We start from the raw sequence: 112,576 nt of genomic DNA on the forward strand, positions 1-112,576 counted from the left end.
AAGCGCATGACGCCAGACCTCGGCGTCGCTCACCAGTTCGATAAAGGCGACGACGATCTGATACGGCGTCGGCAGGATGAAGGCAGAGACATCGGCAGTGTGCACATACACTGTCCACGCGATCAGGAAGGCTGCAACGGTTGCTGTCGGAAGCGCTATGCGGATGAAACGATCTGTGCCCATCAGTGGCCTCCTGTCAGGCTGGCGCGAAGATGCACGAGCATGTCCTGGAATTCGGGTTTGCGTTGCAGATCAAGCGTGCGGGGGCGCTCGAAAGGCATCTCGATGACCTCGGTAATGCGGGCCGGTCGGGCGGCGAGCACCACAACGCGGTCCGACAGGAAGGCGGCCTCGGTGATCGAGTGCGTAACGAGGATGGTCGTGACATGCGCCTTCGCGCAGACCGACATCAGCTCCATGTTCAGCGTGTCACGTGTCATCGCGTCGAGTGCGCCGAAGGGCTCGTCGAGCAGCAGAACCTGAGGTTCGGTGATCAGGGCGCGCGCCAGCGAGGCGCGCTGGCGCATGCCGCCGGAAAGTGCAGAAGGCCGCGCTTTCTCGAAACCCTTGAGGCCCACGGTCTCGCAGAGCGCATGGGCCCGCTCCTCCCGTTCCGCCTTCCTTACCCCGCGAAGGCGCAGGGGCAGGGCGACATTTTCTGCAACGGTGAACCAGGGGAACAGACGCGCCTCCTGGAACATCATGGAGACGGGGCGCGTGGCTTCAACGGATCGTTTGCCGCCTTCCCAGACGGAGCGATCCCGCACGATGATCTCACCCTCGCTCGGCTTTTCAAGACCGGCGATGATGCGCAAAAGGGTGGTCTTGCCGCAGCCTGACGGTCCGAGCAGCGAAATGAAGTCGCCGCGCTGCATGTCGAGCGTTGCATCGCCAATGGCGCGGACGGCGTTCTCGCCCTGACCAAAGGTCTTGCCGACACCCACAATGCGGATGTCGGCCGGGTTGTCCATTTTCATGCTTTCAGGGCCTGATCGAGTAGGTCGTTCGTGTAGAGTTCGGTCGCGGGAACAGCTTTGTCGATGAGCTTGGCGCCAGCAAGCAGATCAACGGCGCTCTCCCAGAGCTCGGGGATGTTGCGGAGGATATTGTCTTCGCCCTTTGAAGCCCAGTTTTCCGCGTTGGTGCGGAGGTCTTTCTGCGCCGTTTCCAGATTTTTGAGGCCAGAGACGTCGTGTTTCTCGCCAATGATCTTGAGAATTGGCAGAAGGTCTTCCGTGGTGACGATTTCCTTGGCCGCGCGGTGCGTAGCGCGCAGGAAGGAGACGAACTTTTCAGGGTTTGCGGCAATCATGTCAGGGCGGGCGACATAGACCTGACCCGGCATACCGTCATCGATCGGCATGACCGAGACATCGTCGCGCGCTGCGCTGGCAATGATCATGGAAGAGGTGTTGCCGATGAAAGCGCCGGCGCGGCCGGCCTCGATCAGCGCGAAGGATGCAGCGGAATCGGCGACCTTGACCTTGTCGACCTTGTCCGGCGAAGCACCGGCCCTGGACATCATCAGGTCGAGCGTGCCCTCCATGGAGCCTCCCAGCGTCGCCATGCCCACCGTGCGACCTTCCAGGTCGGCCATGGTCTTCACTGGATTTTCCTTCGAGGAAAGCAGGAAGAACGGGGAGCGCTGGGCGATGGTGGCGATCGAGATCAGCGGCGCGTCGTTGTTGATGCGTGAGACGATGTAGTTGGTGCCGCCGGTGCGGCCGGAATCCATTTGCTTGGCAATGGTCATCTGCGCCGCAAGGGCCGCGCCCTTGCCAGCCTGCAGGTTCATCGCCAGCCCTTCGTCGGCGTAATAGCCGGCGGCATCCGCATAGATGACCGGCGCGAAGGCCAGTGACAGCGTGAAGGGTGTGATGAAACTAAACGTTTCTTCTGCCTGCCCCTTGATCGGGAATGATAGCATGGCTGCGCTGCTCATCGCTCCCAGCATCAGGTTTCGTCTCGTCAGTTTCACGCGGCTTACCTCCCTGTTCAAATATGAACTCAGTGTTCAATCAAATCTAAGCGCAAATTGCCGGCTATGGCAAGAGCGGTTTGTCTAGCCGGATAATCAGATCCCTCCTGTCTTCAGACGTCAGTGAGTTCGGCAGTCGGAGTTTTCGGAAGACCGCCTAAAAGGCGGGTGATGGCGTCGGCCGTGCGCACCACTTCGCGCCGAACACTGGCGTCGATGCTGTCAATGCGGTCGGCGGAGGCCGCCTGGGTGGCGTTGATGGCGGCAACGACATTGCCTTCGATGTCGCGCACCGGCGCTGCGATGCTTGCGATCCCGGTTTCGAAATTGCCGATCTGAACAATGGAGCGCGCATTCCGGTCGCGTTTCCATTGTGCGCTCACCTCGCCCAGGCTGCGCGGTGTTTGCCCTGGCGCGTTCTGATAGGTCTCGTCACGGAAGAGGCGGAACAATTCATCCTCGCTGAGATCGGCCAGCAGGACGCGGCCCATTGTGGTGCCGGCGGCAGGCAGGCGGCTGCCGACGTGAACGATACTGGCAAGGCCCATATGGCTCGGAACGCGCAGCATGTAGAGCACGAAGCGACCATCGCGCACACCCAGATGAGCCGACCAGTCGGTCTCATCTCGAAGTTTTTCGAGTTCGGGCAGTGCGACTTCCACCAGTTCGCGCGTCGCCAGGTAACCATAGCCGAGCCGCAGAACGGCAGGTCCCAGCGCGTATCGCGAGGTTTGCTGGTTGTGCAGAAGATATCCCTGTTGTGCCAGCGTGTAGACCGTCCGGAAGGCTGCCGAGCGGGTCGTCCCCAATCTGCGCGCGATGTCCGAAAGCGTCATCTCCCGGTTGTCCGGTGTGAAGGACTGCAGCACCTGCAGGCCGCGGATCAGCCCGGGGACGATGTATTTGTCATCGGAGGGTGGAGCGGGAGAGGAAGGCGAAGATGTTTTGTCCATAAAACACTGTCTAGCAGGTAAAACGCCCTTGATCTAGCGTCCGGCCAACTCAGGAGAGAGGAATAACGATGACGATACATACGACCGCCGCTTCAGCTCTTGCCCAGGACCTTGCCGCGCATACGGGCCGTTTCACCGACAAGACCTTTGACTGGAACGCTTTTCCGTCGAATGCCGGGTTCGACGATCTGGCCCGTGCGCAGATGCGCTATATCGGCGCTGGCGGATCGCCGAAGGTTGGCGACACGTCCACCCTGAAGCCCGATCACTTCACGCTGAGCCTGATCCACAAGGAGCCTGGCAAATACGCCGCCTGCCATAGCCATGAGATCGAAGAGAGCTTCCTCATCATCGATGGCGTTCTGGTCGTTGGCTGGGAGCGTGACGGTGAAGTGGTCGAGGTCAAGCTTGGCGCGAAGGACATGATCCTCAATGCCCGCGAGATCGGTCATGGTTTCCGCAACGATGGCGTGACGCCGGTGCTGATGTCGATCTCTGTCGATGTGGGCAAGCCGCTGCCGCCTGTCTATCACTACCACCCGAAGGAGCATCCGGCGGAACTGGCGCGCAGCTTTGGCGCAGAGCCGGGCAAGACGCTGCCTTTCGACCGTAATGGCAGCCACCCGTTGCAGCAGCTGATGGCGCAGTATGTTGTGCGTCACAACGAACTGCCGACGATCTGGGAAGAGGCTGGTTTCACCCGCAAGGTCTATGTGGGTGAGGGTGGCATTGCTCACGACACCTGCCGCAAGGAGATGCTGGGCATTCCTTCACAGGTCGGCATCAAGCCGATCGTCCGTGACGTCGAAGACGCCTATCTCGTTCTCGAGGGATCGCTCATCGTCGGCTGGGAAGAGAATGGCGAGACCGTCGAGGTGGAGCTCGGACTGCGCGATCTGGTCAAGACGCCGGCCGGTCGCAAGCACTGGTTCCGCAACAATTCCGCAGCGCCAGCAACGGTCTGGTCGGTCATCGGCTCGTCCGAGCCCGACGGGATTGTCTACGAAGCGGCATAGTCTGGTTCGTATCCATGAAAATGCGCCCCTGGCTTTGGTAAGTCAGGGGCGCAGTCATTTCTGCTTCGCTTAAGCTACCTGCATTGGTTGACCGCCCTCAAGCTGCTTCGGCAAGCTCCGTCGCCCAGGCATTGTAGCCATAAACCCAGTCGGCATTGGTGCCCTGTTTCAGCCAGTCATTGGCGAGAGATCCCCGCTGGACTTCGGCGGTGCGCGGGATGCGGGCGGTTTCATAGCGCTTCAGCGCCTCCGGTACGGAAGCCGGCGTGACGCCATCGAGTGCACGAGCCAGAACGACAGCGTCTTCAATGGCCATGCATGCGCCCTGCGCCATGAACGGCACCATGGGGTGCGCCGCATCGCCCAGAAGCGTGATTGCTCCACTGGACCAGCGCTCCATCGGTTCGCGCACATGCAGCGCGGAGCGGGTGACCGTTTCGCAGGCATCTAGCAGGGCGCGGGCTTCGGGGTGGAAATCGGCGTAGGCCGCCCGCAACGCGTCGATGTCGCCCGGCAGGGTCCAGCCTTCCTCGGTCCAGTCTTCCTGCGGCGTCGTGGCAAAGACGAATATCTCGGTGCCAAGATTGAGCGGGAAGGTGACGATCTGGTGTGCAGGCGTCGGGCCCCACCATTTGGTGAATGAATCGAGATTGGGAATGCCGTCACCGCGCTCGCGCGGGAAAACGGCGCGGTAGGACACCAGGCCGGTGAAGCGCGGGTGATCCTCGCCGAAGAGGGAATGGCGCACAGCCGAGTGGATGCCGTCCGCGCCGATCAAAACGTCAGCTTCAAATCGTGTTCCATCGGAGAGAATGGCGACTGCTCCGCTGTCCGTCTGCTCGGCTGCGGTGACCTCGGTGGCGAAGCGGATCGTTTTTTCCGCCAGTGCGTTTTCGAGTGCGGTCAGCAGGTCAGCGCGGTGAATGGTCAATTGCGGCGCGCCGTAACGTTCCTCCGCTGCCGTGCTCATGGGCAGGCGCGAAGTCTCTTCGCCAGTATCCCAGGTTCTGCTGATGCGGTATTCAGGGCGTGCTGCGGTTCTGCGCAGCAGGTCGCCGATCCCCAGCCCGTCCAGTGCGTGCACCGCATTGGGGGTGAGATTGACGTCGGCGCCGATGCGACCGAAGGCGCGGGCGCGCTCGAAAATCGTGACGTCGTGCCCCTGTTTCTGCAGCGCGATCGCCGTTGCCATTCCGCCGACGCCACCGCCGGCTATGCCGATCTTCATTCAACTCACTCCCGATTTGTTCAAATAAGAACGTATAGTTCAAAAAATAACGATATTGTGTGCAGTGGACACTGTCAACGCGCTCCTGTCGGCCGATGGGGTGATCCTTTCGTGCCTGCTCCCACACATGATCCGGCGTCTGCTGATGTCCACAGGAGGCCCCGGAAAGGGGCGGTTGACAAGCCGGCCGGGATTCGACATTCTAAATTTGAACAATATGTTCTTATTTGAACATCGGTTGGGAGGAACAGATGGACGCCTTTAAAGACCGCCTGTCGCAGCGCGCCTTCGACACTGGGCGTCCCGGGCTGGAGCATCAGTGCCGCGGGCGTGAACTGGATGAGCGCGAAGTCGCATTCGCCGACGCCCTGATGACGATTTACGCCACGGGTGAGCACGATTTTTCAGCCGTTGCGCGGCAACTGACCGAAAAGGGTGTCGTTGCGCCGCGCTCTGGCCGGTCCGACTGGACTGAGGCGCTGCTTTCAGAAGAGCTGGTGGCGACGAACAAAGAACTCGACGCTGCATACGAGGCGCATGGCTATGGCGCTTGAGTTTCGCTCGGTCACAAAAGAGTTCACCACTGGAACCGGGCAGAACCTCGTCGCCGTCAACGACATCAACTTCCGGGTCGATGAAGGCGAGTTCGTCTCTGTGGTCGGCCCGTCAGGTTGCGGCAAGAGCACAATCCTGAGCATGACGGCCGGCCTTTACCAGCCAACGCGCGGTGAAGTTCTGGTCAGCGACGAGCTCGTCGGCGGTCCCAATGCACATGTTGGTTTCATGTTGCAGAAGGATCTGCTTCTGCCCTGGCGCGATATCGTTTCGAATGTCGAGTTTGGGCTGGAAGCGCGCGGTGTCGCCAGATCGGAACGCCGGGACCGGGCGATGGCGGAGCTGAAACGCTGTCATCTGGCAGGGTTCGAGAAGCACTATCCCTATCAGCTCTCCGGCGGCATGCGCCAGCGTGCGGCGCTCGCGCGGACACTGGCGATCAAGCCGGAAATTGTCCTGCTCGACGAACCATTCTCCGCGCTTGATGCGCAGACAAAGCTGCTGCTGCAAAACAGCTTTGCCGGAACGATTTCTGAAACTGGCAAGACAACGCTGCTGATTACCCATGATCTGGCTGAGGCGGTTCTTATGTCAGACCGCATTCTGGTTCTTTCCGAAAGACCGGGCAGCGTGGTGGCCGAGATCAAGGTTGATTTGCCGTATCGCGAGGAGCCGCTGCGACGCCGGGTGATGCCGGAAGTCAGCGAGTATGCGGCGCAGATATTCAAACATCTGAAGCTGGAAGAAAAAGCCATCTGACTGGCCGGAAACAAAGGGGAATTCTGATGAGACGCATGCTTAAATCGGCTCTCGCCGCTGTTATTCTGACGGCCACTGCCAGCACCGCAATCGCCGCCGAAAAGGTGACATATCTGTTCCCGGCGCCTGATTTTCTGCCCGCGTTTGCGCCATTCCAGCTTGCCAAGAGCAAGGGGTATTTCGGTGACGCCGGCCTCGACGTTACGTTCCAGGTGGGCAAGGGCGGCGCCGATGTGGCGACGCAGGTGGCTGTCGGTAACGCCGATCTCGGCGGCGGCATCGGCGATACGCCGATTATCGTTCGCGCCAACGGTCTCGACATTCGTGGTGTGGCTCTGCTCGGCGGACGCGGCCTGACGCAGCTTGCTTGGCGCAAGGACAGCGGCATCACCGGCCCTGCCGACCTCAAGGGCAAGTCGATCGGTGTTCTCGCCTTCCAGGACACGACTTACTACAATCTTCTGGGCGTTCTGGCTTCTGCTGAACTGAGCAAGGCCGATGCCGACATTCAGGCGGTCGGCCCCGGCGGCATCATTCAGTTGACCATTGCCGGAAATCTGCAGGCCATGTCGGGTGTGCCGGAATGGATTGCCGCCATCGAGGCTGCCGGCGTCGAGATGGAACAGATGCCGGTCGATGAGGTCTTCCCCGCCATGGCGCAGGCCATCATCGCTTCCGACAAGACCATCGAAGAGCGTCCCGAGGTTGTGCGCGGTTTCGTCGGCGCGGTGCTCAAGGCGGTTGCCGATATCTCTGCCGATCCGGCGCAGTCCGCCAAGGACTATGTCGCCGCCGTTCCGCAGCATGCAGGCAAGGAAGCCGAGATCGAGGGCATCCTGCGCTCCTACGCGACACTGGTTTATCCTGAAGGTGAAAATCAGCCTCTCGGCGCATTCGATCCGGAACGTATCGGTAAAGTGCAGGCGTTCTATGTCGACAGCGGCATTGTCCAGACCGCCGTCCCGATTGAAGACCTCTACACGAATGATTTCGTCCAATGACAGAGGTCAGTTCGATGGAGACCGGGGCGAAAGCCCCGGCCAAGGTGGCAAAGCCCCTCATGAAGACGCAGAGCAGCACATTTCTTGCCAGCATGGCGCTTCTCGTTCTCGTGCTGTTGGCGTGGCAGTTCCTGCCGCCGGCGCTCGGGGTGCCGAAGTTCATCATTCCGACGGTGACAGACTGCCTGAGCGAGATGAAGCGCATGCTGCTTCAGGAAGGGCTGGTGGGGCACACGCTCTCAACGGCGCTCTACACGGTGCTCGGCTTTGTCATCGGGAGTCTGCTTGGCGCGGTGATCGGCTATCTGCTCGGAATGTCCGAGTTCTGGGAGAAGGTGCTTTCGCCCTACATCCTCGCGCTGCAGATCGCTCCGAAAGTGGCGTTCGCTCCGCTCTTCATCATGTGGTTCGGCTACAACGCCATGCCGAAACTGCTGGTGACGGTTCTGATCGTATTCTTCCCGGTGCTGGTCAACGTGTTGCAGGCAATGCGCACGGTCGACCGTGATCTGGTCAATCTGGCGCGCGCCTACAATCTTTCCCGCTGGGGAATTTTCATGAAGGTCGAGATGCCGTCCACCCTGCCGAACCTGATGGCCGGGCTTAGGATTGCGTCCACCCTCGCGGTGATCGGCGTGACGGTCGGCGAACTGGTCGGTGGAAACACGGGCCTTGGCTTTCTGATTTCCTACGGTGGCGGACAGGCGAATGCGGCGATGGTTTTCAATTCCATCGTGCTGCTCACCGTGATCGGTTTCCTGCTCTACGCGGTGCTCGTGCGGATCGAGGATCGGGTGCTGCACTATTTGCCGAGAGCCCAGCACTAGGCGCTTCCAACAATCATCACCGCCGGAAGCGGGAGGCTTTCGGAAATCCATGACGGAGACGGACATGACAGGCATCGACAAGAAATCGCTGATCGAGGAGCGCGTGAACTCCGGTCTGCGTGGCCAGTGGTATCCGGTGGCCAAATCGGTTGAGATCAAGGCGAGCAGGCCTTACGGCACGCGCTTGCTTGGTGACAAGATCGTTCTGTGGCGCGATGCCGAGAACCGGCTGCGCTGCGTCGAGGACTTCTGCCCGCATCGGGGCGCGCCGCTGTCCTATGGCGAGATCCATGAGGGGAACGTCAGTTGCCGCTATCACGGCGTCGTCGTCAATGGCGACGGTGTGGTGGTGCGGGTGCCGGCGATGCCGGAATGCGCACTGGAGGGGCGCAAGGCGCTGAAGTCTTTCGAGGTCGCGGAAGCCGGCAATGCAGTGTTTGTCTACGTGCCGTCGATCGAGGAGCCGGAAGCGCCGCCGCTGGCGCTGCCGAAAGAGCTGACGAGTGACGACTGGACGGGTTTTCTGTGCACCGGCGAGTGGCAGGCCAATTATCGCTATGCGCTCGATAATCTCGCCGACCCGATGCATGGCTGCTACCTGCATGCGGAGAGCTTCACCCTGGCCTTCGGTTCCAAGCAGGACCTGATGAAGCTCGACAAGACCGATGCCGGTTTCCGGGTCAGCCGGGTGGGACAGGTGGGGGAGAACTTCGACTGGACCGAATTCGAGGTGCATCCCGGTTCGATGTTCTGCTTCCTGGAGATTCCGTATCCGCCGGCCGCAGGGCCGGGTGGCGTCTTCCGCATCATCGGTTTTGTGACCCCGCTCGACGCCAACAGCTGCAAGGTCTTCTTCTGGCGCATGCGGCAGGTCTCGGGTCTGGCGCGTGAGAGCTGGCGCTTTCTCTATCGGGCCCGGCTGGAAAAGACCCACTGGGATGTGCTCGAGCAGGACCGGGTCATGCTGGAGGGCATGCCCGATGACGCGCGCAAGCGCGAAATGCTCTACCAGCACGATCTCGGTGTTTCCCGCGTCAGGCAGATCCTGACGCGCGCCGCCAAGAGCCAGGTCGAGGCCGAGATGGCGGCCGAATGATGCTTGAGGGACGCACAATACTCGTCACCGGGGCCGCGCGCGGCCTTGGTGCGGAGATTGCCAGATGCCTGGCGCGAAAGGGTGCAAACCTCGTGCTCGCGGATATCGCTGAGGAAGAGGGGCGGGGAATCGCGGAAGAAACAGGCGCGCGCTTCATCGCGCTTGATCTCGGCGAACCAGCCTCGGTCGAGGCCGCAGCCAAGGTGTTGGAGGAGGTGTGCGCGGGCACTTTGCATGGCCTCGTCAACAACGGCGCGATAGCGACGGGCATTGGCGGGATACCGTTCGACGAGATCGACATCGACAGCTGGGACCGGGTGATGCGGGTCAATGTGCGCGGCACGTGGCTGATGACACGTGCGGTGACGCCGCTTCTGAAAGCGTCGGGATCCGGGCGTATCGTGAATGTGGCGTCGGATACGGCTTTGTGGGGCGCGCCGCGCCTGATGTCCTATGTGGCGAGCAAGGGAGCGCTGATGTCGATGACACGCTCGCTGGCGCGCGAACTGGGGCCCGACCGTATCGGTGTGACAGCCGTCGCTCCAGGTATTCTGACAACGGAATCGACCGACTATGTGCCGGAGGCTCGTCACAGGCTCTACGCCGAAGGGCGGGCAGTGCCCGGAGAACAGGCCCCGGACGAGATCACCGACGCCATCGCCTTTCTGCTGAGCGAGGGAGCACTCGCGCTGACCGGGCAGGTTCTGCCGGTCAACAATGGTTTTGTCTTCAATTGAGGCGGTCATGAATTTCAAAGAGCACACATCCGGCACAATCGACTATCTGGAGCGCCCCGGTTCGGGTGGCCCGACGCTGGTGATGCTGCATGGGGTCGGTTCAAACGCGGCCTCTTTTGTTCCGCTTCTTCCACATTTGCCACGCGACTGGCGCGTCGTCGCCTGGAACGCGCCGGGCTATTGCGGATCGGACCCGCTCGACGCGGAATGGCCTTTGGCGAGCGACTATGCAGGTGCATTGAAGGCGTTTCTTGATCGGCTTGAGCTGGACCGTGTTCTTCTTGCCGGTCACTCGCTCGGCTGCCTGATGGCGGCTTCATTCGCCAGTGGGCATCGTGATCGCGTCGCCCATCTCCTGTTGAGTTCGCCGGCACTTGGTCATGGTGTCCCGCGCGGCGCAGCGCTGAGCGCGGCTGCTCAGGCGCGTATCGATGATCTGGAGATGTTGGGCGCTGAGGAATTCGCCGATCTGCGCGCGCCACGGCTGGTCTACCAGCCGGAGGCCAATGCGGACATCGTGCGCCGTGTGCGCGACGGCATGGCGCTGGTCAGCGCCCCGGGTTACCCGCAGGCCGCACGCATGCTGGCGTCGGGTCGTCTGCTTGACGATGCGGAGCGACTGCAGGTGCCAACCGACGTCATCGTCGGGGCTGAGGATGTCGTGACGCCACCCGACTCCGCGCGTCGCGCCCATGCGGCTCTGCGTCAGCCATGGTGCGGCGCGCTCACGCTCGTGCCTGACGCCGGACACGCCCTTTATCAGCAGGCTCCCGCCGCTTTTGCAGCGGCTCTGGAAGCGCTTGCGGAAACAGCCGGTTGAGGCCGGAAGGAGGAATGAACATGGCAGAAACAGTTCGTGTCGGCAGCCTTCGCGGCATCATGATGCGTGGGCCGGGCATCACCGCCACGCTGCCGTTCTATGAGGATATGTGGGGCCTGAGCCTTGCCCACAAAGAGGACGGCATAGCGCTTCTCCGGGGCACGGGGGACGAACCCTTTCTCTATGGTTTGAAGGACGGACCTGTCTACGGCATTGAATATGTGCATTTCGCCATGCCGGACCGGGCTTCGATGGATGCGCTCCATAGCCAGGTGGTTGCGCGCGGCGGCATCGCGCTTGGCAAGCCGGGGCCGTTCGATGACCATGCCGGCGGCTATGGCTTCGAGATGCTGGACCCGGACAACCGGCGACTGCGTTTCCGCACCGAGGCGCTGAGCCTTGACGAAGAGCCCGAATGGGCCAAGCCGCGCAAGGTGAGCCATGTGGTGCTGAACACGCCGGACATGGAAGGCGTGCAGGAATTCTACACCCATGTTCTGGGCTTTCGCGTTTCCGATTACTCGGCCGACCAGATGGTTTTCCTGCGCTGCAATTCGGATCATCACTCCATCGCACTGGTGCGCGGCAACTATGCCAGCGTCAACCACGTTGCGTTTGAGATGCCGTCCATCGACGAGTTCATGCGGGGTATCGGCCGCATGAAACAGAAAGGGCATGTGCCCACCTGGGGGCCTGGCCGGCATGGGCCGGGCAACAATCCGTTCGCTTACTTCGTCTCGCCGTCGGGCTTCGTCATCGAGTTCACCTCCGAGCTGCAGCAGATCGATGAGGCAACACACGAGGCGCAGGTCTGGCCGCGCGACAAGCCCGAGGCGATGGACCGCTGGATGACGGCTGGTCCGCCGACGCCGGCTCAGCGCGCCGTGATGCAGGGGCGTCCCGATCCCGGTTTTCCTGAACTCGCACCCGCCAGGAGCAACATCTGATGCATTACGGATATGACGGCAAAGTCGCGGTGGTCACCGGCGGTTCTTCGGGAATAGGCCTGGCCACGGTTGAGACGCTGCTCCAGTCGGGAGCGAGCGTGGCCTTCTGCGCCCGCACGGAAAGCAGACTCAACGATGTAGCGGCCGTAATGGTTCGCGACCATGGCGAAGAGCGTGTCATGGCGCGTGCCTTCTCGGTTCTCGAACCGGATGCGGTGAAGAATTTCGCCAGCGCCGTGGAAGACCGCTTCGGGCGTTGCGACCTCCTGGTCAACAATGCCGGGCAGGGGCGCATCTCCACCTTTGCCGAAACGACAGATGATGACTGGCGCGCTGAATACGAACTGAAGCTGTTCAGCCAGATCCACCCGACACGCGCTTTCCTGCCGATGCTGCGCAGGGCGAAGGGAGCCATCGTCGCGGTCAACTCGCTTCTTGCCTACCAGCCCGAGCCGCACATGGTCTGCACCTCTTCGGCGCGCGCCGGTGTGCAGAACCTCATCAAATCGCTGAGCGTCGAACTCGCGCCTGATGTGAGGGTCAACTCGATCCTGCTCGGTCTTGTCGGTTCCGGTCAGTGGTCGCGCCGCTTTGCAGAGCGCGAAGACCAGACCCAGAGCCGCGCCGACTGGTACGGCGCGCTGGCGGCAAAGAAGGGCATACCACTCGGCCGTCTTGGCAATCCTGCGGAAGCCGCTGCGGCAATCGCTTTTCTTGGCTCGCCGGCGGCGAGTTACATCACAGGCGCACAGCTCGAGGTTTCGGGCGGCCTGTCTCGTTACATTTGAAGGACACGGGATGAAACTCGAAACAATCACAGCCTCCGAGACGGTTGGGGATCTTATCGCCCGCTATCTCGCAGAGATCGGCGTTACCACCGTGTTCGGGGTCATCTCCATTCACAACATGCCGATCCTCGACGCCATCGCGCGGCAGGAGCGTATCCGGTTCGTGCCGGCGCGCGGCGAAGCGGGCGCCATGAACATGGCCGATGCCTTTGCCCGTGTATCCGGTGAGCTGGGTGTCTGCCTGACCTCCACGGGAACGGCTGCCGGCAATGCGGCGGGAGCGCAGGCCGAGGCGCTGACCGCCGGCTCGCGGGTTCTGCACATTACCACGCAGGTCGATCTGGAGTTTGCCGACCGCGACCGCGCTGCGATCCATGATGTGCCGCGCCAGCCGGAGATGTTGCGCGGCGTCTCAAAGGCAGTGTTCCGCATGTGGGACGCAAACGGAGCGGTTGGCGCGCTCACCGCAGCGGTGTCGGCTGCGCTTTCCGCGCCGACCGGACCGGTCAGTCTGGAAATTCCCGTCGATGTTCAGAGAACGCCGGCGTGTCCGGCCACGCGCATCCATAAACCGCAGCCGATCCGCCCAATTGCGCCGGAGAGTGTGATCGACGAAATCGCCGAACTGGTGAAGAAGGCGAAACGCCCGCTACTGTGGCTTGGTGGTGGCGCAAGCGACGCCGGCAAGGAAGCCACTGAGTTGATGCGGCGTGGTTTTGGCGTCGTCACATCAACCAATGGCCGCGCCATTGTGTCGGAAGCAGAGCCGGCAAGCCTGGGCGCGTTCAATATGACTCCGGAAGCCGTCGAGCTCTACAAGAGCTGCGATCTGATGATCGTTGTCGGTTCGCGTCTGCGCGGCAATGAAACCCGCAACAACAAGATGCCGCTGCCCCGGCCTCTGGTGCAGATCGACGCCGATGCGGCGCAGGGCGGTCGGAACTATCCGGTTGAGGTCTTCGCTCACGGTGATGCCGCAGACACGCTGGCCCGCCTGCTCGAGCGCTTGCCGGACACGCTCGACACTGACACCAACCTGTCCTTCGACATCGCCCGCACGCGGGCTGAAGCGGAAGGCCGGATGCGTGACGTTCTCGGCCCCTACCGGGTTGTTGCCGACACGCTTGCGGATCGTATCTTCTCCAACGGACATCCCTGGGTTCGCGACGTCACCATCTCGAACTCAACGTTCGGCAATCGCTATGTGCGGATTGCGGATCCCAAACTCGGCGTTCACGCGCTGGGTGGAGGCATAGGTCAGGGTGTGGCCATGGGTGTCGGGGCGGCGGTCGCCACCAGGGGAGCCAAGGCGATCACGCTTCTGGGCGATGGCGGGACGATGCTCGGTCTTGCCGAGATGATTACCGCCGTTGAGGAGAATGCGCCGCTCGTCTACCTGTTGATGAACGACAAGGCCTACGGCGTGATCCAGAACATTCAGGATGCGCAATATGACAGCCGCCGACACTATTCGGCATTGGCGACGCCTGACTTTGCCGGGTTCTGCAAAGCAATCGGCATGCCGCATCGGGTGATCAGCGATGTTGCTGAATTCCCCGCTGCCTTCGATGAGGCTGTGGCCGCTGACGGACCGCAGCTGATCGAGATCGATATGTGCGCGATTGGCCCGTTCAACGAGGCGTTTGCCGGCCCGCCGGCAGGTGCTGCGGGCAAGGGAGAATAGAGCGATGCGGCTTGGAATGATCGGCTTTGGCAACATCGCGCAAACCCTGCTCACCCAGCTGAAGCAAACGCTCGATGCGCCGCTTGAGCATCTGGCTGTGCTGGTTTTGCCGGAAATGGTGGACGAGACGGAAGCGCGTCTGACGAGTGAATTCGCGAGTGTGGCCGGAGAGTTCGCCGTGGTCACGGATGCGCAGGCGCTTTTGTCTCATCGGCCCGAATTGGTGGTCGAGTGCGCCGGACACGCTGCGGTTCTCGCGCATGCTCCTTCGGTTTTGCACGCCGGCATCGATGTGGTGATCGTCTCGATTGGCGCGCTCTCTGATGAAGCGCTGGAGAAGGAATTGCGGGCGGCCGCCAGCGCCGGTGGGGCGCGGCTTATCCTGCCTGCTGGCGCAGTGGGAGGCGTGGATCTTCTGGCCGCGCTTGGAGCCGCCGGTGGACTGGAGGTGCGCTACCGTGGCTCCAAGCCACCGCTAGCCTGGAGTGGAACGCCGGCCGAGCAGGCGCTTGATCTTGGCGCACTGGACGATGCCGCGATCTTTTTCCGTGGCACGGCGCGTGAAGCCGCACGGGAATTCCCCAAGAACGCCAATGTCGCGGCGACGCTGGCGCTGGCCGGAGCCGGATTTGAGGCGACCCAGGTCGAGCTGGTTGCCGATCCTGCGGCGCCCGGCAATGTCCATGAATACTCGGTTGTCTCGCCGCTGGCGAAATACACGATGCGCATCGAGAACCTGCCGTCGGCAGGGAACGCCAAGACATCCGTTTCAACGGTTTACAGCGTGCTGCGGGAGATCCGGAACCGGATCGGCCCGGTGGCGATTTGAGATGGAGGCGAAGATGATCGAACTGCCGCAGAACAAGCTCTTCGTCGCTGGAGAATGGGAAGAGGGGAGCGGGGCTGAAATCACCTCGATCTTCCCCGCCGATGGCAGCGTCAACCGCGTGCTTCGTGGCGCGAGCGTCGTCGATGGGGAGCGCGCCATCGAACGGGCAAAACAGGCGCAGGCAGACCCGGCGTGGCGCAATCTGAAGCCGCACGAGCGCGCACGCTTCCTCTACGCCATTGCGGACGGCATCGAGGCGAATGCCGAGCGCATCTCCCATATCCAGAGCCGTGACACGGGCAAGACCCTGCGGGAAACGGGGGCGCTGGCTGCTTCCGCCGCCGGCACATTCCGCTATTTCGGTGCGGTGCTTGAGAGCGCGGACGAGGCGCTCACGGTGCAGCGCGGCGACGCGCTGACCATGTCGGTTCATGAGCCGTTGGGCCTGGTCGGTGCGATCACGCCCTGGAACTCGCCGATTGCCTCGGACGCGCAGAAGGTTGCTCCGGCGCTGGCGGCAGGCAATGCGGTTCTGTTGAAGCCCGCTTCCTGGTCGCCGCTCGTCTCTCTGGAGCTGGCGCGGATCATTGAGGCTTCAGGCCTGCCCAAGGGGCTGTTTTCGGTGCTTCCCGGCGCAGGGCGCGAGATCGGAAACCTTCTGGTCGAGCACCCCGATATCGCCAAGATCAGCTTTACCGGCGGCACGGCGACGGGCCGCGCCCTTGCCGTGAAAGCGGCGCAGAAACTGATGCCGGTTTCTCTGGAGCTTGGCGGCAAGTCTCCGACGATTGTCTTTGCCGATGCCGACATCGAGCAGGCACTGGCCGGTGTGCTGTTCGGTATCTTCTCTTCCACCGGGCAGAGCTGCATTGCCGGTGCGCGCCTGTTTGTCGAGCGGCCGATCTACGACCAGTTCGTTGAACGCCTCGTGGCTGCGACCCAGAGGCTGAGGGTGGGGCATCCATTCGAGGCCGACACGCAGGTTGCGCCGATGGTTCACATCGATCATCGCGACAGCGTTGCAGAACATGTTCGCCGGGCGCGCGAAGAGGGCGCTGAAGTGCTCATTGGCGGCGGCGCTCCCGAGGGGGCGGCCTTTGACAAGGGGGCTTACTATTTGCCGACCATTCTGGCCGGCGTCGACAACAAGGCGCGCATCTGCCGCGAGGAAGTGTTCGGCCCTGTTCTGGTGGTTCTGCCGTTTGACAGTGAGGAAGATGTCATCGCGCAGGCCAACGACAATGAGTATGGCCTGGCCTGTGGTCTCTGGACCCGCGATTTCCCCAAGAGCTGGCGGGTCGGCAACGCCATCGGCGCGGGCACCGTCTGGATCAACACCTACAAGCAGTTTTCGATCTCCACGCCCTTCGGTGGCGAGAAGGAAAGCGGCATGGGACGCGAAAAGGGACGCGAGGGCCTGCGTGCCTACATGGCGCAGAAGTCGTTTTACACCGACCTGTCGGGCGCACCGCACCCTTGGGCGGCAGCCACGGTGCAGGCAAAATGAGCCGCGCGGTCGCCATCGTCGGTTCGGGCCCGTCCGGTTGTTATCTGGCGCAGGCGCTGCTGAAGGCCGAGCCGGATCTCAGGCTCGACCTGATCGATCGCCTTCCCGTTCCCTATGGCCTCGTGCGTTATGGCGTGGCGGCTGATCATCAGGGAACAAAGGGCGTTATCCGCCAGTTCGAACGCCTGTTCGAACGTCAGGGCGCTGGCTTCATCGGCAATGTCTCAATCGGCGATGATGTGAGCCTCGATGATCTGCGTGCGGCTTATGACGCGGTGGTGCTCGCCGCCGGATTGTCTGCGGATCGCGCGCTTGATATTCCGGGCGAGGCATTGTCGGGCGTCCACCGCGCGGGTCGCCTTACGCGGGCGCTCTACGAACACCCCGACGCCGAGCCGTTGCCTGAACTGGGCAGCCGGGTGGTGATCATGGGCAATGGCAATGTCGCCATCGACATTCTGCGCCTGCTTGCAAAGACGCCGGAGGAACTTGCCGGTTCCGATCTGGGCGCAGGGCCGACCGCGTGGCTGGCCGCTTCCGGTATTGAGGAAATAGAGATTGTCGGCCGTTCGCCGGCAGCCGCCGCGAAGTTCGATCCCGTAATGATCAAGGAACTGGCGAAGCTTGAAGGTGTGAGCATCCGCGTTGTTGATGCGGGTGTCGGCGACGACCCGGCTGCGGCGAAGAAGATCGCAGCGCTCGAAGCGATTGACGGTCATGGTTCCGGCGAGCGTCGCATCACTTTTCGTTTTGGCCTTACCCCGGTCGAGCTTTCCGGTGTCGACGGTCGTCTTCAGGAGGCCCGTTTCGAAGACAGGCGGGGCGAGCCCCTTGTCCTGCCATGCAGCGCCTTCATCACCGCGATTGGGTTCGCGGCGCAGGAAGGGCTGCCCCGCGATGCGATGATCGGCGGGGCTGTGGACCCGGAAGCCGGTGTCATCGATGCTGGCCTTTATGCGACGGGCTGGTTTCGCCGTGGCCCGCAGGGAACCATCCCTGACAACCGCGCCGATGCGCAGCGTCTTGCAGAGCGCATTCTAACTGATCTGCAGACAAATGGCGGATCGGCGGTGAAGCCAGGCCGCAACGCTTTTCCAGCATGGGCCGATGCGGTCGATTATCAGGGCTGGAAACGCATCGACGCAGCCGAAATCGCCGCCGCCCCGCAGAACCGCTGCCGCGCCAAGATCGCTTCGCGGGACGCCATGCTGGCGCTCGCTTTTCAGAAAAAGGAGCCTCAACAATGAACATTATGCTTCTTTACGGCACCGAGACCGGCAATGCCGAAATGCTGGCCGAGGACATTGTGGGCGAGCTTTCGGGCGAGCACGATGTCGGTTGCTGCAATCTGTCGGATTTTTCGCCCGACTCATTCGAGACCGGCCGGCTTTATCTGATTGTCTGTTCATCATATGGCGATGGCGAATTGCCGGCTTCGGCGCAGCCCTTTGCCGCCGCTTTGCAGGCATCCACACCGGATCTGGCAGGCGTCCATTTCGGCATTTTCGGTCTGGGGGACAGCGAATACGAAGAGACTTTCGGCTTCGGCAGCAAGGGGCTTGCGGAACTGTTGGCCTCACAGGGCGCGGTGCAGATCGGCGAGCGCATAACGCATGATGCGTCAGGCGGCGATATGGCTGAAGATCTGGCTTTCCCCTGGGCCGCGCAGATCGTGGCGCTGGCCGAGGAAAAAGTCAGCGAGACCGCGTGATGAAGGCGGCCGAGATACGGGCGCTGGTCTGCGCACCCTGGAGGCACGGAGATTGCGTAGACCTTTCCGGTATCGTCTGCGAGGGCACACTGGATCTAGCCGGGCTCGACCTTACGGGTGTGGACTTCACGGGCGCATCTTTTCCTGACGGTATCGATGCGACGGGCACCCGCTTTCTCGGCGTAAGCTGGTTCAGCAATGCGCGTTTTGGCGGAAAGACCCTTTTTGCGCGTGCGGTGTTCACCAATGATGCCCGTTTCGATCAGGCGATTTTTGCTGCTGAAGCATGTTTCGAAGGAGCGGAGTTCCGCGGCATCGCACGGTTTGACAGGGCGGACTTTGCAATGGGAGCGAATTTTCAGCGTGTCGCGTGCTACGGGAATTTTTCGCTGCACGGCGTGTGGGTGCGGGGAAAGGCGTCTTTCCAAAAGGCCGAATGGCTGGGCGGATTGTGGTGCGAGGCCGCGCAATTGCCGGAAAACGCAGACTTCGCTGACACGCAGGTGCATGGTCGCCTTTGGTTGCGCAATGCGCTTGTGGGAAACAGGCGATTGCGGAGCGGCACCTTCCCGCTTTCCTACGGCTACACCTACAATTGATCGGCTGACCAGCCGCGATAACCCAGCGCTTCGGACATGGCGCGTGCGACGGCCTTGAGCTCCTGCTCGATTTTCCCGGCGTGGGGCCCGTCCTCGGCGAAGACGCTGGCGTGGCCGGTTACATTGATGGCGCCGACGGCGCGCGCTTGGTGGTCGTGGATGGCAACCGCAGCGGATCCGATCTCAGGTTCGAAATTCGCGACGCTCCAGGCGATCCCGCGCGCGCGATCCGCCAGTAGCTGTTTTTCAAGCTCGGCAAGCGTCGTGCGCGTTTTGGTCGTGAAGGATTCCATTGCCTGACCGGCATAGAGCGAACGAAGCGATGCGATCGGCAGTTCCGCCAGAAGAATGCGGCCTATCGTTGTCGCATGGGCCTGCAATCTTGTGCCTTCGCGCACCGTGCTGGCGAGGTGGGAATTCGGCGTTTCGCGCGCCAGATACACGATCTCACGCCCCTCCAGAACGCCAAGATGCGCTGACAGGTTAAGCGAATCGACAAGCTGCTTGAGGAACGGTCGCGCCACCTGAAGAATGCTGCGTTCGTTCAGCGCTTCCGACGCCAGCGCGATCAGTCCGGTACCGAGGCGATAACCACCATCGTCGGCAATCGGTTCGATGATGCTTTCAGTCTCGAGCGTTGCAAGAAGGCGGATGAGCGTGGTGCGATTGATGTCGAGCGCTTTTGCGGCATTGCTGATGTTGCGGCACCGATTGCCCGCCGCGATATAACGAAGCAGTGCAATCGCCCTTGTGACGGGAGGAACGACGTAAAGTGGTTCTTTCGTTTCTGTTTTTTGCTCTTCCGCCACGAACGGCCCCGCTGAATTGCTCCTATTTGGCCGCGTCTATCATATTTGAACAGCATGCAGTAGATGGCTATCTGGGAATGGACCCAGAATATGACGGCAGCGACGACTTGGATTGCCTGAAAGAATCCGCGCGCGCATCGGCCGCGGCGGGGCGTTATACATTGCCAGTCCTCAAATTTCGCCTATGCCGGCCGGTCCCCACGACGTGCGCTTGAAGACACCCAACCTATTCGGCGTCCGTCATCACGTTGAACAGGCAATCGCCTCGCTGCGTCAATGTGGGGAAGCGGCGGCAGCTGATCATGCCGGAGGTTGAAAAATGGAGTTCAACCGGGTCTCTCATTGGACTATCGGGAAAGTGGATGCGCCCGGCCAAATCGCCGGCTGTAACCATTTCGCCGAGATCGGCATTCGGTTCGAACAGCCCGCCTTCGGGAGTGTAAATCGCTGCTTCCCGTCCCAGTGAGCGCATGAGGCGCGTCGAGGACGTGTCGTCGACATCCAGGCCCGGTGCAATTCCGAAGTGCTTCAGGACGCGACGGACACCGGTTTCGGCTATCGCCAAACCGCGAGGCGACAGGGTTGCGCCGCCTCCGAGTTCTGTCGTCAGCGCCGGAATACCGCGTTTGGCGGCTGCGGCATACAATGTGGTGTGCCCACCACCGCCGCTTCCATCGGTCAACACGCTGAATGGCGCACCGAAGGCATCGAGGAGCGCCATCACTTTTTCTCTGTGATCGTCACTCGAGCCGGGATGCGCCAGCGCCAGCGGCAGATAGTCGAGTGAGCGTCCGCCCGAATGCAGGTCGATCACCAGATCGCATTTCGGGAACAGAACCCTGTCGACATAGTGCGCGATCGCAGCCGTCGGTCCCATCTTCGGGTCACCCGGAAAGAGGCGGTTGAGATTGCCCTCGTCCAGCGGGGAGACGCGTCGCCCCGCCATGACGGCAGGAAAGTTCAGAGCGGGCATTATAATGACGCGGCCATTCACTTCCTCTGGCTGAAGTTCGCGCGCCAGGCGGTTGAGGGCGATCTGCCCTTCATACTCATCTCCGTGCGTGCCTGCCGTCAGCAGAAGCGTAGGGCCTGTCCCGTTGGCGATGACCACCAGAGGGATGGGGATCCACCCATAGGCGGACAGGTCCGATGAATGCGGCAGGCGGAGATAATCGGATTGCTTGCCAGATCGCTCGTAATCAAGCCCGGTCCAAAGCATGCTGACGTCAGACATTCTGATCAATACTCTCTGATAGTTTTAAAGGATCTGGCTGAGGAAGCGCTGTGTCCGCTCGTTCTCGGGATGAGCGAAGAACGTTTCGGGTGGTGCTTCCTCCACCACTGATCCGCCATCCATGAACACGACACGGTCTGCAACTTTTCTGGCAAACCCCATCTCATGCGTGACGCAGAGCATCGTCATGCCGTCGCGGGCCAGTTCCGTCATGACGTCCAGAACTTCCTTGATCATCTCGGGGTCTAGAGCGGATGTGGGTTCATCGAACAACATGACGCGCGGATGCATGCACAGAGCACGTGCAATGGCGACGCGCTGGCGTTGCCCGCCTGAGAGTTGGCTTGGATAGGCGTCCGCCTTTTCCGGGATTTTGACCCGTGCGAGGTAGTGCCGCGCGATATCCTCTGCCTCGCGGCGCGGCAGGCGTTTTGCGCGCGTCAGGGCCAGGGTGCAATTTCTGAGCACAGTGAGGTGCGGGAACAGATTGAAGTGCTGGAAAACCATGCCGACATTCCGGCGGATTTCATGCATGGCGCGCACGCTGGTTCCGACTTCGCGGCCATTCACGCGGATCTCGCCCTGCTGATGCTCTTCCAGCTGGTTGACGCAGCGGATGAGCGTCGATTTGCCGGAACCGGACGGCCCGCAGATGACGATCTGTTCACCGGTTCCGACTGTGAGATCGACATCCTTCAGGACATGCAGCTTGCCGTACCATTTGTTGAGTTTCTTGATTTCAACGGCTGGCTTCATTTCCAGCGCGCTTCCCACAACTCCCGTGGACATTGCTTCTACGGCAGTCATGTTATCGTTTCTCCGATGCCAAGAGCTTGTTCTCCAATACACGCACGAGCTGTGCGATCGATACGGCGAGGATCAGGAAGACCACTCCGACGATCAGCATCGGTTCTGCGTAGCGAAAAGTGTCGCTTGAGACTTCCATCGCAGCGCCGAGCATTTCCGGGACAGCAATCACGGCCAGATAGGGCGTCGCCTTCAGGATCGATACGAAGTAGTTGCCCATCGGGGCCGCGATGTTGCGCAACATCTGGGGTGCGATGACGAATATGATGGTGTCGAAGTGCTTGAGGCCCAGTGCCGTTGCTGCTTCGAACTGCCCGGCCGAGATGGTGTCGATACCCGCCTTGAAGACTTCGGCCAGATAACCGCTGTAGTAGACGCTTAACGCCAGAACGCCGACGGCGTATGCGGGTAGCGTCACGCCGTAGAACGGCAGCACAAAGTACAGAAAGTAGATCTGCACCAGAACCGGGGTGGACCTGATGAAGTCAATGACAAACCGCATCGTGTAGCCGAACAGACGGCCGCTGCGGCGAAGGATCTCCAGAAGAAAGCCGAGCAGGGCAGCACCCAGACAGCTCGCAATGGCGACCCAGATCGTCGTGCCCACGGCGGCGAGTATCGTGGGCAGAACGGAGAGGGCGAAGGCGAAATCAAACGTCACGCTGTCCCCTCCCTTCAATGCTCACGCGCCGCTCCGTCCAGCGTCCAAGAATGGTCGCGGGGTAACAGACGATGAAATATGCAAGCAGCAGGGCCGTGTAAGTGCCGACCGGATCGTATTGCAGTTGCGAGATTTCCTTTGCACGGAAAGTCATGTCCGTGAGGGTGATCAGCGAAACGAGCGCCGTTCCCTTGATCAGCTGTATGAACTGATTGATGAAAGTCGGCATCATGGCTGCAAAGGCCTGCGGCAGCTCGATCAGGCCCAGGATCTCGATCCGCCGCAAACCCAATGCCTTGCCTGCCTCCACCTGGCCGACATCCAGCGCCTGCAATGCGGCCCGGACCGACTGGCTGCCATAGCCGCCAATGTTCAGTCCGAGCGCCATCGCGCCCACGGTGATGCCGGAGAGTGTTATGCCGAAGCTTGGCAGTGAGTAGTAGAAAACGAAGAGCAGGATAATCACCGGCGAACTGCGCCAGAACTCGATGATCGAGGTCACGAGCAGATGCGCAAATCCCTTGGTGAAATGCTGTAAAACGCCAAAGACAAGAGCGAAGGGCACGGCGAACATCATCCCGTAGAAGGTAATGGTGGCTGTTACGCCGAGCCCCTCGAAAATGCCGGCAAGCGTGGCTGTAAAACTCACTGCACACCCTCCGGATCAGTCGCGGTCAACTGATGCATTATTCGCTACAGATCGCCTGCGTCTGCAGGTTCGGCGCTTTCTCGGCATCGGTGAAGCCGTAGCGCTTCATGATCTCGTCGACGGTACCGTCGTTCATGAGCTTTTTCAGTTCCGCATTGTAGGCATCGCGCAGCGTTGTATCAGCCTTGCGGAAAGCGATGGCCGTATAGAGAGCTGCGGGCCGTCCATCGACAACCTTGCCAGTGAAAGGGACTGCGCGTTCCAGCCCCTTCACGTTCGGGTCCTGTAGGAACGAAACCACGCTCGGTGCGGAAAGGGTAGCAGCGTCCGCACGTCCTGCCAGAAGGGCAGAGACGAGGGCGTTGGTGTCCTGCAGCAGCAGCATCTGATCCTTGGGAACGCCCGCATCCATGGCGTTCTTCGAGTTCAGCGTCCCCCGGCCGCCGGCGAGACGGAGATCGGGATTTGATGCAAAATCCGCGTAGCTGTGGATGTTCTTGGGGTTCCCTTCCTTGACGAGCAGCCCGTCGCCGACCGACAGATCAGGTTCGCTGAAGATCACTTCCTTGCATCGTGCAGGCGTGATCGCGATTCCTGATGCGATCATGTCGAACCGGTTTGCGTTCAATCCGGGAATGAGCGCGCCAAACTCCGAGATCACAAACTCGATATTGCTGACGCCCAGCTTCTCGAAAGCCGTGCGCACCAGATCCGGATGATATCCGACGGCTTCGCCATCGGCATTCCGGAAACCCCAGGGAGCCCGATTGTGAATGCCGATTGTCACCGTCCCGGAAGACAGGCGCTCGGAGATCGCCTCATCTGCCATGGTTGACGAGGGAGCAGCCAGTCCCGTGAGCGCAATCATGGCTGCGAGCCCGGCGCGCAAGACTGACCTGCGGAGTAAGGTGTTCATCTTCATTCCCCTTCTTGTTTGTTGGTAGAGTTTCACGACGCGATTGCGTCTTCCGTCGCATGGGTTGCGAGCACGTTCAAAAGCCGCTGAACATCAGCTTCGAGATCGGCGGCATCTTCCAGCCCCACGCTGATGCGCAGAACGAGATCGTCTCCGGTCCATGGCCGTGCGGTTCTGTGCTGTTTGACCGGCATGGGCGCGACCAGACTTCTGGTGCCGCCCCAGGATGCGCCGATCGAAATGGTTTTCAGGGCGTCCAGCGCAGCTGACACATGCGCGATTGCGGGCGTTTTGAACACGACACTGAACACCGCACTGGCACCGGAGAAATCACGCTGCCAGATCTCGTGTCCCGGTGAATTCTTCAGCGGCGGATAAAGAACGTTGTCCACCAGCGGATGCGCGCTAAACAGCTCCGCAAGCTTCGCGGCGGTTCGGCTGGCATAGTCCAGGCGCACCGCCATCGTTTCGATGCCGCGCAAAACCAGAGAGCATTCATCCGGAGAGACGCCGATGCCAAACCGGTTCAGGGTTGCCCTGACGGTTTTTGCGTTTTCGGGATCCGCCAGTGTTATGGAGCCCATCAATGCATCTGAGTGACCGGCGAAATACTTGGTGAGCGCTTCCACGACAATGTCGGCGCCATGGGCCAGCGGCTTGAAATGGAGAGGCGTTGCCCACGTGTTGTCACAGCCTACGAGAACGCCGGCCTTGTGCGCTATTGCGCAGATGCGCGGCACGTCCTGAACTTCCATGGTGGTTGAACCGGGCGACTCGACCCAGATCATTCGGGTCCGTTCGTCGATCAGGTTCTCAAGCTTTTCCGGTGCAGTCGGATCGTAGAATGCAACCTCCACGCCCATTCTCTGCAGGTCATGCTGCGCGAAATCCCTGATGGGCGGATAGGCGCTGTCCGCTATCAGAAGGCGATCACCTCCCTTGATGAAGGAGAGTATGGCCAGCGCGGATGCAGCCTGTCCGGAAGGGACGAGCAGTGTTTTGCCGCCGCCCTCCAGTGCGCTTATTTTTTGCTCAAGAGCGCGGACAGTGGGAGTGCCGGAAAGCCCGTAAGTATAGCCATCCAGGCCGCGTTCGTGACGCCCCGCATAAGCTTGCGCGTCGGGAAAAACGATCGTGGAGGCGCGGTGAACCGGATAGGCAAGGCTTCTGAAGCCTTCCGTATCAACGTCCGGTGATGTGACACAGTTTGTCCAATCGCTCATTGGGGGCCTTTCATTTGCTGTGGCGCACTTACATCACAGCGATATCTATTCCGTCTAATATGAAGATTGATAAACTCTATTCTCAAAGGTTATAGGTGGAGGGAGGAGGGTGGCCATGAATCAGCGACAGATCGAGGTTTTTCATGCCGTCATGACCAATGGCACGGCGTCTCGTGCAGCCGAGGTCTTAAGAATTTCGCAACCGGCGGTCAGCAAGGCGGTACAGGAGCTGGAGAGATCAATTGGCTTTCCGCTCTTTGATCGGGTGAAGAGCAGAATGCTGCCGACGGCCGAGGCACAGCTGCTTCACCGGGAGGTTGAGGCATCGTTCATTTCGATGGGGCATTTGCGGAGTGCGGCTGCGCGGATACGGGATTTCGGCTCCGGCGAAATCAGGATTGCGTGTCTCTCGGCGCTGAGCACGAACATCGTTCCACGCGCACTGCGCGCATTTCAGGAAGCGCACCCCAATGTGGCGATCACATTGCAGGCGCGCATGTCGTCCGTTGTTCGCGATCTTGTCGCCGAAGGGCAGTTCGACGTCGGGCTGGCGGCGGATGAGATCGATCTGACGGGCGTCGACGCATCGCCCTTTGCCACTCACAAGGCGTGCATCGCGCTCTATGAAGGGCATCCTCTGGAGCATCTTGATGTCATCCGGCCCGAGGACCTTCATGACCGCCCATTCATCGCTCTTGCGCCTGAGGACACGACCCGACGTGAAGCGGATATTATCTTTGAAAAAAGCGGTGGAACGCCGCGCACGGTGATCGAAACACCTTACTCCACAACGATTTGCGCCATGGTCAGCGCGAGGTTGGGCTGTGGTCTGGTGAACCCGTTGACGGCAGAGCCCTATTTGAATGCCGGGCTCATTTTGAAACCCTTTGAACCGAGTATTTACTTCCGAACGCTCCTGCTCCTGCCTCCCAACCGTCGCCCATCGAGACTGCTGAAAGAGCTTGTGGACGCGTTGCGCAAACACAGCAGTGCGAAGCCCTCGATTCTGTAACCACCGGTGTGGTCACAGGCAGATCAAGAACTGTAAGTTTTTTCGAATTGGGTGGGTTCGAGTGGCCTTCGCTTCGACGGGTTAGAGGTGAATTTCAATGTCAGCCATGAGGTCTGAGTTGTGCAAATTTTGCACAATATCTGCCTATGATTCCAAAAATCGGAGAATATGGTCGCCCCATGCACATTTTGCACTGGAGGAGCAATCATGAAACGTATCGCCACCCTTGCAGCGGTCATTGGTCTGGCAGTGACGCCCGCCCTGGCGCAGGAAACGCTTAAGTTCGCCCACGTCTACGAAGCCAACACCCTTTACAACGATGCGGCCGAATGGATCGCCAGGGAGATCGAGCAGCGCACCGACGGCAAGTACAAGGTCGATGTGTTCCCCAGCTCCCAGCTGGGTAATGAGGAAACCATCACCGAAGGTCTGCAGATCGGCAGCATCCAGATGGCCTATACGGGGCCGACCTTCCTTGGTCAGTTCTACAAGCCGATGGCCATCTCCGAAGCGCCCTTCATCTGGGAAAGCTACGATCACTGGAAGAAGTATCAGGACAGCGACATCTTCCAGGAAGTAACGCAGGGCTATTTCGACAAGACCGGAAACAAGGTGACGTCGATCCTCTATTTCGGATCTCGCCAGACGAGCTCCCAGGAGAAGATTGAAACGCCCGAGGACATGAAGGGCATGAAGATTCGCGTGGCCAATGCGCCGCTCTGGAAAATTTTCCCGACTGCAGCTGGTGCAAATCCCACACCGATTTCCTTCGCGGAGGTCTATCTGGCGCTGCAGCAGGGCGTCGTCGAAGGTCAGGAAAACCCGATCACCATCATCGAATCCAACAAGTTCTACGAAGTGCAGAACTATGTTGCGCGTACAAGCCACATCACCTCGTCCGTGGTGTCGGTCTTTGGTGGTCCGCTCTGGAGCAAGCTGACTCCGGAAGAGCAGGAGCTCTTTGCCGAGATCACGCGTGAAGCCTCCGTGATGTTCAGCGACAAGATCGTGGCGCGCGAGGAAGAACTCTTCGACAAGTTCCGCAATGGTGATGACGTCGAGATCGTCGATGTGGATCGGGCTCCCTTTGCCGAGCTCGTTATCCCGGCCGTCAAGGCTGAATGGGGCGAGGAGCTCGTGGATCGGGTGACGGCCATCGCCGATTGAGGATGAAAAGCGGGGAATTCGCGTCCCCGCTTTGCCTGACTGGAGGAGAGAATGGTCGCTTTTGCAGCCCGGCTGATCGCGCGCGCCGAAGACGGCGCGCTGCTGCTTTTTTTCTGGGCCCTGGGCGGGGTCGTGTTCGCGCAGTTCTTCTCGCGCTATTTCCTGAACATGCCGCTCGGCTGGACCGAGGAACTGGCGCGCTATCTGATGATCGCGGTGGCGTTTCTGGGATTGCCCGTGGTGACCCGGCTTGGCGAACACATCGCCATAGATCTGTTGGCCGTCAGCCTGCCTGCAAGAGCGCGTTCATGGGTGGAAGGCCTGGCGGAACTCGTCCAGCTGCTGATTGTCGGTGCTCTGACCTGGCAGGCCTGGAAACTGGCGGGCATGTCGGCGCAAAGCATGAGTTCGCTGCCTCTTCCCAAAGCCATTGTCTATTACGTTGTCCTGACGGGACTGGGCCTGCACCTGCTGGCAATCATCCACCGCCTCGCGGCCCGTCTTCGCCCGGAACTCCGCTCATGATTCTCCTGTTCGTCTCGCTCGCCGTTCTTCTGATGATCGGAGTGCCTATCGGCTTCGCCCTTGTGGGCGCTTCAATGGCCTATCTTCTGGTCACCGAAGGTCTGGGAACGCCGCAGGTTCTCTTCCGCATGGTGAATGGCGTGGACAGTTTCACGCTTCTCGCGATCCCGTTTTTCATTCTCGCCGGAGCGGTGATGAATGTTGGTGGAGTGACCGAGCGTATCTTTGCCTTCGCCGATGCCCTGGTTGGCTGGATGAAAGGCGGCCTCGGCCATGTGAACGTGGCGGCCAGCGTCATTTTCTCGGGAATGTCGGGTGCGGCTGTGGCCGATGTCGGCGGTCTGGGCGCAATCGAGGTCAAGGCCATGCGCAACGCCGGCTATGATGACGATTTCACGATCGGGATCACCGGGGCCAGCTCGATCATAGGCCCGCTCATTCCCCCGTCGCTGCCGCTCATCATCTATGGCGTGGTGGCGTCTGAGTCGATTGGCAGCCTGTTTCTTGCGGGCATCGTGCCGGGCCTGCTGATTGCCGTGCTGATCAGCCTCACCATCTTTCTGATCTCGCGTCGCCGTGGTTATGAACCCAGCCAGCGGTTCGAGCCGCGCCTGATCTTGTCGCGCGCGCGCCATGCGATCTTCCCGCTTTTGACGCCGGTTATCATTATCGGTGGCATTACACTGGGGGTCTTTACGCCGACCGAGGCCGCAGTTGCTGCTTCGGCCTATGCCATCGTGCTGAGCGCTTTCGTGTTCCGCACAATGGGTTGGGGAGATTTCGTCCGCCTCAGCCGTGAAACGGCGACCACCACGTCTTCTATCCTGATCATCGTGGCGGGGTCCGCGATTTTCTCCTGGCTTCTGACGGCGAACAATGTGGGTCCGCTGGTTCGGGACATTGTGACCGGAATGACGGACAGCCCCATCCTGTTTCTGTTCCTGGTGGCCGCCGTAACGCTGATCGTCGGCTGTTTCCTCGACATGATCGCAGCAATCACCATACTGGTTCCAGTGCTCCTGCCGACGGCCAATTCGCTTGGAATCGATCCGATCCATTTCGGCGTTTTCTTCATGTTCAATCTGATGCTCGGCTTGCTGACCCCGCCGGTCGGGATGGTGATATTCGTTCTTGCAAAGGTGTCTGATGTGACGCCCGCTTTTGTCAGCCGCAGCCTGCTTCTGTTCGTGGTTCCGCTTGTGCTCGCACTGCTGGCGCTTCTGTTCATTCCCGCACTCAGCACGGCTTTGCCCGCTTTCGTCAAAGGAGGTTCCCTGTGAACCAGTCGGTATCGATCATGGGAGCCATGCTGCATGGCCCTGAAGATTTGCGCTACGAGCAGGTTCGCGCAGAACCACTGGGTGCTGATGAACTGCGCATCCGCCTCGGCGCGGCCGGGATCTGCGGGTCGGATCAACACTATTTCCGCCACGCGCGGATGGGAAGTTTCATGCTCAAGGCCCCGTTTGTTCTGGGGCATGAGATGAGCGGCGACGTGATCGAAGCCGGTCCTGATGTCGCTGGCTTTGCGCCCGGGGATCGGGTTGTGGTGGATCCGGCCTTGACCTGCGGCTCTTGTCCGAGCTGCCGGGCAGGGCGGGCAAATCTGTGCCACAATGTTCAGTTCATGGGGTCCGCAAGCCATGACCCGCATCTGGATGGCGGTTATCGTGACAGCTTCGTTGTCAAAGCCGTCCGCTGCGTGAAAGTTCCGGCGGAAACCCCTCACAAAATCATTGCATTGACGGAGCCGCTTTCGATTGCGGTCCATGCCGTAGAGCGTGCAGGGGCGTTGCTCGGCCGTGATGTGGTCATCACGGGCGGTGGCACGATCGGTTGCCTGATCGCCGCCACTGCACACGCTGCGGGTGCGGCGCGGATCTGTGTTTCCGACCCCAGCCAGTTTCGGCGCGACACGGCGCTGAAAATGGGTGCGACCGACGTAATTGATCCGATGAGACGCGAAGCCGTCGAGACGCTGGATGCAGCCGGGGGAGCATTCGACATTGGGTTCGAGGCGTCAGGCAATGCTGCGGGCCTCAACGATTGTGTGCGCATGATCAGCCGCGGCGGAAAAGCCGTGCTTGTCGGAATGATCCCGACAATGGAGTGCACGGTGCCGTTCAATCACATGACGACGAGAGAGATCGATCTGGTTTCGACCTTCAGGCAGAATGCCGTTTTCGCGCGTTCGGCCTCCATGCTGGTGGACGGCCGGATCGATCCCCGCCCGATTGTGACCGGAAGCTACAGGCTTGCCGATTTGCGAGAGGCTTTCGCAGCTTCTTTTGAGAGCGAGCGGCACATAAAAGTCCTCCTGCTGGGCGCCGGGTAGTAAGGGGGACCAGCTTTTGGCCGACAAAGTCACCGCGCTGGATATTGCAGAACGACTTTCGGTATCGCGCTCGACCGTATCGCGGGCGTTTGATCCGATGTCACGGATATCGCCCGACCTGCGACGCCGCATCCTCAAAGTTGCGCATGAGCTGGGCTACCGGCCGACCTCTGCCGCACGGCTGATCATGCGGGAATATCCCCACGTCATCGCGGTGGTGGTGCGTGACGTAACGAACCCGGTGCGTGCGGGGATCATGACACGCCTGATCCGTGAGCTGGAGCGCAACGGTTATCTGCCGCTTGTGTTTCAGGTGCCCAATGCCCGGACCATGAGCGCCCGGATAGAAGCGATCCTGAGCCATTTGCCGTCTGCCGTGGTCATGACCGGGTTCCGTCCCCCATCAAGCGTGCTGACCCTGTGTTCCCAGCGGGGCACGCCGACGCTGATCCTGAACCGCGGAGGTATCAAGGGACTGGCGGCCAATTACGTAACCAGCGATCACCATGGCGGCGGCTTGAAAGCGGCGGAGGTTCTGACCGCAAGAGGATGCCGCAACATCGCTTTCGTGTCGGGGCAGAGCGTCAACGACCCGGATGCCAGCGAAGAACGGATGCGCGGTTTCCTCACGGGGCTGGAGCGTGCCGGCATGGTGGCGTGCGCTGCTCATGAGGGCGACCACAGCTATGACAGCGGTGTTCGCGCCGCATGCGAATTCTTCGGCGCATCCGCGCGGCCCGACGGCGTGTTTTGCAGCAACGATCTCATGGCCATGGGCTTTATGGATGCGGCGCGCGAGAGCTTTGGTCTGACCGCTCCCGACGACTATCAGATCGTCGGATATGACGATGTCGAGATGGCTCGCTGGGCGGCCTATCGCCTGAGCACCATCGCGCAGGACATGGGGGCGGTGATCACCGCCACGGTCAAAGGTGTCCGCCAGCTTGTCGAGAAGCCGGATCATTCGATCCGTGTTGTCGTGCCGGTGGATTTCGTCGCGCGCAGCACAACCCGCGACCCAGCATTACAAGAGCAGGAAAAATGACCGCCGAAATCAGAATACCTCAATCCCGTTTCATCGTGGTGGGACGGGCGGGCATGGACCTGTATCCCGAACCCGCCGGCACGAAGATTGCCGACGCGGTCAACTTTTCAGCCATGTTGGGCGGTTCGGCAGCCAATATCGCAGCCGGCCTTTCGCGGCTGGGCTGCCGCGCCAGTCTCATGACCGCGCTGTCGGACGATCCGGTCGGTCGCTTCTGCGCCAACCGGATGACAGCGCTGGGCATCGGTCAGGAACTTGTGGCGCGTTCCGGCCCGGGCCTGCGAACCTCTCTGGCGTTGTCCGAGACACGGCTAGAGGACCACGAAACACTGATCTATCGCAATGGGGCCGCTGATTTCGATCTGCCCCTACATCTTGCCGAGAGCATGGATCTCGCTGGCGTTCAGGCGCTGGTGGTGACAGGCACCGCTCTCGCGCGCGAACCTTCACGCTCGGTGGTGATCAAAGCAATGGAGCGGGCGAGAGGAGCCGGTGTCGATGTGGTTCTCGATCTCGACTACCGGCCATATTCGTGGAGCAGCATTGAAGAGGCGAGTGCTGTCTACCGTTCGACCGCCCGCATGTGCCAGATCGTCGTCGGAAATGATCTGGAATTTGCGGTGATGTACGGTGAGGTGCAGCCGAATCCAGGCCTTGCCCGCACCCTTCTCAGGGAAGGGGTGGGGCTTTGCATCTACAAGATGGGGCAGGATGGCGCTTTTTCCTTCGATGGCCGGCAGGAGTTGCGCACGGGCATCTACCCCGTGACCGCATTGAAGCCGGTCGGAGCAGGGGACGCTTTCATGGCATCCTTTCTTGCCGCGCATTACTGCGGCGCCGACTTGCATGACAGCATTGCGCGCGGCTCCGCAGCTGCTGCAATCGTCGTTTCGCGAAAGGGGTGCGCGGATGCAATGCCGGCGCTGGAAGACGTGACCGGGTTCATGGCGCAACAGACCATGACCGCCGCGAGGATGGACTGAAACATGCCGCTGGTTACGTTAAACGAGGCTTTCGACAACATCGCAGACAAGGGTGGGGCGCTGGCAGGCGTGGTGGTCCTTGGATGGGAAGACGCCTACGCCTATGTCCGCGCAGCCGAGGAGGTTGGGTGTCCCCTCATCCTTCAGGCGGGACCCGGGTGCCGGGCGCACACGCCCTTGCCCGTTCTCGCAGCCATGTTTCGCAGTCTGGCCGAGCGGGCCAGTGTCCCCGTCGTTGCGCACCTTGATCACGGCAAGACACCGCTGGAGTGCCTGGACGCCATCGAAGCCGGCTTCACATCTGTGATGTATGATGGATCGGCCCTGCCGCTTGAGGAGAATATCGAGAACACGCGAGAGGTCCTGACCGCTGCCCGAACAGCCGGTGTGAGCGTGGAAGGGGAACTCGGCATCGTCGGCTATGTGGGGGCAAAAGAATCCGTGGGCACCAGCCCGGATGAGGCGCGGATCTTCATTCAGGAGGCGCCGGTGGACGCACTGGCCATTTCCGCGGGCAACACCCATCTCAGCCAAACCGATACTGTTCCGGCGGACATGGCGATCATTCGAGCGATAGAGGCGGTGGTGCCCACCCCACTCGTGTTGCACGGGGGAAGCGGCATTCCTGCGAAGCAGCGGCGTGAAATCGCCCTTCAGACGCGGGTCGCGAAGTTCAACATTGGAACGGAGCTAAGGCTCGCCTTCGGTTATGCACTTCGCGAAAAGCTTGCGTCCGATCCGGACGTTTTCGACAGAAACGCAATACTTGGCTCCCTCATTGAGCCGATTGCGGAGAAAACTGTGCCAATTCTCGCCAATCTTCTCCCACGGGAGGATTCGCGCTGAAAGGGGAGGCCGTGCGCATAGGGTGCTTGGTGCGATGGAAGATGTCTCGGACGTTGCCAGCCGAGCCTAGAACGGCAGCTCCCCACGGCAGATGCGGTATTCCTCGAGGGCGCGCAGGGAGCGGCCTTCATCTATGGCGGCCAGGTTCAGAATGACCATGTTGGCAACGGTCATCGGGACGACCAGCGATTGCGAGTCGCCCAGAACACCGCGTGAAACCGCTATGTGCTGATCGGGCGCCGGGTTGAAACGGATGCCGTGCATGTCGGTAAGGGCCAGCACCTTTGCCCCCTTTGCGGCTGCAAGACGCTGGATGTCCTGAACCTGGCGCGTCTGCTGCCTGAAGGCGATCAGCCAGACGACATCATCGCTGCGAAGCCCCGTCAGCATCTCGGGAATCCGGCTGGGTGCATCCGCCAGATCACAGGCGTCATAACCCGAGCGCATCAGGCGGAGCGCGATGAGATGGGAGAGCGTCGTGGCGTGACTGCGCCCGAAGATGAAAATGCGCCGGGCGTCGCGCAGCGCTTCTGCGAAACTCCGGATATCCGCATTGGATACGGAGCTGCGCAGTGTTTCAAGCGCTGCAATCTCACTGTCGATTACCGAACTCACGAGGCTGCCATCCTCGGCGCGGATCAGGCGCGCCGCGATGCGGGCGGCCGGTTTTTCGAAATCCTCGCCACCCTCGACAAGGCCGGACTGTAGAAAGGCCCGGAATTCCGGATAGCCACTGAAGCCCAGCCGCCTTGCCAGCCGCACGGCGGACGCCGGGTGAACACCGGCACGAAACGACACTTCCCGCCCATTCTCCATTGCGGCGCGGAACGGGTTCTGCATGAGCACATCGAGCAGGCGGGTGTCGGTTTTTGTCAGCTTCTCCGAATTGCTGGCCACGAGTTCGCTCAGAAACTGCGGCGCATTCTGCGCCGATCCTGTTATATGCTCTGCCATGGCCAATCTCCCGGCGGTCATCTCCCGAGTTCAACACGGTCCCCGCTCTGCGTTTCAAAGAAATGCGCCTGGGATACGTCAAATCCGATCCACAGGTCCGAAGGGTCTCTTGGTAGAGACTTTCGATGGCTTGTCAAAGTCACCCGGCCAGCCGGCGTTTCGCAATGCAGGATGAGTTCGGAGCCTGTCATTTCCGAAAGAAGAACCCTGCCGGGCAGGGCTGCCTCGCCGGGCTGACGCTCATGGACGGAAAGCGCGTCGGGGCGCAGGCCTGCTGTGAGTGCGGCGGGTGCATTGAAGCCGGGCAGTCTGTCAGCGTCCAGGAAGTTCATGGATGGCGCTCCGAGGAAGCTCGCCACGAAGCGGTTTGCCGGTCGGTCGTAGATCGCTTCGGGCGTATCGAACTGCTGCAGGTGGCCGTCCTTCATCACCGCGATGCGGTCGGCAAGCGAGAGCGCTTCGGTCTGGTCGTGCGTGACATAGATGATCGTCGCGCCGAGCTTCTGGTGCATTTCCTTGATCTCGGCCCGCATGGTCACGCGCAGCGCGTTGTCCAGATTGGACAGCGGTTCGTCCATGAGGAAGGTAGAGGTGTTGCGCGCCATTGCGCGGCCCATTGCAACGCGCTGGCGCTGACCACCGGAAAGAGCGCCGGGCTTGCGGTCCAGATAGGCGTCGAGCTGGAGCATGCGCGCTACCTCCTGCGCCCGTGCAGTGCGCTCGGACTTCGGCACACCGCGCAGCTCCAGGCCAAACGCGATGTTCTGCAGAACCGTCATGTGCGGATAGAGCGCGTAGTTCTGGAAGATCATGGCGATGTCGCGGTCGCGCGGCGCCAGATCGTTGGCACGCTTCCCGTCGATCATGATGTCGCCGCCCTCGCAGCCCTCAAGCCCGGCCACGAGGCGGAGCAGGGTGGACTTGCCACAGCCGGAGGGGCCGACGATCACGATGAATTCACCGGGGCTTATCTCCATGGAGACATCGTGCAGGATGCGCGGTCCTCCGGCGTAGGATTTGCGAATGTTGGACAGGCTGATGGCACTCATGCCTGTCGCTCCCGTGCAATGCGGGCCGATGCCTCCGGGTGCCTTTCGCGTATGGCGACGGCGAGGCTCGGACGGTCGGTTGTGAAAACCTTGACGCCAAGATCAAACGCCTTCTCGATCTGCGGCGTGGTGTGTGCTGCCCAGCAACCAAACTCCATGCCGGCGTCGAGCACGCGCTGCATCAGCTGCGCATCGGCGCAGTCGATGTTCACGCCGATCTCGGAAACGCCGACGGAGCGCGCGAGCGCAATGACGCCATCGACGCCCGCCTGCTGTAGCACCGGCGGGGAGACCAGCCACAGGCGCGGTCGGTCGGTTGCTTCGCCCAGCTCCCGAAGCGTGTCGATCAGGAAGGACGAGAAATGTGTCTTGTGCAGGCGGCCGTTGCGCTCAAGCGCATCGATCACACGCGGTACGAAGTCGGGGTAGGGGCGACCATCTGCGCCGGGCTTGATCTCGCAGCGAAACAGGACCGGACTGTCTGCAAAGACTGCACACAGTTCATCAAGGTCGAGCGTGTGGGTCGGGCCGGCTTGGCTGTGGTTGACGATTGCCGCGCGAACCTCATCAGCCGTTAGCCCGGCGATAGCGCCGCTGCGGTCGGTGGTGCGATCAAGCGTCGGATCGTGATGGACGAAGATGACGCCGTCCAGCGTGGGGTGCAGGTCGAACTCGACCTCTTCAACGGGCATGCCTGCAGTCGCCGAGAAGCCGGCGAAGGTGCTGTCGCCAAATTCCAGCGTGCCGCCGCGGTGTGACGCGATGCGTGTCAAAACGTATTCCTTCCGTCTTTGGATTATTTCACTGCGCCCATCGTGATGCCGCGCACCAGATGTCGCTCAACGAGAGCAAAGCCGACGAGCACCGGCAGAATGCTGATGGTCGAAGCCGCCATGACCAGCGGCCAGTCGATTGCGCCCTCACCGGGGTTGATGCGGTACAGCCGCGCCAGCCCGACCTGAAGGGTGTAGAGATCCTCGTCGCCGATCGCTACGAGCGGCCAGATGTAGTTGTTCCACTCGGCGATGAAGATGTAGAGGCCCATGGACAGGATTGCCGGGCGGGCGATCGGCACGATGATCCGCCACAGAACCTGAAGCGATGTCGCGCCGTCCATATAGGCGGCTTCGTCCAGCGAGCGGGGAATGCCGCGGATGTACTGGCGCAGGAAGAAGGCCGCAAAGCCATTGGAGATGGCCGGCAGGACCAGTCCCGCGTAACTGTCGAGAAGGCCCGCCCTTGCAAGCGTCAGATAGTTCGGAATGAGGCTGATGTGACTGGGGATCATCAGCGTCGCCACCATCGCGCCGAACAGAAGATTGCCACCCCGGAACCGATACCGCGCAAAGGCAAAGGCGGCCATCGTCGCAAAGGTAATGCCGAGCACCGTCACCAGGCCCGAAACGATCAGGCTGTTCAGGAGATAGCGGGCGAAATTGTACTGCCCCACCGCGACCGCATAGTTGAGTACGGTGAACTCGACCGTTCCCGCATAATAGGCGTCGGCCGTCTGGAACGACATCCAGATCGAATAGAGAACCGGGGACAGGAACAGGAGGCCGGCAGCAAGCGCCAGCCCGGCGATGACGGGATTGTCAGGCTTCATAATGAACTCTCCGGCCGATGACCCGGGCTTTGATGAACGCCAGCATGATCAGGAAGATGAACAGGAGCACCGCCAGTGCGGAGCCGGTGCCGATGTCGAACAGCGTGAAACCGATGCGGTAGAGCATGTTGACCAGAAGGTCGGTCGCTCCGGCCGGTCCGCCATGCGTCATGACGTTCACGATGGTGAAGACCTGGAACGCCTCGATCACTGAAATGACGAGCAGGAAATAGGTGGTGGGCATGACCAGCGGTACTGTCACGCGGCGGAACACGTGGAACCGGCTGCCGCCGTCCACCGCTGCCGCGTCGTAAAGCTCGCGGGGGATTGCCTGAAGGCCCGCGATATAGATCACGATGTCGTAGCCGAGCTGTTTCCATGTGTTGACGAAGATCAGCACCCAGAGCGCGATCTGCGGATCCTGCAGCCAGGGCACCTTGCCTGCGCCGAGCGACTGCAAAAGAGCGTTGGCCATGCCGTAATCGGTGGAGAAAACCCAGGAGAACACCACCGCGATGGAAACGGTGGATGTTACCGAGGGCAGAAAAAGCGCGCCACGCAGAAGGCGCGGAGCCAGCGTCTCGCGCGTCAGGAAACTGGCCACGCCAAGAGCGAGCACAAGCCGCAGCGGAACGGAGATCACGGCGAAGAGGGTCGTCACGTAGAGTGAGTTCCAGAATTCGTGCGAGCTCAAAAGTAGGCGGTAATTGTCGAAGCCGACGAACGGCTTGTCCGGTGACATGAAATCCCATTCGCGGAAGCTGAGATTCAGACTCGTGACAATTGGAATGTAGGTGAACAGCGCGATGAACGTCATCAGCGGCAGGACGAACAGATAGGGCGTGAGCTTGCGCGACATGGGGGTATCCGGAATGCATGAAACGGGGCCCCACGAAGGGGACCCCGAACGGTCTGTGTTTCGGATTTACTGCGTCAGCCGCTTGGCTTCGTTGCGGGTGCGCTCTGCGAAGCCCTCAAGGGTCTCTGTGACATCACGCTGGCCGAGCGCCATGGCCTGCCACTGATCGTACTCGGTGGCGCGCATCCAGGTGACGACCGGAGGACGCGGACGACCGCGGGCAAAACCGAGCTGGTTGATCGCGACGTCGATGCCGGGCTTGTTGGCCAGGGCTTCGGCGGCGATGGGCTGGGCGGCCGTGTTCTTGTTGATCGGCATGTAGCCGGTCGCAGCGAACCAGACGGCATTGGATTCAGGCGAAGCTGCGTAGCTGATGAACTTGTAGGCGGCGTCCTTCACCTCGTCATCGGCGGTGGAGAGGATGCCGATTCCGGCGCCGCCGATCGGGACGGCGCAGGTCTTGTTGCAGGGCATCGGGCGCACGGCGAGCTTGTCGCCCAGCGCCTTGGTCGCGCGGCCGTAATTGCCGGTCGAGTTCAGCATGATGCCGACTTTGCCGGCGAGGAACGCGTCGCGACCATTGTTCTCTTCGGTCACGCCGTCGGCAGAAGCGACCTTGTGTTCGTGCACCAGCGAAGCCATCCACTGATAGGCCTCAATCGTGTTTGGCGCATCAATCAGGATCTCGCCGGATTTGGAGTCGATCAGGTCGCTGTCATTGTCCATGATCAGGCCCCAGCGCGCGAACTGGCCGGGCGCAGCGATGCCGGTGATGCCCTCGTCGCCAAGCTTCTCGGTGATGCTCTTGGCAGCGGCCAGAAGATCGTCATAAGTCTTCAGCGGCGTCTCGTCGGAGAGGCCTGCGCGCTCGAAGATCTCCTGATTGTAGTAGAGAACCGGCGTCGAGGAATTGAAGGGGACGATGTAGTTTTTGCCCTCGAACACTCCGACCTCGCGGGCGAAGTCGAACAGCTCGTCTTTCAGCGGATCGGCTTCCACATAGGCGGTCAGATCTTCAAGCACACCGCGATCCGCGAAAAGACCGTAACGCGTCACTTCCATGATCACTGCATCGGGTTCGCGCTTGGCGGGAATCGCGGCCTGCAACTTGGCAACGATGTCGTTGTAATTGCCGATGTGCTGGGCGTCGATCTCGATGCCCGGATTGTCTTTCTCGAAGGCCTCGATGATCTGGTCAAGCGCCTCACCGGCAGCGTTGTTGAAGCTGTGCCAGAATTCGACTGTGACATCTGCTGATGCCGATGTGACCGATCCGCATACAGCGACCACGCTGGCCGCCAGCAGGTTTTGCAATTTCTGTACCATTTTGTCTCCAGTCCGCAATTAGAATTGCATTTGCGTTCGGCCGTTGGGTAACGCGGATTGACGACAGTTTTTTAAAGGTGTGGTGAAAAGTTGCGACAGGGAGCGGACTCTGGATTGCCTGCGTCCGAACGAACGCAGGCAATCCAGAAATGCGGAGGCGTGTGACGGAAGAGAGAGAACTCCCTGCCTGTTAAAGCCGCTTTGCGGGCTCCGGGCGCGGGCGTCAGGCGTCGATGGTCGCTCTTTCCATTACAGGTTGACGGGGTTCCCTGAGCGCCGAAACCGCTTCGTGCTGGCTGAGGAAGACCCTGCCGTTGAGATGTTTCAGGAATTCAGTGTCCCCGAGGCGGTCCATGACCGGCCCTTTGACCTCCGACAGATGAAAGCCGAGGTCGGCATCGGCGAGGCGACGGTTGATCTCTTCGAGGCTTTCCAGCGCCGATGCATCAATCGCGTTGACAGCCGAGCACATCAGGATGACGTGCTTGAGGTCCGGCCGTGCGGCGACATGCTTGGCGATCGTGTCTTCAAGGTAGCGCGAATTGGCAAAGTACAGGCTTTCATCGACGCGGATCGACAGGATTTCCGGGCTGGTGAGGACGGAATGCCGCTCGATATTGCGGTAGTGCTCGGTGCCGGGCACCTGGCCGATGATGGCCGTGTGTGGCTTGCTGGTGCGGTAGAGATGCAGCAGCAGCGACAGCAGGACACCGGCAACGATGCCGAGTTCGACGCCCCAGCCAAGCGTGACGAGGATGGTGGCGGCCATGGCTGCGAAGTCGGATCTGGAATAGGCGAAAACCCGGCGCACCGCTCCAAAATCCACGAGCGAAAGCACGGCAACGATGATCGTTGCGGCAAGGGTCGCCTGTGGCAGGCTGGCGAGCAGCGGGGTGAGGAACAAAGCTGCGAGCGCGATCCCGACAGCGGTGAAAATGCCCGCGGCGGGGGTTTGTGCGCCGGCGTCGAAATTGACCACGGAGCGCGCAAAGCCGCCGGTCACGGGATAGCCGGATGAAAGACCGGCAGCAATGTTGGCGGCGCCCAGTCCGATCAGCTCCTGATCGGGATTGATGCGCTGCCGCCGCTTGGCCGCAAGGGTCTGCCCCACGGAAACGGATTCGACAAAGCCGACCACCGAAATGAGGAAGGCAGGTACGAGAAGCGTCGACAGGAGATCGAGCGAGAGAGCAGGTGCGCCGAAGGCTGGCAGGCCCTGCGGTATTGCGCCAACCAGCGCGACGCCGCGCGCACCCAGATCGAGGGCGGCAGCCAGTGCAACCGTTGCTGCAACCGCGAGGATCGGAGCTGCTTTCGCCACCATGTCTGCGGCGCGCGCAGGGATGCCCGCGGCGACCAGCAGGGGCTTTAGATATTTGCGGGCGAAGTACAGGAAGGCCAGAACGCTGACGCCGATGGCGAGCGTGACCGGATTGATGGCGGTGAACTGACCGGACAGCGATCCGAGGATTTCTGGAAGCGTGCCGCCGCCACCCGATACGCCGAGGATGTGGCGAAGCTGGCCAGCTGCGATCAGCAGGCCGGATGCGGTGATGAAGCCCGATATCACCGGATGTGACAGGAAATTGGCGAGGAAGCCGAGCCTGAAAATGCCCATGACGATGAGCATGCCGCCCGACAGCAGCGCCAGGGCGATTGCTGCGGTGAGATAGTCCAGCGTGCCCTGCGCTGCAATCTGCCCGACGGCCGAGGCGGTCATCAGCGAGACGACGGCGACGGGGCCGACAGCGAGTGTGCGGCTGGTGCCGAATATCGCATAGGCCACCAGAGGCAGGATCGAGGCGTAGAGGCCGACTTCCGCCGGCAGGCCGGCCAGCATGGCGTAGGCGAGTGATTGCGGGATCAGCATGATCGTGACGATGACCGCGGCCAGAAGGTCGCTGGTCAGCACCGTTCCGTCATAGTCCCTGATCCATTGGAGAAACGGAAAATATCGAGATGCTTTGGTCATGATCGGTCTGTCACGCGAATAAGGGGTGGACGCCATCGCGTCCGGCGCGATGGCGTGGGGTCGGTCACCGGCAGATCACTGCCTGATGGATGAGTAGAGCACGGCGGCCCGTGCGCCGGATCGGCAATATCCCAGAACCGGCCCGTCGAAAGCTTTCATTGCTTCCTTGAAGCGGTCGGCCTGTGCGGCCGACGGCGCTCCCGTGACCGGGACATGGACGGCTTTCATGTCGTGGTTCTCCGCCTCGCAGGCAATGACCGCGAATGCGGGCTGACCCGGCTCTTCATTGTCGGGCCGCGCGCAGAGAATGGCGACATAGCCTTCCTGCGCCAGTTGAGCGATGTCTTCGGGCCGAACCTGCCCGGCGGTCGCGAAACGTTCGTCGATCTTCCGGACGTTCGTTTTCCCGGATCTCCGGAAAAGGCTGAAGGGCCAAATTTTCAGACCGCCTTTCCGGCTGCGCGTGCGGCCATGGTGTGCCGGGCAAGTCTGGCAAGCGCGATGCCGGCGACCATCGAGCCGACGAAAACCCAGGCGTCGGAATAGCCCAGCCCCAGCGCCGGGATTGCGCCGCCCGGGCAAAAGCCGGTGATGCCCCAGCCAATGCCGAACACGGCCGAGCCTGTGAGAAGCGGCAGATCGATATCCCGGCGCGTCGGCAGGTGGAACAGCCGGTCAAAGACCGGTGCTTTGCGCTTGAGGACGAATGTGTATCCGATGGCGGTTACCACGAGGGCGCCGCCCATGACGAAGGCGAGGGAAGGATCCCAGCTTCCGGCAACATCGAAGAAGTTCAGCACCTTTGCCGGATTTGCCATGCCGGAGAGTGCAATGCCGGCCCCGAAGATCAGGCCAATGACGAGAGCGGAGAAGATCCGGGTCATTAAAGACCTCCGATGACGTGACGGATGACAAAGACGGTGATGGCGGTCGACGCCATGAAGGTGAGCGTTGCGACGATCGAGCGAGGCGAAACACGCGCCATGCCGCACACACCATGGCCGGAGGTGCAGCCTGAACCGAAATAAGCGCCGGCGCCCGCAATCAGGCCGCCGATGATGAGCCAGGGCGCGGGGGTGGGGCTTTCAAAGGGAATGGTGTAGCCCGTCAGGGCCACGATCAATGCCGGTGCGCCGATGGCTCCGACAATGAATGCCGCGCGCCAGCCCCAGTCGCTTGAAAGGGGTGGGATGAGAGCGGAGAGGATCCCTGTCATGCCGGCGATGCGGCCGTGGAAAGCCATCAGCAGCACTGCGGCAAGGCCGATCAGGCTGCCGCCCAGCAGCGAGAGCCACGGGGTGAATTCAGTCATTTATTCTAGGTCCTTGATGTCGACGGTTTGAGGAGTGCTCAGGCCGGGGGAAGTGGCGGGCGGTTCCAGGTGGTGTGCTTCTCCGGGAAGGCGGCCGTTCCGCCCTCTTTCCCTTTTGTCGCTGGGCTCCACCCAGAACTGCAATCCTCCATCAGTCGTCCCAGGCGGCGCCTTCCAGCAGGTTCATCGGAATCTTGAGATAGCGCTGTCCGTTCTTCTCGGGTTCCGGCAGCCGTCCGGCATTGGTGTTGATCTGCAGGGCGTGCAGGATCAACTTCGGCATGGAAAGCGTCTTGTCGCGCGCGTCCCGTGCGGTGACGAACTCCGATTCAGTCTTGTAGACCGACATATGGATGTTCTTCGCCTTCTGCTCGGCCACGGTCGATTCCCACATGGGCTCTCGCCCGCCCGGCTGATAGTCGTGGCCGGTGAAGATGCGCGTTTCGTCGGGCAGGGCCAGAATGTCCTGGATGGATTTCCAGAGCTCTGTCGCGCTGCCGCCGGGAAAGTCCGCGCGGGCCGTGCCGCCATCAGGCATGAACAGTGTGTCGTGAACAAAAGCGGCGTCACCGATCACATACGTGATCGACGCGAGCGTATGGCCGGGTGAGAACATCACCTTTGCAGGGATGTTGCCGATCTTGAAGGTCTCGCCATCGGCAAATAGCTTGTCCCACTGCGAGCCGTCTGCCGGGAAATCGGGCCAGTTGTAAAACCCCTTCCACAGCTTCTGGACCTCTGTCACCTTTTCACCGATTGCGGTCGGCGCTCCGGTTTTGTCCCTGAGATAGGCAGCGGCGGAAAAGTGGTCGGCGTGCGGATGCGTGTCGAGAATCCACTCGATCTCATAGCCCTTGCTGGCAATGAAGTTGAGAATGTTGTCGGCATGTGTGGTCGCTGTCGCTGCCGACTTCTCGTCATAGTCGAGAACGGGGTCGATGATGGCGCATTTGCCGGTTTCAGGATCGGCGACGACATACTGGATCGACCAGGTGCGCGGATCAAAAAAGCCGGTAACTTCGGGCTTGGCTGTCATGGAAACGTCCTCTTGTTCATTGTCATGATCGACAGGCGGCTGACAGTCGAATGATGCTGTCTGCGTTTCTGTGCGGATGTTGTCTTGTGGTTGATTTGTGCGCTGACGATGAGCGGCGCTGGTTGGCACGCTTCAGGCGGCGGGTGATCAGGTGCCGGCTGAGCAGTAGTGATTGTAGAGCACGCCCACCACCTCACGCGCGATGTCGACCTCAATGTGGTACCAGATGGTCTGACCGTCGCGGCGGCCGGCAATGATGCCGTCCCGACGCAGCAGCGCCAGATGCTGCGAAACCGTGGAATCGCGGATGCCGAGGAACTCCGCGAGTTGCCCAACGGATTTCTCACCGTCGTTCAGGCTGCAAAGGATCAAAAGGCGATGCGGGTTCGACAGCGCCTTCATCAGCTCGCTCGCCTGGTCTACGGCGGTGCGCATTTCATCCGGGTTGATGGCAGTTTTAATATTCATGAATTCGTATATACGTTAATGCGTATATATAGTCAATATCAATTCCGCTGCGGTCGTTCGGTGGGTCGGAGGTCGATTTTCAGGAGGTGTGTAACGCCAGCGGCGCAATGGCGTTTCGTTGCGCCGCAGGGCGCGCTTTTGCTCAGGGCGGGTCGTTGATTATTGGTGGTGCGGAGCCTCGCCCTGATGCGTGAAGGGCGGGGCCGTGCTTGCCGATAATGTGGCAGGACCGATCGCGGCAATGTGCGCGGACTTCAGTTGATCGGGGGGGCGTTTTTCGCTGAGCGAAGTCGCTCAGCGCTTCCGCAGTGCGGGTTCATACGGGGTTGAGGTGGATTCTCGCGCCCAGTCGGGCTGATGGGTAGCACCCTATGACGAGGTCCCGTCAACCACTGCATCGAACTCCGAAATCTCGGCAAAGGCGGAGAGCGCCGTGCGGCCGAACTTGCTGGGCGCTGCAATCAGGAGCTTCCGGGAGGCTGCCTTCATGGCGGCCTTTTTGACTGCGATCTTCGACAGGTCGAAATCCATCACGCGCCCCTCGGTATCCACTGCGGAGCACCCGATCAGCGCGAAGTCGAAGCGCAGGGCTGCGAGAGAGAGCATGATTTCTTCTCCGACAAGCGAGCCGTCGCGCCCCTCGACCTTGCGGCCAAGGACGTTGACGTCATGCTGCGCGGGGTCGAAGGCGAGGGCGACGCGCATTGAGTTGGTGAATACCCGAAAGCCGGGACGCTGGTTCAGGGCGCTGGCTGTCATTTCGCTCGTCGTGCCAACATCGAAGAAAACGCTGGCTCCGTCAGGGAGAAGGGCGACGGCAGCCTCTGCGACGCGCAATTTGTCGTCCACCGCCATGCTGCGCTTGTGCTGGTGATCCAGGCGCAGGGTTTCGGTGCTGCCGATGACACCTGCGCCGCCGTGAAAGCGCTGAAGCAATCCGGCTTCCGACAGCAGGATGATGTCGCGACGCACCGTCTGCGCCGACACGCCAAACTCTTCGGCCAATCCTTCGATTGTCACAAAGCCGGATGCTTCCGCGCGGGCCAGTATCTCGCTTTGTCGGGTGTTCAGTTGGGCTCGTTGAGCGTCATGCTTCATGTGCTTGTTCAGATGCTCGCTGTAATGTAAGAAAACTTACAATACTGAACATGCGCAAGAAAAGCGAGGCATAAAATGACACAACCGATCTATCGTCTGGCGGACGGGACCGTCTACGGCGTCAATGGCCGTCTGGATCCCTGGGACTGGTCCTGGAAGCCGGCAGCCGCGCCCGAGAGCGCGCGCGAGGCGACGGCGCGACAGGCCATTGCGCAGCTTGCAGCTACGGCAGCGCGCCGGATTCCCGTGGGCGTCATCGGTCCGCGCGAATGCGATGCGGAAAAGCTGGCGCTGGCCGAGCAGGTCGGGGCGGGTATAGGCGCGCTCGGCCTCACGATGATCTGCGGCGGGCGCACTGGCGTTATGGCCGCAGCAGCAAAGGGTTGCCGCGCTGCCGGAGGTCTTACGGTGGGTTTGTTGCCGGGCCATGACTGGCGCGAGGCCAATGATGATATCATGCTGCCCATTGCAACGGGCTTCAGCGAAGCCCGCAACATGATCATTGCCAAATCCTGTGCTGTTCTTGTTGCGGTCGGTGGCTCCTACGGGACCCTTAGCGAAATCGCCTACGGGCTGCATTTCTCGAAGCCGGTCATCGTCCTTGGAGATGCGCCGGATATCGAGGGGACAGAGCGCGCGAACGGCGCTGACGATGCAATCGAGCGTTTGTCGTCGCACCTCATTGCCAGTGCTATATTGTCATAAAGGTTACATATTGGCCTGATACGTGTAAACTATCTCACATTCGAGAGGGCGACATACACCCATGTCAGCAATACTTGAGTTGCGCGACGTCACGCGACGCTTTGGCGATAAGACCGTGCTGGACAAGGTTTCGATCACGATCGCGCAGGGAAGCTTTACCGCGCTTCTCGGCGCTTCCGGATGCGGCAAATCCACCAGTCTGCGCATCATGGCCGGTCTCGACCGGCCGACATCCGGCGAGGTGCTTCTGGGCGGCTCCGACGTGAGCGGTCTGAGCGCCTATGAACGCAACGTCGCCATGGTGTTCCAGTCCTATGCGCTTTATCCGCATCTGACTGTCGCGCAGAACATCGCCCTGCCGCTCACCATGCGGCACCTTTCAGCACTGGGGCGCGTCCCGTTTCTCGGCTCTCTCGTGCCGGGAGCGGCAGAGGCGCGCCGGACCATTCTCTCGAAGGTTGGCGAAGCGGCTGAAAGTCTGGGACTGGCAGAACTGCTGGACCGGAAACCCGGCCAGCTGTCGGGAGGGCAGAAGCAGCGTGTGGCCCTGGGGCGCGCGCTGGTGCGTGATCCTGCGCTGTTTCTTCTCGATGAGCCCTTGTCCAACCTCGATGCGCGGCTGCGCATTCGCATGCGTTCCGAGATCAGCGCGCTGCATCGCAGAACCGGCAAGGCGTTCGTCTATGTGACGCATGACCAGACCGAAGCGATGGCCATGGCCGACCAGATCGTCGTGATGATCGGCGGCGATGTCGCACAGGCGGGCGCGCCTCGGGAGCTCTATGAGCGCCCGGCAAATCGAGACGTCGCGGCCTTCATCGGACACAACGCCATCAACTTCCTTGAGCCGGGCGACGGGATCGATGTCGACGGGGCCATCGTCGGCCTGCGGCCCGAAGATCTTGCGCCCGCCGCGACCGGCGCCCTGACCGGGCGGCTGGAATCTGCCGAATATCTGGGCTCGGAAATCGTTCTCAGCCTGCGCAGCGCGAAAGGCACAGAGATCCGGGCGATAGCGCCTGCCGATTTCGACGTGCCCGAACCCGGCAGCGAAGTCCGCCTCGGATACGCGCCGCACAAACTGCATCTGTTTGACGCTGCAACGGGCGTTCGGCGGAGGACAACCCCATGAGGCTGTCAATCGAACGGCGTCAGGCGCTGACCGATCTGTGGCTCGTCGGGCCGGCGACGCTTGCGCTGTTTCTCTTCATCTTCCTGCCAGTTGCCATTGTCGCGGTCCTGTCCTTCACCGACTACCAGTTCGGCGCTGCGAGCTTCAACTGGAGCGGCCTGGACAATTACATCAAGCTCTTTTCCTCCAGCATCGGAAGGCGCGCAGTCACCAACACGCTGATCTATGTGGCGATCGTGATCCCGTTCTCGGTCGGCTTCGGCCTGCTTGTCGCGGCCGGGCTGCATCAGATGTCGAACTGGGCTCCGCGTCTCTCCAACGTGTTGAAGACGGTTTACTTCCTGCCGGTGGCGGCAACGCTGGTCGCCATGTCCGTCGCCTGGCAGATGGTTCTGCACCCCACGCTCGGGATTGTGAACCAGACGCTGTTCTCGATGGGGCTGCCGACGCCAAACTGGCTCAGCGACCGCGGGCTGGTGCTTTACACACTCTCCATGATCGGCATCTGGCAGAGTGTCGGCTACAATATGGTGCTTTTTCTGGCCGGCCTCGCGGCAATCCCGTCAGAACTCTATGACGCCGCCGAAGTTGACGGTGCGGGGAGCGGGTGGTCGCGCTTCTGGACCGTCACATGGCCGATGCTCGGACCGACGACTTTGTTCGTGATGGTCGTAACCGCGACCAATGCGTTCCGCGTGTTTGAAACCGTGGCCACGATGACCAAGGGCGGTCCCGCATTCGCATCGGACACGCTTGTCTATGCGCTTTACCGGGAAGGTTTCGTCTACTTCAAGGCCGGCTACGCCAGCGCCATCACGATGGTGTTTTTCGCCTTCCTGCTCGCGCTCGCCCTCATCCAGTTCCGTTTTGTCGAAAAGCGGGTGCATTACCGATGAACCATCCGATCCGCAGCCGCGTGCTACCTCTCGTTCTCCTGCTCACGGGTGCAGCCGTCATTCTGCTGCCCTTCGTGTGGATGCTGTCACTGGCGTTCAAACCGCGCGACGAGATCTTCACGACGACAATCGAGTTCCTGCCGTCGCAGATCGAATGGAGCAATTTCACCTTTGCGCTCACCGAAACGGACATTCCCCTGTTTCTGTGGAACGGGCTTGTGATGGTGACGGGCATCCTTTTCTTCCAGATCCTGTTCGCCGTTCCGTGCGCCTATGCGCTTGCCCAGCGCAGATTTGCCGGGCGCGGCCTGCTTTTCGGTCTGGTCGTCGCCGCCCTTCTGGTGCCATTCCATGTGACGGCGATCCCGATTTTTCTGGGCTTTGCCCAAATCGGCATTCTGAACACGATGTGGGCGCTGATCCTGCCGTTCATTCAGACCGCATTCGGCATTTTCCTCTTCCGGCAGTTTTTCGCGCAATTGCCGGCGGATTTGTTCGATGCAGCCCGCGTGGACGGGATGAGCGAGACCGCCATTGTCTGGCGCATCGCTTTCCCCCTGGCCCTGCCGGCCGCGACGGCATTCGCGATCTTCTCGGTCACCGCGCACTGGAACGACCTGTTCTGGCCGCTGATCGCGACGACGGACCCGAATCTGGCCACGCCGCCGCGCGGCATCCTTTATTTTCGCGATCAGGAATCCGGCGACAATGTCGGCCCGCTGATGGCTGCCGCCGTTATCGTCACCGCACCGCTCGTGATCGCTTTCCTATTGGCTCAACGCAAATTCATTCAGGGCATTGCCGCCGGAGGACTGAAGGGTTGAGCCGAGCAATTCCAGAATGTGCCCGGATCCAACCGCGCCGACGACTTCCATCAATCAGGAGTGAAACGACATGAGAAAGACACTACTCGCATCAGTCTTTGCCATAGCCGGCGTGACCGGCGTGCACGCGCAGGAAACCGAGATCCGCGTTCACTACGCGATCCCCACGATCTGGGCCGACACCCAGAAGACGCTGGCCGATGCATTCATGGAGAAGCATCCGGACGTCAAAATCACGCTCGACGGCGCCGCCGAGGGCTACGAAGACGGGGTGCAGCGCCTGCTTCGTGAATCGGTTGCCGGCACAGGCCCGGATGTCGCCTATGTCGGGCTCAACCTCTGGCGCGTTCTGGAAGACCGTGGTCTGGCCCAGCCGCTTGACGGGTTCCTCGGAGACGAGCCGCTCGCGCAGGGCTATACGCCGGCGCTTCTGTCCCTCGGCCGTTTCCAGGATACGCAGTATGCTCTGGCCACCTCGGCCTCGACCCTGGTCATGTATGTGAACCCGGTGCTTGTCGAGAAAGCCGGCGGCTCGATGGAGGAATTCCCGGATACGTTCGATGGCGTGATCGAACTGGCCGCCAAGATCAATGCGCTCGACGGTGCAACGGATGGCGTATGGATCGGTCGGCATGACTGGCGTTTCCAGTCGCTGCTTGGTTCCCATGGCGGTCGTCCGATGAACGAGGACGAAAGCGACATCACCTTCGACGGCCCGGAAGGGATCACGGCAGCGGGGCTTTATCAGCGCTTTGCCGATGAAGCGGGCATGAAGTCCTATTCCGAGAACGACGCCCGTCAGGCTTTCCCTGCCGGAACGCTTGGCATCATGTTCGAAAGCTCCTCACTGCAGACGCGCTTTACGGAAGGCGCTGGCGACAAGTTCGACCTGACGGTCAAGCCGCTGCCGGTTGCTGCTGAAGACAAGTCCAAGGTCTACTTCCCGACCGGCGGCTCGGCCATTGTCATGCTGACCGATGACGAAGCCAAGCAACAGGCTGCCTGGGACTACATGGCCTTCGTGACCGGCCCCGAGGGCCAGAAGATTATCGTGGAGAACACCGGCTACGCGCCGGCCAACGCCAAGGTGATCGAGGACGAAGCCTATCTGGGCGAGTTTTACGCAAGCAACCCCAATGCCCGCGTGGCGCATACCCAGGTCGCAAACTATGCCGGCCCCTGGTACGCGTATCCGGGTGCGGAAGGCGTGGCGGCGACTGATCTCATCGCAGCGTCGCTGGTCGAAGTGACCGAAGGCGCAGACGCTGAAGCAACGACCAAGGATCTCGCCGAGACACTGCGCGACCTCCTTGGCATGAACTAGCCCAAGCTCAATGCCGGCGGGCGGTTTTCTCTACCGTTCGCCGGCGTTTTTCGGGCCCGTGGAGTCGGTCTGTCTTTTGCTTTCTCGCAATCATGCGGTTGTCAGACGCTTCCATCTGACGGCAAGTTGAACAGAGCGGACTTCACAGCGAGCGCTGATTGACCCGTTTCGACACTTCCTCCGCGCTCTCAACGCGTTCGGAATAGCGGTCAGTCAGGTATTCCGTGCGGTCGCGCAGGAGCAGCGTGAACTTCATCAGTTCTTCCATCACATCGACGATGCGATTGTAGTAAGGCGAGGGTTTCATCCGGCCCTCGGCATCGAATTCGTTAAACGCCTTGGCCACAGACGACTGGTTGGGGATGGTAACCATCCGCATCCAGCGACCGAGCACACGCAGCTGGTTCACCGCGTTGAAGCTCTGTGATCCGCCGCAGACCTGCATCACGGCAAGGGTCCGGCCCTGTGTCGGCCTTACGCCACCGAGTGACAGCGGCAGCCAGTCGATCTGCGCCTTCATGATCCCGGTCATTGAGCCATGGCGTTCGGGCGAGCACCAGACTTGTCCCTCCGACCACATCGACAGATCGCGCAGTTCCTTGACCTTTGGATGGTCCGCTGATGTCGCGTCGGGCAATGGCAGGCCCGAAGGATCAAAGATGCGAACCTCCGCTCCCAGCCTGCGCAGGATCCGTGCAGCTTCTTCCGTGGCCAGTCTTGAATAGGAGCGTTCGCGCAGCGAGCCATAAAGCATGAGAATGCGTGGCGGATGCGTCGAAAGGGGCGGCTGGAACAGGGCTTCCGGATCGATTGTCCGAAACTGTTCCTCGTCGAGGTTGGGAAGGTTGTCTATGGGCTGGCTTGGAAGGGTCATTGGCATTCTCACGGGCGCGCAAGGCGGCATCGCCCCTTATTTCGATGATTGTCGAAATATGCGTAACGTCGTGCGAATGCGCAGTCAAGGCCATATGCGGCCAACGGGCCGGCAGGTCCACCACGCCTCCGTTGGCTGAACGGAAGCGTTTGGCCCGTCCAAGCTCCTGAGGGACGGGCCGGTATTTCTGTCGTCAGACCACCATGCACGGGGCGGTCTGTTCGAGCGGCCGGCCGGGGCGGGCGCCGGTTTTCTCGCCATCGACCCAGACTTCGCGTCCGTTGACGAACACCCGGTCGATGCCCACCGCCGGGCGAATTGGCGTCTCGAAGGTTGCGCCCTCGGCGATGGTCTCGGGATCGAAGATGACGAGATCTGCAAAGCCGCCGACGGCGATGCGACCGCGACCGCCAAGCCCGAAGCGGTCTGCTGGCATGGAGGTCATGCGGCGCACGGCTTCTTCCAGCGAGAACAGCGACAGGTCGCGGGCATAGTGACCAAGCACGCGCGGGAATGTGCCCCAGACGCGCGGGTGGGGGTGCTTGCCGCTGGGGATGCCGTCCGAACAGATGATCGTGTGTTCGTAAGACAGGATGCGCTGAACATCGTCTTCGCTCATGATGAAGAAAATACCGGTCGCGGGCAGAAGCTTCTGCAGCGCGGTGTCGATGTCGGTGTCCCATTCCCCGGCGATGTCGGACAGGTCGCGGCCAGCCATCTGCGGATAGGGCTCGCTTTCAGCCACGATCACGCGGGTCGCCTGCCTGTGCCTGCCGGAATCGAGGATGGTGGATGACGCAATCCACGGTGTGGTGTCGAGGCCCACATCCTGCTTCTGCATGGCATCGTCGATCATTTTCAGCGTGGTGACTGACATGCCGTGGTTGGCGAGCCCGGCGCATTTGTGATGGGAGACATGCACGCCGCAGCAGGATTCACGCCCCACGGTGAAGGTCTCTTCAAGCCCCTGAACGACGCGGTCGCCCTCGTCGCGCATGTGGGTGACATAGAGCTTGCCGTGCGCCTGCGTGATCTTCGCCACCTCGATCAGCTCTTCAGTGGTGGAGGCGCGTGCGGGAGGGTAGAAAGGGCCGGTGGAAAGCCCGATTGCGCCTTCGCCCAGCGCACGGTCGAGCTTGCGGCACATTTCTTTCAGCTGCGCTGCATCGGCGGCTTTGTTGAGGTCGGGCAGTTCGTTCACGCGCAGCGTGGAGTGCCCGATCAGGCAGGCTGCATTGACCGCTGCCGGTTCCGCGAGAAGCCGGTCGCGATAGGCGGCGTAGGTTTCAAACCGCAGCGCTTCATCTTCGATGATCATGCGCAGAGGGGCGGGGATCTCGCCTTTCGGCACGAGCGGCGCGATGGAGAAACCGCAATTGCCGTTGATGACGGAGGTGACGCCCTGCGATGTCATGAACTCCATGTCGGGCTGGGTGAGCATCGCGGCATCATGGTGCACATGCGGGTCGATGAAGCCGGGCGCTACGACGCGGCCCTTTGCTTCGATCTCGCGTCCGGCGGTCCAGTGTTTCAGGTCACCGGTGGCGACAATGCGGTCGTCGGACACGGCCACATCACCCTTGCGACGGGGGGCGCCTGTACCGTCGATGATGTCTGCGCCGCGGATGATGAGATCAGCGTGCATGGGAAGGCTCCTGTATTGTTATGTCGAAGGTCAGGTGGCGTCGCTGTCTGCAGGCGGCACGCCGTCATCGCCGCACCATCGGGCGGCGAGATGAACGAGAATGAAGACGATCATGATTGGAACGGCCACGGCCACCCAGAAGGTGCTGAAGGGCAGTGCGTCGGCCATGGTGCGGCTGTGGCGCAGCAGAAAACCGCGTGCCGGGTTCATGTTGGGACCGTAGAAAACGTACCAGAGGATCGGCAGAAGATAGATCAGAACCACGGCCGACCGCATCAGCGCGGCGGCAAGCCCGAGAAGGGCGTTGCGTGAACCTTCCCCGGTGAAGAGCGCCGGATCGAACCGGCGCTTGAATGATATCGTGGCGCCCATGAGGCCGGCCCAGATCATCGCGTATCGGGCCAGCTCCTCTGTATAGGCCGGCGGCTGGTTGAAGACATAGCGCGCCAGCACCTGCAGCATGACGGCCCCCACGAGGATCACCAGCGCCACGCCGGCCATCACTGTGGCCAGACGATCGAGTCCGTTGCTGAAGCGGATGATGGATTTGGCGATGTGTTTCATGGGGGCGGCCATTGCTTAGTCTGCGACGGAGTCGCGGGCTTCGGTCCAGATGCTCAGCTGGTCGTCCGGCAGAGACGTCGCCCAGGTGGCGCGGGCCAGCTCGGCCATCTTTCCGCGTTCGCCTTCGGCAAGCTCGGTGATGGTCACGCCAGCGGCTTCATGCTTTGCGCGCACTTCGCTGGCCCAGTTGTTGACCCAGTCCCTGTTCGCTTTCTTGCCGGCTGCGAGGGCAGCGTCGATCTGGCCCTTTTCCTCATCACCCAGCGATGTGTACCAGTCTTCCGAAATCAGAACGATGCGCGAGGACGGCGTTATGTCGGCGGGCGTGAAGTGCTTCAGAAACTCGGTGTGGCCGGTGCGGATGGCCGAGTTCGGCGGGTTGAAATAGCCATCGGCAACGCCGGTCTGGATGGCGTTTGCCACTTCCGACCAAGAGACGATCGTGCCGGTTGCGCCCAGCGCTTCCTGCAGTGCGATCTGCTCGCTGTTGAGCGCGCGGAAGCGCAGGTCGGACATGTCCTCGACCTTGGCGATCGGCTTCTTGGAATTGTGAATGCCGATATCCATGCCGATGTAATTGACGTCCACGAAACGCACGCCATTGTCGAGAAGCGGACCGTTCATCTGCTCAAGCATGTCCGTTTCCGAAAGCACGGCGTCGATCTGTTCGCGGTTCTCGAAGAAGAACGGGAGCTGGACGCCCTTCATCAGCGGTGACATGCCGAAACCGGTGGAGAGGGCGGCGAGATTGACCTCCAGAAGGCCCTGGGCAACCTGGTCGAAACGCTCTTTTTCCGAGCCCAGCGTGCCGGACGGGAAAATGGAGACCTCGAATTCGGTACCCTTGAGCGCATCGGCAAAGCCGTGGGCGAAGGCTGCTTCCGGGTTGGTCGCAGTATCGTCGGCGCCGTTCATGGCGATCTTGATGTCAGCGGCCTGTGCAGCGGCGGTCATGAGCGCAAGCGCCGAGATGGCGAGGGCTTTGGGTAGAAACTTCATTTTTTCTCCTCCGTTTTGTTTCGTTTTCCGTCAGGCGAGCCCCAACAGGCGTGGAATGGCCAGAGAAATCTCCGGGAAATAGGTGAGCACCAGCAGCAGCGCGACTTCGGCCAGAAAGAAGGGCAGGGTGGCGCGTATCAGCCGCCAGTAATTCATGCGCACCGTGGTCGCGAGGATCAGCAGAACCCCTCCGAGCGGCGGCGAAAGAAGGCCGGTGGTGATGTTGAAGCAGATCACGATGCCCAGATGCACGGGGTCGACGCCCATGGCGATTGCGACAGGTGCGAAGATCGGGGCGAACAACGCCACGGCGGCCTTCACATCCATCGCCATGCCGGCCACCAGAAAGATCAGGTTGATCAGCATCAGATATTGCAGCGGGCTGAGGTTCCAGTCTTCCACCGTTGCCTTGATGGCCTGCGGCCATTGCAGAAGCGCAGCGATGTAGGAAAAGGTCGAGATCGCGCACAGGATGATGAACAGCCCGCCAAGCATCACCGCCGTGCGTTGCAGGCTCGCGCCCACCTGGCTCCAGGTCAGATTGCCATGCGTGAAGCCCACCACGAGGGCCGCAATCACGGCCACCGCTGCCGCTTCAGCCGGCGTCATGAAGCCGAACAGCGTGCCGCCGAGAATGATCACCGGCAGGGTCATGGCGGGCAGGGCCCTCAGGAGCGAGGGGAAGAATGCAGGCACGTCCTCGCCCGGGCCGCCGGGGTGGTTGTCGCGATGGGCGTAATAGGCGTTGATCGCCATCAGAACGCCGGCCAGCAGCAGGCCGGGCAGAATGCCGGCGGCGAAAAGCGCAGTGACGTTCGTCTCCATCAGCGCGCCATAGAAGATCAGGATGGACGACGGCGGGATGATCGGGCCGATGATCGACGATGCGCCGGTGATGGCCGCAGCGTAGTCGAGCGAATAGCCGCGCCGGCGCATCTCGGGCACCAGAGAGTTGCCGAGTGCGGCGGCGTCGGAGACCGCCGAGCCGGATACGCCGGCAAAGAACACCGAAGTCATCACGTTGACATGACCCAGGCCGCCCTTGAGGCGTCCGAGGAAGGACATGCAGAAATCGATCAGCGCGGTTGCCAGACCGCCACGGTTCATCAAATCGCCCGCGAAGATGAACAGCGGCATGGCCAGAAAGGCGAACACATCGAGCTGGCTGAAAAGCCGCTGGGGCAGCACCGCCATGTACATCTGACGGTCTGCGGCAATGAAGGTCAGAATCGCGGAAGCGCCAATGACATAGGCAATGGCGGCGCCGGCCATGAGGCCGAAAACGGTGAATGCGATGATAAGCGGCGCCTGCATGGCTCTTGGGTTCCCCTCCCCGATGGCTCACACAAATCTGGCGAAAGCGCTTGCGTTAGAAAATAGAAAAGTTTTCACTATTCCATAGCATTTCTCTATGGAGAGCCGGAAAAACGGGGAGGCAGCGCGGCCATGAAACCATTGACTTTGCAGCGTTTGCAGGTTTTCTGCGCGGTCTACGAGCGGCAGTCGATTACGGCGGCGGCGCGGCAAATGAACCTGTCGCAACCCACGGTCAGCCGCCATCTGCGTGACCTCGAAGCGGCCATCGGCCTGACGCTTTTCGTGCTCGACAAGGGGCGCGTGATCCCGACCGTCGAGGCGGACGCCATCTACAATGAGAGCCGTTTTCTCTATGACGGGATCAGCCGGCTGGAACAACGCATCGACTCGCTGCGAAAGGGCGTCGGCACGCGCCTTCTGGTGATGTCGGTCGGGCTTTTCGCGCCCTATTTCGTGCCCACCGCGCTGCGCAGGGTGCTGGATGCGATGCCGGGCCTGCGCGTGGCCGTGGATGTGGGGACGGCGCAGCAGCAGGTTCAGGCGATACGTGCGGGCATGGTTGATGTCGGGCTCGTCATCGGCAGGTTTCAGGCTGACGACATATCCACAGAGCCGCTGGGGCGTGGCCGTCTGGTGGTACTGAGCCCAAAGGACGGCCCGCTGACCCGGCTGGACCGTGTCAGGCTGGAGGATCTGAGCTCCGTGCCGATGCTGGGACTGACCCCGCGCGGCCCCATCGGGCGTGTGCTGAACGAGGCGCTTCTGGAGCGCGGATTGCCTTTCGACAATACGGTGACGGGCAACACACTGGTTTCCGTACCCCATCTCGTTCTGGCAATGCAGCGTTCTGCGGTGGTCGATGAGTTTACCGCCGCCTTTCACGGTCTGGATGGGCTGGTGACGCTGCCGCTGGAGCCCGACCTGCCGCTCGATATCCAGTCGATTTCCATGGGTGCAACGGCGAGCAAAGTGGCCAGCCAGCTCTTCCTCAAGGAAATACGTGGAATGCTCGCAGACTGGCGGGCAGGGAAGATGCAGTTTTAGGAGCGGGGCGCGTCCTGCGCGCTTCGGCGTGGTGTGCTTCACGTCGGTGGATGTCCCCATTGCCCATGATGCTGTGCCGTTGATCAGGCATGGACAGAATCTCCGTGGGAAGGTTCCCACAAGCAAGGGCTCATGCTAATGAAGAAGATGAGGAGGACAGAATCAGAGTGACGGATAACGCCGCTTCCCTGACCATTATCGACATTGCGCGGCTCTCTGGCGTGTCCAAGAGCACCGTGTCCCGTGTGCTGTCCGGGGCGGAGAATGTGTCCGAGGAGGCGCGTCGCAAGGTGACCGAGGCCGTTGAGGCATCCGGCTTTCGGCGCAACGAGCTTGCGCGGTCCCTGCGGTCCGGGCGCACCGGCATGGTCGGCCTTCTGATCCCTGATATTGCCAACCCCTTCTGGGCCGAGGTCGCCCGTGGCGCGCAGGATGCGGCTACGGAAGAGATGGCCTCTGTCCTGATCTTCAATTCTGACTGGGATCCCGAGCGGGAGCGCCGGCATCTCATGGCGCTGACCCAGTCGCGGGTCGATGGCGCGATTGTGAATCCGGTCCAGAACGGGCTGGATGAACTCTCCCGCAGCCAGGTTCCGCTGGTGCTGATCGGCTCGTCGGCCGAACGGTTTCCGGAACTGCCTTCGGTCGGCAGCGATATTACGCAGGGTGTGCAGCTCGGGCTTGAACGACTTGTTCAGGCCGATCTCGGAATGCCGGCCCTCTTGGTCGGCGATCCGCATCGTACCGCGCGGGAGCGGTTCGTTGGCGCTGTTCGCGAGTTTGGCGCGGCGCAGGGCTGGCCGGTCGAGGGGCTGAGGCTTCAGGACGGTCACTACACCATTGAGGGTGGTCGCGACGCCATGAAGCGGCTGCTTCAGGGCGGTGCGCCGCGCGTTGTTTTCGCGGCCAATGACATGATGGCGCTGGGCGCGCTTCATGCCGTCCGGGAGGCCGGGCTGAACTGCCCGGAGGATGTGGCCATTCTCGGTTTCGACGGAACGCCGGCGGCGGAGGTCTCGATGCCGGGACTCACAACGATCATGAAGCCTTCGCGCGATATTGGCCGGCAGGCATTTGAATTGCTGAGCCGGAAGATCGCTGGTGATGAGGATGTTCCGCACATGTCGCTGCCCTGTTCGCTCGTTGAGCGGGGGACGCTGCCGACAAGAGAAGGGCCGCGCGTCGTTCGCGGGGAGGAGAGGACAGCGACGTGACAAAGCACGACAAGGCAGGGGCTTTTTCGCCCGAAATTGGGAACGTTCCCAATCGCGCACGGCCTCGACAGGCTGATGCCTATAACTCGCGTGGTGCGAGACTGCGGGACGGGGTGCGCGAATGGTGGCCCTATTATTTGATGCTGGCACCGGGCCTGATCTACTTCGGGCTGTTCCACTACCTGCCGATCTGGGAGGCGCGGCTTGCCTTTGAGGATCTGCGTATCATCGGTCCGAATGTCTGGGTCGGCACCAAGCATTTTGCGCAGCTGTTTGCGTCGCCGACCTTCTTCGAGGTCCTGAAGAACACGCTCATCATCAGCGCGATGAAGGTCGCCTTCGTTTTCCCGCTTCCGATCATCCTGTCACTGCTTTTGAACGAGGTGCGCTCGGGACGTTTCCGGCGCGGCGTGCAGTCGGTGATCTATCTGCCGCATTTCCTGTCCTGGGTCGTGATCGCGGGCATTTTCATTGCAGCGCTCTCGCCGTCCAATGGCGTGGTCAACGATTTGCGCGACTTCGTCGGTCTCGACCGTCGCAGCTTCATGACTGACAGCGGATCGATCCGCTGGGTGCTGGTCTGGTCCGAGGCCTGGCGCAGCGCCGGCTGGGACAGCCTGCTCTATTTCGCCGCCATCATGGCCATTGATCCGGCGCTTTATGAGGCTGCCGAGATGGATGGTGCATCGCGCTGGCAGAAGATGCGCCACATCACGCTGCCGGGCATTGTGCCGACGATTGCGACGCTCTTCATCCTGCATGTCGGGCTCTTCCTGAACGCGGGCTTCGATCAGGTCTTCAACCTGTCCAACGACGCTATCCGGGACAAGATCGACATCATCGACACCTATGTCTACCGGCTCGGTATCACCGGCGGCCAGTTCTCGCTCGCCACGGCCGCCGGCCTCTTCAAGGGGGTGATCGGGATGATCCTGATGATCGGCGCGCACACGCTGTCCAAGCGACTGACAGGCAAGGGGGTCTGGTGATGGCATCCAGCAACAAGACCCGGATGGAACGGCTCGAAGAAGCGATTATCTACTCCGTCCTCATCGCCATCGTCGTGGTGACGGTGCAGCCGATACTGAACCTACTCGCGATCTCGCTCTCCGATCCGGCCCGCGTGCCGGGGATGAGCGGCATGGACATCGTGCCTGACGGGTTCTCGATCGATATCTGGAAGCTTCTCGCAAGCCACCCGGCGGTGCAGCGCGGGCTGATGAACTCGATCTTCATCACCCTCGTCGGGGCGATCCTCAACGTCACCTTTACCGCCATGATGGCCTGGGCGCTGTCACGCAAGAAGCTGCCGTTGCGCCGGACCCTGTTTGTGCTGATCCTTGCGACCATTGTCTTCGAACCGGGGATCATTCCCGATTATTTCGTGATGCGACGCCTGGGGCTGATCGACAGCTACGCGTCGGTCATCATCTACAAGCTCGTCAACGCCTGGTACCTCATCATCCTGATCCGCTTCTTCGAGGAAGTTCCGGAAGAGCTCATCGAGGCGGCGACGCTTGATGGCGCAAATGCGTTTCAGGTCTTCTGGCGCGTGGTGCTGCCGCTCGCCAGACCGGCGCTGGCGACCATCACTCTGTTCTACGTGGTTTATCACTGGAACGATTTCCTGCGTCCGATGATCTATTTCAACGATCAGGACATGTGGCCGCTGCAGGTCGTGCTGCGCCAGTTCGTCGTGGTCGGCGACAAGGCCGCAATCGTCGGACTTCAGGCCATGAACAATTACGAGGGCGCGAGCCAGATCGATCTCCGGGCGTTCCGCGCCGGGATGATCCTGTTCACCATCCTGCCCGTCCTCGCGATTTACCCGTTCATCCTTCGCTACTTCACCAAGGGAACCATGTCCGGTGCCCTCAAATGACCGCATATTCAGGGAGGAAATGATGAAAGACCTAACCATATCCCGTCGCGCCCTGCTTGCAGGGCTTGCCGCAACACCGGCGCTTGCAATGCTGCCGGGCAGGGCAATGGCCGCAAGCGGCACGATCCGGATCGTCATGAAGGATCTGCTGACGAGCAACCCGGAAGATGTTGCCCATGTCGCACGCATCGAAGAGGCTCTTGCCGCGCGTGGCCACGACATCAAGATCGAGATCATCGACCTGCCGTCCGAAGGCTATGCGGAAAAGCTCAACCTGATGCTGCTCTCGGGCGACGTGCCGGACATCATCTATTTCCAGGGCGGTGACGAGCAGATCGCGCAACAGGGCGTCCTGATGGATTTGAACCCGCTGATCGCCAAAACCGAACATTTGAGCAAGGCGCTCTGGCCGCACAATACCGCGCGGCTCGGCAACTACCCGCATCTGCTCTATGTCTACCCGGCACGGACCAAGGCGCCGGTGATGCGCAAGGACCTTCTGGAAGCGACCGGCCTTTCCGCGCCGACCTCGCTTGAGGAATGGGATGCGCTTCTGCGCGCCATCCCCGGCACCGAGATCGGCGGCAAAGCCGTGAAGCACGGCATTATCGCGCCGAACAACACAGCCGAGCTGGACGCGATCTTCGATCCGGCCTTCGGTATCGAACAGACCTGGATGAAGAACGCCGATGGCGAACTGATCCACTCGCGCATCAGTGAGGGCGAGCGCGCCAAGCTCGCCTGGTACGCCAGCCTTTTCGCCGACGGGGTGCTCGATCCGGAATTCATCACCTCGAACTGGGAAGTGAAGGAAGACAAGTTCTACACTGGCCAGGTCGGCGTGGTGATGGGCACGGCCGGTCCGGTCGTGGGCATCTATGAAGCCAAGATGGCGCAGGTGAACCCGGGGGCCGAGCTGGTGCTCCTGACCCCGCCCGCCGGCATTCAGGCCGTTGATGTCAGCAAGGAAAGCCGGGGCTTCGCCATTCCGGTCACCACGAAGAAAACCGATGCCATCATGGCCTTCTTTGATTTCGTGGCTTCGCCGGAAGGGCAGATGATGGAGCGCCTCGGCTTCGAGGGCGAACACTACACCCGCGAAGGTGACACGCTGACCGCGACCGACAAGCTCGGCGCCTGGTATCCGCGCTTCATCTACGCAAATCCAAACTACCACCAGCCGCCGCTCAGCCCTCTGTCGCCTTTGGCCCAGAGCGCGCTTCAGCAGGGCGTCGACTTCTTCCGCGCCGACAACACCTTCGTCTGGTCCCCCGAACTGGCGGCGGCTGTGGACGGGGCGGAGACCTACTACCGCACCAATGTCTTCCGCTTCGTCTCCGGCGAACTGTCGACCGAAAACGATTGGGATGCCTTCGTTGCGGGCTGGCTGGCCGCTGGTGGGCAGGCAATGACTGATCATGCAAGGACCGTAATGTGACACAGCAAGGACAAGACGGAACCTCCCCGTTCCGTGGTCGCGTCCGGGCAATGGTTCATGGCGTCGCTTTCGGCGACGCCATGGGCGCCCCGGTCGAGAAACTTTCTGCAGCCGAAATCCGCGAGCGCTATGGTCGGGTGACCTCGCTGCGCACTGCGTGGCATCGTGACGGGCAGAGCGAGGATCAGCGCAAGGGCAGGGTTCGCGGCAACGGGATCACCACCGACGACACGGCAATGACGCTTTCGCTGATGCGGATCTATGAGCGCGAAGGCCGCCATCTGGACGCCTGGGACATGGCTGAAGGCATGGTGCGCGAAATCGCATGGGAAAGCCGCTGGGTGCCCGAGTTGCAGCGCGAAACGCCGCTGATCGAACGCCTCTTCTATCCCGAGAAATGGATTTTCCAGCGTCTGCAGCTATCGGCCTGCGATCCGCGTCAGGGCGGTGTGGGCAACATGGTGAACTGCGGTGCGACGATGTATATCGCGCCGGTGGGCGCTGTGAACGCCTGCAACCCGCGCGCGGCCTATGATGAGGCGATCAATTTCGCCGAGGGCCATCAGCAAAGCTATGGCCTTGAGGCCGCCGGTGTGTTTGCCGCTGCGATTGCACAGGCTTTCGTACCGGGAGCGACGCTCTCCGAGGTCGTTCAGACGGCCTATGATCTCGCCCATGACGGCACCCGCACGGCGATCGGCGAGATCGTTGCTGCCGCCGGGGAGCTTGCCCGCAAGGGAGCCGAAGCCGACGAGGTCACCGACACGTTCCATCGCCTTATCGCGCCGTTCTCGCCGATGGGGGACAACGTTGCGCACGGGCCCGAGAAGGCCGGGGTGGCGACCGCTGCCTACCAGCCCTCGCGTCTGCTTTCGATCGAGGAGTTGCCGCTGGCGCTGGGGTTCTGCATCACGGCCGGCGGTGATTTCCGGCAGGGGGTGATCGACGGGATCAACTCGGGCCGCGACACGGATTCCATCGGTGTGATGGTCGGCGCGATCCTCGGGGCAATGCATGGCCCGTCGGTGATCGATGAGGATGACGCCGAGCTTCTGGATAGCGCCAACCGGTTCTGCCTCTCCGAGAGCGCAGACCGTTTCACCACCGCTGCGCAGGCGATCATCCAGGGGGATGAAGAGGCTGCGCGCGCAAGGGCTGCGCAGCGTGCGGCAATCTTTGCACAGGACAAGAAGGAAGCCGCCGAATGACCCCGGAGAGCATCCGCGAAAAGATCTATGCCGGACTGATCGGCAAGGCCGTTGGCGTGCGCCTTGGTGCGCCGGTCGAACCGACGGTCTGGACCGAAAAGCTGATCCGCGAGGTCTATGGCGAGATCGATGACTATGTGCGCGACTACCGCAATTTCGCGGCGGACGACGACACCAATGGACCGCTCTTCTTTGTGCGTGCCCTCTGGGACGAAGGCGATGAGCTGACCTACGAATCCGCCGGGCGCACATGGCTGAACTATATCGGTGACGGTCACGGAATGCTCTGGTGGGGCGGGTTCAATATCTCCACCGAGGAAACGGCCTATCGCTATCTTCAGGACGGTGTCACCGCGCCGACCTCGGGCAGCATCAAGCTGCGCGGCCAGATCGAAGCCGAACAGATCGGCGGGCAGATCTTTTCGGACTGCTGGGGCTGGGTCTGCCCTGGCAAGCCCGGGGAAGCCGCGCGGCTTGCGCGGATCATGGCTTCCGTGTCGCATGATGGCGAAGCGCTGCACGGCGCGGCCTATGTCGCCGGAGCGACGGCGGCGGCCTTCACCGCTTCGACCATCGCCGAAGTGCATGACACCGCACGCGCACTGGTTGCCGACGGCTCGCACTATGCCCGTGTTCTCGATGCGGTCGCGGCCTACCATGCGGCGAACCCCGAAGACTGGCGCGGCTGCTTCCACATGCTGGAGCGCGACTTCGGCTATGACAAATGGACCGGCGTCTGCCACGTGATCCCCAATGCGGGCGTGACCGCTCTGGCGCTGCTCTACGGTGAGGGCGACATGCCGCGCACGGCGGCCGTGGCCTCGATGTGTGGCTGGGACACCGACTGCAATGCGGGCAATGCCGCAAACATTGCAGGCGTGCTTCAGGGTGTTCAGCCACACTGGGCCAAATGGCGTCGTCCGATCAACGACATCCTGATCACCTCGGCGGTGACCGGTTCGCTAAACATCGTCGACATGCCCTCGGCTGCCCGCGATTTCGCTGTGCTGGCGCTGCGTCGACGGGGCGATGCGATCCCGGAGGGCTGGGCCGACAAGGCGCTCGCCCGCGCCGTCGATTTCGACTTCGCGCTGCCGGGCGCAAGCCACGGCATTCGTGCGGAAGGTTCGCATCGCCTGCGCACACTGCCGGGCAACGCCGAGGGCGCGATCACCGTCCAGATCGACCGCTGGGCCGCTGGCGACAATGGCCGCGTGTTCTGGAAGCCCTTCTACCGGGAATGCGAGTTTGACGATAACCGCTATCGTCCGATGCTCTCACCCGTCACGGCCTCGGGGCAGCGCGTCGAGATTTCCCTGACGGGTACCGAGGCGCTCGAAGGTCCGCGACAGGTGGCGTTCGTTCCCTATGTCCGCTTTGCCGCTTCCGGCGAGGTGCGGGAACTGGGAGACTGGTCGCTTCTGCCGGAGGACTGGCAGGTCATCGGGTTCACGCTTCCCGACAGCGAGGAGGCTATTGACGAGATTGGCATCCTGATGAAGCAGACGGCGGAAGCCCGCGTTTTCATGAACGTGCTGATCCGCAGCTTCACCGTGACGGGAGCCGGCAAGACGGTCATCAACCCGCAGATCGAATCCGAGGAATGGGGCTCTGTCAGCCGTTTCAGCTTCAATCGCGGAAGCTGGGGCCTGTCGGACGGCTGCATTCGCGGTGAGGCGACGAAGGACGGAGATCTCTGGACCGGTCACGCCTTCGCAACCGATCAGACGGCGACGGCGCAGATCTCGCGTGTCGAGGGCGAGAGCCATCTGGTCAGCGTGCGCGCCTCGGGCAATGAACGCTTCTATGCCGCGGGCATCCATGAGCGCCGGGCTGTGATCCTCCGCGAGGATTTCGGAACCGAGATCCTTGCGGCTGCGCCGGTTGACGCCGGGCAGGACGTCACCCTGACCTTCGCTGCGAAGGGTGAGACGCTTACCCTGTTCATCGACGGCAAGGAAATTGTCTCGGCGACTGACAGCCGGCATCCGCGCGGCATGGCCGGTCTTAGGCTCGGTGGCGCCGGTGTCGTGATCTGCCGCCGCTTCGAGATACTGGAGGGCTGATTTGGGACGGATCCAGCTGGAGAATGTTGGCAAGACCTATGGCGGAACCAGGGTCTTGCAGGACATCAATCTCGATATCGAGGACGGCGAGTTCGTCGTCCTCGTCGGACCTTCGGGCTGTGGCAAGTCCACGCTCCTGCGTATGGTGGCGGGGCTTGAGGACATTTCGCAGGGCCGCATCATCATCGACGGCAAGGTTGCGAACCGGGTTCCGGCGAAGGAGCGCGGGCTGGCGATGGTCTTTCAGTCCTATGCGCTCTACCCGCACATGAAGGTTGCCGAGAACATGAGCTTTGCGCTCCGTCTCGCAGGCGTCAAGAAATCCGAGATCGACGCGAAGGTTCGACAGGCCGCCGAGATACTCGGGCTTGAGCCTTATCTCGACCGTCTGCCCAAAGAGCTTTCGGGTGGCCAAAGGCAGCGGGTCGCCATGGGGCGGGCCATCGTCCGCGATCCGGAAGCCTTTCTGTTCGATGAGCCCCTTTCAAACCTCGACGCCAAGCTGCGTGTGCGCATGCGGTCGGAGATCAAGAAGCTGCATCAGCGGCTCGCAAAGACGACGATCTATGTCACGCATGATCAGACCGAGGCGATGACGATGGCAGACCGCATTGTCGTTCTGCATGACGGTCATGTTGCCCAGATCGGGCCGCCCTCCGAGCTTTACAACAATCCGAACTCAGCCTTTGTGGCCAGTTTCATCGGCTCGCCCGAAATCAGCATGTTCAAGGCGAAGGCAGGCGCGAAAGGCGCGCGTCACGTCGTTCTGGACGGCGGCGTCACCATGCCGCTCGGGCGGCCGCTGGACGTGGCTGAAGGCACCGAGGTGACGTACGGCATTCGTCCGCAGACGATCGAGATCTCTGAAACGGGACCGGTGGCCGAGGTGCTGCTTGTGGAGCCGACCGGCGAGACTGCCGAAGTGACGCTCTCGCTCGCGGGGCAGGAGATGGTCGCCGTTCTTCCGGCGAAAGCCGGGCTGGAACCCGGACGCCAGATCGCGCTTGGCATCCCCGCTGAACGCGCGCTGGTCTTCGACCCGGCGACCGGTGGACGCCTGTTGTGATCCGGATCGGGGGAGGCTGACCGGAAGGCTCGCCGGGTGTGGCGGCGGGCCTGCGTGAACTCGTTCGCTCACCAGCATTTGCGTCCATGGAGGGACAGATGCATCCGGGCGATGAAGGCCTTTGACAAAGGCCGCCGACAAGACGCTCGATCATCACTTTCTTGTCTTCTCACGGCTTGGTGTCGTGCCATGTCTGCCGAACGACTGCTGCAGCTCCATTGATGAAAATCAATGTGTTAGCCTCCTCGATAAACTAACATTGCGACGACCAGCTTAACGGATCGCTTCACTGCTGTCCGTAGGCTGAGTCACGCCGTTTCCCCAACCAGCCTGACTTGCTCATCACCGCGTTTCTTACGCCTCCAGTGTCAGAAACCGGGGCGCTGCTGCGCGATCTGGAGAGCCAGAAGGCCTGGGTTTCAAGTCGGTTTCACGCAGATTTATCGAGGTGTTTCAAAAGCCGTGTTGACGGGGCAGGGCAAATGCCGCATTAATTGCGCATAAAGTTGCGCAAATTTATGAGCAGATAATGCCAGCCTTGTTAAACCCGACCATTGCCGCTTCCGCTGCAGGGCAACACGACGTTCTCGACATGCAGATGTTCGTGGGTGCCGTGAATGTTTCCGAAAGCCGGATGGAGAAGCAGGCATGAGCGCAGGGGCAGAGACCGTCGCGCTGGAAAAAGGGGAGGCCCTGCACGAGGCAGACCCGCGCTTTGCTTCTGCCTGGACGCTGGCTCCCTCGGGCAAGGCGGATCGGCCGCTTCTGATTGCGGTTCACGGCAGTGCGCGCGACCATCTGCAAACGCGCGACGCGTTCGACGATCTGGCTGCCCGGCAGGATATCAATGTGCTTGCGCCTCTCTTTCCTGCCGACGTGACGCGCCCCGGCTATTCGGACGGTTACAAGTTTCTCCGTGAGCCGGGCATTGATTATGCGATGCTTGTGGAGGGCATGGTTGCTGCCTTCAGGGCGCGCTTCTCCCTCGGCTCTCAGCCTACTTATCTGTTCGGTTTTTCCGGCGGTGCGCAGTTTGCCCTGCGCTATGCGCTGGTGGCGGCAGGCAAATTATCCGGCGCGGTGATCGCAGCGCCCGGTGCGGTGACGCTGCTGGATGCGGAACTGCCCTGGTGGCCGGGCGTGGCCGGCATCGAGCAGGTCATCGGACGACCCGTTGATGTGCAGGGGCTGAAACAACTGCCGGTGCATCTGATCATCGGCGCGAATGACAGCAATCAGGGGCTGGTGGCCCGGGGGCCGGATCATCCCGATTACTCGCCTTTCGCCGATGTCGCCGGCGCGGACCGTCATCAGCGTCTCGCGGCCCTGAAAGAAAGTCTTGAGAAATCGGGGCTGAAGCCGGGGTTCGAATGTCTGGATGGCATTGGACACGAACTTGGCCCGCTGGGCGAAGCTGCATCCAGTGCCATCGAAAATTGGCTTTAACGACATACACAAAAGGGGAAAATCCATGTTGCGTACATTGCTTCTAACCGCTGCGTTCTTCACGCTTCCCGCAGGCGTATCGTCTGCGCAGGCGCTGCCCGATCACTATCCGGCGGACTATGCCGACCTTGTCGCGCAGGCGAATGCGGAAGGCTCGCTGCTGATCTATTCCAACATGGGGCCGGAGAACTGGGAGCCGCTGATCGAGGCTTTCAATCAGCACTATCCGGACATCAAGGTTGAAACGCTCGATCTCGGGCCGGGTGAAGTGTTCACGCGCTACCGCGCCGAGACGGGCACGGGCGTGGCGACAGCCGACATTCTGGCCGCCGGCACGATTGGCGACTGGATTCAGGCCGCCAATGACGGACTTGTCGTCGATTACAAGTCACCGGAAGCCCAGTTCCTGCCGGAGTGGAGCCTGCCGATGCCGGGTGTCTACACATTCTCCGCAGATCCGATGATCCTGATGTACAACAAGGTTCTGGTTCCGGAAGAACTGCGCACCGCTTCGATGGAAGAGTTCTTCGCCAACATCACGGCGCACCCAGACGTCTTCAAGGGCAAGATCGGCACATATGACGGCCAGTTCGCGTTTGGCGAATCCATCAATTTTGCGTTCGTGCGGCACCATGGCGACAAGGCATGGGGATGGTTTGACGCAATCGGCCCGTCGACGCGGCCCGGTGGCGGCACCGGCGGCATGATCGAGAAGACCGTGAGCGGTGAAAACACCGCGTCCTACTTCGCTTCCGGCCCGGTTCTCTTCCCGCGGCTGAAACAGGGCGTCGGACAGATCATCGACTGGAAATTTCCTTCAGACGGTACGCCGGTCTTTCTGCGTGGGGTTGGCGTGACGGAAAAGGCCCCGCACCCGGCGGCAGCGCGGCTGATGCTGGACTTCATCCTCTCCGAAGAGGGCCAGTATGCGGTGGCGGAAGGCAAGCTGACGGCCTATCGCCCCGGCGTGAAACCGCAGGGCGAGACCTCCTATTCGCTCGATGAGGTGATCGAGGAGATCGGCGGTGAGGATAAGATGATCCTGATCAATTACGATCCCGACATGCTGACGGAGCACGATGCGTTCATCGCCCGCTGGGCCAAAGCCTTCGGTATGTAATCAATCAATGTGGCGGCCGGCCGCGAAGAAGCCGGCCGCCACATGATGAAGGAGTAGCCAGCTCATGACCACGCAATCCGCCGATACCGCGCTCGCGTCTCCGCGCGTCGGCCCGGCATTCCTGCCTCTCAGCCGTTCGCGCATGGTGCAATGGCTGATCTTCATCATTACGGCGGTTCTGGTGCTCGCGCCGGCGCTGCCGATCCTGTTGCAGGTGTTCGTCGCCGGCCCTCTCTATGAGCGTGACTGGCATTTTACCTTCGCGAATATCGGCCGGCTTCTCGGCAATGAGGCCATTGGCGAGATCGCGCTGACGACACTGGCCTTCGCGGGCCTGACGACCGTCATCGCGCAGGTGCTCGGCGTGGCAGCGGCCCTTCTCTTCGGACGCACGGACATGCCCGGTCGCCGCGTGATGGGCGACATGATGATGTGGCCGCTCTATCTCTCGCATCTGATCATGGTGGTCGGCTGGCTCATCGTCTATGGCCCCTCCGGTTTTCTGACGCAGGCTTTCGCGCGGATGTTCGGTGACGCGCCGTGGAACCTCTATTCCATTCCGGGGATGGCCATCGTTGCCGGTGTCTCGCAGGCTCCGCTGGCTTATCTTTATTGCCTTTACGGCGTGGCGCGCTCCATTGACCCGACGCTGGAGAGTGCGGCCCGGACCTGTGGTGCAGGACCGCTGACCGTGATGCGGCGTGTGACGCTGCCGCTGATGTTGCCGGCCATCGTTACCTCAAGCGCGCTCAACATCGTGATCGCCGTGGAAATGCTCTCGATCCCGCTGTTTCTCGGCAGGCCGGCGCGCATCGACACGCTGTCATCCTATCTCTATCTGGAGGGGATCGGGGCTTCCAATCCGCAGCATGGCATGGTGGCCGCCTCGGCTCTGGTTCTGGTGGTTCTGGTCGGCGCAACGCTGATGCTACAGCGACTGCTTCTGTCCAACGGGCATCGTTATGAGACGGTGAAGGGGAAGGGCACACGGCCCGCGCCGCTGCAGCTTGGCGCGCTCAAATGGCCGCTTTTCACGCTCGCCGCTATTTATATTGTGTTCGTTGTTCTCGTGCCGATCCTGGGGCTGGTCCTGCGCGCCTTCACCAGCTACCTTACGCCGCTCATTCCGGTCTGGCAGGTGCTGACGCTGCAGAACTTCAAGGACGTCTTCCAGACGGACGCCTACATGCGCGCACTCTGGAACACGCTGATCATCTCGGTGGCAGCGGCCGGTCTCGGCACGCTTCTCACTGCGCTGATTGCCCTCGTCATCCAGCGGTCGAGCTTTCCGTTCCGACGCACGCTGGAAGCACTGGCCTATTCGCCGCGCATGGTGCCGGGCCTGATCACGGGTCTGGGCGTCTTCTATGCCGCGATCGTCTTTGCGCCCTTCGGATGGTTGCGTGACAGCATCTGGATCCTCGTTGTTGCCTATGTGATGGCGACCATTCCGCTGGGTCTCGGCGCAGTGCAGCCTTCGGTGGTGCAGATCGGCGCAGATCTCGACAAGGCGGCGCGCACGGTGGGCGCAGACTGGATAACCAGCATGCGGCGCATTCTGCTTCCGCTGATGAAACCGGCCCTGCTTGGCTGTTTCATTCTGCTCTTCGTCGTGCACCTGAAATCTTATGTCGTCGCCATTTTCCTCATGGCGCCGGGGCTGGAAATCATGGGTGTGACCATGCTCGGCCTCTGGGAGAACGGAGCAGCCGGCGTGACCGCCGCCTTCGCAACCCTGCAGATCGCCATGATCGCGATCCTTCTGATCGCTGCCCGTCTCGTGTTTGGAGTTAAGCTCTATGAATAAGCTCGTTCTGGAAAATCTCACAAAGAGCTATGGCGACGTTCACGCCGTAAACGACATTTCGCTGACGGTGGAGCAGGGTGAGTTCCTCACGCTTCTCGGGCCGAGCGGCTGCGGAAAATCGACGACACTTGCAGCGATTGCCGGTCTCGACCGGCCGACATCCGGTGCCATCCGCTTTGGCGACCATGTGCTTTTCGATGAGGCCACCGGCCAGTTTGCGCCGCCTGAGAAACGCGGCTTCGGGGTGGTGTTCCAGTCCTATGCGCTGTGGCCGCACCTCACGGTGGAGCGCAATGTTTCCATGCCTCTGGAGTTGCGCAAGGTGAGCCGGGCAGAGCGTGCGCGACGCGTCGACGAGGCGCTGGAACTCGTCGGGCTTTCGGGTTTCGGCAAGCGCTATCCGGGTGAATTGTCGGGAGGCCAGCAGCAGCGTGTTGCGCTGGCGCGTGCGGTGGTGTTCCGCCCGCCGCTCCTGCTGCTTGACGAACCGCTCTCCAACCTCGATGCGCAGCTGCGCCAGAGTGCGCGGGTTTGGCTGAAGGAAATTCAGCGCGAGCTCGGTCTGACCGCCATCTATGTGACACACGATCAGGAAGAAGCGCTGGCGATGAGTGACCGCATCGCCGTCATGCGTGCGGGCAAGATCGTCCAGCTCGGAACGCCGCAGGAAATCTATGAGCGGCCGCAGCATCCCTTTGCGGCCACGTTCATCGGCAGCGCCAATCTTATCGAAGGCATCGTTGAGCAAAGTGCGCGCAGGGGCGATACGATCGTTACGCGCCTTCGTCTGGCGGATGGCCAGCAGCTGGACGGCCATAGCGCCGTACCGATGGCCACCGGGACGAAAGCCAAGCTGGCAGTGCGTGGCGAGCGCATGCGCATTGCCGAGAAGAGCGGCGCGAACACTCTGGATGCCGGCTTCACCACCGCCAGCTATCTGGGCAATCACTACGAGCAGAAGCTGACCCTGGCGGGGCAGGAAATTCGGATGCTTGTGGATGTACCGCAGCCTGAAAGGGCGGGGAAAATACACATTGCCGAGGGCGATGCCCTTGTTTTTTCAGCAGAGTAGTGGGAACCCTCGGAAGGTTTGGGGAAGGCAGCGATGAGCAAAAGGGAGATCAGAAACGGGCTGAGCGAGCGCCTGCGCGCCGATATTGCGGCTGGTTTCTATCGGCCGGGCGAATGGCTGCGGCTCGTCGATCTTGAAGAACGCTACGGGGTAGGGCGGTTTGACGTGCGTCAGGCGCTCGCCCAGCTTGCGTCCGGCCACATGGTCAGCCATGTGCCCAATCGCGGTTATCGCGTGGTGGAAACCGACCGCAAGCAGCGCGATGAACTGACGGATACGCGCCTGATGCTGGAGGTGCCGGCAGCGCTGCTGGTGATCGAGCAGGCGAGCGAGGATGACGTGGCGAAGATAGAAGCCGCCGCGCTCGCCTTCGATGATGCGCTCGAGGCTGTTCCCTATCCTGAAGCACAGAAGCTGAACCACGCCTTTCACCACGCCTTCTACGATTGCTGTGGCAATCGCACCCTGATCGATCTCATCCATGAACTGCGCGAGCGCAATCTGCCTGGTGAGTGGAACCAGTGGGCAATGCCGACAAAGGCGAGGTCCAGCAGTCTCGACCATCTGGAGATGGTTGAGGCGCTGAAAACGCATGACCGTGAGCGCATGGCAGAGGTCATCATCCGCCATCTGACGCGTTGGCGCGAGGGCTCTTTGGACCAGCGCTGACGGCGCAGGCCCGCGCCCGTTTTTCTCTCTCTCCTGCTATTTATTACAGATTGCGTCGCTGCGGCTCGCGGTGAAGGCTCAGCTAAAATCCCAAAGGAGTTTTCACATGCCTGCAGACGATGTGGTTGAAGATTTTGCGTCCTTCCGAGAGTACAAGACCTGGTATCGGGTCATCGGAGACCTGAAATCGGGAAAGACGCCGCTCGTGGTTGTTCATGGCGGTCCGGGCTGCACGCATGATTACCTTGAGAGCATTTCGGATATCGCGGCCACGGGGCGTGCTGTCGTCTTTTACGATCAGCTCGGCAATGGGCGTTCGACGCATCTGGAAGAGGCCCGTCCCGATTTCTGGACAGTCGACCTGTTTCTTGAAGAGCTCGACAATCTGCTCGACCATCTGGGCATTCGTCAGCGCTACAATCTTCTGGGTCAGTCCTGGGGCGGCATGCTCGGGTCAGAACATGCCGTGCGCCAGCCGGAGGGGTTGAACGGTCTCATCATCGCCAATTCCCCCAGCTCCATGAAAGCATGGGTGGAAGGCTGTCTGGAGCTGCGCACGAAGCTGCCGCAGGAGACGCAGGATGCGCTGGCCCGCCATGAGGCGGACGGCAGCTATGATCATCCCGACTATCAGGCGGCATCGCAGGTTTTCTACGAGCGTCATGTCTGCCGTTTGCAGCCCATGCCGGATTTCGTGAAGCGCACCTTCGACTGGATCGACCGTGACCCGACCGTCTACCACACGATGAACGGCCCGACGGAGTTTCATGTGGTCGGCACGCTGAAGGATTGGACGGTCGTGGAACGCCTGCATCGGGTGCAGGCGCCGACACTGGTTATCTCGGGAGCTTATGACGAGGCGACGCCGCGAACCGTGCGCGAGTTCGCCGACCGTATTCCGGGAGCTGTCTGGGAGGTATTCGAGGAGTCGAGCCACATGCCGCATGTGGAAGAGCAAGGCGCTTACATGGCGGTTGTCGCTGATTTTCTGGCGCGACTGGATTCAAAGGGAGAGTTCCGATGACCAAGCTTCGCGTTGCCGCGATCCAGTTGAACACGACTGGTGATGTGAAGGCCAACAACGCGCAGATTGAAGAGATGGTTCGCCAGGCGGTCGGCGAGGGGGCAGCCTTCGTCAGCCTGCCGGAGGCGGCCAATATTCTTCTGCGCGACAATCTGCGTTATCCGACGGTCTGCCTGCCGGAGAATGAGGACACGACGCTGGCGCTCTGCCGCAGTCTGGCCGCCGAGCTTGGACTATGGATCCACGCCGGCTCGCTTCTGGTGCGCCATGAGAGCGGGCAACGCGTCTGGAACCGCACCTACGTCATCGCGCCATCGGGCGATGTTGCGGCGACCTATGACAAGCTGCACACATTCGATGTGAAGCTGGGTGGCGCAGCCGATTTTCAGGAATCCGCAGCGGTTGCTCCGGGAGAGGGTGGAGCCGTGGTTTTCGACATGGGCGATCTTCGGCTCGGCCTGTCGATCTGCTACGACATCCGCTTTTCCTATCTGTTCGATGCGCTGGCCGGTGCGGGCGCGAATGTGATGATGATCCCGGCCTCCTTCTCCACGGCAACGGGTCCGCTGCACTGGGAGCCACTCCTGAAGGCCCGCGCGATCGAGACCGGCTCCTATGTGATTGCCGCAGCGCAGTGTGGTGAGCGGGAAGGCGTGCGGGTTTACGGGCAATCGCGGATCATCTCGCCATTCGGCGAAGTCATCGCTGCGGCGGGCGACGATCCGTGTGTCATCATGGCTGACATCGACAGCGCAGTGATTGAAACGACGCGCCATCGGTTGCCGACGCGCCTTCAGCGTCGTGAGATCGGAACGCCCCGCATTGTCGTGGCACAGGCGTGAAATGCACGTGGCAAGTCCAGTCGTCGGGCTTGCCACCAGAAAAGTCAGCGCCTAGCGTATACGGAGGCGGGCCAGGGGATGTCCGGCAGAACCGAATAGATGCAGGTGATGAGCACAAAGCCGAAAACGCTATCCAATGCTGAATTGGACGGAAAGCTCGACCGGGCTGCCCGCTCGGTGGCGAAGTTCGGAATGCAGGCGCTGATCTACGACTTTTCTCCGGTGCCGTTCACGCCGGAGGGCGAATTGATCACGCCCACCCTCCTTGCCTCCCGAAATGTTCCAGGCGAGATGGTGAGCCTTTGGTGTGATGACGGGCTATATCAGCTAGACCCGGTGCAGAAGATTGCGCTGGGTCGGTCGCGCCCGGTCTACTGGTCGTACCATTGCGATGAATCTTCGGAACTGAGCGACCGGAAGAACATCCCTGTGGAGGTTGCGAACTTCCTGCGCGATCGCAAACTGGCGCGCGGCATAACCGTGGCTGTGCGAGGCGGTACGCGTGGTCTTGCGACGGTGACCGGGATCTGGAACGAGCGCCCGCCGGAGCGGCGTCTCGACAATGAGCTGGCCGCTGCGTTCGTCCTGATGGCGCATGAGTTGCAGGATGAGATCATGGCTTCGATCAGCAATGAAGCCATGATGACCACTGCCGTGCGCCTGACCCCGCGCGAAATGGAATGCCTGCGCCTTTGCGCGGAAGGCAGACCCGACAAGCAGGTCGCCCATGCGCTGGATCGTTCGCTCTCGACCGTGATCATGCACATGCAGTCGGCAATGAAAAAGCTGGGCGCCCGCAACCGCGCCCAGACACTGGCGCGCGCGGCCCATTACGGCCTGCTTGATCCCGCGCCCTCCTGCCGACCCAACCTGTAAGTTCTTCCAGCTAGGCCGCATCCCGCTCCCTTTCTAGGTTTTCTTCCGGAGAAGGAAGAGGAGGGAAACCTTGGGACGACGCTTTTGGCTAAAGCGGCTTTTTCGGACGCTGATCACGCTATGGGCGGTGGTCACGTTCACATTCGTCGTTTTGCGCACCTCCGGAGATCCGGTGGTCGCCCTGCTCAGCCCGGACGCGCTGCCGGCCGAGATCGAGCAGTTTCGCCAGAAATGGAACCTCGACCGTTCGCTTTTCGAACAGTACCTCGCCTATATGCTGAACCTCTTTTCCGGGGATTTCGGGCATTCCTATCAGGACGGACGCGCCGTTACGGCGATCATTGCGGAACGTCTTCCTAACACGCTTCAGCTCGGTGCGGTGGCCTATCTCTGGGCTCTGGCAATTGGTATTCCCGCAGGCATTCTTGCCGCGCTGAAGCGTGACAGCCTGCTTGACCGGGGCGTCATGACCTTTGCGGTGGTGGGCTTTGCGCTGCCAAACTACTTTCTCGGCATCCTCCTGATCCTGCTTTTCTCGTTCCATCTGCGCTGGCTGCCAAGCGCGGGGGCGGGCAGTGCGCTTCATCTCATCATGCCTGGTCTGACATTGGGTTTCTATGTGGCGGGAACGCTTGCGCGGTTCACCCGTTCGGCCATGCTGGAAGTGCTGGAGCGGCCGTATATGCGCACGATCCGGGCAAAGGGCGCTCCCTTCCTCTATGGCGTGCTGCGCCATGCGCTGCCCAATGCCGCGATCCCGATTGTCACCATTCTTGGCCTGAATCTGGGTGCTCTGGTGGGTGGTACGGTCGTCGTGGAGGCGGTGTTCGGCTGGCCTGGCATCGGACGCCTTCTGGTGCAGACCGTTGCTTCGCGTGATCTGGCGGTGGTGCAGGGGCTGGTCCTGATGATGGCCACCTTCATGGTCCTCGCAAATCTGCTTGCCGATCTCACCTATTCATTGATCGATCCGCGAATTCGGGTGAGCAAATGATGCGCCATATCCCAACGATTGCCTGGCTCTCTATCGCGACGCTCGCCTGTGCACTCCTCTTCGCGCTGTTCGGCGGCTGGCTGTCAGACCACACCGCAAGCCAGCAGAACCTGCTCGCACGCATGCGCCCGCCAGTGTTTTTCGGAGGCAGTTTCGATTTTCCGCTGGGCACCGACCGGCTTGGACGCGATCTGCTCGCGCGCATGGCCGAAGGGCTGCGCATATCTCTTCTGATTGCGCTTCTCGGGTCGGTTCTGGGAGCCGTGTTTGGCTGCACGCTCGGCTTTGTTGCAGCGCATTTCAGGGGCTGGGTGGAAGAGACGATCATGATGGTCGTGGACATTCAGGCATCCCTGCCATTCATACTGATCGCCCTTACGCTGCTCGCATTCTTCGGCAATTCCTTCGGACTGCTGATCCTGCTCATGGCGATGTTTGGCTGGGATTCTTATGCCCGCCTTTCACGCGGCGTGGTTCTGTCGGCCAAGAGCCAGCCCTGGGCGGAAGCTGTCCGCACACTCGGCGTGCCGCCAGTTGCCCTCTACCTTCGGCACGTGCTGCCCAATGTGGCCGGCATTCTGATCGTCCAGCTCACGCTGAACTTTCCGCAGATCATCCTGCTTGAGAGCGCCCTCAGCTTTCTTGGTCTCGGCATCCAGCCACCCATGACGAGCCTTGGCCAGATCATGGGAGACGGGCGGGACTACCTGTCGACCTCCTGGTGGATATCGGTGCTGCCGGGCCTGACGATTTTCCTCATTTCTCTGGCGATGTGCGTGCTCGGAGACTGGCTGCGCGACCGGCTCGATCCGGCGTTGCAGCGCCTGCGCTGACAATAAAAACCAATGGGAGAACCGACATGAACAGACGTGAATTCGGCAAGCTGATGATGAGCACAGGTCTGGCGGCTGGTATGATGCCAGGCCTCGTTCTGGCGGCGAACACAAAGGAACTGAACGTCGCGGTGGAGGCGCTCTGGCAGAACATTGCGCCGATCAACGGCATATCGAATGCTTCGATCCGCATCTTTCCCAACATCTATGACCGGCTCGTTGAGATCGATTATCTCAACGATCCTTCGGGCCAGACGCTGATCCCGCGCCTTGCAACCGGCTGGGAGCGAAACGGGAAGGTCTGGACAATCACGCTGCGCGACGGCGTGAAATTCCACAATGGCGAGACGATGACCGCCGAGGACGTCGCGTTCACCCTCTCCGCCGAACGGCTCTGGGGCGAGGAACCCTATGAACCGCGCGGTCGCACCTACACCGCCGGCTTTGTGCGGGTCGAGGCGACCGGGCCGCTGACGGTCGAGATCGAAACTGCGGATGAGGACATCAACATTCCCGGCAAGCTCTCGGGCTTCATCGGCTATGTGGTTCCCAAAGCCTATTATCTGGAAAAGGGTGTCGATGGTTTCGGGCAGGCGCCGGTTGGGACCGGTCCCTACCAAGTGACGCGTTATCGCGGCAATGAAGCAGCCAGGCTGGAAGCCTTCGCGGATCACTGGGACGGTGCACCCCCGGTGGAGCGACTGAACTTTCTTCTCGTGCCGGAATATGCGGGCCGGCTGGCCGGACTGGCGACGGGCGAATTCGACATCATCGCATCGATCCCGATCGATCAGGAAAACCAGATCGAGACGATGGAAGGCGCTAACCTGATCCGCAAGCAGGTGAACAACTACACTGCGGTGCTGTTCAACACGCGGAACGATCCGGAAGGGAACCCGCTTCAGAATCAGGATCTGCGCTATGCGATGATCCAGGCAATCGACATGGACGCCATCGTGCAGGCTCTGTTCGGCGGGAACACCTTCTTCCCGTCGGTCCCCTTCAACTTTCCTGAATATGGCAAGTTCTACGATGCGGCCGCAAAGCCCCGCCTGCCATACGATCTGGAGGCGGCGCGGGCGCTGGTCGCGAAGTCCGGTTACAAGGGCGAAAAGCTCATCTGGCATATCACCCGAGGATTCTGGACGAACTACGACGCCGCAGCCGAGATCATGGTGGAGATGTGGCGGGAGGCCGGGATCAATGTCGAGGCGCAGTTCCTGGACAATTTCCAGCTGGCCTATGAGCGGCCGTTCCACATGCTCGCGGTTTCCGGTGGAACCAGCTTCATTCCCGGCGATCCCTATCAGCCGCTGTGGCTCGACTGGAGCCCGACCGGGGTCATCTCGTCGGCTTCGTGGAAGACATGGGATCCGACGGAACGCTTCGTCGAGATCGGCGCCGCCTATGCCAAGTCGACCGATCCAGATGAACGCAAGGCGCTGTTCCTTGAACTGTCCGACGAGTGGCAGCGCGTGACGCCGGGGCAATATATGTGGAAGTCGCTTGCCAACTGGGCTGTTCGCGATGGCATCTCCTTCGTGCCGGTGCCCGAGTTCGAAATGCGGCTGCATGGCGGTTATCTGACGCTTTGACACGACCATTCGCCCGGGCTCGCCCCATGACGCAGAGCCCGGGCCACCGCACGTCCGTGCATTCGACCGGTATTTGAGGAACCATCATGGCCAGATCCTCCGCCCTGCTTTCCGTCCAGAAACTGTCGATCCAGCTGCCCGGCGTCGCAGATCGCACGCATGCCGTTTCCGATGTTTCCTTCTCCGTTGCGGCGGGCGAAATCCTCTGCATCGTGGGGGAGTCCGGCTCGGGAAAATCGGTGATGTCGCTGGCCATTATGGGGCTCCTCTCACGCGGGCTTTCGGTGGAAGGCGGAGAGATACTGTTTGAAGGGCAGGACCTTCTTGCAATGTCGCCGAAGGCGCGGCGGGATCTCGCGGGCCGCCGCATCGCCATGGTGTTTCAGGAGCCCATTGCCTCGCTTAACCCGTTTTACCGGGTGGGTGAGCAAGTGGCCGAAGTCTTCCGTTTGCACACCGACATGCCGAAGGCGGAGATTCGCAAGCGCGTGCTCGAACTCTTCTCCGAAGTGCTGCTGCCGGAACCGGATGTGATCTATCAGCGCTATCCGCACCAGCTTTCCGGCGGGCAGTGCCAGCGCGTGATGATCGCTATGGCGCTGGCGCTGGAGCCTGCGGTGCTGATCGCCGATGAACCGACCACCGCGCTCGACGTGACCACGCAGGCGCAGATACTGGACCTGATCAGGGGGCTGCGCGCGCGGCATGGCACAGCGGTTGTGTTCATCACCCACGATTTCGGTGTGGTTGAGGAAATTGCTGACCGCGTTGCCGTGATGCAATCAGGCCGCCTTGTCGAAGAAGGCGCGAAGGAGCGCATCATGAAAGCGCCGGAGCATCCCTATACCCGTGCTCTGCTAGCTGCGGTTCCGAAGCTTGATCCCCGTGAGGTTACGCCGCACGGCAATCCTCCCTTCCTCGTGGCGGAGCACCTGCAGAAGCGGTGGCCCGAGCGTGAGATCCCTGCGCTCGACGATGTGTCGCTTTCCATCCGCCCCGGCGAGACAATCGGGCTGGTGGGAGAGTCCGGCTCCGGCAAATCGACGCTTGCGCGCTCCATCATCCGTCTCGGCACGGTTGATGGCGGCAGCATCAGGCTCAATGGCGAAGACTTGATAAGCAAGGATGGTGCACCCCTGCGCGCCCTGCGCCGGCATATCCAGATGGTGTTTCAGGACCCGTATTCCGCTCTCGACCCCCGGCAAAAAATCGGCTCTGCCTTGACCGAAGGGCCGATGGCCTACGGCCTGTCTCGGCAGGAAGCCGAGGAGCGCGTGCGTGAGCTGATCCTGGCGGTGGGGCTGCAGCCATCGGCGCTGGAGCGGTTTCCCCACGAGTTTTCCGGCGGGCAGCGTCAGCGCATCTGCATTGCGCGTGCGCTTGCACTGCGTCCGGATCTGCTGATCGCCGATGAAGCGCTTTCTGCGCTTGATGTCACCATGCAGGCTCAGGTTCTGGAGCTTCTGGGCGAGATGCAGGAGCGGTTTGGCTTCGCGATGCTGTTCATCACCCATGATCTGCGTATTGCCAGTTCACTCTGCGACCGGATCTGCGTCATGCAGCGGGGCCGCATTATCGAGGAAGCAGAACCGCGTGAGTTGTTCACCCATTCCCGGCACCCCTACACGCAGTCGCTGTTGAAGGCGATCCCGGGAGGGGACGGCTAGGTTCGAGAAGCCCTTGGTTTAGCCCAAGCTCGCAGTGTTTGCGTCTCGGCGATGGCACATGCCCTTGCAACTGCGCTGAGCAGTTCGCGCAGGTAGGTCCGTCAGGGGCCGTGCAGGGCGGCCAAGAATGTCGCGCGTATTGGAATTGGGCGTTTCACTTCGTGAGCGGGTCATCGCCTGAATCTCAATCACATGCTCGATGGTCCACTCCGGCAATGCGATGCCGGGCCTGCCGCTCTATCTCCGTTATCCCAACAGTGCCTTCACAAGTCGCCCGACAGAAACGCTCAAGAAGGCAATTCGGGACTGGAGCAGATGGCTTTAGTGCGGTGGCTTTCTTGAGGCAGCCTGCTCTTCGCTGCCAGTCTATACGACTGTCAAAGCTGCAGGATGAGATCGGCGTAGAAATTTGCTTGATCTAGGCGCTCTTCCTGAAGCTCATTGGAGCGTGCCCTTGTGTATTAGTGCGGAACCAGTGCACTAAGTGAAGGTTCCTGAACGAAGTTGGGAAACTGTGTCCGTTGAAAGCAGATGTCCAGAAAGCCGGATTGCAGGCCTTTGTTGCGACCCTGCCTTGGCCCGCACATCGTGTGGGAATACACCAAACTGGTGACAGGTAAATCCAACCACTAGATACCCAAAAAAACCCGGCGACGCGAGATTTCGCCGCCGGGGGTTCATGTGCGGGGTGACGCTTTGCGTCAGTTCTTCGTGATCTTCGATCCGAGGCCAGCGGCCACGAGGCGATAGTCGGCGGCGCGGGCGTGGGCTTCCATGCCTTCATAGAGGCTCTGGCGAACCGCATGCGGCGCGACTTCTGCTACGGCTTCGGTGGTCAGGCGCTGATGCGTGCACACCTTGACGAACGCGCCGACCCATAGACCACCGGAGTAACGACCGGCGCCGGCCGTCGGCAGCGTGTGGTTGGTGCCGCAGCATTTGTCCGAGTAGACAACCGAGGCGTTCGCGCCGATGAACAGCGAGCCGTAATTGCGCAGCTTTGCTGCGACAGCGTCGGAATCGGCAGTGATGACCTCAAGATGCTCGGGAGCGACCAGATCGGAATAGGCGATCATGGCGTCGACATCGTCGCACAGGACGATCTCGCCGAAACGCTGCCAGGATTCGGCTGCAACCGCGCTGGTCTCGAGTTCTTCGAGAAGGCGGGCAACCTCGGCTTCCACGGCCTCTGCCAGCGCAGGGCTGGTGGTGATGAGGCCGACGCGGGCGCGCACATCGTGCTCGGCCTGCGCCAGAAGGTCGATCGCCACCATGTCGGCAGCTGCGGTATCGTCGGCGATGACGAACACTTCGCTCGGGCCGGCGAGCTGGTCGATGCCGACCGGTCCGAAGACCTGGCGCTTGGCTTCGTTCACATAGGCGTTGCCCGGGCCGACGATCTTGTCGACGCGCGGAACGCTTTCGGTGCCGTAAGCCATGGCGGCGATGGCCTGGGCACCGCCGATGAGGAAGATGCGGTCTGCGCCCGAAAGGTGGCAGCCGGCGATCATGGCTTCATGGGCGCTCGGCGGCAGGCAGGCGATCACCTCGTCGCAACCGGCGACCTTGGCCGGAACGATGGTCATGATCGGTGCGGACATGAGCGGATAGCGGCCGCCCGGCACGTAAGCGCCGATGCGCTCGATCGGGATGACGCGGTGGCCGAGCGTCAGGCCCGGCAGCGTCTCGACTTCGAGCGGCAGCATGGTTGCCAGCTGCTTCTCGGCAAAATTGCGCACCTGCTCGATGGCGAACAGCGTGTCTTCGCGCATGGCCGGGTCGAGATTGTCGAGGGCGGCGCGGATCTGCTCCTGCGATACCTCGATGGCGTCCAGTTCGACATTGTCGAATTTGGCGCTGTAGGCTCTTACCGCTGCATCGCCATCGCGGCGTACGTCGGCGAGAATCTGTTTAACGGTGCCTTCAATGGCATCGTTGTCAGCCAGAATGCTTTCCTGGGGCTTGCGAAAATAGGCGGCGCCCGGAACTGGCGTCGCGCGCTCGGCGTCGATGGTCATGAAGAACCTCATTCGGATGGATAAACCCAAGCCTCCTTAAATCTCGCCCAAACGCAGTGTCAATTATCTCAATCACATGGTCGATATTTGCACCAAAATGAGCGCGAAACGCCGGTTTTCCAGAGTTTCTCTGCTGCTGAAACAGTTCGGTTTTCAGTCCAACTGTCGCAGAAGATCAATAGGTCGGAGGGGTGATGGCGCTGACGATCTCAGCCGGCTCATCGCCGACATTGCGAAAACGGTGCTTCTCGCGGCTGTCGAAATAATAGGCGTCGCCGGGGCCGAGCACGCGCTTCTTGTCGCCGGCCGTAACTTCGATCTGCCCCGAGATCACATAGCCGGCTTCCTGTCCCTCGTGGGAAAGGTCACCGCCCGTGTCAGCGCCGACCTTATAGGTCTCCTTGAGGAACTGGAGCGCCCGGTTCGGATGGTTGATGCCGATGAGCCTGTACGAAATGCCGCGTACATTGCCGATTTCGACCAGATCCTGGGCTTTGTAGAAGGGGCTGTGGCTGCCGAGGTGGACATCGCTGAGGAAGCCGACCAGCGTGCTGCCCAGCGCATCGAGGATCGCCTGCAGCGTGTTCAGGGAGGGGCTGACCTTCTCGCGCTCGATGAGCGAGATCGTCGAGTGGGAGACGCCTGAGCGCGCCGACAATTCACGCACGGTCAACTGACGCCGCCGCCTGAGGTCGCTGATCTTGTGTCCGATCTTGGCCACGTTCTGTCTCCATCCATTGTTTCGGCCGCGAAAGATGCGCCCGATGCGTACCGGTCTGCTACCCGCTCAGACCGGTGTTGAGTATTCTAGACGCCCCTGCCGATCGCCTGTCGCTGACCCCGGCGAACTGCTAGTTGTTGCTTGATGTCCAGTGGGCCTGTGGAGGGGCGGTCTCGTTTCGCGGCAGTCTACACGAATTCGGCTTTAGCAGATCAGCAGCATCACAGGACAGTCGTGTTTCAGCGCTCTCGGAGCGCTGGCGCGAGCGCGTTTGGAAAATCGAAAACTGGGAGCATTATCGATCATGACTTTCGCAACAAAAATCCGCAGCTCCGTCCCGGCGCGCATGCTGGCGAAGGGCGCACAGGCGTTCCTTCTGTCCACGGCGTTCACCGTTGCAGCCGCTGCACAGTCCGTGTCGCTTCAGATCGGCACCATTGAATCGCCCACCGGCGCGAACTCGCAGGGCTGGCAGGCTTTCGCACAGTATGTCGAGGCTGCTTCCGGCGGTGATATCGCTGTCGAGCTGTTTCACTCCGGCCAGCTTGGCGACACGGAGAAACTGCTCGAAGGCGCGAAGCTCGGCATCAACAAGATGGTGCAGGGTGACGAGACGCTGACCGGCGCATATGAGCCGATGCTGGCGTGGTTCACACCTTACCTCTTCCCTGACGAGTTCGTGATGAAGGCGTTCTTCGAGAGCGAGACCTTCGGCGAGCTGAACGAGATGATGGCCGAAGACATGGGCGTGCGCGTTCTCGCCGCATCGCCCTATGGCTTCTACAACTTCATCAACAAGACGCGCCCGATCGACAAGCTGGAAGACCTCGATGGTCTGAAGCTGCGCACCCTGCCGAGCAGCCAGCTCACCATCAAGGCATGGGAAGCGCTCGGTGCGGCTGCAACGCCGGTTTCCTGGGGTGAGATCTACACCTCCATCAGCACCGGTGTGATCGACGGCCTTGGCCACACGCTCGGCATCATGGTCGACCAGAAATATTACGAGGTCGCCAAGAACGTTACGCTCGACAACAGCATCGGCGTGGTCAACTTCTACCTGGTCAACGAGAACTTCTGGCAGTCGCTTAGCGACGAGCAGCGCAAGGTTCTGAAGCGCGGCGCGGAAATCGGCGCAGCTGCCGAGTTCGGCATCGCCAGCTACCGCAACCGGGTCGATGCGCTCGAGGTCCTGGCAGAGAACGGCGTCGACGTGCGCCCGATCAGCGAAGAAGAGCGCGCCCGTCTGCGTGATGCGGCCCAGGCGGCCGTCGTTCCGTGGATGAAGGAAACCATCGGCGCAGAGATCGTCGACAAGGTGTTTGCCGAAGTCGACGCCATCGAGAAGCGGCTGGGCGGCAACTAACCAGCTTTGCAATATGGCTTGCGGCGCTGCCGAGGCGCGCCGCGAGCCTTTTCGTGTCGAGGCGGCTTCTCAGCAACGGGCGGCCACGCATGCTGTGGGAAACCTGCGCCCGCCGACATCGCGATTGCCTAACCGGACAGTTCGGCTAAGAGATTGCCGGCGCTGGCGTGCGCTCAAACCGCCACGGGTGCAGTCACATGGCCCCGGAGAGGCTGCCGAAAGGCTCCCCGCCAGGCTCCTGACAGGCCCCCGACAGGAATGAATCCAACGAGAGGCAGCATCTCCATGAAACGTCTGCTGACACTATTCGACAGCGCGATACAGCTTTTCATCGCGGGCTGCATAGCCACCATCATGGTGGTCATTGCGCTCCAGGTGGTCATGCGGGCCACGGTTGGCGCCTTGCCCTGGCCTGAAGAACTCAGCGTCATTCTGATGCTCTGGGGTCTAATGCTGGCAGCGGCCTATGTGCTCAATGAGCGCGGTCATGTCGGCATTCAGTTTTTCGTCGACATGCTGGGGCCGCGTCCGGGTGCTGCGATCAGCGCCCTGATGCATGTCATCATCATCATCTTCTGTGCGGCGGTCATCTGGGGCGCAATCGACAAGGTCGAGTCTGTCTGGAACCTGAAAACGGGCTCGCTGCGCATATCGCGCGCCGTTCCGCAACTGGCCATTCCGGTCAGCTGCGCCGCCTATATCTTCGTCTGCCTGCGTCTTATCGCCGAAGACATCGCGATCTGGAGGCGTTCGTCGTGATCCTCATCATTCTTCTCGCCAGCTTCCTCGTATTCCTGCTGCTCGGAATGCCGGTGGCTTTCGCCATCGGCGCGGCAAGCCTTGCCGCGTTGGTCGCCAGTGACCAGAGCCTCGTTCTGCTGTCGCACTTCATGTATATCGGCATGGAATCCTACGTGCTGGTGTCTGTTCCGCTTTTCGTTCTGGCGGGTGAAATCATGCTGCGCGGCGGCATGACGCGCTCCCTGACCGAGTTCGCGGACATGCTGGTCGGCCGTCTTCGCGGCGGCATGGGGCACACCAACATTGCCGGCAGCGTCTTTTTTGCCGGCATCACGGGGTCGGCCTCCGCCGATACGACAGCGCTCGGTTCCGTGCTCATCCCGGCCATGGCGGAAAAGGGTTATGACCGCGCCTATGCGACGGCCATCACCATCGCGTCGTCGGTGATCGGGCCGATCATTCCGCCCAGCCTCACCTTCGTGATCTACGCCATGGCGGTGGGGGGCGATGTATCGATCGGCCAGCTTTTCCTGGCCGGCATCGTTCCGGGCATTCTCGTTGCTTTTGCATTGATGGTGATGAACTACTGGATCAGCCACAAGCGCGGCTACGAGAAGCGCACCACGCGCTACAGCTTCGCCGAGATCGTGCAGATCACCCTGCGCAGCCTGATCGTTCTGGTCATGCCGGGTATCATCGTGCTTGGCGTGCTGAGCGGCAATTTCACGGCCACGGAATCTGCTGCTGTCGCTTCGGTCTATGCGCTCGTTGTGTGCTTCTTCGTGACCCGCACGCTGAAGCTGGCCGAGTTGCCGTCAATCTTCTTCAGCTCGGCCAAGGTCAGCTCCATCATGCTGCTCCTGCTGGCGACGAGCAGTATCCTGTCCTACGTGCTCACCACGCAGGGCGTGCCGCGCTATCTCGCAGAGTTCTTCACTTCTGTGACCGAGAACAAATATGTGTTCCTGCTGCTGCTCAACGTGATGCTCCTGGCCATCGGCACGGTGCTCGACCTGTTCCCGGCGATCATCATTTTCGGACCCATCTTTGCCCAGATCGCCGATGGTTACGGTGTGGACCCGGTGCATTTCGCCGTGGTCTTCTGCGTCAATCTTCTGCTGGGGCTGAACACGCCGCCGGTTGGCTCGGGTCTGTTCATCGGTGCGGCCGTGGGCCGGGTGAAGCTGGAAGACCTGATACGTCAGGTCCGGCCCTTCATCCTTATGGAGCTGGTTGTGCTTCTGGTGCTGACCTATGTGCCGGCGCTGACGACCGAACTCCCGCGAGAACTCGCCAGACTGCTTGGCTGGTGAGTGGAGGGGCGTGATTGATGGAATGGCGGTTGCGACTGCCATTCCCGCCCCTCACAAAAAGAACAAGAAGCAGAACTCCTGTTCGGGGCGGCGCGTGATGAGCCGCCCCTTTTTTCTTGCGCGGTGTCTCAGGTCAGTTTCGCGCGGATCCGGCGCGATACGGCGTCGATCACCGACACAGTGACCAGGATCATCAGGATGATGAAGGCGGCTTCCTGCCAGTTGTTGATGCGGATGCGGTCGGAGAGTTGCAGACCGATGCCGCCTGCGCCGACAATGCCCAGAATGGTGGCCGAGCGGACGTTCGACTCGAAGAAATAGAGCACATGGCTCATCATGACCGGGAAGACCTGCGGGAAGACACCCAGACGCATGACGTGAACATCGCCGCCGCCCGATGCGCGAACGCCTTCGACGGGCTTTCGATCCGTGTTCTCGATGGCTTCGGCAAAGAGCTTGCTGAAGATCATCACATCGCCCACGGCAATGGCGAGGACGCCGGCAAACGGCCCGAGGCCGACGGCGGAAACGAAGATCAGCGCCCAGACCAGACCGTCAATGCCGCGAAAGGCGTCAAAGAAGCGGCGCAGGCTGAAGTGGAACAGCCAGTTCGGCACGATGTTCTTTGCACCGAGAAAGCCGAGCGGCAGCGCGACGATGGCGGCAATGAGCGTGCCGAGAAAGGCCATCGCCAGCGTTTCGAGCATGGCCTGACAGTATTCCCAGAAACCATCACCGGGCCATGGGGGGATCATCAGTGTGACCAGAAGGCCGAGCTTGTTGAGGCCCGCAATCAGGCGCATGGGCGAGGCATCGATCCACCAGAGACCGAAACCGAGCAGGGCGAAGAAGCCCAGCCACAGGGCCCAGTCGCGCAGCTTTTCGGACAGGGGGCGGGAGAAGAGTTGCGGATGGGTGCGCCTGAGGCGGGCAATGTCGGCGTGCGGGGCAGCGGTCATGGATCAGGCGCTCTGTGTGAGTGAATGGCCGATGAGGCGATGGCGGATGAATTCGCAGGTGATGTCGATCACCGAAGTGGTGAGGATCAGAAGCAGCATGATGGCCGAGATATCGGTGTATTCGAACTGGCGGATGGCGACGTACAGCTCTTCGCCAATGCCGCCGGCCCCGACGAGGCCGAGGGCGGAAGCGCCGCGCACATTGATCTCGAAGCGCAGCAGCAGGTAGCTGGCGTAGTTCGGCAGGACCTGGGGGACGACACCGAGCCGCATGATCATCGGCCAGTTGCCGCCGGCGGCGCGAACGCCTTCAATGGGGCGGGGATCAACGTTTTCGTTGACCTCTGCAAACAGCTTGCCCAGCGAGCCGGCGGTGTGAACGGCAATGGCGAGAACGCCGGCGAACGGGCCAAGGCCGAACGCGAACACGAAGATCAGCGCAAAGACCAGCTCCGGCACGGTGCGGCAGAATTCGAGAATGCGGCGGGCGGCGAAATAGACGCCGGTGCTCTCCACCAGATTGCGCGCGGCCGGAAAACACAGCGCCAGGGCGAAGACGCCTCCCAGAACGGTGCCGACAAAGCCCATGAGAATGGTCTCAACGAGAAGGCGGAGCCAGTAGCGCAGACCCCAGTACCACTCGGCCAGATCGGACCAAAAGTTCTCAAGCGTCAGGGTGGGCATGGTTCCAACAATGTAGTTCCAGGCCATGGGCAGGCCCTTCACCAGTTTTGGAATGCTGAAATCGCTGACGAAAACGGAGCCGGCAAGCGCTGCCAGGAACAGGGCGCCATACAGGATCGTCCAATTGCGGTGGGTGATCTTTTGCTGGCGATAGCGCTCGTTGAAGGACGTTAGACGCTCATCAAGCGTGCTTGGTCGCATATGGCTGGCGGTGGGGGCAGTGTGGACACGAACGCCTCGTTGCAAAAAGAGGCCGGCACGCTTCATGCGCACCGGCCGGGAGTGATCAGTTCTTGTTCTTGCGACGCTCTTTGGCGTTGAACTCGGTGATGGCGACTACGTTGAGATAGTCTTCGTGCTTGGCCGGGGAATAACCGCTGGAGGTGCCACGGGTGTATTCGGCGAAGCCTTCAGGGTCTTTCTCCGGGAAAGCCATCAGGGCGGTCTTGAACTCTTCCTGCAGCTCTTCCGGCAGGCTGGTGAGCATCATGACCGGCGTGTTCGGGATGACCGGCGATTTCCAGATGATGCGCGTCGAGCCGGGTTCGATCAGGCCCTTGCGTTCCATGGTCTGGATGTTGCCGGCTTCTTCATTGCGCCAATGGGTGGCGACGGCCTCGAACGTGCCGTTGACCAGCGCCATCACGCTCTGTTCGTGTCCGCCGGAGAAGGCGACTTCGCCGAAATACTCGTTGGGAGAGGTCTCAAGCTCGGTCGACAGGTAATAGGACGGAACGGCATAGCCCGAGGTCGAATTCGGGTCGGCGAAGGCAAAGGACTTGCCCTTGATGTCTTCCAGATTCTGGTAGGGGCTGTCGGCGCGGACGGCGATGATCGAGTAGTAGCCCAGATTGCCGCCGCTATCGAGTGTCACGGCGACCGGAGCGATTTCCTCGCCCATGATCTTGCGGGCCAGCGCGTAAGCGGCCGGGCCAACCGAGGCGACCTGAACGTGCCCCGAGCGCATGGCCTCGATCACGGCGGCATAGTCGGTGCCACGGATCAGGTTCACGGGCACGCCGAGTTCACGGCTCAGATAATCGGCATAGGGCTGGTTGCGGGTGATGGCGTCGGTTTCGTTTTCGCTCGAGGAAATGCCGATGGTCAGTTCGGGATATTCTTCGCGCCAGTCCTGGGCGAGAACCGGGGACGCAAGGGCGAGCGAAACCAGCGCGGCCACAAAGCCACGGCGAGTCAGAGTGTGCATTGATGTAGCTCCGAGTTGGGGAGGAGGGGCGGTTAGTGCGCCATCTCCATCTGTCGTTGTCCGGTTTGGCGTGCCGCGCCGGTGGCAGCGATGGTCGAGGTCAGGCTCTCGTCCACGGCTGTTTCTGCGTCATCACCGTAGATCTGCTGGATCATGGCGCTCGTCAGCTGATCTGGCGTGCCATCGAAAATGACATGCCCATGGGCCATGCCGATGATGCGGTCGCAATAGGCGCGGGCTGCATCGAGCGTGTGCAGATTGGTGATGACGGTTATCTTGTCCTGCCTGTTGATGGCGCGCAGCGCCTCCATCACGAGCCGGGCATTGCGCGGATCGAGTGAAGCGATGGGCTCATCGGCAAGAATGATGCTCGGCTTCTGCATCAGGGCGCGGGCGATGGCCACGCGCTGCTGCTGACCGCCGGAAAGCGTGTCGGCGCGCTGCAGCGCCTGCGAGAGCATGTCGAGCCGGTCCAGCGCGATCGCGGCATTGGCGCGATCCGTGGTGGAGAAGTGCTTGAAGATGACCGGCAGGGTGCGGGCGTTGCCGATACGGCCGATCAGCACATTGGTTAGCACGTCGAGACGATTGACGAGGTTGAACTGCTGGAAAATCATGGCGCATTGCGCGCGCCATGCGCGCAGTGCGTTGCCATTGAGGTTGCCGACATTCACGTCGCCGCAGGTGATCTGTCCTTCGTCTGCGGTTGCGAGCCGATTGATCAGCCGCAGCAGGGTGGACTTGCCGGCGCCGGAGCGTCCAATGACGCCGACCATCTGGCCCGGTGCGAAATTGGTCGAGACGTCGTTGACGGCAATGGTGTCACCAAACCGCTTGGTGACGTTTCTCAGTTCCAGCATGTTCAACCCCGTAGCGTTGCTATGCACTGACCTTAGATCGCTTTGATGACGCGGCTAACTCATTCGAATGACATGTTCGTGACGGCTTGCGATACCGGCGGGCAGCACCTTTCCGTCGGCATGAACAAGGCGGCCGCGCGAGAAGGTGGCGTGGACCTGCCCCACGCCCGTTGAAGACGCGACAAGCATGTCGGCGCGCAGTCCCACACGGATTTCGCCGCGGTCCAGAAGGCCAAGCGCACGTGCAGGGTTGAACGATGTCAGGCGCGCAGCGCCAGCCAGCCCGTCGGGGTCGGTCTCTGCCAGCACCAGAACCGCCGGCAGCATGGCGGAGGGGTGATAGTCGGCGGCGAGCAGGTCGAGCACGCCGGAAGCATGGGCTTCCCGTGCCGAGAGATTGCCCGAATAGGACTGGCCGCGCAGTGCGTTGGGTGCGCCCATGGCGTTCAGCATGCCACGTCGATGAGCTTCCCGGGCGGCCTCAAGCGTTACCGGAAATTCGCTGATCTTGATCCCGAGCTGCTCCATCAGCGTCACTTTTTCGACCGTGTCATCATCATGGCTGGCCACGGGCACGCCATGCATGGCGCAATACTGGGTAATGGCGCGCAGTGTGGCGATCATGTCGCCGGCCGTTTCCTGCCGGTCCCTGATGCGCTGTTGCAGCTGCTCGGCAGCGGCTTCAAGCGAGATGCCCTTGTTGCGGGAGATGTTGGCCGCCTGAAGCTCCAGATCACGATACTGTCCCTGACCGGGCGTGTGGTCACAGAGCGAGACCAGATCCACCGAACCTTCGCTGACCAGTTCCTTGACCACCGAAAGGGCAGCGGGAAACGTCACTTCGAAACGGGCGTGAACGCGATGATCGATGAGCAGGTTTGGCCGTGCGGAGACGACGGCGCGGATCAGTTTGCTGGTGAAGTCGTAGGAACGCATATGCCCGTAGGCCGAGCCCGGAGCGAAGGACAGCGAGGCATAGGCGGTGGTGATGCCGGATGTCGCCAGCTTAATGTCGAGGTCGCGCAGCCCCATGTCCATGGGCATGCGCACGCCGGGGCGGGGCTCCATCTCGCGCTCGATCATGTCGCCATGCATGTCGATCATGCCGGGCAGTAAGAGAAGGCCATTGCCTTCCATGTCTGCGCCGGAAACCGGGGTTTCGCTGATCTCTGCGATCAGACCGTCTTCGATGCGCAGGGCGCCCCTGTCGATGACGCGGTCTGCAAGTACGATACGGAAATCAGAGAGCCACATGGTCTTCTTCCTTGGTGAGCTGGTCTGCGACGACTTTGGTATTGAGATTGATTTCACGGTCGATCAATGCGGCGACATCGCCGGGATGATGGAAAACGCCGATGATGGCGACGCCGTGCGCTTTCAGATCGGAGAGGCGACGCACCAGCGCCTCGCGCGCGCCGGCGTCGAGCGATGCCGTCGGCTCATCCAGCAAAAGCAAACGCTGCGGCAGGATGAGGGCGCGGGCCAGATTGACCTTCTGCTGCTCGCCGCCCGAGAAGGTGCTGGGATAGGCGCGCCAGAGCTCTGGCCGGACACCGAACTGGTCGAGCCAGTGGCGGGCCTGATCCAGCGCTTCCTCCTGTGCGATGCCCGCAAGGCGAAGCGGTTCGGCAACGATGTCCTGCGCCGCGACGCGCGGGCGGGCGTTCAGGAACTGGGTGACGAAGCCGATTTCCTCGCGACGCAGCAGGGAAATGTCGACATCTGCCGCATTGGCAAGGTCGATTTCACCATGGCCGGAGCGGTACCAGACATGGCCGCCAACGGGCAGATAGCTTCGCCAGATGGTGCGCAGCAATGTCGATTTGCCAGCGCCGTTGTGGCCGCGAAGCAGCAGGAATTCGCCCTCGTGGAGGTCGAAGCTCACGTCTTCGAAGGCATGCAGCGCGCTGTCGAGGTGATACATGCGGAAGGTCTTGGTGAGGCCTTCGACACGCAGCAATGGAGTGGTCGTCATGGTCTCATCCTAGAGTTTAGCGTGCACAAGCTGTTGCGTGTAGGGGTGCTGCGGGTCCTGAAAGATCTGGTCGGCCAGCCCCTGTTCGACCACCTGCCCATGGCGCATGACCATGACGCGGTCGGCCATGGTGCGGATGACGCCGAGATCGTGACTGACCAGAACCATGGTGATTTTGCGGTCACGCTGGAGACGCTTGAGCGTGTCGAGAACCAGAGCCTGAACCGATACGTCGAGGCCCGTGGTTGGTTCATCGAGCAGGAGCAGCGCCGGCTCAAGCGCGATGGCCTTGGCCAGCTGCACGCGCTGCTGCATGCCGCCCGAAAGCTCGATCGGCCGCGCATCCATGCGCTCCAGGGGAACTCCGAAGCATCGAGCGCCTCGCGGGCTCTGGCGCGCAACACATCGAAGCTGCGTTCGCCGGCAATCAGAAGTCGCTCTGCAACATTGCCGCTTGAGGACTGGCGCATGAGCAGGCCGAGATGCGGGTTCTGATAGACGATGCCGATATGGCGGGCGCAGAGCATGCGCCGCTGATAGCGGGTGAGGTCGAACAGATTGCCGTCCTCGCGGTCAGGCAGGCGCAGCCGGTAGTCGCCGGTATCGGGCGTGTCTTCGAGGTTCATCATGCGCAGAAGCGTGGACTTTCCCGAACCGCTTTCCCCGACAATGCCCATGACTTCGCCGGGATAGACCGTGGCGTCCACGTCGCGCAGGGCGCGCACATCGCCAAAGCTCCTGGAGATGTTGTTCATGGTCAAAAGCGGTCTTGCCCGCATCAGGCGCGGGGCCTCGCGCTCAAGCGCGGCAGGCGTGAGATCAAGGCTCATGCTGAATACTCCCCGTCGCGGTACCAGGTCTCACCGATCTCGGTCGGTGCGCCTTCCGCCTGTTGAATGGCCTTGATGCCAAGATTGCTGTCGGAGACCTCGAAGGTCGATCCGCCATCATCCTGCGGAATCTCGTTCATGAAATAGCCGGAGAGGCCCGAACGGCGGCAGGTGAGATGTGCGTGTTCTTCCACCTGATAGGGGCGGTCGGAGAACACCAGCGGTTCGACGCGGGTAAAGGGCGGAACGGCGAAGAGGCGTTTTTCGCGGCCTGCCGAGAGGAAGGTCAGATGCTTTGCCATGTTCAGCTTGGGCACGTCCCAGCGCGGGATGGGCGAGGGCGTCATCACGTGGCGGCCATTGACCATGCTCGGATAGGCTGCGCCCTGCATGATCCGGCCCTTGCGCACGATCTGCTCATAAAGCGTGAGCCAGAGTTTTCCGTAGTCGGCGTCCGCATGCATCTGCCGTGCAATGGACATGTTGGGCTCAACGCCGCGCAGCGGCTCCGGATTGGGAACCTGGAGGACGAGGATCTGATCCTCGCGCATGACCTCTTCCGGCACGCGGTGGCGGGACTGGACAATCGAGGCGGAGAGCGTGTCCCAGGTTTCTGCAGCGCCGGACACGCGGGAGATGAAGCGGCGGATCGACGCCGCGTTGACGCCATCATCCGCGCCCTGGTCGATGACCTTCACGGTCGAAGCCGGGTTGACGAGGGTGAGCGTGACCTGAAGGCCGCCCGTTCCCCAGCCGCGCGCCATGGGCACTTCGCGGCTCGCATAGGGCATCTGGCATCCCGGCACGGCGATGGCCTTGAGCATCTTGCGGCGCAGTTCGCGTTTGGCCGACGCGTCGAGAAAGCCGTAGCTGGTTGCGGCCCAGTCCTTTGTGAGAGAGGCAAGGCTCATTCTGCTGGCTCCATCTGGCGGGTTTCTGCCGGCGCAGCATCGGCTGCAGTTTTTTTCGCCCTGGCGTCTCGCATCGCGTCGAGCACCGACTGAAAGGTCACGTAGTGCGGCAGCTTGAAGTGGATGCAAAAGCCCGAGGCTTCCACGCTTTCGGTGTGGTAGAGGTAGAACTCTTCATGCACGGCCGAGCCTACCGGGGCTTCGGCCGAATTCAGATCGAGCGTTGCTGCGGCGATGACCTTGACCTCGTTCCAGCCGAAGGTCGCGGCGAAGCCGAGTTCGATATAGCCGCCCTTTTCCTTGGACGTCACTTCGGCCTGGCTGACGCGCACGCGCCCGGCTGAGAACTCCGTGCCGCGCGGGTGGCGCACCACCACATTGGCTTCGCCGAGGCGCAGCTCGTTGACGGTCGGGTGGGCATTGCCATATCCGCGCATGGCGGCATAGCCGAGGGCGAGCACACCGCCGGTTTCTGCGCGGGCAAGGCTTTGCAGGCGATGGGCGCGCGACGCGGGAAAAAGAAGCGGCTCGCGCGTCAGGTCGGGAATGTCCTCCGGCGCGGTGTCCGGTTCGGTGGCCGGGGCGACCAGCCCCTGCTGACGCTGCCACTCGGCCAGAGAAGGCTGGCGTACAGGCGCCGGGGCCTCTGCGCTGTCGACCGGCGGAGGCGTGAAGGGTTTTCCTTCCAGCACGTCTGTTGCCAGAACACGGTGCGAATAATCCAGCGTCGGCCCGAGTATCTGCCCGCCGGGAATGTCCTTGAAGGCGGCGGAAATGCGGCGCTGCGTGAGCACTTCATCCTGCTGCACGGGACGGGCGATGGCGAGGCGCGGCTGGGTGGTGCGCCAGGCGCGCAGAACCAGCACGGCTTCGGAAAGCTCACCGCCGGTCTGCGCCAGCGCGAGCGCCGCGAGTTCCTCATCATAAAGCGAGGCTTCGCCCATCACGCGGTCGACCAGATAGGGCATGGTTTTGCGGATCGTGTCGACGCGGGCCGCGTCGATGGGGCCAAGGTCCTGACGGAACAGCCGTTCGGCCTGTTCGATGGCCTTTTCGCCACCACGGGTTGCCACATAGGCCATTCTAGAGAACCTCCACCTTGGTCGAGCGCGGGATGCCGATGACGGAACGGTCATCGACGAAAAAGCAGTCAAAGCCTTCCGGATAGGCGCAGAGCATTGCGCGCATGGCCCAGAAGGCCGGTGGCGCGTCGAGTGAGGTCTCTGTTGGCTCTTCAATGCCGGGGCCGCTGAGCCGCAGGCGCTGGCCTGCGTGCCGGGCGGCGACGATCAGCGTCGCGCCATCATCGGGGTAAAGGGGACTGCCGCAGCGAAGCTGGGCGATCTGGTCCGCAGCGTTTTCGAGCGACGACAGGAAAACGTGGTCGGCCCGCGAAACATCACCTGTGACGAGCGCTCCGCTGGCGGAGACGGCCTCGCGCAGGTCCGGCGTATCGGCAAACACGGTGCATTCGAGATCCACCAGTGTTTCGGCAATGCCGGCAAGGCCGGCCTCCGGCATCACGCGGGCATCGCCCGGGCGCGACAGCGCCCACATGAGCGCCTGGAATGTGGAATTGCAGCGCAGTTCAATGGCGTCGGGTGGTGCAACGGTCAACATCAGAAGGTCTCCATTTCGACGCGCGTGGCTTCCACCTGACGCATGCGTTCCTCATCGACGGCTGCGAGATGCGCTTGTTCTTCGGCGAGCAGAGTGGCGGTGGCTGTTTCCTGCCCGAATGCGGCGATGCGCAGGTCAATGACGGCCATTGCCATGGCGCGTTCGAGATCGCGGCCGGTCACCATGCCGTAACCGATGTTACCGGCTTCGTCGGCAATGTGGGCTTCGCTGACCAGCACTTCGCCCAGATGGAAATCCACATTCTGGACCGTGTCCCTCATCGGCACCATAACGAGGCCGGTGCGGTTGGCGATGACGGTGATTTCGCCCATCTCTTCAAGCAGGATTTCGGCATGCTGTTTGAGCCGGTCGGGGCGGGCGCGGGCGAGAATGTCGAGCGTCGCGGGGTGATCGCTGTCACCGGGTGGAAATGTATCAGTCATCGGAAGGTCTTTCGGTGGTCATGACGGTCGGCTGGTCTGCTTCGAAGGTGAACTGCACACGATCGCCAGCCCATACGGCCTCGGAGAAGCTGATGGGGCGTCCGTCGAGATCGGCGTCCACTTTCTGGACGACCAAAACGGATTGCCCCGGGCGCATCATCAGCATGGCGGCCTCCCGTTCGGAGGCGATGCGGGTCAGGACAGTGGTGCTCTGGCGCCGGTAGTCGGTGATGCCGTAGCTGCGATAGACATCGGTTATCGACCGGGTGTCGCGCCGGCGTTCCAGCAGATCCGGGAAGCGCGTGGCATCGTAATAGGCCCAGCCCGTGCTGATCGGCAGATCATTGGCGAACCCGCGCCAGGAGCGGGCGAAGACGGGAGCCTCCGCAGCGATCTTCAAGGCCGCAGCCACACGGGTGCTGGCAGGAATTTTCATTTCTGAAAGGGTTTCGCCCGAGGCGGTGAGGCCCTGGGACAGGAGATTCTCGCGAAAACGCGTTCGCTCGCCAATCACGTAGTTGAGCAAGGGCGCGCGTTCCACGAAAGTGCCGCGCCCGTGTTCAACACGCAGCTTGCCTTCTGTCACCAGTGCTGCCAATGCTTTGCGCAGAGAGTGACGGCGCGCACCATAGAGCACGCAGAGCTCGGGTTCAGACGGCAGTTTCGTATCCGCTGCCAGCCTGCCCGAGATGATTTCTTCGCTGATCCTGTCCCGGGTTTCCTCCCAGGAGTATCCTTGATTTCGCATAGCACCAACTCATTCGAATGAGGCGGTTCTAGCGAAACCCAATGACACGTGCGTGACGGTCAGAAGGTTGTCAGGGAGCCTGGGTAGGGAGAGCGGAAAACGGCATTGAGATAGCTGAAGAAGGGGATACTGCTGGGTGGCAGCCCATGCATCTGTCTTCGCTTATTTTCAAAGCTGCGGTTCGGCCGCGACGAGACCTCTTGCCACAAGGTCAGCCCATTCGCCCGCATCCGTTTCCGAGGCGATGAGGTCGTTGCGGATCTCGATCTCGACGCAGGGAATGCCGCGCTTCTCGCCATGAACCGGCACCGCATAGTCGGTGGCGTCGCTGACTGCATAGGGCTGGTTGCTGCCCACGCACAGATCCGTGTTCTTGCGAAACCAGTCAAGCATCGCCGGTGACAGTGTTTTGTCCCGATTGAACAGAATGCCGATTTCCCAAGGGCGGCTCTTCCCCAGAAACACCGGTGTGAAGGAGTGGATCGTGACCAGCCGGGTCTTGCGGCCTGCTTTCGTGCGTTCGTCCAGCGCCGCCGAGACGGCGTTGTGGAAGGGCCAGAAGATCTCGTTGGCGCGCATGTTGCGGTCGCTCGCGGAGAGGTTCCTGTTGGCCGGGACTTCTGTGCCCTCGCTGACTTCCGGCGCGAAGGTGGCGACATCGGGCTGGCGGTTGCAGTCGCAGACAAGCCGAGAATAGCGCTGCGTGTAAAGCGGCGCGTTCAGAAGCTCAGACAGTTTTTTCGCCACCGAAAGCGCACCGATATCCCAGGCGATGTGGCGCTTGAGATCCGTCTTTGAAAGCCCCATCGTGCCGAGACTCTGCGGAATGCGCCGCCCCGCATGTTCGCAGATGATGAAGTAATCCGACCCGGCGGATTCGTTGAATGTCTCCAGAGGGTGCGGCTCGTGCGCCGCAAGGACCCGAAGAGGGGCGGTTTCATTCAAATCGGACACGCAGATGCCTCCCGCAAATTTTGTATGAAATCGTACAAATCCATTTGTTTTATTGCAAGATGTATCTTTTTGTTGACGCTGGTCCTGCCGCCGCCATATCGTTGGGTCAACAACAGGGGAGCGAGTTTGTCGTGAGTGACACGCCGGTTATCGAGGCTTCGGGCCTTGCGAAACGGTTTGGCGGGCTCTTGGCCGTCGATGGATACGATTTGCAACTCGACAGGGGGGATCTTGTCGGGCTGATCGGGCCGAATGGCGCGGGCAAGACGACGGCTTTCAATCTTCTGACGGGGGTGCTCAGGCCGTCATCCGGCAGGATTTCCGTGAACGGTGCGGACATGACCGGACAGCCGCCACACATGATGGCGCGCGCCGGGCTCGCGCGAACGTTTCAGAATATCCGCCTGTTCGAGGATCTGAGCGTGCTCGAGAATGTCATGTGCGGCGGGCATATGCGCCACTCGGCGAGCACACTCGCCACAATGCTTCAATTGCCGTCCTTCTGGCGCGCGGAAGAGACGCTACGCCAGATGAGCCGTGACATCGTCGACCGGATTGGCCTCAGCGCCTTTGCGCAGCAGCGCGCGGGCGATCTTTCCTATGGCGATCAGCGACGGGTGGAAATTGGCCGGGCGCTCGCGGGCGAGCCTGCAGCACTGCTTCTTGACGAGCCGGCCGCCGGTCTCAACCCGTCCGAGACGAGCGATCTCGTTTCCTTCATTCGCCAGGTCAATGCGGAGTTCGGGATCGCTGTTCTGGTGGTCGAGCACGACATGCATCTGGTGATGGGGCTTTGCGACCGCATTCAGGTTCTCAACCGCGGCAAGCTCATTGCAGAGGGTTCCCCGCAGGAGGTGCAGAAGGATCCGGCGGTCATCGAGGCGTATCTCGGCACCGGACGCAAGGAGAAGGCCCATGCTTGAGGTGCGCGATCTCAATGTCTATCGCGGCGCGACACATGTGCTAAAAGGCGTGTCGTTCGATGTGCGGCAGGGGCAGCTTGCGGCGCTGATCGGAGCGAATGGCGCAGGCAAATCGACCACGCTTCTGACACTCTCGGGGCTTCTTCGCCCGCGCTCCGGCAGCGCTACCCTCAGGACCGACGGCGCGGAGCTGGATCTGACCCGGCTCTCATCGGAAAAGATCGTTCGCGCGGGGCTGATCCATTGCCCGGAGGGGCGGCAGATCTTTCAGTCGCTCAGCGTTGCGGAAAACCTGGACATGGGCGCTTACACACAGCGCGACCGCGCCGAGGTGCGCCGCACGATGGAGGAGGTGCACACGCTTTTCCCCATTCTGGCGGAGCGGGCCAATGTGGCGGCCGGCTCGCTTTCCGGTGGTGAGCAGATGATGGTTGCCATCGGCCGGGCGCTTCTCGCCAAGCCGAAAATGCTGTTGCTCGACGAGCCATCTCTTGGCCTCGCGCCGCTGGTGGTGGAAACGATTTTCGACGTGATCCAGCGGCTGAAATCCACCGGCGTCACCATTCTTCTGATCGAGCAGAACGCGGCTATGGCGCTGGAGATCGCAGACGCCGCCCATGTCATGGAAAACGGGAGCATCGTCTTGTCGGGAACGGGTGAGGAACTCGCCAGCAATGACCGTGTGCGCCAGTCCTATCTGGGGGTGGCGGCATGAGCCAGTATCTGTTTCAGCAAATCATCAACGGTCTGGCGCTGGGCAGTCTCTACGCGCTCGTCGCCATCGGGTTTTCGATGATCTACGGCATTGTCCGGTTGATCAATTTTGCCCATGGCGACCTCGTGATGATAGGGGCTTTTTCCACCCTTGCGCTTGTGACGGCCGGTGTGCCCTGGCCGCTGATCCTGGTCTTCGTTCTGGCCATCGGCGCGATTGCCGGCATGACCATCGAGACCATCGTTTTTCGGCCGATACGCGGCGCAAGCCAGGTAACGGGCTTCATCGCCACACTGGCGGTTTCGATTGCCATTCAAAACAGCGCGCTGATGATCCTCTCCGGGCAGCCGCGCAATTTCCTCTTTCCCGCCTTCATGCGCCAGCGCGTGGGTTTTGGCGGCGTGAACGCCTCGCTGACGGACATCGCCATCATCGTTCTGACGCTTCTTCTGATCGGCGGTCTCTTCCTCGTGGTTTACCGCACGCGGCTTGGCCGGGCGATGCGCGCAACGGCGGAAAACCTGACGGCGGCGCGCCTGATGGGCGTGGCGGTGAACCGCACGATCCTCGCCGCCTTCGCCATCGGCAGCGCGCTTGCCGCCGTCTCCGGCCTGTTCTGGGGTGGCAAGTTCGGGCAGATCGATCCGCTGCTTGGCTTCGTGCCCGGCCTGAAGGCCTTTGTCGCCTGCGTGATCGGCGGCGTCGGCTCCATCGGCGGGGCCATGCTGGGAGGCTATATTCTCGGGCTTTCGGAAGTGCTGTTCGTGGGGCTCCTGCCACAGGAGTTCTCCGGCTACCGGGACACGTTCGTCTTTCTGCTGCTGATCGTGATCCTGCTCATCCGGCCCTCCGGCCTGTTCGTTCGCCAGACCGAGGAGCGCGCCTGACATGCCGACGCCTTCGCAAACCACGTCCGTGGCGGAAACCGCTTCGGCTCCGACAACGCCACGCAGCGGATTTGTCGTCGCCATTCTCACAATCCTTGTAGCTGCGGCGGCCGTGTGGGCCGCACAGCAGGGGCTGAACAGCTATCTCGTCACGCTGCTGGCGCTCCTGTTTATCAATGCAGCGCTCGCCGTGTCGCTGACATTGACCAATGGCCTGACCGGACTGTTTTCGCTCGGCCATCCCGCGTTCATGACCATCGGGGCCTATGTGGCCGCGATCCTGACATTCTCGGCACGGCGCAAGGGCTCCATGCTTCCGGGTTTGCCGGACTGGCTGGCTTCGACAGAGCTCTCCATGTTCCCGGCGCTCCTGATTGCAGGTCTTGCCGGCGGGCTGGTCGCGCTTGCCATCGGCTGGGCGGTGCTGCGCCTCAAGGGGCATTATCTCGCGGTCGCAACGCTTGGTCTCATCATCGTGGTGCAGGGGCTTGCGACCAATTGGGATGGCATCACGCGCGGCGGCGCGGGCCTGAGCGGCCTGCCGCGTCACGTGGATATCTGGTGGGCGCTGGGCTTCCTCGTCATCGTCGTCGCCATTACGTGGCGGGTGAAATTTTCCTCGCTCGGACGGGCGATGATGGCGGTGCGGGAGAATGAACTCGCAGCCTCCTGCAGCGGCATCAACGCCGCGCGGCTAAAAATCCTCGCCTTCGTGATCGGCGCGGTGATGGCCGCTATTGCCGGTGCGATGCTCGCCCATCTCATCAGCGTTGTGACGCCGAAAACCTATTCCGTCCTGCTGGCCTTCAACATCGTGGTCATGGTGGTGATCGGCGGATCGGGCAGCATCACCGGTGCGCTCGTTGCGGCAACCGCTATTACGGTTCTCTCCGAGGCGCTGCGCCCGGTGGAGGAAAGCATAGGTCTTTATGGTATGAGCCAGGTCATCGTGGCGCTGTGCCTGATCGTGGTTCTTTATCTCAAGCCGGGCGGGCTGTTCGGCAGCGGCGAGCCCGCTTTCGTGCGCCGTCTGTTCAGCGGAAGGAAAACGCAATGAGCGCACCGCGCCAGCAGGATATTTTCGAGACGCGGGCGCAGCCATTGCGCCGGGAGCGCACCGGGCTTCTGGTCATCGATGTGCAGAACTGGGTGATGGACGAGGCGAACCGCCAGCCACGCCCGGAATTCTACGCGGCCGCGCGCGGTGAGGTCATTCCCAACATCGCAAGGCTCATCGATGCGACGCGCACCCGCGGCGTGGAAGTCATCTACACGGTGATGGAGAACTATACCGAGGACGGGCGAGACCGCAGCCTTGATTACAAGCTGTCGAACTTCTTCATTCCAAAGGGCTCGGTCGATGCGCAGGTGATCGACGAAGTCGCCCCGCGCGGCGACGAAATGGTCATCCCGAAGACTTCATCGAGCCTCTTCAATTCGACGAATTTCGAGTATCTGGTGCGCAATATCGGGCTCGATACGATCATCGTCACCGGGTTCCTGACGGATCAGTGTGTTGACCACACCATTCGTGACGGCGCTGACCGCGGATTTCACATGATCTGCGTTTCGGATGGATGCGCGACCGATACGCAGGCGCGGCATGTTTCCGCGCTCAACGCCTTCAAGGGCTATTGTCGCATGGAGACGACGGACAGTCTGATTGCCGCCGTGGAGCGCGATATCGTCTCCGGCTGATGAGACGCGGTGACTGGGAGGAGTGACGGGGAGGCGCGGTGCGTCTCCCCGTTTGCATCAAAAGGATCAGTAGGCCTGCCGGTATTTCGCGCATTGCTCTTCTGGCGAAAGGTCTTTCATCAGCTCCGCCTCGAAGCGCTTGTGTGCAACATAGGCGGAAACAAGCTCCTCACCGAAAAGCGGACGCAGCGCAGTCGCGCCTTCAAACAGGTCGAGGGCGGCATCGAGCGACTGCGGAAGCCTGACGATGCCAAGCGCCTGACGTTCGTTCTCCGTCAGATGCTGCGGGGGCTGGCGGCATACCTGCGGTGCTTCCATCGCCTCGTCCAGACCGTGGAGACCGGCAGCCACCAGCGCGCCCAGCACCATGTAGGGGCTGGCTGCGGCGTCGGCGGCGCGGAATTCGAAATGGAACTGCTTCGATATGTCGACACCGGCGCCGGGGAACACCGGGCATATGCGCAGACCCGCCTCGCGGTCGCGCTCGCCCAGATTGTTGTAGGCCGCGCTCCAGCGGTCCGGCGTCAGGCGCAGATAGGAAATGCTTGAGGCCGCTGTCACTGCGGTGATGGCGGGCATCAGGGCGAGGATGCCGGACAGGAAGCTCGCTGCTTTCGCGGATACTGCATTCGGGGCTGAAGGGTCGTGGTTCACCGGCGCGCCGGTCTCGGCGTCCAGCAGCCCGAAATGAACGTGGACGCCATTGCCCACGGCATCCGGCCGCAGGATCGGCGTGAAACTTGCGCGGTGGCCGAAATGCTGCGCAACGGCGCGCGCGATTTCGCGCACGGCAACGGCGTGATCGGCGGAGCGCTCGTCATCGGCCGGGCCGACCGTGACTTCATACTGCATCGGCCCGTATTCGGGCATGAACGTATCGATCTCCAGCCCGGCCTCCTTGAGCGCGCCCAGATAGGTTTCGGCGAACTGCCCCTGACGGCGGAATGAATCGAGCGCGTAACTCGAATTGGGGCGCTCCTCCATGCCTTCGAGCAGGAACTCGTGCTCGAAGGCGGCCTTGAGGCGCAGGCCGTGTCGGGTTTCAAGCTCATGTAGCATGCGCTTGAGAAAACTGCGGGGACACACGCTCCACGGCGTGCCGTCGAGGTTCATGATATCGCCCATGATGAAATGGCTGGCTGCTGCATCCGGTCCGAAGTCGACGCGAACGCGCGAAGCCGGGTCCGGCGTCAGCACCGTGTCGCCATAGGGCCCCCATGGGGTTGGGGCGATCGGGCCGTGCGCGGTGATCATGCTGTTGGTCGGTGTCCAGCCGATGCCCTTGCGCAGCCTCGCCTCCAGATCCGAAGCAGGAAAGCCCTTGCCACGAACCTGCCCGGCAAGATCGGCGGTGCAAAGCATGACGATTTCTTCGCGTTTCATCGAACCCCTCATTTTCGTTTTGATTTGCTCCGTTCCTGACTGAACGTGCCTTCGGCGAGCCGGGTGCGCAGGTCTTCGAGCGTTTCGAAGCGTGTCCGCCCGGCTGTGTCCGCCTTGCTGGCTGCAGCGCCGACCAGCGCTTCGGCGACCCCCATGCCGATGGTCAGAACGTCGAAAATCGACGGCGATTCCACCGGGAAGGTCAGAACGAGATCGGCCGAACGGGCAGCCGGCGACTGCCAGATATCGGTCAGGAGGATAACGGTTGCGCCGCGCTTGGAGGCGGCATGGGTGAACTGCACCACATCGTCCTGGTAGCGGCGCACATCCAGAACGACCAGAACGCTGCCCCGGCCCATGTCGAGCAGGAACTGCGGCCAGGTCTGGGTCTGCCCGCTGATCGGATGAATGCGCCCGCGTATTGCCGAAAGCAGGTCGCCCATATAACGCGCCACATGGGAGGAATAGCGACCGCCGAGCAGGTGAATGTCGCGCTTGGGGTCTGCTAGAAGTGCTGCAGCCCGGTCGAACTCCTTCTCGGGAATAAGATCCGGAAGGCTACGAAAATACTCCGCCATGCGGTCGCTGGTGCGCGCGAGATAGGATTCGTCGGTGGCTGCATCGCGCACCTTGCGCTCACCAAAGCGCAGCAGGGGCGATTGCAGGCTCTCTTCAATGTGGCTGCGCAGCGCTTCCTGAAATTCGGCGTAGACCGGGAAACCAAGGCGCTTGACCAGCCGCAGCACCGTGGCGGTGCTGACGCCGCTCTGCTCGGCAAATTCAGCGACCGTGGTGAGGCCTGCCATCGGATAATTGGCGATCAGGTGTCGCGCGGCGCGCGCTTCGCGGCTGCTGAGTTCGGGCAGCGCCCGGCGCAGATCCTCCAAAACGTTCATAGCTTCTGCTCCGCTTCCCGTCGCGCATTTCCCGAATGTATCAAATCAGACAAAATAGCCATTTGGAAGAAAAAATGTATCATTCGATTGACGTTCTCCAATTGCAGAGTCATGCTGATGACATCGCATGAGCCTTCCCGGGGCACCTTGCGTCAGAGGGTGACATTCAACAAGAAGCAGGGAGATTGGCATGAAACACTTGATTGCCGCATCGGTGGCTTTGGCCGCCGTTATGGGCGCGGCCAACGCGCAGGAAACCATCAAGATCGGTGCGCTCTACAATGTAACTGGTGGAATGTCGTCACTCGACGGTCCATCGCTGAAGGGCGCACAGCTCGCTGTCAAGCAGATCAACGCCGATGGCGGTCTTCTGGGCAAGCAGATTGAATTGATCGCGCCGGACGGAAAGACGGATCAGCAGGAAACGGCAAAGGCCGCGCAGCGCCTTATCTCGGAAGGGGTCGTGGCCGGCATTGGCGAGTCCGACACCACTTTCGTCATGGCGGGCGCGCCGCTGTTCCAGGAAGCGGGCATCCCCTTCGTCACGTCGGGCGCAACGCATCCCGAACTGCCGCAATGGGTTGGCGATTACATGTTCATGGCGCCGTTTGGCGATGATGATCAGTCCTACGCCATCGCCGATTATGCCTATGATGAACTCGGCACCCGCAAGGTTGCGGTGTGGACCGACAATTCCATGGACTTCACCAAGGCGCTCAGCAAGTTCTTCGTCGAACGGTTCGAAGAGCGCGGCGGCGCGATTGTCGGGACCGACAGCTTCATGATGGGCGATACGGATTTCTCCGCACAGATTGCGCGTCTCGCCTCCATCGACCCCGCGCCCGACGCGGTGTTCGTTTCGGCGATCCCGTCCGAGGCCGGTCTCTCCGTGAAGCAGATCCGCGAGCAGGGCATCACCATGCCAATCGTTTCCGGTGACGGCTTCGACACGGAACTGGTGTCCACCGTTCCGGGGCCGGAGCTTGCTAACGATGTCTACTTCTCCACGCACACCTATCGCGCGGATGATCGTGATGAAGTGAAGGCGTTTATTGCGGACTACAAGGCCGAATATGGCATCGACCCGGAGAATGCCTTTGCGCCGCTCGGCTATGACGCGCTGATGCTGGTCGCGGATGCGATCCGTCGCGCTGACTCGGCGGAGCCGGCGAAGATCCGCGATGCGCTTGCCGAAACGCGCGGCTTCAAGGGCGTGACCGGCGAGATCAGCTACACGCGCGAAACCATGGTTCCGCCGAAGCCGGTATCGCTGATCAGCGTGCACAATGGCAAATACACGGTTGAGGAAATCTGGAAGCCAGAAACGGAATAGGATCTGGCGTGAAACGGCGGGGCTCAGGCCCCGCCCAATCACTGCGTGTTCAAGCCGGCTAATCGCGGAGAATGTCAGCGATGGTGGCGGCAATCCTGTCTGGCGGGGTGTTCAGCCAGCTTTCATTCATCTTGAGAACGTAACCGTCGCGCGAGCGTGGCGGCATTTTTGCATTGCGCGCCTGTGCCCGCTTTGCCACTTCCTCGCTTTCAACCGCGCTTTTGATGCGGATGACATTGGTGTCATCGACAAGCCTGTGGGCCTCAACGCCCAGACCGGGCAGGGCGTCCAGCACGGCAGCGCCCGCCACGCGTACAGCTGCCCAGTTCTTCGTCTGTCTGGCCAGCGCGTTGTGGGCGAGAAGCGCTGACGGCCACATCTGAAAGAGACCGCCGCCAAAGCGTCGCCGCTCGTGGTGCTGTCCTTCAAGCGCTGCCGCCGATCCCGCAAGTACGGCCCCGAAAGGCGCATCGAGATATTTGTAGAGCGACAGGTAAATGTAATCGAAGGGCGCGGTGATCTCCGTGAGCTCCCGGTCCGTCCAGGCGGCTTCGATGAAAATTCGCGCCCCGTCGAGGACCAGCGGAATGTTTTCGGCTTTTGCCAGTGCGATGATTTCTGCCAGCGCAACGGAGTCGAACAGGCGGTTGGCGTATCGCCGGCTGGGCGTTTCCACCATCACGCCCACAATGGTGGCCGGCACACGGGCACTGGCCGTGCGCTCGATCTCGGCGCGCAGCTGCTCTGCGGTGAAGCTTGGGCCTTCCGAGGCCAGCGGCACCGTGGTGACGCCGATGCCGTGGGTGAAATTGTCCCCTGCATCGTTGAACACATGGCTGTCGCTCTGCACAACCAGCCGCGGGCCGCGCTTTGCAGCGGCCAGCTCGCGCGCCGCCAGCATGTTTGCCAGCGTGCCCGTCGGATACATGACCGCCGCTTCCTTGCCGAACATCGCAGCGACAGCGTTTTCCAGTTCGGTGACTGGCCCGCCAACGCCATAATAGTCCGGCGCGACATCGCCACTGGCGGTCAGTTGGGCAAGACGCTCTGCCGTTTCCTTGGGTGTCAGCCAGTCGCCGTCATCCGCCAGGTTCAACCGCGTCATGAAGCGTCTCCGGGCCTGCCCACGGCGTCCGGGAAGAGCGCGCGAAGCCCATCGACAACATCGGCAACGCTTGCCTTGAGGCTCGCCTCACCCTTTTCCTTCGTGGCAAGCGTTGCGTCGCCGCGAATGCCTGTGGCCGAATAGTCGACGCCGCTTTCCGGGTCGCCGTTGAAGGTGGTCGGCCAGTAGAAAACGGTCTTGGGCGCATCGAGCTGGTTTCCATAGTCGCAGACAAGCTTGTCCTTGCGGACCCGGCTCTCATCGAGCGCCAGGATCAGCGAAGTCTCATGTTCGTCGCCATGTCCGCCGAGCTTCTGGGTCATCAGATGTTCGGCGTCATGGCCGAGCGCCAGAATGTTGGCCAGCGCGACACGGGTGCCGGTGCGCTCGTAGAATTCGCGCACGGCCACCTGCACCACGGGCGTCGTCGAAACGCCAGTGTTCAGGATCGCCAGATTGCGGAAACCCTGTGCGAGAAAGCCGCTCAGAACATCGTCGATCAGCATGGAGAAGGTTTCAGGGCGGATGTGCTGGCTGCCGGGATAATGGCGGAACGCTGGGTAATATCCAAACGACATGACGGGCGCTGCTAGAATGGGCAGTTGCTCGAGCACACCATCGGTCAGGCCACGGGCGAGCAGATAGTCGGTGCAGAGCGGCAGCGCATGGCCATGCTCCTTGGCTGCTGCGCCAATCGGCACCAGAACCAGCGCATCGCGGTCGCGCCATTCCGCCGCTTCGCTCCAGGTCAGATCTTCAAGCCAACGGCCCTTCATTGCGCTTCTCCTTCAGTCATTCTTTTGTCTTCCAGAGTCTGATGCGGGCTGTCCGCATCCGCTCCGGGAAAGTGGCACGCCACGGCCTGTCCGCCTGCATCGCTGACAAGCGTGGGTATTTCGCTGCGGCATCTGTCCTGAACACGCGGACAGCGCAGGTGAAACGGGCAACCCGGCGGCGGGTTGATGGGGTTTGGAATCTCGCCCGATGGCACGGGAATGCGCCCGCGCCGCCCTGCACCCGCTTCGGGAATGGCGGAGAGCAGCGCCTGCGTATATGGGTGCTGTGGCGACTCGAAGAGCTGCGCCTCGGTGCCGATTTCGACCACCCGGCCCAGATAGAGAACTGCGATGCGGTGGCAAAGGAAGCGCACGACACCGAGATTGTGCGAGATGAAGACGAAGGTCACCCCGGTCTCGCGCTGAATGTCGCGCAGCAGGGTCAGAACCTGCGCCTGTACCGACACGTCGAGCGCCGAAACCGCTTCATCGCAGACGATCAGGCGCGGCTTCACGGCAAGCGCCCGCGCAATGCCGATGCGCTGGCGCTGACCGCCGGAGAAGGCATGCGGATAGCGGTCGGCGCTTTCCGCCGGCAGTCCCACCACCTTCAGAACCTCTGCCACACGGGCGGCGATCTCGGCGCGCTTCATGCCGATATTCACCAGCGGCTCGGCGACGATTTCACCCACCTTCATACGCGGGTTGAGCGACGCATAGGGATCCTGGAAAACAATCTGGATATCGCGGCGGAGCGGCCGCATGGCCCGCTTGCTGAGCCGGGTGATGTCGCGGCCGTCGAAAGTGATTGCGCCGTCGCTCGGGTCTGTCAGCCGCAGGATCATGCGGCCAAGCGTGGACTTGCCGCAGCCGCTTTCGCCCACAATGCCAAGCGTTTCACCCGCCGCCACATCGAGCGAGACGTCGTTCACCGCTGCCAGTTCCTTGTTGCCGACCCGGAAGCGCTTGGAGATGTTCTCCAGTTTCAACAATGGCGCAGTCATGCCAGTGCCTCCAGCTCGTCAATCGCTTCGGTGCGGAAACAGCGGGCAAAATGGGCCGGTCCCGCTTCGTTGAGCGGAGGAACGGACAGGGCGCAGGCCGCCATCGCCATCGGGCAGCGCTCGTGGAAGCGGCAGCCAGCCGGAAAGCGTCCCGCCGCAGGCATGGTGCCTTTGATTATCGGAAGGTCGTCCTGCCGCTGCGACGCCGAAGGGATCGACCGCAGGAGGAGCCGGGAATAGGGGTGCGCGGAGCGGGTGAACAGCGCGTCGCCCTCCGAGCGTTCCACCACCTGTCCGCCATACATCACCACCACGCGGTCGGCGATCTGCGCCACCACACCCATGTCATGGGTGATGAGCATCACGCCCATGCCGAATTCGTCCTTCAGATCCAGAATGAGATTGAGGATCTGCGCCTGAATGGTCACATCCAGCGCCGTTGTCGGTTCGTCTGCGATCAGAAGTTTCGGGCGGCAGGCAAGCGCAATGGCGATCATGATGCGCTGCTTCATGCCGCCGGAGAGCTGGTGCGGATAGTCACGCGCCCGCAGGTCTGGTCCGGGAATGCCGACACGGTCCATCAGCTCCACGGCGCGACGGCGCGCTTCTGCCGGAGGGCAGAAGGCGTGTTCGGTCATGGCCTCGACAATCTGGTCGCCGACCCGTTGCACGGGGTTCAGGCTGGTGCCCGGCTCCTGAAAGATCATCGCCATTTCAGGCCCGCGCAGGGCGCGCAGCTCTTCTTCCGAAAGCGTGGTCAGTTCGGTGCCGGAAAGCGCGATGTTGCCGGAGGTGATTTTGCCGGAATGGCCTAGCAGCCCCATGATCGCCAGCGAGGTTACGGATTTGCCCGAGCCGCTTTCGCCGACAACGCCCACGACCTCACCGGGCATCACATCGAAAGAGACGTCTTTCAGCACTTCGACAGGGCCGCGCAGCGTGTTGAAGGAAACGCTGAGCCCGCTGATATCCAGAAGCTTCATCAACGCCCCCTGCTTTTCGGGTCAAGCACATCGCGCAGGCCATCGCCCAGCAGGTTGAAGCCGATCATGGTTATGCCAAGCGCAACCGAGGCGGAGAGCGCCAGATGCGGATCGGTGCGCAGATTGGGCAGGCCGTCGCGGATCATGCCGCCCCATGTGGGGTAGGGCTCCTGCACGCCGATGCCGAGAAACGACATCGTGGCTTCGGCCATGATGATCATGCCGACGCCGAGAGAGGCGCGAACGATCATCGGGGACACGATGTTGGGCAGGAGATGCCGCCACATGATCCGCCATGTGGGCGTGCCGCAGGCAATGCCGGCCTCGACGAAGGGTTCCTCGCGCAGCGACAGCACAAGGGCGCGCGCCATGCGCGCAATGCCCGGCCACCAGACGAGCGCAAGAGCGACGATTACCGTGAATGTGCCGGGCCCCATGGCCGCCGCCACGATGATGGCGATGATGAGTTCCGGAAATGCGAAGATGATGTCGACGAAGCGCATCAGGACATTGTCGACATGCCCGCGATACCACGCGGCGACCATGCCCAGAAGCGTGCCGAATGTCATGGTGATTGCGAGGACCGAGAGCGCCACCGTCAGCGAGACGCGTGCGCCCATGATAAGCCGGCTGAGCACGTCGCGGCCAAGCGCGTCGGTCCCGAGAAGATGGTCGCCGCCGGGCGGCAGCCATGTCGCCATGATCGACACTTTTGTCGGGTCATGGGGCGTGATCCAGGGAGCGAGAAGCGCAACGATGGCGACAAACGCCACGATGATGCTGCCGATCATCGCATTGCGCGAGCGAAGAAAGCGGATCTGAAAATCGGACAGGCCCCGCCTCGGGGCAGGCGCGTTCAGCGCGTCGGTTTTCGAGGTCTCAGGCGTCATGCGGCGGCCTCGTCGAAACGGATGCGAGGATCGAGCCAGGCATAGATGAGGTCCACGCAGAGATTGATCAGCGAGTAGAAGACCGTGAACAGAAGGACGATGGACATGGTGACCGGGTAGTCGCGCGCAAGCACGCTATCGATGGCGATGCGGCCGAGGCCGGGAATGTTGAAGACCGTTTCCACGACGAACGCACCCGACAGAAGACCACCGAAAATGAGGCCGATGGACGTGACGATGGGCACCATCGTGTTGCCGAGAGCGTGCCGCCAGATGACGCGGTTTTCACGAACGCCCTTGGCGCGCGCAGTGCGCACGAAATCGCGGTCGAGCACTTCGAGCATGTAGGTGCGGGTGAGGCGGGCAATCACTGCCATCGGGCCTACGACCAGAACCGTGACGGGCAGGACGAGCTGTGCGGGCGAGCCCCAGCCGGCGACCGGCAGCAGCGCCAGTTTGAGCGAAAGCATCCAGACCAGAAGCGCGGCCAGCGCGAATGAGGGAATGGAGATGAAGGTGACGAGCAGCAGGATGATGCCGGTGTCGGCCCAGCTTCCCGCACGCACGGCGGCAAACACGCCGAAGAACAGGCCCAGCGGCACGGCGATGAAAAGCGCGGAAAGCGCCAGAAGCGGCGTGATCGTCATGCCATCGCGGATAACATCGATCACCGTCGATCCCACATAGCGGTAGGAGAGGCCGAACGTGCCGTTCAGCACGTCGCCGATATAGGCGAGGAACTGGACCGGCAATGGCCGATCCAGTCCGTAATCTGCGCGCAGGCGCGCTTCCAGCGCGGCATCTCCGGCATGGTCGGACAGCATGACCATGATGGGGTCGCCGGGAACGGCCCTGACCGCAAAGAATGTAACGATCAGAGCCACGGCCCAGACCAGCGTCAGCCCCAGCAGACGCCGCGTTGCGTAATGCAGCATCAACCTATTCCGCGATGGTTACATCCGCGAACGGCACCAGGCCGAAGGGCTGGATGGCGACACCGGAAACGCCGTCGCGCACCGTCGCCATCAGGGTGGAGACCGGAAGCGGGCAGGTGCCCCAGTCGTCCATCAGCATGCCTTCGGCTTCATGGTAGATCGCGTAGCGTTCCTTGTTGTCCGCCGTCATCGATGCCTTGTCGATCAGCGCGTCGAACTCGGCATTCTTCCAGCCACGGTTATAGGGGCTGTCGGAGTACCAGAGCTGCGACAGGAAATAGAGGCCGTCGGGATAACCCGCGCTCCAGCCCCATGCGAAGAAGGGCGTCTGCCCGGAATTGATCGACTTCAGATGCGTGCCGCGCTCCACCAGCTCGACATCCACTGGCATGTTCAAAACTTCCTGAAGCTGGCTTGCGAAATAGAGGTGCTGGTTCTTGTTGGGCTCGGTCGTGCTCAGCTTGACCGGCGGCAGGCCCTCGCCATTCGGATAGCCGGCCTCGGCGAGAAGCGCCTTGGCCTTTTCCGGGTCGTATTCGATCTTGGGCAGGTCCGGATTGTAGCCGGCGACACCTTCCGTCACCTGGCCGTAGAGCGGCTTGGCTGCCCCGCTGTAAAGGCCGGCGATCATCGCGTCCTGATCGAGCGAGCGGCAGACGGCCTCGCGCACCCGCTTGTCCTTGAAGGGCTCGTAAAGATCGGAATTCATGGCGAGGTAGCGAACCTGCGCGCGCGCCGCCGTGATGGCGCGCTCCTTCAACTCGGGATTGCCCAGCACGCGGCGCATGCTCGGTCCGTCCACGACCATCACGTCCAGATCGCCGGTCTCGAACATGGCCATGGCTGTTTCCGGCGAGGGGATCACCACGAATTCGACGCCATCGATGGCAGGCGCGCCACCCCAGTAATCGGCATGGGCCGCCAGCTCGACCTTCTGGCCGCGGCTCCAGTTTTCGAATTTGAATGCGCCCGTTCCGGCGGAAACCTTGTTGTACCATTCAGGGCCTGCCTCTTCGACAATGCCGCTGTCGAACAGGTAGATCGGATAGATCGGAAACAGCACGTCGGGTCGCGTAAAGGCTACTTCAACCGTGTAATCGTCCACCACGGTGACGCCGGAAAGCGTGTCGGCGCTTCCATCCTTCATGGCGTCTGCGCCGACCACGACATCCAGATAGGGTGCGTTGAGGCCCGCCTTGTTGCCGGGGCGCAGAAGCTCTTCAAAGGAGAACTTCACATCTTCCGCCGTGAACTCACGGCCGGAGTGGAATTTCACGCCTTCACGCAGCTTGAAGCGGAAGCCGAGATTGCCTTCCAGCGGTTCCCAGCTTTCCGCCAGCGCGGGGATCACCTGTCCGTCCGCATCGATGGCGGTGATGCTTTCATACATGTTCGAGATCACCTGACCGGCGATCAGCTCCGAATAGGTAATCGGGTCAATCATGGACGGATCGGCTGCGATGTTGACGCGCAGATCGGCCGCCATGGCGCTGCCGGATCCGGCCAGAATGGCGGTGGCCAGCGCCGTCGCGCCGAGTGCTTTCTTCAGATCGATAGGCATGTACTCACTCCCCTCATTCAAGCTGCCCGATATGTTCAGGCAAAGAGATATCGCCGGCAGAGCCGGTTCGGTCTGCCGCAAATTCCTGTTCATCCAGTTGAGCGTCGTCGCTGCCTGGCGGCCGCCGTTTCGGCAGCCTGCCTTTAGAGCAACAATGTCGAGCCGGTATCGCCCCTCACCGTTTCCGACAACGTCCTCTGATCCTGTCTCCGGTTTGACGTTAGACTCGAAACGCGGTTTTCGCAATATGCATATGCATTATTGCGAAAGGGCGCTCTCGCACCCTCGACAAGGCCGGAAGGGGGAACTAAGGCTGGGGCATGGGCAAGCTCGAAAACACGCCGACAAAGCGAGCGAAGAATGGCGCGGGACGACGCGTCACGCTGCATGAGAAGATCCAGACGGATCTGGAAACCCGCATCCTTTCAGGACAGTGGCACACAGGCTATCGCATCCCGACCGAGAAGGAGTTGAGCGAGCACTACGCCTGTTCGCGCATCACCGTTTCCAAGGTGCTCATGCTTCTGGCGCAGAAGGGGCTGATCGAGACGCGCAAGCGCGCCGGCAGTTTCGTCCGGCGTCCCATGGCGCATTCGATTATCCTGCAGATCCTCGACCCGGCCAGCGTTGCCGAGCAGATGGGACAGCCCTATCGCTATGAGTTCATCGACCAGGTGGAGCGCGAGGCAGATGCGGATGATTGCACGCATCTGCGCACCCAGCAGGACGACCGCGACAATGTGCTCGCCGTCCGCTGCCGGCACCATATCGGGGACCGGATCTATTGCTACGAAGAGCGTCTGATCAATCTGGACCTGTTGCCAGAAGCCCGGTCCGTGGATTTTGAGACCACACCGCCCGGCGACTGGCTGATCGACCATCTGCCGTGGCGTTCGGGCGATGTGGAAATCGGTTCTGCGCTTGTCGACGAGACGCTGTCAGACCGGCTCGCGCTCGCCCCCGGCGCTGCGGTCATGAACATCGAACGCGTGATCCACGCCAATGGCGCGGCGGTGTCCTATGGCATGGCCTGGTACGCCGGCGACATGACCAGACTCAAGGCGCAGTAC

At 61.6% G+C, this 112,576-nt stretch carries 114 protein-coding genes and 1 pseudogene (2 of these 115 running past the window's edge); 60 read left to right on the forward strand and 55 right to left on the reverse strand.

Going from position 1 to position 112,576, the window contains the following annotated elements; translation table 11 throughout:
• From DEJ54_RS20390 to DEJ54_RS20405, 4 genes are all read right to left on the reverse strand, one after another.
• Nucleotides 1–183, reverse strand: partial view of an ABC transporter permease gene (locus DEJ54_RS20390; RefSeq protein WP_113156604.1) — the 5' portion only. 603 nt of this gene lie to the left of the window's left edge; only the first 183 of its 786 coding nucleotides appear in the window; the start codon lies at nt 181–183; its stop codon lies off the left edge, out of view.
• Nucleotides 183–977, reverse strand: a complete 795-nt coding sequence (locus DEJ54_RS20395) for an ABC transporter ATP-binding protein (protein ID WP_113156605.1) — start codon at nt 975–977, stop codon at nt 183–185. Before DEJ54_RS20395 ends, DEJ54_RS20390 begins: the two co-directional genes overlap by 1 nt.
• Entirely contained in the window at nt 974–1,978 is a 1,005-nt protein-coding gene (locus DEJ54_RS20400) for an ABC transporter substrate-binding protein (RefSeq protein ID WP_224873233.1), read from the reverse strand. The genes DEJ54_RS20395 and DEJ54_RS20400 overlap by 4 nt, the downstream gene beginning before the upstream one ends.
• A gap of 113 nt (nt 1,979–2,091) precedes the next feature.
• Complete coding sequence (locus DEJ54_RS20405; RefSeq protein ID WP_113156606.1) at nt 2,092–2,931, reverse strand: IclR family transcriptional regulator; 840 nt, start codon at nt 2,929–2,931, stop codon at nt 2,092–2,094.
• A 68-nt stretch (nt 2,932–2,999) separates the two neighbouring features.
• Here DEJ54_RS20405 and DEJ54_RS20410 point away from each other — a divergent pair, with 68 nt between their 5' ends.
• Nucleotides 3,000–3,947 carry a cupin domain-containing protein gene (locus tag DEJ54_RS20410; RefSeq protein WP_113156607.1) on the forward strand — a complete coding sequence of 316 codons (948 nt, stop codon included), beginning with the start codon at nt 3,000–3,002 and terminating at the stop codon, nt 3,945–3,947.
• Between the two features lie 97 nt (nt 3,948–4,044).
• Here the strand turns inward: DEJ54_RS20410 and DEJ54_RS20415 are convergent, their stop codons facing one another.
• Entirely contained in the window at nt 4,045–5,175 is a 1,131-nt protein-coding gene (locus DEJ54_RS20415; RefSeq protein ID WP_113156608.1) for an FAD-dependent monooxygenase, read from the reverse strand.
• 251 nt (nt 5,176–5,426) lie between these two features.
• On the opposite strand from DEJ54_RS20415, the gene DEJ54_RS20420 reads away from it, so the two are divergent.
• The 15 genes from DEJ54_RS20420 (at nt 5,427) to DEJ54_RS20490 (ending at nt 19,035) form a co-directional block, all read left to right on the forward strand.
• Nucleotides 5,427–5,729 (forward strand): recombinase-like helix-turn-helix domain-containing protein, encoded by a 303-nt coding sequence (locus DEJ54_RS20420; protein ID WP_113156609.1) that lies wholly within the window; start codon nt 5,427–5,429, stop codon nt 5,727–5,729.
• Nucleotides 5,719–6,489, forward strand: a complete 771-nt coding sequence (locus DEJ54_RS20425) for an ABC transporter ATP-binding protein (RefSeq protein WP_113156610.1) — start codon at nt 5,719–5,721, stop codon at nt 6,487–6,489. Before DEJ54_RS20420 ends, DEJ54_RS20425 begins: the two co-directional genes overlap by 11 nt.
• A gap of 26 nt (nt 6,490–6,515) precedes the next feature.
• Complete coding sequence (locus tag DEJ54_RS20430) at nt 6,516–7,490, forward strand: ABC transporter substrate-binding protein (RefSeq protein WP_113156611.1); 975 nt, start codon at nt 6,516–6,518, stop codon at nt 7,488–7,490.
• Nucleotides 7,491–7,549: 59 nt separating this feature from the next.
• The gene (locus tag DEJ54_RS20435) at nt 7,550–8,317 is read left to right on the forward strand and encodes an ABC transporter permease (protein ID WP_204360928.1); all 768 of its coding nucleotides are present in this window, start codon (nt 7,550–7,552) and stop codon (nt 8,315–8,317) included.
• A gap of 64 nt (nt 8,318–8,381) precedes the next feature.
• Nucleotides 8,382–9,413 carry a Rieske 2Fe-2S domain-containing protein gene (locus DEJ54_RS20440; RefSeq protein ID WP_113157115.1) on the forward strand — a complete coding sequence of 344 codons (1,032 nt, stop codon included), beginning with the start codon at nt 8,382–8,384 and terminating at the stop codon, nt 9,411–9,413.
• Nucleotides 9,413–10,150, forward strand: coding sequence for an SDR family oxidoreductase (locus DEJ54_RS20445; protein ID WP_113156612.1), 738 nt, complete (start codon nt 9,413–9,415; stop codon nt 10,148–10,150). Before DEJ54_RS20440 ends, DEJ54_RS20445 begins: the two co-directional genes overlap by 1 nt.
• Before the next feature lie 7 nt (nt 10,151–10,157).
• A complete protein-coding gene (locus DEJ54_RS20450) occupies nt 10,158–10,970 on the forward strand; it encodes an alpha/beta fold hydrolase (RefSeq protein ID WP_113156613.1) in 813 nt (270 codons plus the stop codon).
• A gap of 20 nt (nt 10,971–10,990) precedes the next feature.
• On the forward strand, nt 10,991–11,917 hold the full coding sequence (locus DEJ54_RS20455; protein WP_113157116.1) for a VOC family protein: 927 nt from the start codon (nt 10,991–10,993) through the stop codon (nt 11,915–11,917).
• A complete protein-coding gene (locus DEJ54_RS20460) occupies nt 11,917–12,705 on the forward strand; it encodes an SDR family oxidoreductase (RefSeq protein ID WP_113156614.1) in 789 nt (262 codons plus the stop codon). The genes DEJ54_RS20455 and DEJ54_RS20460 overlap by 1 nt, the downstream gene beginning before the upstream one ends.
• A 10-nt stretch (nt 12,706–12,715) precedes the next feature.
• Nucleotides 12,716–14,389: a thiamine pyrophosphate-binding protein gene (locus tag DEJ54_RS20465; RefSeq protein ID WP_113156615.1), complete on the forward strand. Its 1,674-nt coding sequence runs from the start codon at nt 12,716–12,718 to the stop codon at nt 14,387–14,389.
• A 4-nt stretch (nt 14,390–14,393) separates the two neighbouring features.
• Entirely contained in the window at nt 14,394–15,218 is an 825-nt protein-coding gene (locus DEJ54_RS20470) for an aspartate dehydrogenase (protein ID WP_113156616.1), read from the forward strand.
• A gap of 13 nt (nt 15,219–15,231) precedes the next feature.
• A complete protein-coding gene (locus DEJ54_RS20475; RefSeq protein WP_113157117.1) occupies nt 15,232–16,725 on the forward strand; it encodes an aldehyde dehydrogenase in 1,494 nt (497 codons plus the stop codon).
• Nucleotides 16,722–17,972, forward strand: coding sequence for an FAD-dependent oxidoreductase (locus DEJ54_RS20480; RefSeq protein WP_204360923.1), 1,251 nt, complete (start codon nt 16,722–16,724; stop codon nt 17,970–17,972). Before DEJ54_RS20475 ends, DEJ54_RS20480 begins: the two co-directional genes overlap by 4 nt.
• A complete protein-coding gene (locus DEJ54_RS20485) occupies nt 17,969–18,436 on the forward strand; it encodes a flavodoxin domain-containing protein (protein ID WP_113156618.1) in 468 nt (155 codons plus the stop codon). The genes DEJ54_RS20480 and DEJ54_RS20485 overlap by 4 nt, the downstream gene beginning before the upstream one ends.
• Nucleotides 18,436–19,035: a pentapeptide repeat-containing protein gene (locus tag DEJ54_RS20490; RefSeq protein ID WP_113156619.1), complete on the forward strand. Its 600-nt coding sequence runs from the start codon at nt 18,436–18,438 to the stop codon at nt 19,033–19,035. Before DEJ54_RS20485 ends, DEJ54_RS20490 begins: the two co-directional genes overlap by 1 nt.
• Here DEJ54_RS20490 and DEJ54_RS20495 read toward each other — a convergent pair.
• From DEJ54_RS20495 to DEJ54_RS20525, 7 genes are all read right to left on the reverse strand, one after another.
• Nucleotides 19,026–19,844, reverse strand: a complete 819-nt coding sequence (locus tag DEJ54_RS20495) for an IclR family transcriptional regulator (protein WP_113156620.1) — start codon at nt 19,842–19,844, stop codon at nt 19,026–19,028. The two genes, DEJ54_RS20490 and DEJ54_RS20495, sit on opposite strands and share 10 nt — an antisense overlap.
• A gap of 226 nt (nt 19,845–20,070) precedes the next feature.
• Nucleotides 20,071–21,078 carry a succinylglutamate desuccinylase/aspartoacylase family protein gene (locus DEJ54_RS20500; RefSeq protein WP_204360924.1) on the reverse strand — a complete coding sequence of 336 codons (1,008 nt, stop codon included), beginning with the start codon at nt 21,076–21,078 and terminating at the stop codon, nt 20,071–20,073.
• 24 nt (nt 21,079–21,102) lie between these two features.
• Entirely contained in the window at nt 21,103–21,834 is a 732-nt protein-coding gene (locus tag DEJ54_RS20505; protein WP_204360925.1) for an amino acid ABC transporter ATP-binding protein, read from the reverse strand.
• A gap of 52 nt (nt 21,835–21,886) precedes the next feature.
• Entirely contained in the window at nt 21,887–22,546 is a 660-nt protein-coding gene (gene ehuD / locus DEJ54_RS20510; protein ID WP_113156622.1) for an ectoine/hydroxyectoine ABC transporter permease subunit EhuD, read from the reverse strand.
• A complete protein-coding gene (locus tag DEJ54_RS20515; protein ID WP_113156623.1) occupies nt 22,536–23,195 on the reverse strand; it encodes an amino acid ABC transporter permease in 660 nt (219 codons plus the stop codon). Before DEJ54_RS20515 ends, ehuD begins: the two co-directional genes overlap by 11 nt.
• A 37-nt stretch (nt 23,196–23,232) precedes the next feature.
• Complete coding sequence (gene ehuB / locus DEJ54_RS20520; protein WP_113157119.1) at nt 23,233–24,111, reverse strand: ectoine/hydroxyectoine ABC transporter substrate-binding protein EhuB; 879 nt, start codon at nt 24,109–24,111, stop codon at nt 23,233–23,235.
• Nucleotides 24,112–24,143: 32 nt separating this feature from the next.
• Entirely contained in the window at nt 24,144–25,334 is a 1,191-nt protein-coding gene (locus tag DEJ54_RS20525) for a PLP-dependent aspartate aminotransferase family protein (protein WP_113156624.1), read from the reverse strand.
• 115 nt (nt 25,335–25,449) lie between these two features.
• Here DEJ54_RS20525 and DEJ54_RS20530 point away from each other — a divergent pair, with 115 nt between their 5' ends.
• The 8 genes from DEJ54_RS20530 to DEJ54_RS20565 all read left to right on the forward strand — a co-directional run bounded on the left by DEJ54_RS20530 (nt 25,450) and on the right by DEJ54_RS20565 (nt 33,247).
• Nucleotides 25,450–26,346, forward strand: a complete 897-nt coding sequence (locus tag DEJ54_RS20530) for a LysR substrate-binding domain-containing protein (protein WP_113156625.1) — start codon at nt 25,450–25,452, stop codon at nt 26,344–26,346.
• A gap of 207 nt (nt 26,347–26,553) precedes the next feature.
• Nucleotides 26,554–27,513 carry a DctP family TRAP transporter solute-binding subunit gene (locus DEJ54_RS20535; RefSeq protein WP_162742414.1) on the forward strand — a complete coding sequence of 320 codons (960 nt, stop codon included), beginning with the start codon at nt 26,554–26,556 and terminating at the stop codon, nt 27,511–27,513.
• Nucleotides 27,514–27,564: 51 nt separating this feature from the next.
• Nucleotides 27,565–28,038: a TRAP transporter small permease gene (locus tag DEJ54_RS20540; RefSeq protein WP_113156627.1), complete on the forward strand. Its 474-nt coding sequence runs from the start codon at nt 27,565–27,567 to the stop codon at nt 28,036–28,038.
• Nucleotides 28,035–29,318, forward strand: a complete 1,284-nt coding sequence (locus tag DEJ54_RS20545) for a TRAP transporter large permease (protein WP_113156628.1) — start codon at nt 28,035–28,037, stop codon at nt 29,316–29,318. The genes DEJ54_RS20540 and DEJ54_RS20545 overlap by 4 nt, the downstream gene beginning before the upstream one ends.
• Nucleotides 29,315–30,373 carry an alcohol dehydrogenase catalytic domain-containing protein gene (locus DEJ54_RS20550; protein ID WP_113156629.1) on the forward strand — a complete coding sequence of 353 codons (1,059 nt, stop codon included), beginning with the start codon at nt 29,315–29,317 and terminating at the stop codon, nt 30,371–30,373. The genes DEJ54_RS20545 and DEJ54_RS20550 overlap by 4 nt, the downstream gene beginning before the upstream one ends.
• A 16-nt stretch (nt 30,374–30,389) precedes the next feature.
• A complete protein-coding gene (locus tag DEJ54_RS20555; protein WP_113156630.1) occupies nt 30,390–31,418 on the forward strand; it encodes a LacI family DNA-binding transcriptional regulator in 1,029 nt (342 codons plus the stop codon).
• Nucleotides 31,419–31,471: 53 nt separating this feature from the next.
• A complete protein-coding gene (locus tag DEJ54_RS20560) occupies nt 31,472–32,401 on the forward strand; it encodes a PfkB family carbohydrate kinase (RefSeq protein WP_245447850.1) in 930 nt (309 codons plus the stop codon).
• Nucleotides 32,402–32,404: 3 nt separating this feature from the next.
• On the forward strand, nt 32,405–33,247 hold the full coding sequence (locus DEJ54_RS20565) for a class II fructose-bisphosphate aldolase (RefSeq protein WP_113156632.1): 843 nt from the start codon (nt 32,405–32,407) through the stop codon (nt 33,245–33,247).
• Nucleotides 33,248–33,313: 66 nt separating this feature from the next.
• Here DEJ54_RS20565 and DEJ54_RS20570 read toward each other — a convergent pair whose 3' ends face one another.
• From DEJ54_RS20570 to DEJ54_RS20630, 13 genes are all read right to left on the reverse strand, one after another.
• Nucleotides 33,314–34,201, reverse strand: coding sequence for a MurR/RpiR family transcriptional regulator (locus DEJ54_RS20570; protein WP_113156633.1), 888 nt, complete (start codon nt 34,199–34,201; stop codon nt 33,314–33,316).
• 17 nt (nt 34,202–34,218) lie between these two features.
• Entirely contained in the window at nt 34,219–35,250 is a 1,032-nt protein-coding gene (locus tag DEJ54_RS20575) for an ABC transporter ATP-binding protein (RefSeq protein WP_113156634.1), read from the reverse strand.
• Nucleotides 35,247–36,023, reverse strand: coding sequence for a glycerophosphodiester phosphodiesterase family protein (locus tag DEJ54_RS20580; RefSeq protein ID WP_113156635.1), 777 nt, complete (start codon nt 36,021–36,023; stop codon nt 35,247–35,249). The genes DEJ54_RS20575 and DEJ54_RS20580 overlap by 4 nt, the downstream gene beginning before the upstream one ends.
• 23 nt (nt 36,024–36,046) lie before the next feature.
• On the reverse strand, nt 36,047–36,856 hold the full coding sequence (locus tag DEJ54_RS20585) for a carbohydrate ABC transporter permease (protein WP_113156636.1): 810 nt from the start codon (nt 36,854–36,856) through the stop codon (nt 36,047–36,049).
• On the reverse strand, nt 36,846–37,715 hold the full coding sequence (locus DEJ54_RS20590) for a carbohydrate ABC transporter permease (RefSeq protein ID WP_113156637.1): 870 nt from the start codon (nt 37,713–37,715) through the stop codon (nt 36,846–36,848). The genes DEJ54_RS20585 and DEJ54_RS20590 overlap by 11 nt, the downstream gene beginning before the upstream one ends.
• Before the next feature lie 66 nt (nt 37,716–37,781).
• Nucleotides 37,782–39,041 carry an ABC transporter substrate-binding protein gene (locus DEJ54_RS20595; RefSeq protein WP_113156638.1) on the reverse strand — a complete coding sequence of 420 codons (1,260 nt, stop codon included), beginning with the start codon at nt 39,039–39,041 and terminating at the stop codon, nt 37,782–37,784.
• A gap of 223 nt (nt 39,042–39,264) precedes the next feature.
• Nucleotides 39,265–41,013 (reverse strand): SulP family inorganic anion transporter, encoded by a 1,749-nt coding sequence (locus DEJ54_RS20600; RefSeq protein ID WP_113157120.1) that lies wholly within the window; start codon nt 41,011–41,013, stop codon nt 39,265–39,267.
• A gap of 75 nt (nt 41,014–41,088) precedes the next feature.
• Nucleotides 41,089–41,547, reverse strand: coding sequence for a TIGR01244 family sulfur transferase (locus tag DEJ54_RS23585; protein WP_245447868.1), 459 nt, complete (start codon nt 41,545–41,547; stop codon nt 41,089–41,091).
• Nucleotides 41,454–41,897 (reverse strand): YeeE/YedE family protein, encoded by a 444-nt coding sequence (locus tag DEJ54_RS20610; RefSeq protein ID WP_113156640.1) that lies wholly within the window; start codon nt 41,895–41,897, stop codon nt 41,454–41,456. Before DEJ54_RS20610 ends, DEJ54_RS23585 begins: the two co-directional genes overlap by 94 nt.
• On the reverse strand, nt 41,897–42,325 hold the full coding sequence (locus DEJ54_RS20615; protein WP_113156641.1) for a YeeE/YedE family protein: 429 nt from the start codon (nt 42,323–42,325) through the stop codon (nt 41,897–41,899). The genes DEJ54_RS20610 and DEJ54_RS20615 overlap by 1 nt, the downstream gene beginning before the upstream one ends.
• A gap of 151 nt (nt 42,326–42,476) precedes the next feature.
• On the reverse strand, nt 42,477–43,361 hold the full coding sequence (locus tag DEJ54_RS20620; RefSeq protein WP_113156642.1) for an MBL fold metallo-hydrolase: 885 nt from the start codon (nt 43,359–43,361) through the stop codon (nt 42,477–42,479).
• Between the two features lie 147 nt (nt 43,362–43,508).
• Nucleotides 43,509–43,829: a helix-turn-helix transcriptional regulator gene (locus DEJ54_RS20625; RefSeq protein WP_113156643.1), complete on the reverse strand. Its 321-nt coding sequence runs from the start codon at nt 43,827–43,829 to the stop codon at nt 43,509–43,511.
• 369 nt (nt 43,830–44,198) lie between these two features.
• Complete coding sequence (locus DEJ54_RS20630; protein WP_113156644.1) at nt 44,199–44,927, reverse strand: DeoR/GlpR family DNA-binding transcription regulator; 729 nt, start codon at nt 44,925–44,927, stop codon at nt 44,199–44,201.
• Nucleotides 44,928–45,002: 75 nt separating this feature from the next.
• Here DEJ54_RS20630 and DEJ54_RS20635 point away from each other — a divergent pair, with 75 nt between their 5' ends.
• From DEJ54_RS20635 to DEJ54_RS20655, 5 genes are all read left to right on the forward strand, one after another.
• The gene (locus DEJ54_RS20635; protein ID WP_113156645.1) at nt 45,003–45,632 is read left to right on the forward strand and encodes a TIGR00725 family protein; all 630 of its coding nucleotides are present in this window, start codon (nt 45,003–45,005) and stop codon (nt 45,630–45,632) included.
• Between the two features lie 61 nt (nt 45,633–45,693).
• The gene (locus DEJ54_RS20640) at nt 45,694–46,764 is read left to right on the forward strand and encodes an ABC transporter ATP-binding protein (RefSeq protein ID WP_113156646.1); all 1,071 of its coding nucleotides are present in this window, start codon (nt 45,694–45,696) and stop codon (nt 46,762–46,764) included.
• Nucleotides 46,761–47,660: a carbohydrate ABC transporter permease gene (locus DEJ54_RS20645; RefSeq protein ID WP_113156647.1), complete on the forward strand. Its 900-nt coding sequence runs from the start codon at nt 46,761–46,763 to the stop codon at nt 47,658–47,660. The genes DEJ54_RS20640 and DEJ54_RS20645 overlap by 4 nt, the downstream gene beginning before the upstream one ends.
• Complete coding sequence (locus DEJ54_RS20650; RefSeq protein WP_113156648.1) at nt 47,657–48,484, forward strand: carbohydrate ABC transporter permease; 828 nt, start codon at nt 47,657–47,659, stop codon at nt 48,482–48,484. Before DEJ54_RS20645 ends, DEJ54_RS20650 begins: the two co-directional genes overlap by 4 nt.
• Before the next feature lie 70 nt (nt 48,485–48,554).
• Complete coding sequence (locus DEJ54_RS20655; RefSeq protein ID WP_113156649.1) at nt 48,555–49,808, forward strand: ABC transporter substrate-binding protein; 1,254 nt, start codon at nt 48,555–48,557, stop codon at nt 49,806–49,808.
• Between the two features lie 142 nt (nt 49,809–49,950).
• Here DEJ54_RS20655 and arsH read toward each other — a convergent pair whose 3' ends face one another.
• From arsH to DEJ54_RS20680, 5 genes are all read right to left on the reverse strand, one after another.
• A complete protein-coding gene (gene arsH / locus DEJ54_RS20660) occupies nt 49,951–50,682 on the reverse strand; it encodes an arsenical resistance protein ArsH (RefSeq protein ID WP_113156650.1) in 732 nt (243 codons plus the stop codon).
• Nucleotides 50,683–50,875: 193 nt separating this feature from the next.
• Nucleotides 50,876–52,327: an amidohydrolase family protein gene (locus DEJ54_RS20665; RefSeq protein ID WP_113156651.1), complete on the reverse strand. Its 1,452-nt coding sequence runs from the start codon at nt 52,325–52,327 to the stop codon at nt 50,876–50,878.
• A 30-nt stretch (nt 52,328–52,357) separates the two neighbouring features.
• Nucleotides 52,358–52,891, reverse strand: coding sequence for a TRAP transporter small permease (locus tag DEJ54_RS20670; protein WP_245447851.1), 534 nt, complete (start codon nt 52,889–52,891; stop codon nt 52,358–52,360).
• A gap of 15 nt (nt 52,892–52,906) precedes the next feature.
• Nucleotides 52,907–53,890 (reverse strand): TRAP transporter substrate-binding protein, encoded by a 984-nt coding sequence (locus DEJ54_RS20675; RefSeq protein ID WP_113156653.1) that lies wholly within the window; start codon nt 53,888–53,890, stop codon nt 52,907–52,909.
• A gap of 30 nt (nt 53,891–53,920) precedes the next feature.
• Entirely contained in the window at nt 53,921–55,204 is a 1,284-nt protein-coding gene (locus DEJ54_RS20680; protein ID WP_113156654.1) for a TRAP transporter large permease, read from the reverse strand.
• Between the two features lie 132 nt (nt 55,205–55,336).
• Between DEJ54_RS20680 and DEJ54_RS20685 the strand changes: the two genes are divergently transcribed.
• The 21 genes from DEJ54_RS20685 (at nt 55,337) to DEJ54_RS20780 (ending at nt 79,070) form a co-directional block, all read left to right on the forward strand.
• Nucleotides 55,337–56,251: a LysR family transcriptional regulator gene (locus DEJ54_RS20685; RefSeq protein ID WP_113156655.1), complete on the forward strand. Its 915-nt coding sequence runs from the start codon at nt 55,337–55,339 to the stop codon at nt 56,249–56,251.
• Between the two features lie 167 nt (nt 56,252–56,418).
• Nucleotides 56,419–57,465, forward strand: a complete 1,047-nt coding sequence (locus DEJ54_RS20690; RefSeq protein WP_245447852.1) for a LacI family DNA-binding transcriptional regulator — start codon at nt 56,419–56,421, stop codon at nt 57,463–57,465.
• 140 nt (nt 57,466–57,605) lie between these two features.
• Nucleotides 57,606–58,454: a sugar ABC transporter permease gene (locus DEJ54_RS20695; protein ID WP_113157121.1), complete on the forward strand. Its 849-nt coding sequence runs from the start codon at nt 57,606–57,608 to the stop codon at nt 58,452–58,454.
• Nucleotides 58,454–59,347: a carbohydrate ABC transporter permease gene (locus DEJ54_RS20700; protein ID WP_113156657.1), complete on the forward strand. Its 894-nt coding sequence runs from the start codon at nt 58,454–58,456 to the stop codon at nt 59,345–59,347. Before DEJ54_RS20695 ends, DEJ54_RS20700 begins: the two co-directional genes overlap by 1 nt.
• 22 nt (nt 59,348–59,369) lie before the next feature.
• Nucleotides 59,370–60,785 carry an extracellular solute-binding protein gene (locus DEJ54_RS20705; RefSeq protein WP_113157122.1) on the forward strand — a complete coding sequence of 472 codons (1,416 nt, stop codon included), beginning with the start codon at nt 59,370–59,372 and terminating at the stop codon, nt 60,783–60,785.
• Between the two features lie 50 nt (nt 60,786–60,835).
• Nucleotides 60,836–61,993, forward strand: a complete 1,158-nt coding sequence (locus DEJ54_RS20710) for an ADP-ribosylglycohydrolase family protein (RefSeq protein WP_113156658.1) — start codon at nt 60,836–60,838, stop codon at nt 61,991–61,993.
• Nucleotides 61,990–64,059 (forward strand): ADP-ribosylglycohydrolase family protein, encoded by a 2,070-nt coding sequence (locus tag DEJ54_RS20715; protein ID WP_113156659.1) that lies wholly within the window; start codon nt 61,990–61,992, stop codon nt 64,057–64,059. The genes DEJ54_RS20710 and DEJ54_RS20715 overlap by 4 nt, the downstream gene beginning before the upstream one ends.
• A 1-nt stretch (nt 64,060) precedes the next feature.
• A complete protein-coding gene (locus DEJ54_RS20720) occupies nt 64,061–65,125 on the forward strand; it encodes an ABC transporter ATP-binding protein (protein ID WP_113156660.1) in 1,065 nt (354 codons plus the stop codon).
• A 529-nt stretch (nt 65,126–65,654) separates the two neighbouring features.
• Nucleotides 65,655–65,777: a hypothetical protein gene (locus DEJ54_RS23630; RefSeq protein ID WP_256370549.1), complete on the forward strand. Its 123-nt coding sequence runs from the start codon at nt 65,655–65,657 to the stop codon at nt 65,775–65,777.
• Entirely contained in the window at nt 65,774–66,571 is a 798-nt protein-coding gene (locus DEJ54_RS20725; RefSeq protein ID WP_113156661.1) for an alpha/beta hydrolase, read from the forward strand. Before DEJ54_RS23630 ends, DEJ54_RS20725 begins: the two co-directional genes overlap by 4 nt.
• A gap of 25 nt (nt 66,572–66,596) precedes the next feature.
• Entirely contained in the window at nt 66,597–67,691 is a 1,095-nt protein-coding gene (locus DEJ54_RS20730) for an ABC transporter substrate-binding protein (RefSeq protein ID WP_113156662.1), read from the forward strand.
• A gap of 64 nt (nt 67,692–67,755) precedes the next feature.
• Nucleotides 67,756–69,498: an iron ABC transporter permease gene (locus tag DEJ54_RS20735; protein ID WP_113156663.1), complete on the forward strand. Its 1,743-nt coding sequence runs from the start codon at nt 67,756–67,758 to the stop codon at nt 69,496–69,498.
• Complete coding sequence (locus DEJ54_RS20740) at nt 69,491–70,570, forward strand: ABC transporter ATP-binding protein (RefSeq protein WP_113156664.1); 1,080 nt, start codon at nt 69,491–69,493, stop codon at nt 70,568–70,570. Before DEJ54_RS20735 ends, DEJ54_RS20740 begins: the two co-directional genes overlap by 8 nt.
• Nucleotides 70,571–70,603: 33 nt before the next feature.
• On the forward strand, nt 70,604–71,239 hold the full coding sequence (locus DEJ54_RS20745; RefSeq protein WP_113156665.1) for a GntR family transcriptional regulator: 636 nt from the start codon (nt 70,604–70,606) through the stop codon (nt 71,237–71,239).
• A 106-nt stretch (nt 71,240–71,345) separates the two neighbouring features.
• Nucleotides 71,346–72,263, forward strand: coding sequence for a proline iminopeptidase-family hydrolase (locus tag DEJ54_RS20750; protein ID WP_113156666.1), 918 nt, complete (start codon nt 71,346–71,348; stop codon nt 72,261–72,263).
• A complete protein-coding gene (locus tag DEJ54_RS20755; RefSeq protein WP_113156667.1) occupies nt 72,260–73,105 on the forward strand; it encodes a carbon-nitrogen hydrolase family protein in 846 nt (281 codons plus the stop codon). The genes DEJ54_RS20750 and DEJ54_RS20755 overlap by 4 nt, the downstream gene beginning before the upstream one ends.
• Before the next feature lie 108 nt (nt 73,106–73,213).
• Entirely contained in the window at nt 73,214–73,981 is a 768-nt protein-coding gene (locus DEJ54_RS20760; protein ID WP_245447853.1) for a LuxR family transcriptional regulator, read from the forward strand.
• Nucleotides 73,982–74,051: 70 nt separating this feature from the next.
• Nucleotides 74,052–74,975: an ABC transporter permease gene (locus DEJ54_RS20765; RefSeq protein WP_113156669.1), complete on the forward strand. Its 924-nt coding sequence runs from the start codon at nt 74,052–74,054 to the stop codon at nt 74,973–74,975.
• Nucleotides 74,975–75,808 carry an ABC transporter permease gene (locus tag DEJ54_RS20770; RefSeq protein ID WP_113156670.1) on the forward strand — a complete coding sequence of 278 codons (834 nt, stop codon included), beginning with the start codon at nt 74,975–74,977 and terminating at the stop codon, nt 75,806–75,808. The genes DEJ54_RS20765 and DEJ54_RS20770 overlap by 1 nt, the downstream gene beginning before the upstream one ends.
• Nucleotides 75,809–75,834: 26 nt before the next feature.
• Entirely contained in the window at nt 75,835–77,403 is a 1,569-nt protein-coding gene (locus tag DEJ54_RS20775) for an ABC transporter substrate-binding protein (protein ID WP_113156671.1), read from the forward strand.
• 86 nt (nt 77,404–77,489) lie between these two features.
• Nucleotides 77,490–79,070: an ABC transporter ATP-binding protein gene (locus DEJ54_RS20780; RefSeq protein ID WP_113156672.1), complete on the forward strand. Its 1,581-nt coding sequence runs from the start codon at nt 77,490–77,492 to the stop codon at nt 79,068–79,070.
• A gap of 701 nt (nt 79,071–79,771) precedes the next feature.
• Here the strand turns inward: DEJ54_RS20780 and hisD are convergent.
• Both hisD and DEJ54_RS20790 read right to left on the reverse strand, forming a co-directional pair.
• Entirely contained in the window at nt 79,772–81,088 is a 1,317-nt protein-coding gene (hisD, locus tag DEJ54_RS20785; RefSeq protein WP_113157123.1) for a histidinol dehydrogenase, read from the reverse strand.
• Between the two features lie 175 nt (nt 81,089–81,263).
• Nucleotides 81,264–81,809 carry a cupin domain-containing protein gene (locus DEJ54_RS20790; protein WP_113156673.1) on the reverse strand — a complete coding sequence of 182 codons (546 nt, stop codon included), beginning with the start codon at nt 81,807–81,809 and terminating at the stop codon, nt 81,264–81,266.
• Between the two features lie 304 nt (nt 81,810–82,113).
• On the opposite strand from DEJ54_RS20790, the gene DEJ54_RS20795 reads away from it, so the two are divergent.
• A complete protein-coding gene (locus DEJ54_RS20795) occupies nt 82,114–83,172 on the forward strand; it encodes a TRAP transporter substrate-binding protein (protein WP_113156674.1) in 1,059 nt (352 codons plus the stop codon).
• Between the two features lie 285 nt (nt 83,173–83,457).
• Nucleotides 83,458–83,931 (forward strand): TRAP transporter small permease, encoded by a 474-nt coding sequence (locus tag DEJ54_RS20800; RefSeq protein ID WP_162742415.1) that lies wholly within the window; start codon nt 83,458–83,460, stop codon nt 83,929–83,931.
• On the opposite strand, the gene DEJ54_RS23780 is transcribed toward DEJ54_RS20800, so the two are convergent.
• Nucleotides 83,891–83,998 (reverse strand): DUF3918 family protein, encoded by a 108-nt coding sequence (locus tag DEJ54_RS23780; RefSeq protein WP_162742416.1) that lies wholly within the window; start codon nt 83,996–83,998, stop codon nt 83,891–83,893. The genes DEJ54_RS20800 and DEJ54_RS23780 overlap by 41 nt on opposite strands.
• Here DEJ54_RS23780 and DEJ54_RS20805 point away from each other — a divergent pair.
• Nucleotides 83,979–85,226 (forward strand): TRAP transporter large permease, encoded by a 1,248-nt coding sequence (locus DEJ54_RS20805; protein WP_236042317.1) that lies wholly within the window; start codon nt 83,979–83,981, stop codon nt 85,224–85,226. The two genes, DEJ54_RS23780 and DEJ54_RS20805, sit on opposite strands and share 20 nt — an antisense overlap.
• Nucleotides 85,227–85,354: 128 nt before the next feature.
• Here the strand turns inward: DEJ54_RS20805 and phnE (DEJ54_RS20810) are convergent, their stop codons facing one another.
• The 13 genes and pseudogenes from phnE (DEJ54_RS20810) to DEJ54_RS20870 all read right to left on the reverse strand — a co-directional run bounded on the left by phnE (DEJ54_RS20810) (nt 85,355) and on the right by DEJ54_RS20870 (nt 96,417).
• On the reverse strand, nt 85,355–86,185 hold the full coding sequence (gene phnE, locus DEJ54_RS20810; protein ID WP_113156677.1) for a phosphonate ABC transporter, permease protein PhnE: 831 nt from the start codon (nt 86,183–86,185) through the stop codon (nt 85,355–85,357).
• 3 nt (nt 86,186–86,188) lie between these two features.
• On the reverse strand, nt 86,189–87,070 hold the full coding sequence (gene phnE, locus DEJ54_RS20815) for a phosphonate ABC transporter, permease protein PhnE (protein WP_113156678.1): 882 nt from the start codon (nt 87,068–87,070) through the stop codon (nt 86,189–86,191).
• 85 nt (nt 87,071–87,155) lie between these two features.
• Nucleotides 87,156–88,076 (reverse strand): phosphonate ABC transporter substrate-binding protein, encoded by a 921-nt coding sequence (phnD, locus tag DEJ54_RS20820; protein ID WP_113156679.1) that lies wholly within the window; start codon nt 88,074–88,076, stop codon nt 87,156–87,158.
• A gap of 32 nt (nt 88,077–88,108) precedes the next feature.
• Nucleotides 88,109–88,936 carry a phosphonate ABC transporter ATP-binding protein gene (gene phnC / locus DEJ54_RS20825; protein WP_113157124.1) on the reverse strand — a complete coding sequence of 276 codons (828 nt, stop codon included), beginning with the start codon at nt 88,934–88,936 and terminating at the stop codon, nt 88,109–88,111.
• A 54-nt stretch (nt 88,937–88,990) separates the two neighbouring features.
• On the reverse strand, nt 88,991–90,190 hold the full coding sequence (locus tag DEJ54_RS20830; RefSeq protein ID WP_113156680.1) for an alpha-D-ribose 1-methylphosphonate 5-triphosphate diphosphatase: 1,200 nt from the start codon (nt 90,188–90,190) through the stop codon (nt 88,991–88,993).
• Entirely contained in the window at nt 90,177–90,911 is a 735-nt protein-coding gene (locus DEJ54_RS20835) for a phosphonate C-P lyase system protein PhnL (protein WP_206545043.1), read from the reverse strand. The genes DEJ54_RS20830 and DEJ54_RS20835 overlap by 14 nt, the downstream gene beginning before the upstream one ends.
• Before the next feature lie 9 nt (nt 90,912–90,920).
• Nucleotides 90,921–91,741, reverse strand: a pseudogene (locus DEJ54_RS20840) (ATP-binding cassette domain-containing protein).
• A complete protein-coding gene (locus tag DEJ54_RS20845) occupies nt 91,738–92,652 on the reverse strand; it encodes an alpha-D-ribose 1-methylphosphonate 5-phosphate C-P-lyase PhnJ (RefSeq protein ID WP_113156681.1) in 915 nt (304 codons plus the stop codon). Before DEJ54_RS20845 ends, DEJ54_RS20840 begins: the two are co-directional and overlap by 4 nt.
• Nucleotides 92,649–93,734 carry a carbon-phosphorus lyase complex subunit PhnI gene (locus tag DEJ54_RS20850; protein WP_113156682.1) on the reverse strand — a complete coding sequence of 362 codons (1,086 nt, stop codon included), beginning with the start codon at nt 93,732–93,734 and terminating at the stop codon, nt 92,649–92,651. Before DEJ54_RS20850 ends, DEJ54_RS20845 begins: the two co-directional genes overlap by 4 nt.
• Nucleotide 93,735: 1 nt before the next feature.
• Nucleotides 93,736–94,272, reverse strand: a complete 537-nt coding sequence (phnH, locus tag DEJ54_RS20855) for a phosphonate C-P lyase system protein PhnH (RefSeq protein ID WP_113156683.1) — start codon at nt 94,270–94,272, stop codon at nt 93,736–93,738.
• Nucleotides 94,272–94,715 carry a phosphonate C-P lyase system protein PhnG gene (phnG, locus tag DEJ54_RS20860; RefSeq protein WP_113156684.1) on the reverse strand — a complete coding sequence of 148 codons (444 nt, stop codon included), beginning with the start codon at nt 94,713–94,715 and terminating at the stop codon, nt 94,272–94,274. The genes phnH and phnG overlap by 1 nt, the downstream gene beginning before the upstream one ends.
• Nucleotides 94,708–95,463 carry a phosphonate metabolism transcriptional regulator PhnF gene (gene phnF / locus DEJ54_RS20865; protein WP_113156685.1) on the reverse strand — a complete coding sequence of 252 codons (756 nt, stop codon included), beginning with the start codon at nt 95,461–95,463 and terminating at the stop codon, nt 94,708–94,710. Before phnF ends, phnG begins: the two co-directional genes overlap by 8 nt.
• Nucleotides 95,464–95,631: 168 nt before the next feature.
• Nucleotides 95,632–96,417, reverse strand: coding sequence for an N-formylglutamate amidohydrolase (locus DEJ54_RS20870; RefSeq protein WP_245447854.1), 786 nt, complete (start codon nt 96,415–96,417; stop codon nt 95,632–95,634).
• Between the two features lie 131 nt (nt 96,418–96,548).
• Here DEJ54_RS20870 and DEJ54_RS20875 point away from each other — a divergent pair, with 131 nt between their 5' ends.
• From DEJ54_RS20875 to DEJ54_RS20895, 5 genes are read left to right on the forward strand one after another with little or no spacing between them, the layout of a single operon-like run.
• Nucleotides 96,549–97,340, forward strand: a complete 792-nt coding sequence (locus DEJ54_RS20875; RefSeq protein WP_245447855.1) for an ABC transporter ATP-binding protein — start codon at nt 96,549–96,551, stop codon at nt 97,338–97,340.
• Nucleotides 97,333–98,055 (forward strand): ABC transporter ATP-binding protein, encoded by a 723-nt coding sequence (locus tag DEJ54_RS20880; RefSeq protein WP_113156687.1) that lies wholly within the window; start codon nt 97,333–97,335, stop codon nt 98,053–98,055. Before DEJ54_RS20875 ends, DEJ54_RS20880 begins: the two co-directional genes overlap by 8 nt.
• The gene (locus tag DEJ54_RS20885) at nt 98,052–98,942 is read left to right on the forward strand and encodes a branched-chain amino acid ABC transporter permease (protein ID WP_113156688.1); all 891 of its coding nucleotides are present in this window, start codon (nt 98,052–98,054) and stop codon (nt 98,940–98,942) included. The genes DEJ54_RS20880 and DEJ54_RS20885 overlap by 4 nt, the downstream gene beginning before the upstream one ends.
• Before the next feature lies 1 nt (nt 98,943).
• Entirely contained in the window at nt 98,944–99,999 is a 1,056-nt protein-coding gene (locus DEJ54_RS20890; RefSeq protein WP_113156689.1) for a branched-chain amino acid ABC transporter permease, read from the forward strand.
• The gene (locus DEJ54_RS20895) at nt 99,996–100,640 is read left to right on the forward strand and encodes a cysteine hydrolase family protein (RefSeq protein WP_113156690.1); all 645 of its coding nucleotides are present in this window, start codon (nt 99,996–99,998) and stop codon (nt 100,638–100,640) included. The genes DEJ54_RS20890 and DEJ54_RS20895 overlap by 4 nt, the downstream gene beginning before the upstream one ends.
• A gap of 66 nt (nt 100,641–100,706) precedes the next feature.
• Here the strand turns inward: DEJ54_RS20895 and DEJ54_RS20900 are convergent, their stop codons facing one another.
• Nucleotides 100,707–102,023 carry a glutamine synthetase family protein gene (locus DEJ54_RS20900; protein ID WP_162742418.1) on the reverse strand — a complete coding sequence of 439 codons (1,317 nt, stop codon included), beginning with the start codon at nt 102,021–102,023 and terminating at the stop codon, nt 100,707–100,709.
• An 8-nt stretch (nt 102,024–102,031) separates the two neighbouring features.
• Nucleotides 102,032–102,919, reverse strand: coding sequence for a MurR/RpiR family transcriptional regulator (locus tag DEJ54_RS20905; protein WP_113156692.1), 888 nt, complete (start codon nt 102,917–102,919; stop codon nt 102,032–102,034).
• Nucleotides 102,920–103,109: 190 nt separating this feature from the next.
• On the opposite strand from DEJ54_RS20905, the gene DEJ54_RS20910 reads away from it, so the two are divergent.
• On the forward strand, nt 103,110–104,252 hold the full coding sequence (locus DEJ54_RS20910) for an ABC transporter substrate-binding protein (RefSeq protein ID WP_113156693.1): 1,143 nt from the start codon (nt 103,110–103,112) through the stop codon (nt 104,250–104,252).
• A 58-nt stretch (nt 104,253–104,310) separates the two neighbouring features.
• Here the strand turns inward: DEJ54_RS20910 and DEJ54_RS20915 are convergent, their stop codons facing one another.
• From DEJ54_RS20915 to DEJ54_RS20945, 7 genes are read right to left on the reverse strand one after another with little or no spacing between them, the layout of a single operon-like run.
• Nucleotides 104,311–105,357 (reverse strand): low specificity L-threonine aldolase, encoded by a 1,047-nt coding sequence (locus DEJ54_RS20915; RefSeq protein WP_113156694.1) that lies wholly within the window; start codon nt 105,355–105,357, stop codon nt 104,311–104,313.
• Nucleotides 105,354–106,133 (reverse strand): creatininase family protein, encoded by a 780-nt coding sequence (locus DEJ54_RS20920; RefSeq protein WP_113156695.1) that lies wholly within the window; start codon nt 106,131–106,133, stop codon nt 105,354–105,356. The genes DEJ54_RS20915 and DEJ54_RS20920 overlap by 4 nt, the downstream gene beginning before the upstream one ends.
• On the reverse strand, nt 106,130–107,137 hold the full coding sequence (locus DEJ54_RS20925) for an ABC transporter ATP-binding protein (RefSeq protein ID WP_113156696.1): 1,008 nt from the start codon (nt 107,135–107,137) through the stop codon (nt 106,130–106,132). Before DEJ54_RS20925 ends, DEJ54_RS20920 begins: the two co-directional genes overlap by 4 nt.
• Nucleotides 107,134–108,120, reverse strand: coding sequence for an ABC transporter ATP-binding protein (locus DEJ54_RS20930; RefSeq protein WP_113156697.1), 987 nt, complete (start codon nt 108,118–108,120; stop codon nt 107,134–107,136). The genes DEJ54_RS20925 and DEJ54_RS20930 overlap by 4 nt, the downstream gene beginning before the upstream one ends.
• Nucleotides 108,120–109,010, reverse strand: a complete 891-nt coding sequence (locus DEJ54_RS20935; RefSeq protein WP_113156698.1) for an ABC transporter permease — start codon at nt 109,008–109,010, stop codon at nt 108,120–108,122. The genes DEJ54_RS20930 and DEJ54_RS20935 overlap by 1 nt, the downstream gene beginning before the upstream one ends.
• Nucleotides 109,007–109,945, reverse strand: a complete 939-nt coding sequence (locus DEJ54_RS20940; protein WP_113156699.1) for an ABC transporter permease — start codon at nt 109,943–109,945, stop codon at nt 109,007–109,009. Before DEJ54_RS20940 ends, DEJ54_RS20935 begins: the two co-directional genes overlap by 4 nt.
• A gap of 4 nt (nt 109,946–109,949) precedes the next feature.
• Entirely contained in the window at nt 109,950–111,506 is a 1,557-nt protein-coding gene (locus tag DEJ54_RS20945; RefSeq protein WP_113156700.1) for an ABC transporter substrate-binding protein, read from the reverse strand.
• A gap of 320 nt (nt 111,507–111,826) precedes the next feature.
• Here DEJ54_RS20945 and DEJ54_RS20950 point away from each other — a divergent pair, with 320 nt between their 5' ends.
• Nucleotides 111,827–112,576 carry the 5' portion of a UTRA domain-containing protein gene (locus tag DEJ54_RS20950; protein WP_113156701.1) on the forward strand. The gene runs 42 nt beyond the window's last position, so 750 of the gene's 792 nt are visible here — the first part of the coding sequence; the start codon lies at nt 111,827–111,829; its stop codon lies beyond the right edge, outside the window.

It is taken from the genome of Nitratireductor sp. OM-1 (genome assembly GCF_003296175.1).
Lineage (GTDB): Bacteria > Pseudomonadota > Alphaproteobacteria > Rhizobiales > Rhizobiaceae > Nitratireductor > Nitratireductor aquimarinus.

Coding starts and splice junctions, on each gene's coding strand:
- DEJ54_RS20505 (WP_204360925.1), bottom strand. CDS start 21,834: ATGAAGCCAGCCGTTGAAATCAAGAAACTCAACAAATGGTACGGCAAG.
- DEJ54_RS20575 (WP_113156634.1), bottom strand. CDS start 35,250: ATGAGTGCCATCAGCCTGTCCAACATTCGCAAATCCTACGCCGGAGGA.
- DEJ54_RS20625 (WP_113156643.1), bottom strand. CDS start 43,829: ATGAATATTAAAACTGCCATCAACCCGGATGAAATGCGCACCGCCGTA.
- DEJ54_RS20420 (WP_113156609.1), top strand. CDS start 5,427: ATGGACGCCTTTAAAGACCGCCTGTCGCAGCGCGCCTTCGACACTGGG.
- DEJ54_RS20910 (WP_113156693.1), top strand. CDS start 103,110: ATGAAACACTTGATTGCCGCATCGGTGGCTTTGGCCGCCGTTATGGGC.
- DEJ54_RS20670 (WP_245447851.1), bottom strand. CDS start 52,891: ATGAAACACATCGCCAAATCCATCATCCGCTTCAGCAACGGACTCGAT.
- DEJ54_RS20745 (WP_113156665.1), top strand. CDS start 70,604: ATGAGCAAAAGGGAGATCAGAAACGGGCTGAGCGAGCGCCTGCGCGCC.
- DEJ54_RS20905 (WP_113156692.1), bottom strand. CDS start 102,919: ATGAACGTTTTGGAGGATCTGCGCCGGGCGCTGCCCGAACTCAGCAGC.
- DEJ54_RS20455 (WP_113157116.1), top strand. CDS start 10,991: ATGGCAGAAACAGTTCGTGTCGGCAGCCTTCGCGGCATCATGATGCGT.
- DEJ54_RS20795 (WP_113156674.1), top strand. CDS start 82,114: ATGACTTTCGCAACAAAAATCCGCAGCTCCGTCCCGGCGCGCATGCTG.
- DEJ54_RS20435 (WP_204360928.1), top strand. CDS start 7,550: ATGAAGACGCAGAGCAGCACATTTCTTGCCAGCATGGCGCTTCTCGTT.
- DEJ54_RS20525 (WP_113156624.1), bottom strand. CDS start 25,334: ATGAGCGATTGGACAAACTGTGTCACATCACCGGACGTTGATACGGAA.
- DEJ54_RS20540 (WP_113156627.1), top strand. CDS start 27,565: ATGGTCGCTTTTGCAGCCCGGCTGATCGCGCGCGCCGAAGACGGCGCG.
- DEJ54_RS20735 (WP_113156663.1), top strand. CDS start 67,756: ATGACCACGCAATCCGCCGATACCGCGCTCGCGTCTCCGCGCGTCGGC.
- DEJ54_RS20895 (WP_113156690.1), top strand. CDS start 99,996: ATGAGCGCACCGCGCCAGCAGGATATTTTCGAGACGCGGGCGCAGCCA.
- arsH (WP_113156650.1), bottom strand. CDS start 50,682: ATGACCCTTCCAAGCCAGCCCATAGACAACCTTCCCAACCTCGACGAG.
- DEJ54_RS20930 (WP_113156697.1), bottom strand. CDS start 108,120: ATGAAGCTTCTGGATATCAGCGGGCTCAGCGTTTCCTTCAACACGCTG.
- DEJ54_RS20440 (WP_113157115.1), top strand. CDS start 8,382: ATGACAGGCATCGACAAGAAATCGCTGATCGAGGAGCGCGTGAACTCC.
- DEJ54_RS20565 (WP_113156632.1), top strand. CDS start 32,405: ATGCCGCTGGTTACGTTAAACGAGGCTTTCGACAACATCGCAGACAAG.
- DEJ54_RS20535 (WP_162742414.1), top strand. CDS start 26,554: ATGAAACGTATCGCCACCCTTGCAGCGGTCATTGGTCTGGCAGTGACG.
- DEJ54_RS20615 (WP_113156641.1), bottom strand. CDS start 42,325: ATGACTGAATTCACCCCGTGGCTCTCGCTGCTGGGCGGCAGCCTGATC.
- DEJ54_RS20755 (WP_113156667.1), top strand. CDS start 72,260: ATGACCAAGCTTCGCGTTGCCGCGATCCAGTTGAACACGACTGGTGAT.
- DEJ54_RS20465 (WP_113156615.1), top strand. CDS start 12,716: ATGAAACTCGAAACAATCACAGCCTCCGAGACGGTTGGGGATCTTATC.
- DEJ54_RS20835 (WP_206545043.1), bottom strand. CDS start 90,911: ATGACGACCACTCCATTGCTGCGTGTCGAAGGCCTCACCAAGACCTTC.
- DEJ54_RS20570 (WP_113156633.1), bottom strand. CDS start 34,201: ATGGCAGAGCATATAACAGGATCGGCGCAGAATGCGCCGCAGTTTCTG.
- DEJ54_RS20410 (WP_113156607.1), top strand. CDS start 3,000: ATGACGATACATACGACCGCCGCTTCAGCTCTTGCCCAGGACCTTGCC.
- DEJ54_RS20665 (WP_113156651.1), bottom strand. CDS start 52,327: ATGCACGCTGATCTCATCATCCGCGGCGCAGACATCATCGACGGTACA.
- DEJ54_RS20620 (WP_113156642.1), bottom strand. CDS start 43,361: ATGACAGCCAAGCCCGAAGTTACCGGCTTTTTTGATCCGCGCACCTGG.
- DEJ54_RS20655 (WP_113156649.1), top strand. CDS start 48,555: ATGAGAAAGACACTACTCGCATCAGTCTTTGCCATAGCCGGCGTGACC.
- DEJ54_RS20640 (WP_113156646.1), top strand. CDS start 45,694: ATGTCAGCAATACTTGAGTTGCGCGACGTCACGCGACGCTTTGGCGAT.
- DEJ54_RS23780 (WP_162742416.1), bottom strand. CDS start 83,998: ATGGCGAAAGCCACCGGCATTCCGAGCAGCAGGAATACGAGGAAGCTG.
- DEJ54_RS20880 (WP_113156687.1), top strand. CDS start 97,333: ATGCTTGAGGTGCGCGATCTCAATGTCTATCGCGGCGCGACACATGTG.
- DEJ54_RS20830 (WP_113156680.1), bottom strand. CDS start 90,190: ATGTGGCTCTCTGATTTCCGTATCGTACTTGCAGACCGCGTCATCGAC.
- phnH (WP_113156683.1), bottom strand. CDS start 94,272: ATGTTGACCGTTGCACCACCCGACGCCATTGAACTGCGCTGCAATTCC.
- DEJ54_RS20685 (WP_113156655.1), top strand. CDS start 55,337: ATGAAACCATTGACTTTGCAGCGTTTGCAGGTTTTCTGCGCGGTCTAC.
- DEJ54_RS20560 (WP_245447850.1), top strand. CDS start 31,472: ATGGACCTGTATCCCGAACCCGCCGGCACGAAGATTGCCGACGCGGTC.
- DEJ54_RS20935 (WP_113156698.1), bottom strand. CDS start 109,010: ATGACGCCTGAGACCTCGAAAACCGACGCGCTGAACGCGCCTGCCCCG.
- DEJ54_RS20915 (WP_113156694.1), bottom strand. CDS start 105,357: ATGACGCGGTTGAACCTGGCGGATGACGGCGACTGGCTGACACCCAAG.
- DEJ54_RS20890 (WP_113156689.1), top strand. CDS start 98,944: ATGCCGACGCCTTCGCAAACCACGTCCGTGGCGGAAACCGCTTCGGCT.
- DEJ54_RS20725 (WP_113156661.1), top strand. CDS start 65,774: ATGAGCGCAGGGGCAGAGACCGTCGCGCTGGAAAAAGGGGAGGCCCTG.
- DEJ54_RS20695 (WP_113157121.1), top strand. CDS start 57,606: ATGCTGGCACCGGGCCTGATCTACTTCGGGCTGTTCCACTACCTGCCG.
- ehuB (WP_113157119.1), bottom strand. CDS start 24,111: ATGAACACCTTACTCCGCAGGTCAGTCTTGCGCGCCGGGCTCGCAGCC.
- DEJ54_RS20530 (WP_113156625.1), top strand. CDS start 25,450: ATGAATCAGCGACAGATCGAGGTTTTTCATGCCGTCATGACCAATGGC.
- DEJ54_RS20630 (WP_113156644.1), bottom strand. CDS start 44,927: ATGAAGCATGACGCTCAACGAGCCCAACTGAACACCCGACAAAGCGAG.
- DEJ54_RS20500 (WP_204360924.1), bottom strand. CDS start 21,078: ATGTCTGACGTCAGCATGCTTTGGACCGGGCTTGATTACGAGCGATCT.
- phnG (WP_113156684.1), bottom strand. CDS start 94,715: ATGACTGATACATTTCCACCCGGTGACAGCGATCACCCCGCGACGCTC.
- DEJ54_RS20490 (WP_113156619.1), top strand. CDS start 18,436: ATGAAGGCGGCCGAGATACGGGCGCTGGTCTGCGCACCCTGGAGGCAC.
- DEJ54_RS20800 (WP_162742415.1), top strand. CDS start 83,458: ATGAAACGTCTGCTGACACTATTCGACAGCGCGATACAGCTTTTCATC.
- DEJ54_RS20740 (WP_113156664.1), top strand. CDS start 69,491: ATGAATAAGCTCGTTCTGGAAAATCTCACAAAGAGCTATGGCGACGTT.
- DEJ54_RS20415 (WP_113156608.1), bottom strand. CDS start 5,175: ATGAAGATCGGCATAGCCGGCGGTGGCGTCGGCGGAATGGCAACGGCG.
- DEJ54_RS20445 (WP_113156612.1), top strand. CDS start 9,413: ATGCTTGAGGGACGCACAATACTCGTCACCGGGGCCGCGCGCGGCCTT.
- DEJ54_RS20715 (WP_113156659.1), top strand. CDS start 61,990: ATGACCCCGGAGAGCATCCGCGAAAAGATCTATGCCGGACTGATCGGC.
- DEJ54_RS20405 (WP_113156606.1), bottom strand. CDS start 2,931: ATGGACAAAACATCTTCGCCTTCCTCTCCCGCTCCACCCTCCGATGAC.
- phnD (WP_113156679.1), bottom strand. CDS start 88,076: ATGCACACTCTGACTCGCCGTGGCTTTGTGGCCGCGCTGGTTTCGCTC.
- DEJ54_RS20700 (WP_113156657.1), top strand. CDS start 58,454: ATGGCATCCAGCAACAAGACCCGGATGGAACGGCTCGAAGAAGCGATT.
- phnE (WP_113156678.1), bottom strand. CDS start 87,070: ATGCGACCAAGCACGCTTGATGAGCGTCTAACGTCCTTCAACGAGCGC.
- DEJ54_RS20635 (WP_113156645.1), top strand. CDS start 45,003: ATGACACAACCGATCTATCGTCTGGCGGACGGGACCGTCTACGGCGTC.
- DEJ54_RS20610 (WP_113156640.1), bottom strand. CDS start 41,897: ATGACCCGGATCTTCTCCGCTCTCGTCATTGGCCTGATCTTCGGGGCC.
- DEJ54_RS20885 (WP_113156688.1), top strand. CDS start 98,052: ATGAGCCAGTATCTGTTTCAGCAAATCATCAACGGTCTGGCGCTGGGC.
- DEJ54_RS20595 (WP_113156638.1), bottom strand. CDS start 39,041: ATGGTACAGAAATTGCAAAACCTGCTGGCGGCCAGCGTGGTCGCTGTA.
- DEJ54_RS20430 (WP_113156611.1), top strand. CDS start 6,516: ATGAGACGCATGCTTAAATCGGCTCTCGCCGCTGTTATTCTGACGGCC.
- DEJ54_RS20730 (WP_113156662.1), top strand. CDS start 66,597: ATGTTGCGTACATTGCTTCTAACCGCTGCGTTCTTCACGCTTCCCGCA.
- DEJ54_RS20450 (WP_113156613.1), top strand. CDS start 10,158: ATGAATTTCAAAGAGCACACATCCGGCACAATCGACTATCTGGAGCGC.
- DEJ54_RS20805 (WP_236042317.1), top strand. CDS start 83,979: ATGCCGGTGGCTTTCGCCATCGGCGCGGCAAGCCTTGCCGCGTTGGTC.
- DEJ54_RS20650 (WP_113156648.1), top strand. CDS start 47,657: ATGAACCATCCGATCCGCAGCCGCGTGCTACCTCTCGTTCTCCTGCTC.
- DEJ54_RS20590 (WP_113156637.1), bottom strand. CDS start 37,715: ATGTCGCGCAAGCTCACGCCCTATCTGTTCGTCCTGCCGCTGATGACG.
- DEJ54_RS20710 (WP_113156658.1), top strand. CDS start 60,836: ATGGTTCATGGCGTCGCTTTCGGCGACGCCATGGGCGCCCCGGTCGAG.
- DEJ54_RS20845 (WP_113156681.1), bottom strand. CDS start 92,652: ATGAGCCTTGCCTCTCTCACAAAGGACTGGGCCGCAACCAGCTACGGC.
- DEJ54_RS20775 (WP_113156671.1), top strand. CDS start 75,835: ATGAACAGACGTGAATTCGGCAAGCTGATGATGAGCACAGGTCTGGCG.
- DEJ54_RS20545 (WP_113156628.1), top strand. CDS start 28,035: ATGATTCTCCTGTTCGTCTCGCTCGCCGTTCTTCTGATGATCGGAGTG.
- DEJ54_RS20675 (WP_113156653.1), bottom strand. CDS start 53,890: ATGAAGTTTCTACCCAAAGCCCTCGCCATCTCGGCGCTTGCGCTCATG.
- DEJ54_RS20460 (WP_113156614.1), top strand. CDS start 11,917: ATGCATTACGGATATGACGGCAAAGTCGCGGTGGTCACCGGCGGTTCT.
- hisD (WP_113157123.1), bottom strand. CDS start 81,088: ATGACCATCGACGCCGAGCGCGCGACGCCAGTTCCGGGCGCCGCCTAT.
- DEJ54_RS20850 (WP_113156682.1), bottom strand. CDS start 93,734: ATGGCCTATGTGGCAACCCGTGGTGGCGAAAAGGCCATCGAACAGGCC.
- DEJ54_RS20680 (WP_113156654.1), bottom strand. CDS start 55,204: ATGCAGGCGCCGCTTATCATCGCATTCACCGTTTTCGGCCTCATGGCC.
- DEJ54_RS20470 (WP_113156616.1), top strand. CDS start 14,394: ATGCGGCTTGGAATGATCGGCTTTGGCAACATCGCGCAAACCCTGCTC.
- DEJ54_RS23630 (WP_256370549.1), top strand. CDS start 65,655: ATGCCAGCCTTGTTAAACCCGACCATTGCCGCTTCCGCTGCAGGGCAA.
- DEJ54_RS20920 (WP_113156695.1), bottom strand. CDS start 106,133: ATGAAGGGCCGTTGGCTTGAAGATCTGACCTGGAGCGAAGCGGCGGAA.
- DEJ54_RS20940 (WP_113156699.1), bottom strand. CDS start 109,945: ATGCTGCATTACGCAACGCGGCGTCTGCTGGGGCTGACGCTGGTCTGG.
- DEJ54_RS20395 (WP_113156605.1), bottom strand. CDS start 977: ATGAAAATGGACAACCCGGCCGACATCCGCATTGTGGGTGTCGGCAAG.
- DEJ54_RS20645 (WP_113156647.1), top strand. CDS start 46,761: ATGAGGCTGTCAATCGAACGGCGTCAGGCGCTGACCGATCTGTGGCTC.
- DEJ54_RS20760 (WP_245447853.1), top strand. CDS start 73,214: ATGAGCACAAAGCCGAAAACGCTATCCAATGCTGAATTGGACGGAAAG.
- DEJ54_RS20945 (WP_113156700.1), bottom strand. CDS start 111,506: ATGCCTATCGATCTGAAGAAAGCACTCGGCGCGACGGCGCTGGCCACC.
- phnC (WP_113157124.1), bottom strand. CDS start 88,936: ATGCTGGAACTGAGAAACGTCACCAAGCGGTTTGGTGACACCATTGCC.
- DEJ54_RS20475 (WP_113157117.1), top strand. CDS start 15,232: ATGATCGAACTGCCGCAGAACAAGCTCTTCGTCGCTGGAGAATGGGAA.
- phnE (WP_113156677.1), bottom strand. CDS start 86,185: ATGACCGCTGCCCCGCACGCCGACATTGCCCGCCTCAGGCGCACCCAT.
- DEJ54_RS20600 (WP_113157120.1), bottom strand. CDS start 41,013: ATGACCAAAGCATCTCGATATTTTCCGTTTCTCCAATGGATCAGGGAC.
- DEJ54_RS20770 (WP_113156670.1), top strand. CDS start 74,975: ATGCGCCATATCCCAACGATTGCCTGGCTCTCTATCGCGACGCTCGCC.
- DEJ54_RS20425 (WP_113156610.1), top strand. CDS start 5,719: ATGGCGCTTGAGTTTCGCTCGGTCACAAAAGAGTTCACCACTGGAACC.
- DEJ54_RS20900 (WP_162742418.1), bottom strand. CDS start 102,023: ATGAAACGCGAAGAAATCGTCATGCTTTGCACCGCCGATCTTGCCGGG.
- DEJ54_RS20780 (WP_113156672.1), top strand. CDS start 77,490: ATGGCCAGATCCTCCGCCCTGCTTTCCGTCCAGAAACTGTCGATCCAG.
- DEJ54_RS20925 (WP_113156696.1), bottom strand. CDS start 107,137: ATGACTGCGCCATTGTTGAAACTGGAGAACATCTCCAAGCGCTTCCGG.
- DEJ54_RS20485 (WP_113156618.1), top strand. CDS start 17,969: ATGAACATTATGCTTCTTTACGGCACCGAGACCGGCAATGCCGAAATG.
- phnF (WP_113156685.1), bottom strand. CDS start 95,463: ATGCGAAATCAAGGATACTCCTGGGAGGAAACCCGGGACAGGATCAGC.
- DEJ54_RS20480 (WP_204360923.1), top strand. CDS start 16,722: ATGAGCCGCGCGGTCGCCATCGTCGGTTCGGGCCCGTCCGGTTGTTAT.
- DEJ54_RS20705 (WP_113157122.1), top strand. CDS start 59,370: ATGAAAGACCTAACCATATCCCGTCGCGCCCTGCTTGCAGGGCTTGCC.
- DEJ54_RS20750 (WP_113156666.1), top strand. CDS start 71,346: ATGCCTGCAGACGATGTGGTTGAAGATTTTGCGTCCTTCCGAGAGTAC.
- DEJ54_RS20585 (WP_113156636.1), bottom strand. CDS start 36,856: ATGAAGCCTGACAATCCCGTCATCGCCGGGCTGGCGCTTGCTGCCGGC.